Below are 115,343 nucleotides of genomic sequence, written 5' to 3'. Positions count from 1 at the left end.
AGGAAATATCGGCTGCGGCTTCTGTGGTGCCGAGGGCGAACGCGGTGTCCTGAACAGGAAAGAAGCCCTTGGGGATCAACACATAACCGACAACAGCCAGTACCAGCGTCAGGCCGAATACCCCTAGCGTCAGGCGCTGGTGAGCCAAAGCCTTGCGCAAGCCGCGTTCATAAAACGCCAGCAGTCGTTCACCAAACCCGGGTTTCTTGTGTTGGTCGTGCTTGGGAGCGCGCATGAACATGGCTGCGAGGGTAGGGGCCAGGGTCAGGGATACGACGACTGAAATCAGGATGGTCGCCGTGGCTGTCAGGGCAAACTCCTTGAACAGTCGCCCGACCACGCCGCCCATGAACAGCAGCGGAATGAAGGCCGCCACCAGAGAGAAGCTGATCGATACCACCGTGAAGCCGATTTCCCCCGAACCCTTGATAGCCGCCTCGCGCATGCCCTGGCCTGCTTCAAGGTGGCGATGGATGTTCTCCACCACAACGATGGCATCGTCCACCACGAAGCCGACGGCCACCACAATCGCCACCAGGGTCAGGTTGTTCAGGCTGAAGCCCATGACGTACATCATCGCGAAGCTGGCAATCAGCGACACGCCCAGTACGCTGCTGACGATAAGGGTGGCGGACAACTGGCGCAGGAACAGAGCCATGACCGCGATCACCAACAGGACGGCGATCAGCAGGGTCAGTTCGACTTCATGCAGCGAGGCGCGGATGGTGCGGGTCCGGTCGTTGAGCACTGAAACGTCCACGGATGCAGGCAGCATTTCCCGCAATCGCGGCAGTTCGCGCTGAACGCGGTCCACGGTATCGACAATGTTGGCGCCTGGCTGGCGGAAGATCGCGATATTGACGCCCTGCTGGTCACCGGACCAGGTTTTGACGTAGGCGTTTTCGGAGCCATTGATGACCCGCGCCACATCCTTGAGATGCACGGGAGCGCCGTCCTTGTAGGAGACGATCAACTGCGCATAGTCCTGGGGCTTGAACAACTGATCGTTGGCAGACAGTGTGGAAATACTGTCCTTGCCATACAAGGCGCCCTTGGCCAGGTTCAGGCTTGTCTGCTGAACAGACTGGCGTATATCCGCCAGGGTCAGGCCCAGTGCGGCGAGTTTTTCCGGGGCTGCCTGGATGCGGATCGCCGGGCGTTGCTGCCCTGCGATTGCCACTTGGCCAACGCCTTCTATCTGGCTGATCTGCCGGGCCAGCAGGGTTTCGGTGATATCGCTCAGTTCGGTGCCGGGCATCAGGCTGGAGCTGACGCTCAGGATCAGCACCGGGCTGTCAGCCGGGTTGACCTTGCGCCAGGTTGGCAGGTTTGGCAGGTCGGCGGGCAAGCGGCCAGCAGCCGTATTGATGGCGGCCTGCACTTCCTGGGCGGCGGTATCGATGCTTTTGTTGAGGGTGAATTGCAGGGTCAGATTGGTCGAGCCCAGCGCGCTGCTGGAGGTCATCTGGGTCATGCCCGGTATGGCGCTGAACTGCACTTCAAGCGGCGTGGCCACCGAGGACGCCATGGTTTCCGGGCTGGCGCCGGGAAGTTGGGCGCTGACCTGGATGGTCGGGAATTCGGCTTCCGGCAACGGCGCGATGGGCAGGCGCGGGAAGGCGATGGCCCCCAGCAATACCAGCGCAAACGTCAGCAGCAGGGTGGCGACCGGGTGATCAATGCACCAGGCCGAGATCGAGCCCCGACCTTTCATTGCGCGCTCCCCACCTTGAGCAAGGCAGGCTGTGGCGATTCACTCACTACTTCGATCCGCGCCCCTGGCCGGAGTCGCGACTGTCCGTCGCTGACCAGTACGTCACCGGCCTGCGGGCCGCTGATCAGGGTCAGGTCGCTGTCCTGATAAAGCACCGTGACGGGCACCACTTCGACTTTCTGTTCGCTCGTGACTCGATACACATAATGCTGGTCGATGCCACGCTGCACGACCTGCGGCGGGACCTTGAGCGAGTTGCGTTCGATGCCGGTCTGGATCTTGACCGTGACCAATTGTCCAGGCCAGAGCTTTTCATCGGCGTTGTCGAACTGTGCCTTGGCGCGAATGGTGCCAGTGGTCGCCGATACCTGGTTGTCAATCAGCGCCAGTTTGCCTTCGCCCAGCAGTGTGCCGTTGGCGCCATCGCCCAGGTAAGCCTTGACTGCCGCCGAAGCGGGATTGGCGGTCAGGGTCTGCAAGGTGGGTAGCATGTGTTGCGGCAGGGAGAACTCCACCGCCACCGGGTTTATCTGAGTGACGGAAAACATGCCGGTGGCATCGCTGACGCGTAGAAAGTTGCCTTCATCGACATTGCGAATCCCGACCCGGCCAGTCACCGGGGAGCGAATCTGGGTGTGGGAAAGTTGTACCTGTGCGGCATTGATGTTGGCCTGATTACCCAGCACGGTGGCAGTGAGCTGACGAACCAGAGCCTGTTGCTGGTCGAACGTCTGCCGGGAGATGCCGTTGTCGTCAGTCAGTTGGCGATAACGCTTGAGGTCCACTTGCGCCACATCCAGTTGCGCCTGGCTCTGGGCCAGTTGGGCGCGGGCCTGTTCGAGTGTGGCGCGAATCGAGCGGTCATCCAGGGTTGCCAGCAGGTCGCCGGCCTTGACCGATTGCCCTTCCTTGACCAGCAGGCGGGTGAGGATGCCGTCTACCTGCGGGCGAATCACCACGCTTTGCAACGACAACACCGAACCTATTCCGGTTACGAAACGCGGTACGTCCTCGGCACTGACACTGATCACTTTGACCGGCACGGCGACCGGGGTGTTTGTCTTGGTAACAGCAGGGCGTGTCAGGTTCCAGGCGGCAATCGCGGCAAGCGTTGCTAAGGTGGCCACAGCAATGACGATTCTGGTCTGTTTACGCATGTGAAGGAGGCGCCGGTAGGGTCAAGTGAGAAACCATGAAGTCTGGTGCTCCTTATAGCGGGTAAACCCGGTCAGTAGAATGACTTTTAGCTGTCAGAATTGTCAGCAAGCGACCAGCAGGGAGTCGCAGCATCAAGAAACGCCAGTTTCAGGCGATATCTGTTTCAGGTTGCACGGGAACACGCTTGAATCACTCACAGGTTCTAGAGCACGAAGTTATTGCAGTATTACTTGCAGAAAATTCGCGCTCTACACAAGAAACATCCTACAGGCAATGTAAGATTTTTCTGGCGATTAATCCTTTTGTCGACTTAACTAAAACCTGTCGGTTGATCTAGCGGAGTAGAACCATGAAGCGCGAGGCGTCGGTGTGGAGAAAGTTTGTCGGGGCTGTATCCAGTGTCCGGAAACTGTCTGCTTTTATCAGTGTTTCTGTGGTGTTCTTATCCGCGCCCATCATGGCGCAAAGCGAAGGGCTCAGGTTTCACGGCAAACTTGTCAATACAGGCTGCACTGTCGAAAGGACTGTCACCCGCGTGACAGATAGTGACGTTCGTTATTTACAGGTTTCCGGTATCACGGTGCAAGTCCGTGCCGGGCGCGATGCATGCGGCGAGCAGGCCATTCCGTTCAGCCTGCACTATCAGCTATTGCCGGTTACTTCATTGCAGGCAGGCATACAGAATCCCGGGAATATCCAGACAGGGTTGCTCATACTGACTTATCAATAAGCGCCTTCTTCTCATGAACCGTCATGCTGGGCAGTGTGACGGTTTTTCAGGCTTTGAAAAAAAGCGAATTCTGTTTAGCTAAATGCAATCTTTGGTTGAGTGTTTTGCTCTGTCTTTCTGCGCAGTCCGCGGTCCGTATGGCGTGTAGGCTATTTTTAATTTTTCCTACAGAAACGTCCTGCAATTAAAGTTGGTCTATCTCCTGTTTCAAAGTCATTAGCCTGACAGCGGCTTAAAAGTCCGGGACCTATAGTGCTCGCCGTCCGATAGTGGGCACACACGAAATAACACAAGGAATGTCGTTGGTATGAAAAAGCTTTCTCTCACATTGGCTGTTATGGGCGTTCTGGGCTTGGCTGCTGCGGGCATGGCTAACGCCGCCAACAACGGTAAGTTGATATTCAATGGAACACTGACCAATATTTCCTGTGATGTTGCTCCAGGCACGGGTGTCAGCCCGGGTACCAATCCTGGCGAAATCAATGTCGATCTTGGAAATGTATCGTTTTCCGATATCGGTCTTTCGAGTGAAAGCAAACTCGAAACGGCCATGCCTATTCAGTTGCTGGTCAACTGCAGTGCCGGTGCCGATCAGTACAACATGGTGAAAATGCGTTTTACAGCCCGCAATGGCAGTGGCCTGGATAACAACGATCCGAAACTGTTGCGCACCACCGGTGCGGCAGACGGTGTCGGTATTGGTCTGCTCAACGCATCCAATGTACTCATGGACCTGAGTGGTAATGAAACCATCGACAACACCCTGGTGAAGGATGGTGCGGGTGGTGCGACGGCAGAAATCAACTTCGGCGCCGTCTATGTACTCAATGGCACACCGACCAATCCGGGTAATGCCGATGGTTTCATGCCTTTCGTGCTGGACTACGAGTAATGAAACGGCAGGGTGAGCATTGCTCGCCCTGCCTCATGCCGAACTCAATGCGAATGCCACCATGTTATTTACCTCTTTTCGCTCTGCCGTCGTTCTTGCGGTGGGGCTGTGGATGTCGGCCGTCGAGGCGGGCATTGTGCTCAATACCACGCGGGTCATTTATCAGGGGGGTGACAAGGAAGCCAGTTTTGCTGTGCAAAACAGCGGCGGCGGAGAGATTCTTCTGCAGTCCTGGCTGGAAGCGCCGGCCCGCGCAGATAACGTCACTGCGAACCTGCCTTTTGTCGTGGCTCCGGCACTTGCCCGCATGGCAGGCGGCAGTCGGCAATTGTTGCGCATCATCTATGCCGGATCAGGCTTGCCGGAGGATCGGGAGTCGGTGCTCTGGCTCAATGTGCAGGAAATTCCCCAGACGGCCTCTGAAAATACCCTGCAGATTGCGATACGTCAGCGCATCAAGGTGTTCTTTCGACCTCAGGGCCTGAAGGGCGATCCGACGGCGGCACCGGAAATGTTGCGCTGGCGGCTGCTCAAGGGCGATGTGCTGGAGGTCGAGAATCCGGGGCCTTACCACGTCTCGATGCTCAAGCTGGCCACCCGCCAGGGCGGCAAGGAACTGGCAAGTCTTGAAAGCCAGATGCTTTCGCCGGGCCAGAACCTGCGCCTGACACTGATGCACAAGTCTGGCAACGGGCCGGTGGCGTTGAGTTTTATCAGCATCAATGACTTCGGTGGGCAAGTTCCTTATCAAGCGACTCTCAATGGAGAGCAAGTTACTTTGGCCACTAAAACCCGATAGCGATAACTCTCCAAATATTAGCCTGGACGCTTTTATTGATTCTCAACCCTTTGAGTACTGAAGATAACAGTGACTCGGTAATCGTGCGCCTGCGTGAAAGGATTCCGCTGCACGTCAGATCTGCGAAGTAGAGTGAAAACAGCTAATGGAATGGCACCACCAGAACAACAAGAAGGCCATGACAGGTTTTGGTCTGTATGGCAGAGCGAACTGGATCAAAGGCAAGACCCGAAGATCATTGCGGCGATGTCGGCTGGCGATTGTGGGGGGAAGTCTGTGTATCACGGCGTTCACCGTGGTATCGGCAGACACGCAAGGTGCACAGCCGGTCAAGTTCAATACGGCTTTCATTCAAGGCAGTGACCAGCCTCCCGACCTGCAGGAGTTTCTGCGCGCCAACAGCGTATTACCCGGTACTTACCGGGTGGATGTGTATGTCAACCGCGCACTGAGCGGTCGCAGGGATATCACCTTCAGTCGTAACGAAAGCTCCGGCCTGATCGAGCCCTGCCTGAGCCCCGAGATGCTTGAGAACTTCGGACTGGACCCGCAGCGTTTGACGGTGACCAGCGGGCAGGAGTGTTTCGATCTGGAAAACACCATTGAATTCGCCCGCATCGATTACCGGCCCGATGCCCTGCGTCTCGATATCAGTGTTCCGCAGGCTGCCATGGCGCGCAGCCGGCGAGGGTATGTATCACCGGAACTCTGGGATCAGGGAGAAACAGCCGGTTTCATCAATTACAACTTCAATGGCTCAAGACGTGATCAGCGTGGGCAGCAGTCGGATCAGTATTATCTGGGGCTGCGCAATGGCTTTAACCTCGGTGCATGGCGGCTGCGCAACGAGTCTTCGCTGGTGTATGGCGATAACCAGCCCTATCGCTTTCGCAGCAACCGCACTTTCGCGCAGCGCGATATCACGGCACTCAAGAGCCAGCTCACTCTGGGTGAAACCTTCACCGATTCTCAGGTCTTCGACAGCGTGCGTTTCAAGGGCGCGACGATAGCATCCGATGATGGAATGCTGTCCGACAGCGAGCGCACCTATGCGCCGGTGATTCGCGGCACTGCCGAAACCAACGCTACGGTCGAGGTCCGGCAGAACGGCTTCATGCTGTACAGCGGCAACGTTTCGCCCGGGCCGTTCGAGATCACCGACATTTATCCCAGCGGTTCCAATGGCGATCTGCTGGTGACCATTATCGAGGCCGACGGTCGACGGCGCACCTTTACCCAGGCCTATGCGTCTCTGCCGATCATGGTGCCTGCCGGTTCGTTTCGCTACAGCCTCGCCGCCGGGCAAGTGGACAGCAATGACGATCACCAGGCCTCGCCGAACTTCACCAGCGCCGCTGTCATTTATGGGCTTTCCGAGCGGGTAACCGGTTTTGGTGGCCTGCAACTGGCCGAGGACTACAACGCCGCCAATATCGGAACCGGGGTCAATACAGGCCTTGGGGCCGTGTCTTTCGACATCACCCATTCGATCAGCGAGCTGAAGCAACAGACCCGCAGCGGCCAGAGTATTCGGGTGCGTTATGCCAATACCCTGGATGTCACCAACACCACATTGGCAGTGGCCGGTTATCGTTATTCCACCGAGCAGTACCGGACCCTCAACCAGCATGTCAGTGAAACGGACGAGCGGCCCGGGCTGCTTGCCAATGGCCGGGCACGAGACCGGCTGGAGCTTAATGTCACTCAGGTGCTGCCCAGCCAGTCCGGTTCTCTGAGCCTGACAGCCTCCGAGCAGCGCTACTGGAACGTGTCCGGCAAGACTCGCCAGTTGTACCTGTCCTACAACGCTGCCTGGCGCACCTTGAATTACAGTGTGTCGATAGAGCGCAATCAGGAATTTGGCACTCAGGGAAAGGGTGAAAACGATAATCGTCTGGCTTTGAGCATGACCCTGCCGCTGGGGGACTCGCCGGGTTCTTCGCGTCTTTCGTTCAATGCCGTGCGTGATGACAACGGCGAATACAACGTACAGACCGGGCTCAACGGTCAGGTGCTGGACAGGCGCGACCTGTTCTATTCGGTACAGGCCGGCCATGACAGCAGTTCCGGCAGCTTCGGTGCCGGCAAACTCAATGTCACGACGCCTTACGGCCGTTTCGAGACGGGCTACAGCCAGGGCCGTGACTATGACGCCTTGACCCTGGCTGCATCGGGTTCGCTGGTGGCCCATGGTGGCGGGATCAACCTCGGCCAGCCGCTGGGGGAAACCTTTGCTCTGGTTCAGGTACCGGAGGTAGGTGGCGCCAGGTTGAAGTCCTACAGCAATGTGGAAACTTCGGACAATGGCTATGCGGTGCTGCCCTACGCCCAGCCTTATCGCACCAACTGGGTGTCGCTGGACACCCGGCAACTGGGCGCCGATATCGAACTGGATAACGCGATCAGCCAGATCGTGCCGCGTCGTGGCGCGATTCCTCTGGTGAGTTTCAAGGCATCCCAGGGTCGCCGTGTGCAGTTTGAACTGGTTCGTGCCGATGCCAGCCCGATCCCGTTGGGCGCCAGTGTCGAGGATGAGCAGGGCCGTAATCTGGCCGTTGTCGATCCCAACAGCCAGGCATTGGTGCTCAGCGAAAAGGACAGCGGCGTGTTGCGCGTGCAATGGTCGGGGCAAAGCTGCCGTGCTCCGTTCACGCTTCCCCCTAAAGACGCCAAGCGTGCCTATGAGCGGCTCAAGGTGGTTTGCCAATGAACCGGGCATTGCGTCGCGGTGTGTTTGCGCTGTTCTGCTGGGCGAGCAGCACTGTGCAGGCGGCAGTATCGCTGGCGGGTACCCGACTGATTTTTGATGGCGTCTTTCGCGAAGCGAGTATCCAGGCCAGTAATCTCAGTAAGCATGAAGTGTTGATTCAGGCCTGGTTGAGCGCTCCCCAGGACACTGACGAAACGCCCAGAGAGCAGCGAGCAGTCCTGCCCTTTGTCGTCACGCCGCATTTCTCTCGTTTGCCTGCCGGAGGCAAGCAGGAACTGCGGGTGCTGTATCAGGGCGCGGGCCTGCCCGAGGACCGCGAGTCACTGCTGCACCTGTACGTTCTGGAGATCCCGCCGCGGCGTGAGGGCACCAATCAGCTCAATATCGCCGTGCGTCAGCGTATCAATGTGTTCTATCGACCTCCCGGCCTGCCGGGCGACCCGGCTGAAACTGTCGGGCGCCTGGGCTGGAGCCTGACGGATGACGCCGTTCGCGTCAGCAACCCCACGGCTTATCACGCCACGCTGCAAGCGGTGAAGCTCGATGAGTTTCTGCTCAGCGATTACCTGTTGCTGGAGCCGGGTGCGCGTCTTGAGTTGCCGATGCCGCGTCAGTCCCGGCCACAAGTCTTTTCATTCAAGGGCCTGACCGACTATGGCGGTCAGCGCTCCCATTGCATGCGGTTGAACGGGCGAATGCCGTTCACTGATTCCATCCCACTCCAAGAAGAATGCTGATATGACCTGTTTTCCTGCCAAGCGCTGGTTGAAACCCCTCGTTCTTGTAGCGGCACTGAGCCCGGCCACCGGCTTTGCCCTGGTGTGCAAGACCCAGGGTTCGGGTGAGTCCGCGATTCATGGCGACCTGAGCAGCACGGTTGCCATACCGGCCTCGGCTCCCAATGGTGAGGTGATCTGGCGTTCCGAACGACTGAACATTCAGGTCGAATGTGCTAGGGAAGGGCAGCAGTCGGTGCCGCAGGAAATCTTTATCTACATTAACCCGGATAACAGGCCGATCGGCCAGGGCATTCGTGCCGGTCTGACCATTGATGGTGTGGATTACCTGCAAACCGGCGGGCGCATCAGTACCCGTCAGTCCGTGCCGGTCTGCCATGAAGGGGATTCCAATATCGGCGCGTGTCCCAAGGCCAGTTTCAACCTGGTATTTTCAGTCTTCGTGCAAAAGTACGGGCCGACGCCGCCTTCGGGCATGGCCAGTGACCTGACCGATTACCGGGTCTTCCAGCTCGACGGTGCGGCCGGTCTGGACCCGGTTCCGGGACGCAACCTCAGTTATGTCATCAACAACCTCAAAGGCCTGCGATTCATCGCCTGTGATGCGCAATTGCAGGTGATGCCTGAAACACTGGAGTTCGGCTCCATTGGTATTCAGCGGGTCGAGGTGGGAAGGGTATTTGCCAGACGTCCGTTTTCCCTGCTGACCAGCCGCAGCTGTGAATCACCGTTCAGCCTCAATGCGCGCTTCAGGCCGGTGACGGGGCGGCTTGCCGGTGACGTGCTGATACCGGGCAACAACAGTTCGCTGGGTATTCGTATCGTGAGCGAGAGAAACAACTTGCCGCTGCGTTATAACGAGCTGTTTCATCTGGCCGACCTGCTGGGCGATAGCCAGACGGCGCGCGCAGACTTCAATGCCGAACTGCTGTGGCAGACAACCAGACCCAAGGCCGGGCCGTTCGAGGCCGAGGTGATGGTGGATCTGTTCTACAAATGACGACGACCCATGGCCGATGTCTGGTCGGGCAAGCGTTCAACGATTGAGGTATGCTGCGCGCCCACGGGCATGTGCCCGGCTATTTCGACTTTTGGTGTCGCCATGACAACCCCCGAACAAACACCTGCTCCAGAAGCCGTCACCGACTCAGCGCCGGAGACTGACAAGAAAACCACGGTTGCGCCGTTCAGCTTTCCGTTCAAGCCTTCCGAGTTCGCGCAGGCCAAGAAAGATCAGGCCTGGTATCAGAAGTCGAACAAGCCTGGGCATCACAAGACCCCCGGTGCCGCGCCTGCCGGAACCCGTCGCTCGATGGGCAAGCGCTGATCGGCATCAGGCCGACTGCAATGGAATGAACATGTAGGATGTCGGGTCGCGTGTCGTCACTGCTGCACCTGCCCCATTCAGCGTGTTGATGACTTCCTGCCCCGCCACATGAAATTCCCAGCCCGCATCGGACGAAACCGGCTCCGTGCGGGTGGTGACCTGCTCGATGGCGGCCGCAAAAGCCTGCATGTCCGGCAGGTAAGCCACAAACCCGTTGCCCTTGAGCGCGGTGGTGCGAATCCCCAATAGCTGACAGACCGACTGCTTGGTGGCGATCTCGTCCCGGTCGGCCTGACGCGATTGTTCGATCAGCGCTATCAGTTGAGTATCCACCAGTTTGTTGCCCACGATCAGGTCCGGACCCTGTTCCCAGGAGTGCGGCGGGCAGTCTTTGGCTTCTGGGCGCAGGGGAATGTGCGGATTGATTTCCATCGGATAGATACGGCACACCAGCGGGCGACGTTCGTAGATGCGGCAGAGGTTCTCTGCGTCAAGATTCCGGCAACGCCCCACGTTGTAGGCAGCGAAAGTGATTGCCACGTACGCTTGTGCGGAGCCGCTGTTCACCACCGTCGAACGTCGGGTGGCGTGGGTCAGTTGCTCTTGGGGAACACCATAACCATCACTCAGAAATGCCTCGGTCAACACGATCACCGTACCGCCGTCAGCCGCCCATTGCGTGGCTTCGAGCAGAGTCAGGGGAACATGATGATCGGTACAGCAACCGCCGCAACCTACGCAGGAAAACTGAGTGTTCATTGTTTCGATAACCCGTTCAGGATAGGTGCCAGGACCGACAGCGAGTGGCTGCCGGTCACGACCTGGACAGGTAACGAAGCAAATTGTGCGCCAGCGCTACCTCACTTGAGGGGGAGGCTGTCCCATTCGGTTACGCTGGCCTCCCGGCTTTTGCGGTTGTACAGGCACAGTTCGGTGCCCTTGCGGTTGTTCATGTGCTTCTGGGGATAGCGGCCTTGCAACAGCAGGGCACTGTAGCCAACCCGGTCATCGAACAGGGCGTTGCTGCTGACGGGTTTGCTGTCCTTGAGCTGGCTGGCCTTTAGGCAGCTGTCGAGCATGGCCTTGTCCAGAGCGTTCCAGGCTTGCGGGGTGGCAGCGTTGGCCTGGCCGACAATTGCCCAGAGGATTATCGGCAGCGCGATAAGTGATTTCATGATTGGCCTCCACACTATCGGGAGTCGATTATGCCAGATCAGGTTTCTTCGATTGCCGAACGCCGGACGTAGGACATGTCCATTTTTTCGTACAACTGCCGCGCCATCAGATTGTTTTCCATGACCAGCAGGTCGACCCTGGGTTCGCCGCGTTGACGCAAGTGGCTGAACAGCAGCGTCAGCAAGGCCATGGCGACACCCTGACGCCGGGCGCGTGGGTGAGCCACCAGATCCTTGATGAAGGCGCTGGTCCAGCAGGTAATCACGCCGACCGGTCCTTGATCGTCCACGGCAACGAAGCACAGCCCGGTATCGAACTCCGGGTCATGTTTGAAAGCGTTCACCCAGTGGGAATAGTCCGGCACGCTTCCGCTGCCGTCCTGATAACCCAGGCTGAGCAGGCGATGAATTTCGGTGGCTTGATCGAGAGAGAAGGGGATCGGGCGGATGTCGGCAGGCCAGCTGGGTTCAGGTACCGGCTGCCCGAGGTCCCGACGCATCAACCAGTAATGCCGGGCTGAGGCGTCGGTCCTTGAAGGGCCTTGGGAGCAGGGCGCTCTGCGTATCAGTTGCCCTGGGCCATGACGGTGTGTGCCGCCTCGATCAGACATTTGGTCAACTCGGGGGACGAGAACTTGGTCAGCACGGAGTTGGCGCCGGCCAGCTTGGCCTTTTCGCCGTTCATTGCGCTGTCCAGGGAGGTGTGCAGCAGGATGTACAGGTCCTGGAAGTCCGGGGTTTCACGCAAGGTACGGGTCAGGGCGTAGCCATCCATCTCGGACATTTCGATGTCGGAGACCACGATGTTGATCTGCGCCGGGGTGCCTTGCAGCTCCAGCAGGACATCGATGGCTTCCTTGGCGCTGCGGGCCGTGTGGCATTCCAGGCCAAGGTTGCGCAAGGTGATGATCGACTGCTGCAACGCGACCTGGCTGTCGTCGACGACCAGAATCCGGGCCTGGGACAGAACCATGACGTCTTCGGCAGGCAACTCGTCGGACTGGACAACGATTTGTGCTGGCGCGATGCCGTGAATCACTTTTTCGATATCCAGCACTTGTACCAGAACGCCATCGACCTGGGTGACGCCGGTGATGAACGACCGGCCGCTGGAACCGAAAGGCGGTGGACGAATGTCGGTGGTCAGGCAGTGGACGATCTTGCTCACCGCCTGCACATGCAGACCCTGCTTGGAACGGCTGACGTCAGTGACGATCAGGCAGCCGCCATCGGGATCGGCCAGCGGGCGTTCGCCAATGGCACGGCTGAGGTCGATCACGGACAGAGAGGCACCGCGCAGTGTCGCGACACCTTTGACGTGCGGGTGGGACTCGGGCAGGTGAGTCAGGGGCGGGCAGGGAATGATTTCACTGACCTTGAGCAGATTGATCGCCATCAGCTTGCCGCTGCGTAACGTGAACAGCAGCAGCGAAAGTGAATCTGCTCGGACGTTCTTGGGGGACATAAAAACCTTCTGGCTATAGGTGTTCGTCGCTGAGAGGCGCAAAACAACTTTCAGTGACAGGCTATCGACTCGCGACAGGCTGGCTTTAGGCTAACGGGCCGCAGCATTGAAGGCCTGTGTGTTCGGTCACTCTTCTTGAAAAGTGATTTTCACTTCGTGCAGGATTGTTTTCGGCCGCAAGAGCGGGGGGCGCAATACTGGCAGTTTGATTTGTTTGACGTCAAACGGTTGATTGCGTCACAGAACGAAAGAGAATTACCGATTGTGTCTTTTGTGCGCCCCTGGCTGTGTCCCGGGATTGCCCTGCGGTAAACTGTCGCACTTCTTCTTCCGGGTGCCTGGGTGCGACAAAAAGACGCATCCTTCTATATATAAGGAAGAGATCTGTTTTTTGCGCCTTCGTGCTCCACCACCTGTCGCGGTGCCGAAGGAACCATCCGGTTGGCAAATCCATCCGTATGGCGGACAGGCGCTTGAGTTGGCAGGGACGAGAGACGAATATCGCGCACCATCCGCCAGCGGGTATTTACTCGCGATCAGTCCCGCAGGTGCCTGCGCTGGCCCGGCGCACCTGCACACCATTTCGATAAGGTAAGTGAATGAGCGACAACACGTTGTACCTGAGACGCGAAAAGCGTTTTCTGGTCTTGCTGGGAATCATCTGCCTGTCCCTGATCGGCGGCGCCCTGTACATGCAGATCGTGCTGGGCGAGGCACCTTGCCCGCTATGCATCCTGCAGCGCTATGCCTTGCTGTTCATCGCCATCTTCGCTTTCATCGGCGCTGCCATGCCGGGCCGTCGCAGTATCACGGTGATGGAAACCCTGGTCACCTTCAGCGCCCTGGGCGGTATCGCGGCTGCCGGCCACCATGTCTACACCCTGGCGTATCCGGCAGTGAGCTGCGGCATCGACACCCTGCAGCCCATTGTCGACGGTCTGCCTCTGGCGTCGCTTTTCCCGCTGGTATTTCAGGTCAGCGGTTTCTGCTCCACACCCTATCCGCCCGTCTTGGGGTTGTCATTGGCCCAGTGGGCTCTGATAGCATTCGTTCTGACGGCTGTTCTGGTCCCGATTGGCGTCATTCGCAATCGTCGTAGACCTTACTGAAAGCAAGGGCTTTGATGGAAAAATGCCTCGTTTTCACGAGGCATTTTTTCTGGTTGTAAAGATCAATGATTTGCGATTGTTGCAAGCTTTGAGATTAACTGTTACAAAATTAGGCATAGTCAATAAAAATTTACATATCTACAATCGCCAGCACTCATCGTCCAGCCAGGCTTGGCGATCAGAAATTTTGAGGCTCGGAGCGCCCTGTGCAGGCTAAACAGGCAGCGCAATGCTGGCCTCTGAGCGCGCAGGATCAGCGCGCGCAAGGCGATTGATCTGCGAAAGCAGGCCAGTTTCCGGCGGCTCAAAATAAGAATTCATAGCAAAAACCCCGGATTTGTCGTTTCGCAACAGAGCGTTTCGGCAGGTCCTTGTTCAATTTAAAAAAAGATGCCGGCACTGGCAGGGTAAAGTGTTGGCGGTCGAAACCCACTGCACCGCGCAAGCTGCTTTTAGAGGTCGTGAGATGAGTAAAACAAGGTACCCCAGGTTTTTTGGCTACTTGGCCCTGTTCAGCATGCTGTTGCTCAGCGGCTGTGACGGCGTTCCTCTGCTCGATCCGAAAGGGCAGGTGGGTATCGAACAGCGGAACCTGATCATCATCGCCACGCTGCTGATGCTGATCGTGGTCATCCCGGTCATTGTCCTGACCTTCGTCTTCGCCTGGAAGTATCGCGCGTCCAACAAGGCCGCCAAGTACACGCCCGACTGGTCGCACTCGACCAAGATTGAAGTCGCGGTCTGGGGTATCCCCATGATCCTGCTGGTCTTCCTGGGCTACTTCACCTACATCTCCACTCACTCGCTGGACCCGTACCGTCCGCTTGAGTCCGACGTCAAGCCTGTGACCATCCAGGTTGTCGCGCTGGACTGGAAATGGGTGTTCATCTATCCGGAACAAGGCATCGCCACGGTCAACAAGATCGTCTTCCCTGCCAATACCCCGATCAATTTCCAGGTTACATCCGACTCTGTAATGAACTCGTTCTTCATTCCAGGCCTGGGTGGCCAGATCTACGCAATGGCTGGCATGCACACCAAGCTGCATCTGATCGCCAACGAAAACCACGAGTTCAACGGTATCTCGGCCAACTACAGTGGCGCGGGTTTCACCGGCATGAAGTTCAAGGCTATCGCCACCAGCCAGGCTGATTTCGATGCCTGGATCAACGAAGTCAAGAGTTCACCTAAACAGCTTGGTGCTGCTGAATACGCTGAACTGGCCAAACCTAGCGAACGCAATCCCGTCGAACTTTATTCCACGGTTACTCCGAACCTGTTCCAGATCATCATCGACAAGTATGAAGGTATGAACCCAGGCAAGAAGCTGATCCCTGGTGAGAAAGAAGTCGCTGGTGCCGAAGGTGCGGAAAAGGGCAAAAATTCAGCTGCTGGGGCAGAGGAGTAAACGATGTTAGGTAAATTAAGTTGGGAATCGGTACCGTTCCACGAGCCGATAGTCATGGTGACCCTTGCCATGATCGCGCTCGGTGGTCTGGGTGTGGTCGGGGCTATCACTTACTTCAAGAAGTGGTCTTACCTGTGGACCGAGTGGTTGACGTCCGTCGATCACAAGAAAATCGGCGTGATGTATATCATCGTCGCCATGATCATGCTGCTGCGCGGTTTTGCCGACGCCATCATGATGCGTGCACAGCTGGCCATGGCCCAGAACGGCGCCGAAGGCTTCCTGCCGCCTGAACACTATGACCAGATCTTCACCGCTCACGGTGTGATCATGATCATCTTCATGGCGATGCCGTTCTTCACCGGTCTGATGAACATCGTTCTGCCGTTGCAGATCGGTGCTCGTGACGTTGCCTTCCCGTTCCTGAACTCCCTCAGCTTCTGGCTGCTGGTATCGGGCATGCTGCTGATCAACATCTCCCTGGGTGTCGGCGAGTTCGCCAAGACCGGCTGGGTTGCGTATCCGCCGTTGTCGGGTCTGCAATACAGTCCTGGAGTGGGTGTCGATTACTACATCTGGGCGCTACAGCTATCGGGGCTAGGTACGACACTTACGGGCGTCAACTTCCTGGTGACCGTGCTGAAGATGCGTACCCCTGGCATGAAACTGATGGACATGCCGATCTTCACCTGGACCTGCACCTGGGCAAACATCCTGATCGTGGCTTCGTTCCCGATCCTGACCGCTACCCTGGCGTTGCTGACCCTCGACCGTTACCTGGACTTCCACATCTTCACGAACGAAATGGGCGGTAACCCCATGATGTACGTGAACCTGTTCTGGGCATGGGGTCACCCTGAGGTTTACATCCTGATTCTGCCTGCGTTCGGTGTCTTCTCCGAAGTCATCTCGACGTTCTCGGGCAAGCGTCTGTTCGGCCACAAGTCGATGATCTTCGCTTCCGGCGCGATCTGTGTACTGGGCTTCATGGTATGGCTGCACCACTTCTTCACCATGGGTGCGGGCGCCAACGTCAACGCCTTCTTCGGTCTGGCGACGATGCTCATCGCGATACCGACGGGTGTGAAGCTATTCAACTGGCTGTTCACCATCTACCAGGGCCGTCTGCGTTTCACCGCGCCAGTACTCTGGACCCTGGGCTTCATGGTTACCTTCTCGATCGGCGGCATGACCGGCGTTCTGTTGGCAATCCCGGGTGCTGACTTCGTACTGCACAACAGCCTGTTCGTAATCGCTCACTTCCACAACGTCATCATCGGCGGTGCGGTATTCGGTTACATCGCCGGCTTCGCGTTCTGGTTCCCTAAAGCGTTCGGTTTCACCCTGAACGAGAAGTGGGGCAAGGCAGCGTTCTGGTTCTGGATCAGCGGCTTCTTCGTTGCATTCATGCCTCTGTACGCGCTGGGCTTCCTGGGTATGACCCGTCGCCTGAACGCTACCGACATGCCTGAGTGGAACATCTACCTGAACGTTGCTCTGTTCGGTGCATTCCTGATCGCAGCCGGTATCGCTTCGCAGCTGATCCAGTTGTTCGTCAGTATCCGTGACCGCAACCAGAACCGCGATCTGACCGGTGACCCATGGAATGGCCACACTCTGGAGTGGTCCACTTCTTCGCCACCACCGTTCTACAACTTTGCCGAGCTGCCTGAGGCAAAAGACATCGATGCATTCACGGACGCCAAGCGTGCCGGTACCGCCTACAAGGTTCCTGCTCACTACTCGGCTATCCACATGCCTAACAACACGGCGACCGGCCTGTACATGGGTCTGCTGTTGACCGTCTTCGGCTTCGCGTTCATCTGGCACATCTGGTGGCTGGTGGGTGCAAGTCTGCTGGCGACCATCGTTGTCTTCGTCATTCACGCTGCACGTGACGACCAAGGCTACATGGTGCCTGCCGAAGATGTAGCGCGTATTGAAGGTGAGCATCACAAGGTCCTGGCGGCCAACGGTGCATACACTCCTGTCAAGTCCTCGCTGGAACAGGTTTAAACATGTCAAATATTGCTATCAACTCCGGAGCCCACGGTCATGACGCTCATGACCATGGGCATGACGATCACCACGACAGCGGTGGAATGACGGTCTACGGCTTCTGGCTGTACCTGATGACCGACTGCGTGTTGTTCGCATCGTTCTTCGCGGTCTATGCCGTGATGGTCAACAGTGTCGCGGGCGGCCCGTCGGGCCAGGACATCTTCCTGCTGCCTTTCGTGGCTGTGGAAACCGCGTTCCTGCTGGTCAGTAGTATCACTTATGGCTTCGCCATGCTGGCGCTGTACAAAGGCAAGAAGAGTCAGGTCCTGAGCTGGTTGGCCCTGACTTTCCTGTGCGGTGCTGCGTTTATCGCCATGGAAATCTATGAGTTCCATCACCTGATCAACGAAGGCTACGGTCCTAGCCGCAGCGGCTTCCTGTCGGCGTTCTTCGCCCTGGTCGGCCTGCACGGTCTGCACGTAACCAGCGGTCTGATCTGGATGGGTATCATGATGTATCAGGTCCAGAAAAAGGGCCTGACCAACACCAACAAGACCCGCCTGAGCTGCCTGAGCCTGTTCTGGCACTTCCTGGACGTGGTCTGGATCGGTGTGTTCACTATCGTCTACCTGATGGGAGCCCTGTAAATGGCGAATTCACATCATCCAGCTGAAGACAATAGCCACGGTTCCGTGAAGTCGTACATCATCGGTTTCGTGCTGTCGATCATCCTGACTGCCATCCCGTTCGCTCTGGTCATGTCTCCGGTTCTGCCGAAAGACCTGACCATCGCGATCATCCTGGCCTTCGCGATCGTCCAGATCCTGGTGCACCTGCATTACTTCCTGCACCTGGACTTCACGAGTGCGCAACGTAACAACGTGCTGGCGTTTGCCTTCACCGCGTTGGTTATCGTGCTGCTGGTCGGCCTGTCGCTGTGGATCATTTTCAGTATCCATCGCGAAATGATGGCGCATTGAGGAATACCAGATGTCCCTGAAGCACTTTATCCAAATCACCAAGCCGGGGATCATTTTCGGTAACGTGCTTTCGGTGGCAGGTGGCTTTTTTCTGGCTTCCAAGGGTGATATCGATTTCATCGTGTTTCTTGCGGCGGTAATCGGTACCTCACTGGTCGTAGCGTCAGGTTGCGTATTCAACAACTGCATCGATCGTGATATCGACCAGCGCATGGAGCGGACTCGCAACCGTGTGCTGGTGCAGGGCCTGGTGTCCATCAAGCTTGCACTGCTGTATGCCACGATTCTGGGCATCGCCGGTGTCAGCCTGCTGTACACCTACGCCAACCCTCTGGCTGCCTTGCTGGGTGTGATCGGCTTCGTGATCTACGTGGGCTTCTACAGCCTGTACTTCAAGCGTAAATCCGTACACGGCACCCTGATCGGCAGCCTGTCGGGGGCCATGCCTCCGGTGATTGGCTACTGCGCTGTAAGCAACAGCTTCGATTTCGCGGCATGGACGCTACTGGTGATGTTCAGCCTGTGGCAGATGCCGCACTCGTATGCGATCGCGATCTTTCGTTTCAACGACTATCGTGCAGCGAAGATTCCGGTTCTGCCGGTCAAGCGCGGCATTCTGGTCACCAAGCGTCACATCCTGCTCTACATCCTGGCGTTCCTCGTGGCGACCCTGATGTTGACGTTCGGCGGTTACGCGGGTCTGAACTACCTCGCTGTTGCAGCGGGCATGGGCATGTACTGGTTGTACATGGCCTGGAAGGGCTACAAGGCTGCAGACGATACTGTCTGGGCCCGCAAGCTGTTCGTGTTCTCCATCTTCACCATCACCGCCCTGAGCGTGATGATGTCGGTGGACTTTCAGGTAACGAAAGAGTTGCTGGTGACCTACGCCTTCTGACTTGCACTTGAACCCGAAAAACAAAACCCTGTCCCCGAAAGGCGCAGGGTTTTTTATTGGATGCTCACTTCAGCTCAAATGATCTGGCAGAATACGGCACAGGCCTGACTCATCCAGGCAGCGGCTAAACGAAAGAGGGCGTTATGAGTCAAGAAAGCATCAACTGGGAAACCCTGGGTTTCGATTACATCAAAACCGACAAGCGCTACCTCTCTCACTGGCGTGATGGCGCCTGGGATCAGGGTTCCCTGACCGAAGACAACGTTCTGCATATCAGCGAAGGTTCTACCGCGCTGCATTACGGTCAACAGTGCTTTGAAGGCCTGAAGGCTTATCGTTGTAAGGATGGCTCGATCAACCTGTTCCGTCCTGACCAGAACGCCCAGCGCATGCAGCGCAGTTGTTCCCGTCTGTTGATGCCTCACGTACCGACCGATGTATTCATCGAAGCGTGCAAGCAGGTCGTCAAGGCCAACGAACGTTTCATCCCGCCTTATGGTTCGGGCGGTGCCCTGTACCTGCGTCCGTTCGTGATCGGCGTTGGCGACAACATCGGCGTGCGTACCGCGCCCGAGTTCATCTTCTCGATCTTCTGCATTCCGGTTGGCGCCTACTTCAAGGGCGGCCTGAAGCCGAACAACTTCGTGATCTCCGGCTACGACCGTGCTGCCCCGAACGGCACCGGTGCTGCCAAGGTCGGTGGCAACTATGCTGCCAGCCTGATGCCAGGTTCCGAAGCCAAGAAACACAGCTTTGCCGACTGCATCTACCTGGACCCGCAAACCCACTCCAAGATCGAAGAAGTCGGTTCGGCCAACTTCTTTGCAATCACCGCCAACAATGAGTTCGTCACGCCCAAGTCGCCTTCCGTGCTGCCGGGTATCACCCGTCTGTCGCTGATGGAACTGGCACAAAGCCGCCTGGGCCTGACCGTTATCGAAGGTGATGTGCTGATCGACAAGATCGGTGAGTTCAAGGAAGCGGGCGCCTGCGGCACCGCGGCCGTCATCACTCCGATTGGCGGGATTTCCTACAAGGACAAACTGCACGTCTTCCACAGCGAAACCGACGTCGGCCCTGTAACCCGCAAGCTCTACGCTGAACTCACCGGCGTGCAGTCCGGCGATGTCGAAGCGCCGGCTGGCTGGATCGTGAAGGTCTGATTCCCCACGACCCGCGTAGGAGAGAATTCATTCGCGAAATGCCCCGTCTTCGCGGATGAATTCGCTCTCATCAAACAAGACGCAAGACCATGAATCTGGAAACACCTGCTCCTGTTTGCTGCGCGACAGCGCGGCGCCGAGGCGGCGGGTGATCTCCTACGGCAGTCAGGTCGTAAATTACTTTGTACGATGCTAAATCTCTGTCGGTTTTCAGGCCTTTTTCGCCAGCAAGCTGCCTCCTACAGGTTTTTTTGCCTCACGCCTTCGCTGGCCCCAGCACAATCGCCAAATGCCGCAAGTCGTCGACTTCGACGCTGAAGCTTTTCCCCGATGGGCTTTTGACGACATTCCCCAAGGCATAGACCGTGAAGAACTTCACTTCATCGGCATGGCTCAACAGCTCGGTGATGTACCGACTGGAGCGATAGGCCTGCATCTGCGCGGGTGATACGTACAGCGTCACCAGTTTGGCTTCGAGACGGTCGAAGAACTTGAACTTGAACCCCAGACCATAACGCTCCACCAGCCCGCCGCCATACAGCACCCGGCCGTTGTCGCCTGTCTGCGCATATTTGATGTGGCGAAAGTACGAGCGCAGGGACAACTCGCCTTGCCCGGGAATCTTCAGGGTCAGCAGCTTGAAGTCATCGGGAGATAATTGCGCCTTGGCCTGACGGAAGCTGTCCACCAGCCGCTCAAGATTATTGGTGCGCGTTTCACTGTAGCGCGGTGCTGCAGGCGTCGAAGCTTCTGCCGCTGGAGAGTCGTTCGCGGGCTTCGGTGCGCGAGGTCCAGCCTTGTCGGGGCCGGCCTTTTCCTTGACCGGGTCTTTGATCACGGGATCGAAGACATCAATGTAGTCATCCAGCTTGCGCTTGACCTTGCGAATGCGGGCCTGGGGATCGGTCTCTTCGACTTCGGGTTCTTCTTTGGCTTCCCCGGCGTCCTCCTCGACCCACTCGCAGCTGGCGTGATGGTCGTAATGCGGGTTGGCGCGAAAATGAGCGGCCACGAAGGTTGGATTGTCCTGAGGCTTCACGTCATAGCGAACCCCTGTCACCTTGGCACCCAGCGCCCGGCAGGCTTCGCTTGAGCACAGAAACTCGAAGCGCGAACGGGGTGGCTCCTGAGAGAAGTATTCACGCCGGGCCGCCGTGATCGACAGCTCCTGCTGCAACTCGACACAGAATGCGCGAGTGATGGTTTTGCTGGGCTTCATGCTCGTGTGGCGCCTTCCAGTCGTTGGTCTTGCAACAACCTATTTCAGCCGACCCCGGCTTGCAACCCTTGCCGAGCGGGAACCTGCCTGTGATCCCCGCTCTGGCTCAAGAACAGCTTACTGGCCCGGCACTGCCAGCCACTCACCCAGCGCCTGCTGGTAGGCGCCTGTGGCTTTGCTCAGGTGCAGCCACTGGTCGACATAGCTTTTCCAGGTCACATCGTCGCGTGGCAGCAGGTAGGCTTTTTCACCGTATTGCATGTAACGGGTCGGGTTGACCGCGCACAGCCCCGGCATGCGTTTCTGCTGGTACAGCGCTTCGGAAGCGTCGGTGATCATCACGTCGGCCTTCTTGTCCAGCAACTCCTGGAAAATGGTGTTGTTGTCGTGGAAAGCAATCTGAGCCTTGGGCAGATAAGCGCGTGCGAAGGCTTCGTTGGTGCCACCGGCCGGCTCGATCAGGCGCACGGACGGCTGGTTGATCTGCTCGATGGTCTGGTACAGGGCCTGATCTTCGCAGCGGACCAGCGGAATCTTGCCGTCGATATCCAGCGTGTTACTGAAGAACGCCTTCTTCTGCCGTTCCAGCGTGACGGAAATCCCGCCCATGCCGATGTCGCACTTGCCCGCGACCATGTCCGGCATCAGGGTTTTCCAGGTGGTCGGGACCCACTCGACCTTGACGCCCAGGCTCTTGGCCAGGGAGCGTGCCATGGTGATATCGATGCCTTCGTACTCGCCGTCTTTGCGCAGGAAGGTGTAAGGCTTGTAGTCACCCGTGGTGCACACTGACAACTGGCCCGCCTGAATCACCTTGTCCAGATGCGAAGCCGATTCCTGGGCCTGCGCCATGCCTGTCAGGCCCAGCAGAAGGGCGGCCGGTACGCTGTATTTCAGATTCATCATGAGGCTGTGTGCTCGCAACGGTTTGATTGGATTTATCGGGCGCGGCAGGGTGCTCCATGAGCTGGAGCGACCTGAAGCCGCAGTCGCGTCATGCCCGTTCGTTGAACTTACGGGTACGCATTTCGTCATTTCACAGGACGTTGAATGGAAAGGAGATTGATCATGAGCAACACAACCATTTATGTACAGGCCGGTGGCGGTTACGAGCGCGTTATTGTCGGTGACAGTGAAGTGCTGGCCCCCAAGGCCGGGGAAATCACCGTGCGCCTGCATGCCAATTCCCTCAACTACCACGACTTCGCCGTGGTCAGCGGCATGTGGGGCCCCAGCGAGTCACGCATTCCCATGGCCGACGGTGCCGGTGTGGTCACAGCAGTGGGTGAGGGCGTCAGCGAGTTCAAGGTCGGGGATTCGGTGGTCAGCACTTTCTTCCCGGACTGGATCAGCGGCGAGCCGCTGGTGGAAGGCTTCGTGACCGTTCCAGGCGATGGCATCGATGGCTATGCCCGTCAGCAAGTCACCGCCCGCGCAACCTCCTTCACCCTCGCACCGGTCGGCTACACCCACGCAGAAGCCTCGACCCTGACCACTGCGGGCCTGACCGCCTGGCGTGCGTTGATGAGCGATGGCGGCCTCAAGGCAGGTGACACCGTACTCGTCCAAGGCACCGGTGGCGTTTCGATATTTGCCCTGCAATTCGCCAAAATGGCGGGTGCCACGGTCATTGCCACATCCTCCAGCGACGAAAAACTGGAGCGCCTGAGCGCGCTGGGTGCCGATCACCTGATCAACTACCGCAAGGACAGCACCTGGGGCGAGACTGCCCGCACCCTGACCGGTGGTCGTGGTGTCGATCACATCATCGAAGTCGGTGGTCCCTCGACGCTTGAGCAGTCCATGCAGGCGGCGCGTGTGGGCGGGCATATTTCGGTGATCGGCATTCTGACCGGCGTTGCCGGGCAACTGGCAGTCGTGCCGGCCCTGCTCAAGCAACTGCGCCTGCAAGGCGTACTGGTCGGCAGCCGAACCCAGCAGCAGGACATGATCCGTGCAATCGATGCCAACGGCATGCGCCCGGTCCTGGATCGCTCGTTCCCGCTGACCGATATCGTCGAAGCATTCCGCTATCAGGAAACCAACCAGCACTTCGGCAAGATCACCCTGGACATCTGACCGACTCGCACAGGAAGAGGCCTCAGCCGTAGGCCTCTTCCAGTGCGTTGAGCTGTTCTTCGATGGTCGCCATGATGGTTTCCCAGTCGGCCTGGGTTCTTTGCCAGGTTTCTCCCTGATGCACATAGAGAAAGTCCACGACCGAATACGTGACCTTGCCCTTGTCCACGGCCCCGAATGCTTCGGCACTCAGCGCCCGTGCCAGCATCTCGAGTTCGGCTGCATGGTTCAGCCAGCGCCAGTGGTGCTTGATTACCACCTTGTCCAGCAGAATGCACTGCTTCTTGAACGCCTTCAGCGCCAGACCCAGCGGGCTGGCATTGAGCAATGAATCGATCTGACGCGGATCATTGCCCGCCTTCAGCTCGGCATTCGGGCCGAAGAACCACTCGTTGAACCCGATCTCTATCTCCCGAAACGCCACACTGGCATCCCAGATGACCCCCAGCGCCTTGTGCTGACGCACATCCCGCTTCCAGGCCCCATACGCCTTGAACGCAACCCCCGCGATCCCGATGATCGCCAGCGTCTCCACCAGAGAAGAAGCCGAATAAACCACAACCCAGGCATCCGCGGCCCGCACAGGACTGCTGCCGGAAGCCGCACTGTAATAAGTCGCCGCTACCACCACCATCAACGCAAAACAGGCGCTGTAGAACCCGAAGGCATAAGGGTCTTTCATTATTATTCTTGTCCCCATCAGTCAAGGTGGCCAGAGCATCAACCGCTTAAATGATGGGTTTCAGGGTAGTAGAGAGTGGGGGTGTTTGCTGCTGAGAGAACCGGCTGATTGGGTGGGATTTATCCGCGAGACGTCATTTCAGACGATGCATTTTTGAGAGCTGAGTGATTCACCCCAGGTTCACACAACCTTGTGGGAGGGGCCTTGGCCGCGACATCCTTCAGACAAAATATGTCAGGAAATGGAGCTTTTCCAAGCCGTCATGTCGCAATTTCCGGTTTCTAGCGACATGTTATGAGGTCATGTCGCTGGCGACGACATATCAAAAAGTACGGCGCTGTCTTGCTGCGGGTGAGCACCTGTATACGGCGGACAGGAATGAACCCTTTCTTGACCCTCTTTTTTCGCCTCAGATTCGTCCTTTAAAAATCAATGACTTACAAAGCTCGATAAAAAAAGGGTTAAAACGGCTGTTGGCGCATATTTTTCTTTGAAAACGGAGGGTTATCGAGCAGAGTGTCTACTTCACTGCCGTATAGGCAGCTCAGAAATTGGTCAGCGCCGTGGAACAGTACTCAATTGACTTCACTGCCGTATAGGCAGCTCAGAAAAAGAGGAATGAACCTCTTGTAATTTGTATCACCTTCACTGCCGTATAGGCAGCTCAGAAAATATGGAAAACGCATGCAGCACCTTTGAACAGTCTTCACTGCCGTATAGGCAGCTCAGAAATGAAAGAAATAGTTTGCCTCGGGGGATAGTTCCTTCACTGCCGTATAGGCAGCTCAGAAAAATCACCATCAGCAACTGCGGCTATCAACCTCCTTCACTGCCGTATAGGCAGCTCAGAAAAAGCGCCCAGCTAAGCACGATGCATCGGTTAGCCTTCACTGCCGTATAGGCAGCTCAGAAAGGTCAGGTTGATCCTGAGCATCTTCGACGTCTCTTCACTGCCGTATAGGCAGCTCAGAAATTCAACGCGAACCCATTCGGAGCCATTCAAAACTTCACTGCCGTATAGGCAGCTCAGAAAGACTGGGAGAAAGCAGAGGACGCCCGCGTAGATCTTCACTGCCGTATAGGCAGCTCAGAAAGACCTGAGCTCCGCCAACCTGAGCTACGCCAACTTCACTGCCGTATAGGCAGCTCAGAAAGGAACAAAGCGTTCGCTTGGCTCGGCCTCAAGCTTCACTGCCGTATAGGCAGCTCAGAAATACGCGTGCTGCGTCGGATTCTTCTTTGATGTCTTCACTGCCGTATAGGCAGCTCAGAAACGGTTTATCTGGTAGTCGGCGATGGCACCGGCCTTCACTGCCGTATAGGCAGCTCAGAAAAAACTCATCGACATACCCGGTATCTACTGTTCCTTCACTGCCGTATAGGCAGCTCAGAAAATATGGCGAATCGGCCAACTACTGCTATTCCGCTTCACTGCCGTATAGGCAGCTCAGAAATCGGGCCGCTGGCCGCGCCGGTCGTAGAGCCGCTTCACTGCCGTATAGGCAGCTCAGAAACTTGCGAGGACAGGTTTTTGCGCTCCTGATGCCTTCACTGCCGTGTAGGCAGCTCAGAAACTACGGGCGTTAAGACCCGGATAAATCGCACCTTCACTGCCGCACAGGCAGCCCAGACAAGATCACTTGAGCATTGAGCAAAGCACTGAGCCTTCACTGTCGTAATAAGCAGCTCAAAAAAACAAAGCCCTTGTAGCTAGCTCACCTACAAGGGCTTCAATCCATTGCCAAAAGAACATCAAAACCAGGGAACAGTAGCCGTAGCACTCAACCCATAGCTATTGAAGGTCCCATCCTGGGCGCTGCTCTGTATCGGCTCATGCCGGATGAACAGCAGGAACGTCTGACCATTGGTACGGCTGCGCATCTGGACGAAGGGCAGGTTGCAGCGTTTTGCGGCGCTGTCGGGGATACGTTCGCGGGCTTGTTCTTCCGTGAGGCCGTGGCGTTTGATCAGGCGTCGTCTTGTGCGCTCCGGGTTGCTGTCCACCTGCACGCGGCTGATGCGGCGATGCTGCGCGTCAGTGGGCACCTGGCTCAGTTCGCCTACTCTCACATGGTCGCGCATGCCCGTCAGCCAGCTCTTGGCCATCAGGGCATCCAGCGCTTGCGCACTGCCATGCAAGCGCAGGAGGTTGCCCAGGCCGGTAGCCCTGCCGCTGATAGCGGGGAAACTGATGCCGATGTCATCGCGGCGCAGGTCATGCAAGCCGCGATGCAACTTGGACATCAGTGCGCTCATCAGTTGCGTGGCTGCAAACTCCGGATCGGGCAGTAATTGCAGGTCGAGGTAGTGATTCATGGCTTAGCCCGCCTCACCGAATACGCCGCCACGAATCAGGGTCGCGATGACGAAATGCTGCTGATTCAGCTCCGGCACCTTGTCCTTGAGCACCCAGCCATCGAGCAAGGTGTAGAAGTCATCCTTGGTGCTGCGTGGCTGGCGATAGGCCTTGCCTTGAGTGGTGACCGAGCCATAGGGTTCCACGGCAATCGGGCCATTGATATCGGCTTCCTGATACCAGGTGTCGATGCTGCGAATGGCGTTACCGATCTTTTGCGAGTGAATGCCCGCGACATCGCCGACCTTGTAGAGCGTCTTGCTTTTGCTGCCGCTGGCGCGTTCCAGAATCAGTTCTTGTGAGGGGAAGACTTCCTGCCCCGCACCCATTCGTACATAAGCTTTCACCTCCAGCAGCACATGCTGTTGACCTGCCAGACCACTGGCGATCAATTGTGTCAGCTCGCCCAGCGCCTTGGTATTTTCAGCGTTGGTATTGAAATCCCGCAGAGACAGCGCCAGAGCATCGAAAGCCCATTTCGAGGCGGCCTTGCCATCCACCAGATGAGCGACTTCCACCTGCACCTGCTCGGCACCAATACGATTGCGCCACAGGAAGCGACCGTTGGCCAGGTTGTGGGCATAGCGCCGTGCCAGTTCATCGAAGCCATTGCCATCAACGTAGCTTTTTACAGTGGCGAGCAGCTTGTCCCGGTACTCGGTGTCGTTACAGGCCGAAGGCTGGCCGGTGCCGCTCAGGATGCGCAGGGTAAAGCTGACCCGCAGGGTGTCGGCATCATGGGGCAGGGCGGCGACATCTACGGTTTGCAGGTTGGGCTTCTCGATCTGGGCATCCAGCTTGGCCGGGTCCAGGTCCTTGGTTTTCAGACGATTGGAAATAGTGCCGCGCACTGATTTTTCACGAATTTCCAGCGGTGTCCATTTATCGCGAGACTGCCAGTCGCCGGAATGAAACAGCGCATCGGAAGGATCAAGCTTGCGCTCGAAAGCCAGAACGGAAGCGGTCTTGAGGGTGTCGTTAGCCATGTTCAAATACCTTTTAGGAAGATGGTCAGCAGTCAGTCGAAGTCGTGCAAAACAACAGGGCGATAGTCGTTGGCGCAGCGATAGAGGCCGTCATCGGGTTGCGAATCGGCGTACCAGAGCAGGTGTTCGGGAGTGTGCAGGCGATGTGGGCTGATCCACTCACCGATGCCATACAGGCTTTCGACGAAACGGAAATCGGTTTGCCCATCACGGGCGTTCGCCACCGAGCCTGCAGGCAGCACGTCACTCAGCGCGCCATAGCCCACAGGAATGGGCACTATCCAGCCGCTGTCTTTTTTGTCGTTGACCCACTTGGGCTTCTTGTTCGGGTCTTCGTTGGCAACGCTATGCCAGTTGATGCGTGATAACGACAGCCAGGCGTCGAGCAGTGAGGCATCGGGGTCCTGCTCTTTAAGGGCGTCGTGCCGTTGTTCGAGCAGATCCTGACGATCAACCAGCGCAAAGCCTGGCAGCAGGCGCAAACGGATTTTGGTGAAGAGCTCTTGCCTGTCGTTTTCTTGAGGCATGAACACCATGAAAGGCTGCTGCTTGTAGGGCGGTGCACTGGACGGAACCACGCTGCCGCCAGCAATACGCATTTGCGAAAGCTGATCGCGTACCTGCCGGGCGATCAACTGCGTGGCTTCGCTATCGGTCGGCAACGTATCGCCTTGGACCCCGAACACAAGGCTGACTTCCATGTGCATCCGGCCTTCTTCAACAATCGCGGCAGTACTGCCGTCCTTGTTGATGGGGTTGCGAGTCAGGCGCAAGGTGCTCACGTACTTGCTGTCGGTGATTTGCTCTTCGTGATGGTGCACAACGACGCCGACAGCCTTGAAATTCAGGTCCATGCCTGCATCGTGGGTCTTGCGTTCCAGTGCCCACATCAGGCCCAGGAATGCCGTCATCGACGGGAAGCCATGAGTCAGCGGGCTGGAAATGGAGTTGGCGTTCTGTACGCGAATGCGTGGAATGACCAGCAGATGAGTGAACGAAGGGCAGTCAGCCATTGGAGGTCTCCCGGCCAGTGATTGGCATGAAAGAGTCGGCTTCGATGATTGCCTGTCTGGTCCAGTGTCTCAGCTCCACATCGCCGACGGGCAAGCCTATATTGCGAAGGATTGCATTCAGCCATTGCCCAAAGCGCTTGGCGACTTCATCGGGCCAGTCATTGCGTTCAAAGGCCGCGATAAATGCCTGGTCTTCATCGAGATAATCATCGCGCAAAGGCAGGCCGATACGGCCCGGGTCGAGCCAGAGTTGTTCACATAATGGCAGGTCGCAGTCAGGGTGACGGCTCCAGCCTGGTTCGAGCTGCTCGCGGTTGGTGAGGCCAAACGTGACCAGTGACAGGCCCAACGCTTTTTCGATGCTTTTTCGTGCATCACGAGTAGGCAGAGTTCTGGGCGGGTCTTTTTTCAGCAGCGTACACAAGGCTTCGATCTGCTCGGGCACACCTTCAAAATATCGAAAACGATCAAACGCCGTTTCGATATTGAGAAAGCCAGGTTGCCTGTACCGCTTCCAGGTCGGCGGTATCGAAGCCAGTAGATAATTCACCCCACCGCGCTCGCTGTTGAGCTGGCTGATGTTCTGCGGCTTGGTACCGCCCAGCTTGCGGGTGACCAGGTTGCGATAATCGCGGTATTGCCCGTCGTAAAGCTTTTCCTCTCGTCTGGCCTGTCGGGCTTCTTTGCTGGCTTCCCCGAAGCGCGCATCGTTGATGTCCTGGTGCACCGCGTGGGCAAGGCTGCTGGCGACCAGGGGCTGCAAGAGATGAAAGCCCGAGTTGTCAGTCGGCTCACCGGAAACACTCCAGTACACCTGCTTGGCCATGGTGTGAGAGGTCAGGGTAGAGGCTGGCCGGACCAGCCCCTTGAATGCTGCCGACCATTCATGGGCAGTGGCTTCGTCATCGCTCAATGCACTTAAGAGGTCAGCATCATTGGCCTGCAACCAGTCCAGCAAACGACGGCCTTCGACTTCTACCTTGAGAAATTTGTACACGTCGAGAGCAGCGGCATTACCCACGATATCGTCGGCATAAACCTCGCCCAGTACGTGGGTGCCTACTTCGGCATGTTGATGCAGTGATTGCGGTACGGCATGCAGGCTGCTGCCCCGAGCATCGGGATGCGTGGCCTTGAGTACATGAGTCACCGCCTGAATCTGCGCTACCCGACGCGCAGCATCGGCCAGCCAGGTGGCGTAATCATATTTGCCGGCAGCCTGACCACCTTCACCCTCGTCATTGCCTTTGAGCTTGGCTTCTTTGCGCTCATTGATAAAGGCAGTGATGGCGGCACGAAAAAGGGTAGAGCGAGGCGTAGGCCTAGATCCTTCATCCATGTTCGGAACCTTTAATAATCGACTGAGCGGATGCCAGTCCCATTAGTGCTTTGGGGTAATTCACTCTCTGCATATGCCTTCCTTGTATTGATGTTGATTCATTTCAGGCTTTCCCAAACCCCAAAACCGGGTGATACCTCCACCCAAACCGGCTCTCATGCACGCTGACTGAGGTGAATCTCTCGGCGCATTTCCTCAGTGACAGGCCCTGTGCCTCCGCCTGTTCAACAAGCAGTTCCATCAAATCGTGTCGACCCCAAGGCGTTATCCGTGGACCAAGCAGGCTGTCGAGGTCGATCGCGGTGAGTTGGTCTTGTGCGAGGGTATAAATCTCAGGCTTGCCGCGTTTGGCCTCTTCATGAATGCGATGCAGCACAAGCTGTTCTTCGTCTTCGTCAGGCAGAAACACCAGTTCGGTTTGCGGCGTGGTCTGTTCGCGGAAGGGCTGATGTTGCGGCAGGATCCAGGTCAGCGAAGCCTGTGGATACTGCCAGGCGCAGGCCGCATCCAGGTTGAATGTCGATTTAGATGCCGGGTTGTGATCCTTGGGCAGCATTTGTGCCGCAAGCCGTTTATGTTCGAGGTCTACCAGGCTTTTCTTGGCCTGCCACTCCTGAGCAGGTCGCGGCTGTATGCGCGGGCGTGCTGTGAGGGGCTGGTATTCATCCTCTTTCAGCAGCTTGCCGAGCCGATGGGTCATCAGCCTGAACGGATCATCAAGCGTGCCATTTTTGTTCTCGAAACCCGGTTGCACAAAAGCGGCTGCCTGCGGCTTCTCGAAGTGCCGCAAATTGGCATCGAAAATAAGCACATTGGGCGTCTTGCAGGGTTCGTTGCGATGCCGCTGTATGCGCCCGGCCAGTTGAATGAGCGAGCGCATGGACGAAGGCTCGACGATGGCCCAGTCATAATCGTGATCGCGGCCGACTTCAGTTACCGGCGAACCCAGCACCACAAACAGGTGGTTCTGCTCGGGAGACTGATCGATGGCTTGCCGAATTCCTGGTAGCGCATAAACCGCTTCACGCTTGCGCCGGTTCAGGCTGGTGTCCAGTTGCGCTTCGATGGCTGAGCGAAGCACTTGCGGAAAACGCGAGTGATAGACGCATAAATGAATGCGGTAATCCTCAGGTGCGCCAGCCTGAAACAATGCCAGCGCCACATCGAACAAGGGTTCGATATTGGCCATGCGTACCAGGCCGAAGCTGACCCGCTTGCCGCTGTGGGGGCAGGTTTCGGCGTGTCGGGCATGGGCTTCAAGCATGGCGCTGCGCACATGCTTGGCGAACTCGACACGAATGGCTTCCGGTTTTTTAGCTGTGATATTCAGCGGTATCAGCTCACCGCATCTTCGCGGCTCGGCTTTGCCCAGTTCTTCAACGCGACGTTGCACGAACGTTTCATGCTCGGTGAGAAAGTGCTGGGGATCACGGCAGGTCGTGCCGTGTGCAGCGAACTCATCCACCCACAGGCAGGCCACATCGGATGGCGGATAAGTGTGCAGGTCATGGGAGCCGCGGTTGCGTCGATAATGCACGCGACCTGCCCGATAGGCCTGGAACATCCCGTCCACCAAGGCGGGCGGCAGGGTTGCTGACGACAACAGCACCCGCGTACCGAGCATGCCAGCCCAATGCATCAGACGGGTCAGGGCCGGCAGGTCGGCAAGGTCGAAATCATCCAGTTCATCGAGCACCAGATCGCTGCTCATCATGCGCAGCATCGGCGCAATCTGACGTCCCGAGCGCTGGGCCTCGGTGGCGGGCATCAGGTGATCGATGGTGCAGACCAGCATGGGGGCGCTGAGCAGCGAACGTATGTCCTGATTGTCCATGGCTTTGGATAAGAGGCCGTGATTGCTCGACTGTCCTTCGTACAAGACGTGGCTGTCTTCTTCGAGCAACGCCTGCACTGAGCCCGAGCCGGTTTGCTCCGCCAGCTTCTGGTGAAACCTGAACAAGGCTTTGCTGGCCGAGCCGCCGACATGCACGGCCAGTTCGTCTTCCTTGAGGTGCAGATCCTGACGATAACTGGCTCCAGTTTGCAGCGTCAGCGTGCGCAGCCCCAGGGCGAAGGTGCAGCGAAACCCCAGTTGCGGATCGGCCAGGGCATTCATGATACGAACGTTGGCCAGGGTCTTGCCGCAACCAGTCGAAGCCATATTGACGATGAACGCCCCATGCTCGAATGACTTGCCCCGCAGGCTGGTGGCGGCATCGCTGGCTGTGTCCTGCCACTCGAAGCGACCCGAGCCACTGCGTTTGCGCAGCCCTTTGTGCTTGGCAAGGCGCGGCAGATAACGCTCGAAACCCGGTAGCCCATGAACGATGGTGCCCGCCAGACGCGCCACGCCCAGCAAGTGCTCATCCAGTTTCTGTTTGGGTTTGCCGTCTTCGGTATTGGCGTAGAGCAGGCATTGCGCATCGCCTTTGACGCGCTGTTCTGATTTGGCCGTCAGCCCCGAGTAATGGTGGTCAGCCAGCATCAGACTCAGGCGTGCCACATGCATGACATAAGGGTTATTCAGCCAGTCGCCTTTGCCTGCCTTGGCCTGTAGTGTCAGGAGCCGGTTTGCAATTTTTGCTGCCTGGGTGCGCCATTTGGGCAGTGTGACCGGTAAACCATGCTCGAATTGCCAATAAGGCTTTATCTCAACCGGTTCGGCAGGACTTTTCAGCTCGTTCCACTCATGGGTGACGCCCTCCAGCACATTGGCCAGAGAGGTCGGGGACACATAACGCGAAGGCTTGCCGAACCAGAGCTTTTCGTCGCCCAAGTCCCCCTTGAAAGGCTTTGTCGGCAAACGATGGTGAGTCACGACCAGCCAGGCAATCGCTGCCGCCAGAGGTGGCAAGTCGAGAAAGGGAGGTGGTGTGTCGGGGTCAAGTCCATCGCGTAGATAACGACCTTCAGTCAACCAGCTTTCGTCGTCCATTGAGTCGGGCTCGGCCAGACGTCTAAGCCAGGTTTCGTCGGAGTCGCGCCCGACGAATGCCAGAAAAAGCCGCAGCGAAACCCACTCGTGGCGATAAAGGTTTTTCTCACGGCTCTGTTTTTGCAGGCGTTGCTGAAACGCGATGCTGGATTTGCCAAGGTCATGCAGCAACGCCGCCATCTGCGCCAGCAAGGTGATGTCTTCGGCGGTATGCCAATCGTTTTCATCTTCCTTGCGCAGCACATTGCGTCGCGTAATGTTGGTCGGTACAGCACCCTGTTCATTGAAGCGACTGGCATCGCCAACGATCCACAGCAACTCGCTATGGTCCAGCCCTCTGATCCAGTGACAGGCCACCGCCGTGTTGCGGCGTGCGCTTTTCCTCAGCAGGCGACGCAAGGTGTCGAGGCCGTCTTGAGTGATCGGCGTTTGCCAGGTCCGCTCGCCGCGACGTTCGGCGAACTGATCCAGAATGCGCCGGGTTTCCACCAGCGCTCGCTTGTCGCACTGGCAGATAAGCAGGATATTCACGCGGCGCTGCCTCCAAGTTGCTCGGCAACGTCCTTGAGGCTGTCGATCATGAAATCCAGTGCTTCGCTGCGGGTCAGGTTCTCGATGCAGGCCTGACGAAACGCCTGTTCATCGTCGCCGCGCATGGCTGAGATAAAAGCCTGCGGCAGAATCAGCCCGTCCTTGACCAGATCCGCGGCATCGAACACCAGCCCGCCGCGCCGGGTCTTGCCGTGCAGCACTGCCAGACCATGGGGCAGGCCCAGCACCCAGGTGGCGGTTGCAGCCAGGCCATAAGCGAGGTAATTGCCATGATCGAGAAAACGGTTGGCCGGATCACCGCCTGAGCCACGTTTGGCGCGCACGAAGTCGCCATACTTCATGGCTGTGGCAGCCAGCTTGAAAAGGCGCTTGGTCAGTCGCGCTTCTTCGGTCAGCAGAAAAGTGTGGTCCGGGGCGTTATTGAGGGCTGTAAGGGATTGCGCCAAAGCGTTGTCGAGTTCAACCGGATCGACCTTGAACCCTGCCTTGGCAAAGGCCTTGTGCTCGATCCACTGGAGTCGGATATGTTCCAGCCGCAAGCGCTGAAAAGCCTTCGCGGCTTCCAGACGCAGATCGTCCCTGAACCAGAACGTCACCCAGCGTTGCAGGTATTCAGTAGGCCGATATTCGCTTTGCGGCGAGAACCAGGCGACCTCGATATCGATCTCGTTGGCACTGAACAACGGCGTACCGCCACCGCCGCAAAAGCCCACCAGCACACCCGCCTTGGCCAACTCACGCATCGCCGCCTGAGTGACCGAAGTCCCCGTGCCCAGCAGCACGGTCGTGGTATTGGCGATGGGGATATTCCAGTACAGCGACTGCTTGCCCGCATCGGTCACATACTCGACCCGACCGCCATTCACCAATACCCGGCAATGCTGCAGATAATAAATATTCGCGCGTTTTGAATGCAGGATCGTCTTGAGATCCGAAGAACTGATGTCATCCATGATCGAACCAGTAATGGCACTTGGCCGGGGAGAGGGAATGTATATAGCCGAAAGCGTAAGGCGGTGCTTTATGTTTTTTGAGGTTGGGAGTGGTCGTGAGTCAGAAAGATGAGTCTGCGGTTCTTGTAGGGAGTGGATTACAGAAGGGTTGTTGTGGGCAGGCGTGCTTCTGCAGGTTTGGATTTAAATTTATGTAGATCAGTTGGTTATGGGGTTATTGGGGTGTGTGAGCTGCCTGTTCGGCAGTTAATGAGAGCAGATGACCATTAATGACCGGGTCGTATTTCTGAGCTGCTTATGCGGCAGTGAAGGTGGATTTCTATTACTGGGAAGATGGCGATATTTTCTAAGCTGCCTACACGGCAGTGAAGGGCGGGGTTTTTCATTTCAGCCCACCGGAATTTTTCTAAGCTGCCTACACGGCAGTGAAGGATGCCCATGCGCAACAGCGGGATTTTCAATTTTTCTAAGCTGCCTACACGGCAGTGAAGAAGATCGCGCTCAGGCACAGCAGGCCGCCCTGTTTCTAAGCTGCCTACACGGCAGTGAAGATTTCGGCGTCCTCGGTGATGGCGTTGCCGGTTTTCTAAGCTGCCTACACGGCAGTGAAGGCCCTGGTGAGTGGTGCAGATCCTGCGCACCATTTCTAAGCTGCCTACACGGCAGTGAAGGATTGATGCCATCGGATACGGGCGAACCCGGTTTTCTAAGCTGCCTACACGGCAGTGAAGTTCAACGAATTGCACGCTGCAGTCCACGCACTTTTCTAAGCTGCCTACACGGCAGTGAAGAATCGTCGGGTCTTCTGCTTGGGGCACGGGTTTTTCTAAGCTGCCTACACGGCAGTGAAGTAGACACTCTCCTCGATAACCTTCCGTTCTCAAAGAAAAATATGCGCCAGCAGCCGTTTTACCCCTTTTTTTCATCAGATATGTAAGTGATTGATTTTAAAGGGGCGCATATTTGGTGAAAAAAAGAGGGTCAGAATCAGCATTCCGGAAAATGTTTTTGTGCGTCTATTGCTCGCTGTAGATACGGGCACGTATCGGTAGATATTGTCCCTTGCATTGTCGCGGGCAAGCCCCCTCCCACTGGTGGTACATCCGAGTCGGTTGAGCACCGTCTTCGCTACTGAAGTCGCTACGGAGTAATGCCGATCAGTTAAGGTATACACAAAACTTGTGGGAGGCAGCTTGCTGGCGAAAAATCTGAAAAGCGGCAGATATTCTGCGGTTGTACATTGAAGTCGCCAGCAAGCTGCCCTGCACAAAGTGATTTATCAAAAGATACGGCGCTGTCGCACTCCCCGGGAATATCTGTCTACGGTGGCCAAGAATGAACCCTTTCTTGACCCTCTTTTTTTCACCATTGGTTCGTCCTTTAAAAATCAATGACTTATAAAACTCGATAAAAAAAGGGTAAAACGGCTGCTGGTGCATATTTTTCTTTGAAAACGGAGGGTTATCGAGGAGAGTGTCTACTTCACTGCCGTGTAGGCAGCTCAGAAAACCCCTTGCTCCTCCGCCAACGCCTGAATCAGCTTCACTGCCGTGTAGGCAGCTCAGAAATATCAGCGTGACAGCATCCTTCGCGCTCACCCCTTCACTGCCGTGTAGGCAGCTCAGAAAGAAGATGCTCGGCTACTGCTGAGTCTCGCGGACTTCACTGCCGTGTAGGCAGCTCAGAAATGCCAGAAATGCGGAAAGATCACTGAGCAGCTCTTCACTGCCGTGTAGGCAGCTCAGAAAAATTTGGCGAGAGTTGTTAAACAGGGCGGCCACTTCACTGCCATGTAGGCAGCTCAGAAAATGCTGAAACGCGAAACTTCTGATCCGCCTATCTTCACTGCCGTGTAGGCAGCTCAGAAAGGCTACCCACCTTTCCCAATGATCCCCATGGGCTTCACTGCCGTGTAGGCAGCTCAGAAAACGAAATGGCTGATATCGAATATGTGGCGCTACTTCACTGCCGTGTAGGCAGCTCAGAAATTCGTGATTTCACAGTTGACCTGGATGCCGGCCTTCACTGCCGTGTAGGCAGCTCAGAAAGATGAAAAGAAAGACCTGCCGAAGTGGATGACCTTCACTGCCGTGTAGGCAGCTCAGAAAATGTTCGACCTCCAGGGATTTTCTGAATGAGTCTTCACTGCCGTATAGGCCGCTCAGAAAAGGAACAGGATCGACAGCACGTATTGCGGCTCCTTCACTGCCGCATAAGCAGCTCAGAGAAGCTTCACCGCCATAGTCGCGGGCAAGCCCCCTCCCACGGTAGTACATCCAATAGATATCCATCGCCTGAAGCACCGTCTTCGCGACTGAAGTCGCTCCCACACAAGCCAATTCATTCACGAAAGGCCTCGAAGGCATCCTGCACAAACCTTCTAGACTTCCCATCCCCCATGCGCGATAACACGCTTCTCTATCCCCTTGTTTGCCCATAAGCCTGCCATGACTCAGAGCAACTGGATCAATCTTGCTCAGGACCGCGATACCGGTATCGAGACGCTGCATGCGCATTTCGAGGGGAATGCTCATGCCTATGATCCTCACTGGCATGACAGTTATCTGGTGGGTGTGACGGAGCAGGGGGTTCAGCAGTTTCATTGTCGGCAGCAACGTTATGCCAGCACGCCGGGTCAGGTGTTCATGCTGGAGCCGGGTGAGATTCATGATGGGGATGCGCCCAGCGCCGAGGGTTTCACGTATCGGACGCTGTACCTCGACCCGCACTGGATAGCCCGCGAACTGCCTTCGCTGTTTGAAGAGGCGCCGGATGGCTATCAACTGGGGTTCTCCGATACGTTGGCAAGCGACCCTCGACTGACCAATGCCACTCTCTTTGCATTTGCCGCGCTGCACGGGCAGGAAACGCGGTTGTTCCGGCAAAGTGCCCTCGATGGATTGCTGGAGCGGCTGACCAGTAATCTGCGCTGGCGGCTTCGGCAGAATCAGGACCCGCGCCTGCCTCAAGTGGCCTTGCGCGCCCGGGACTACCTGCATGCCCACTTTCGACGCGACCTGGGGCTGGATGAACTGGCCAAGGTCTGTGGCGTGGATCGCTTTCGTCTGAGTCGTGCCTTCAAGTCAGCATTTGGCCTGCCACCCCATGCCTATCTGGTGCAACTGCGTCTGGCTCAGGCCCGACGAATGCTGGCCGCAGGCGCATTGCCCGTTCAGGTCGCCAGCGACCTGGGTTTTGCTGACCAGAGTCACCTGGGCCGCTGGTTTCTGCGGGCCAACGGCATGACCCCTTCGGCCTACCGAAACCGCTGCACGGATCTTCCAGACTAAAGCCCTTTGCCGGGCGAGCATGAGTGCATCCCGCTTCTGGAGTTGTGCGCATGCTGTCCTTCATGTTGTTTGCCTTTGTTGCCTCGATTACGCCTGGCCCGACCAATATTCTGGTGCTGAGCAACAGTGCCCGTTATGGCTTTCGCGCCAGCCTGCCGATCATTTTCGGCGGCTGCATGGGGGCCGCTGTTCTGGTGTGGCTGGTGGGAACAGGAGTGGGGCGTTCTCTGATGCAGATACCGGGAGCGCATCAGGTGATGGCCACCGTCGGCGTGCTCTGGCTGACCTGGCTGGCGTGGAAGATTTTCAACAGCGCCAGCACCATCGAACAGGACGACAAGCAGAACCGGCTCGGTTTTATAGGCGCGGCAGGTCTGCAAGTGGTCAATCCCAAGACATGGATGATGGCGCTGGCGGTGGTCAGTGTTTTCAGCCAAGGCACGGTGGTGGATCTGGCGCTGGTTTTCTTCCTGGTGTCGGTGCCGTGCTTGGTGTGCTGGGCATTGCTGGGCCGGGGATCGGCGCGGTTGCTCAAGTCCGGGCAGGCCATGCAACGGCTGAACCGTGGCATGGCGGTGTTGCTGCTGGTGTCGGCGTGGGCGGGCTACTTGCGCTGAGGTCAGCCTGTTCTGAGGTGAGGATGAGCGATTGCTCTTAAAGATGACTGATCTCACGCCGATATCGCTGTAACTTCAGTCACCGCTCAGCCCAATCCCGCAGGATGCGCAGAGCTTCCATCATGGACGAACATCAATGAATCAAAGTGGTTACCTGTGTCTGGCCTTCATGATCATCGTGGGCTGCCTGAGCTTTTTTCTGCAACCCGAGGCCGCTGGCGTTTCATTCGCATTGATTGCGCTGTTTTCCTGCAGCTACTTTGTCTACTTCCTGATCAAGAACAACCTGCACCACGGCATCATTCGTGGCCTGCTGCTCTCGGTGCTGGTCATGGCACTGGCGGTCATCCCGGTTCTGGGCTGGATCGTGGTCATCGGTTTTGTGATCTACAACATATCCAAAGCCGTGGACGGTCTTAAAAGCCTGATCCCGGACGTGCTCACCAGTGTGGTCATTTACGGCCTGCTGCTTGCCCGACTGGCCTTCGATATTCGTGACCCGTTGGCCATTGCCGTACTTGCCTGTGCTTATCTGGTGGCTGCGATCATCTATTGCCGAGGCCTCAACGGGCTGACCACCCAGAATGCGCTGTTCAAGATGAGCATCATGTGGCTCTCGATTCCCTTTGCGGCGCTGACCGTCATTTCCATCGTTTCAGCTCTGGGCAACCTGTTCCGCACCATCAGCTCCACCATCACCCGCACGGTTCTTACGCCTCAAGTGGTTTCTGCCCACATGCGTGGCGGCATCCAGATTGAGGAATACACCCGCACGATCAGCACCTCCGTCAACGAAACCGTCACGCGAGTCGTGCCAGGTGTGGGGGGCGTGGTGACAACATCCATGGCCGGCGAAGTGGCACAGAAGGTCAAAGAGGAAAAGCCTGAGTAATTCGGGGGACGGGTCTGGTCGCAGGTTCTGCTGACGACCAGACTCCGGATATTCGTTCCAGGCTAGAGGTCTTTCTTCACTTCCTTGTCCACATGCTTGTCCGCTTTGTGGCGCTCTTCATCATCGTGCTTGAGGCCTTTTTCGGCTTCCTTGGCGTCATGCTCGACACCCTTGTCCACTTCACGATTGTCGTGCCGTACGCCTTTCTCCAGCTCGCTTTCAGCAAGGGCCGGGCTTGCGAAGCTGCCCAACAACAGAGTTGCAGCGAATGTCGCCATCACTAGCTTCTTCATAGACTTCTCCATTTTCTGAACGGCCGTCCCTTTCATGGGGCGATCAGGTTCAACGATAGACCAGTCAGGAACAGGGATGCGGGTTTTGTATCTGGATGCCGGTTAAAGGCTATATGGCATCATTTGCTTGTCTGTTAAGGTTCTGCCCCACCCATGGATCAAGATGAATCAGGACGATGAACGAAAACGCTCTCAACTTCGCCAGATACTGGCGCAACTCTCTGGTCGATGCCGAAAATGGTAACGGTGGTCTCAAATCTGATGGCCTGGCCGATCATATTCGCCTTCCGTTCGAGGCCTTGCAGTCAGGATATCTGGGGAGCGAAACCGTCGAATGCCTGTTCAAGGATGAGCCTGAGCGATGCCAGAGTATTGAGGTCACTATTCGGCCCTGGGTTTTCAGAGCGCGACTTGAGCACGGCAAAGTCCGCAGCGGCATGCATGCGATAGTGACACCGTTGATCGGGCATGTGCGGGTCAATCGTCACGGGCAACTTTTCCCGACCGCCAACACCGTCATACCACGTGACATTCTCGACCCCCTGGAGTCGGGCAGTTTCTCGCTGGGCGATGTCGCCGATGTGGATACCTTTCTGGCAGTCAACACATTACCGGCCTTTGAGCCGCGGGAAGATGACCAGGCGGCGGATGCCGATGAGTATGCCCGGCAATGGGCTGCCTACTTGCAGTTCTGTGAACACTTTCTAGAGGAGGTCAGCCCTGGCTGGCTGCAAGGCGACAACGGTTATGAGCGCTCGAATGAGTGGTGTCTGTTCAAGGAGGAAAAGATATCCGGGGCCAGCCAGCATATTGTTCGTCTGTACGATCACATACGTGATACGAAACCTGGCAGTGCGCTCTTTGAACGTTATGCCAGTCAAGTCACTCTTGTTCCCGAACCCTGCCTGCCTAAAAGCGCAGGCTTTACAGCGCGTCTTGGGCATGCCAGCGATCAATACGCGCTGGCCGATGAGCAACGCGATGCGCTGGCGCATTTTCTGACATCCCGCCACGGCGATATTCTGGGTGTGAACGGACCGCCCGGAACCGGCAAGACAACGCTGCTGTTATCCGTGGTTGCATCACTGTGGGCCGAGGCGGCGCTTGCCCAGGCCGAACCTCCGGTGATTGTGGCCAGCTCCACCAATAACCAGGCCGTGACCAATATTCTCGATGCCTTCGGTTCGGATTTCGCCAAGGGTGAGGGGCCTTTTGCCGGACGCTGGTTGCCGGATATCGACAGTTTCGGGGCCTATTTTGCAAGTTCATCTGCCAACCCTGAAACAGTACGCAAGTATCAGAGCCAGAGCTTCTTTACCAAGACCGAATCCTCGGCCTATCTGACGCGAGCACAAAGCGAATGGTTGAGCAACGCGGCGTTGGCCTTTGCGGGCATTGCGTCGCTCACGGTCGATGTAGCCGTCAAACAGTTGCATCAGGCACTGGAGGCTCGCGCCAACGAACTGAGGGTGATCGAGCAGTCATGGGATGCGCTTGCCAAGGCTCGTGAGGCACTTCGAGCCGAATGGGGCGACGACCCCGATGCCGGTATCGAGAGCGCGCGGACGGCGGTACAGACGCTCAAAGCCAAAAGCGCTCGATTCAAAGCCCTGGAAACCTCATTGCGCCAGTATCTGGCCGATGAGCCTCTGTGGTACGTGCTGTTTGCCTGGATCACGCCCGTACAGCAAAAACGTCGGCTGCGGGCTTGCCTGCATATCGAGCGCAGCCATCTCGATCCGCAGACTTCAGAGCCTCTGCTCAGTGAAGAGCAACTGGAGCAGTTGTCATCGCTGAACAAGGTGTCGGCAATCAGTGATGCCGTGGTGGCCTGGCGTAAGGCTGTCGCAGAGCAGGTCGCCACGCAGGAAGCCAGAATCGTCAGCGCTCAAGCCCTGCTGCTGGCACGGCAGCAATGCCTGACGAACTGGCATAGAGCATTGCAGCCTCTGAAGCTGCCTGCCGATGCGGTCACCGACGACATGACGCTCAGCGAGTGCGATGCACTGGCCGACACACGCATACGCTTCCCGATTTTTCTGTTGAGTACCCATTATTGGGAAGGGCGATGGCTGCTTGAGCTTGAGCAGACCTTGCCGGATATCCTGAAAAACCCCAAAGCCAATGGCCGCAAAACTCTGGAGAAACGCTGGCATCGCTGGATGAAGCTGACCCCCTGTGTGGTGTCGACCTTCTTCATGTTGCCCAGCTATCTGAAAGGCAGCAAACATAACGGCAGTGGCTACGACGATGACTACATGTACGAGCTTATCGACCTGTTGATCGTCGACGAGGCCGGTCAGGTCCTGCCTGAAGTGGCGGGGGGCTCCTTTGCCCTGGCCAAAAAAGCGCTGGTCATTGGCGATACCCTGCAAATCGAGCCTATCTGGTCGATTCCCGACTCGGTGGATATCGGCAACCTGATGAGCGCCGGGCTGTTGCCACGGGTTGGCGTGGACCACGCCTATGAAACACTCTGCGCCACCGGCGTCAGTGCGGCCTCGGGCAGCGTGATGCGGATTGCCCAGAATGCCAGCCGCTATCATTACGACCCCGACATGGACCGCGGGATGTTCCTCTACGAACATCGTCGTTGCTACGACTCAATCGTCGATTACTGCAACGCCCTCTGCTATAGGGGCAAGCTGGTGCCCAGGCGTGGTGAAAAACCTCAAGGTGGATTACCGGCACTGGGTTATCTGCATGTGGATGGTATTTGCCAGCAGCAGAACGGCCGTAGCCGGATGAACCGTCTGGAAGCTGAAACCATCGCGCAATGGCTTGTCGCCCATCGCTCGCAGCTTGAAGAGCGCTATGGTCAGGCGTTGTGGAAGATCGTCGGGGTTATCACCCCCTTTGGCGCTCAGTCCCAGGCTATCGCCGAAGCATGCGATGCCTGCGGTATAAAGACCGGCAAGGGCGATGGCGAACTGACGGTGGGCACCGTGCATTCCTTCCAGGGCGCGGCGCGCCCCGTGGTGATTTTTTCGGCGGTGTATTCCAAGCACGCCAATGGCGGTTTCATCGACCGTCGCTCAAGCATGCTGAACGTCGCAGTATCTCGCGCCAAAGACAGTTTTCTGGTCTTCGGCGACATGGACCTGTTCGGCATGGTGCCTGAGGCCAAGCCGCGAGGCCTTCTGGCTGAATACCTGCTGCGCGACCCTGCCAGCGAACTGGTATTTCAATATCAGCCGCGCAAGGACCTGCAGACTTCCCGCTCAACCTTTAGTCATCTGATCAATGCCCCGGCCCACGATCAGTTCCTGCTCAAGACCCTGGCTACTGCAACACGCGAAGTGCACATCGTTTCACCGTGGATCATTTTGCAGCGCATCCATGACATCGGTGCCTGGCAAGCCATGACTGACGCCGTGGCGCGTGGCATCAAGGTGAAGGTCTATACGGATCGGGATTTCAATCTTCGTGCGCACTGGGAAACGAATCCGAGTGAGGCGCTCAAGCAGGCCCTGCAATCATTGCGAGGTCAGCAGATTGAATCCCATGTCGTGCGCAAGGTGCATAGCAAAATCGTCATGGCCGATGATCAGTTACTGTGCATGGGGTCATTCAACTGGTTCAGCGCAAATCGCGGCAGCGGGGCCAATTATGAAACGTCCATGGTGTATCAAGGACCTGATGTGGCGAGCGAGATAGGCACCCATCGGCAGAGTCTCGCTGCACGTATCGACCCTCTACATTGAGGCCGCGTGCTGCGGCAGTCCGGAATCCGCTTTCTGGCTGCCGCCGTCCGGTTAGTGGGCCGGGTGTCGAACGCACTGGTTATTCAGAAAACCTGAAATCTCCTGCGCCAGATCCCGCGCATATTCCGGGTTATTACGAAACCAGGCCGAAACAGCATGGTCGCATCCGGGCAGCACATGCTTTTTGAAAGCGTGAGGGCGCAGGTGTTTCTCGATGGCCTCGATCACTTCATAAGGAATCGGGCTATTGATGATGCGCTCGTGCGGTGTGCCTTGATCTATTGTCACTGTTCCGGCTGATGTGCCCGCTACTTTGTCGAAGGCCGTAGATTCAAGGCCATCAAACTCTCCGATTACCAGCATCAGCTCTCCCTTGAACTCATTCAGGAATTCAAGGGATGACGAATCGAGAAAGCTATACGGGACTGAAATGGCGCTTTTGAACGGCTCGCCAAATGGCTGTTGATAAGCGACATCCGAATACAGGGCCGGGCAGAACAGTATGATCTTCCTGACGCTGGCCTTGTGGGCTTCAGCCACTTTCAGGGCCAGTGCTCCGCCCAGACTGTGGCCGATCACTGTGTCGAAACTTGTGCCCAGGCACCTGGCAAACCGCAAGGCTTCTTGCAGGTTATTACCCAGGGAAGTGTCTGCCAGCTGGATATCGGTTGTCGTGTTATGCCCCGAAAGATTGAAACTCAGACTGGCAACGCCCGACGCCTGCAAAGGATAAAGAATGCCATTCAGTTTGCTGTAGTCCGAGCGGGCTCCATGAATGGCCAGCACCTGTGGGAGTGCATCTGGCGATGCGGCATCTGCGAGAATTCGGCCTTCAAGTTCATACCCCTCGAAGGCTTGTGAAAAATAACACGCAGGACCTGTCGGCGTTTCATCGAACTGCAACCGGGATCGAATTCGAGAGCTGTGAGATAACGCCGACAGATTGATCATAACGAAGCCAGTGTGTGCATGAAGGCAAGTCGCAACGGGTTGGTTTCCACGCTCAAGAGTTTAATGGCCAGCGCGCAGCACACCACCACCAACATGGGTTTGATCAACCGTGGCCCGACCCGCACTGCGGCCCGCGCACCCAATTGCGCGCCAGCAAAAGCCGCCAATGCCATGGCAATCGCTATCGGCCAGATAATCACGCCTTTGGTGATAAAGACCGACAAGGAACCCAGGTTGCAGGACGCATTCGCCAGTTTGGTAAAACTCATGGCCCGCATCATGCCCAGGCCGCAGAGCAACACGAAACCGACAATAAAGAACGAACCGACACCGGGGCCAAATATACCGTCGTAAAAACCCAGGGCAGGTGCCACGGTAAAGGAGAACAGCAGAATCCCGATTCGTTTACGGCGATCTTCATTGCCGATCTTTGGCGAGAACGCAAAATAAAGCGCAACCAGAATCAGCATCACCGGCACGCAGACTTCCAGATAGCGTTTGTCGATAGAACTGACCAGCAATGCACCACTGGCCCCGCCGATAAATCCACAGAGCACCAGAAAGCGACCTTCTCGCCATTCGATCATGCCTTTTCGGGCAAAAGTGATCGTTGCCGAAATGGTGGCCGAAGCGGCCTGAAACTTGTTCGTGGCAATTGCACTGATAGGGTCGACGCCCGCCAGAAACAGGGCCGGCAAAGTGATCAGCCCGCCACCTCCGGCAATCGCATCAAAAAAACCGGCGCAAAAAGCCACGAGCGCCAACATGCCAATCAAATCCCAGGCCATTACATTTCCTCATTACCCATACAGGCCAGCCATCTGCATGGCTGGCCGTTCAAGACACCCGACAAGACCGGGTGCAACGCAATCAACCACGCAACAACAGCGGATCTTCTGAAATAACCAGAGGGGCAGAGAACTTGGACATGCCAAATATCCGCACCAACACTCGTCGGTTGTCCTTGATGACATCCCGACAATGCAAGGCCCGAATGTTATTGATGACCATTGCCGATTCCTGGGTCAGTACATATTCACAAGGCGTGGCTTCTTTAATGCCCTCGCAAAGCGCGGAGTAAGCCTTTTTCACAAAGGGCGAAGCGTTTTCATTGACTGAAAAACGATACGAGTTGAAGCGGGCTGCGAAGCCGACTTTATTGTCGAACTCCAGAATCGACACACCGCGACCGTCTTCGCCTTTGCCGCTGACAAAAGAGTCGCTGCGGGTGAACTGGAAGCTGCCGGTTGTCAGCGCCAGGCAGTGAGTGACGCCGATCTTGTCCAGCACAGGCGGGAGTGGAATGACGGTGGTCGGTTCCAGGCTCGGGTTCCACAGGGCCGAAAGGATCAGCGAAGACGGCGAGGGCGAATGCCCGTCCTGGGCGTTCACGGCACACCAGTAAGGGGCTTCGGTATGAGGCCCGAGCGCCAGGCCCGAATGGGAGCTCAACTCCTTGACCTCCGGCTCGGCGGTGATTTTGGTCAGGCCACCGCCTTTGAAGTTGGCGACCAGACGAACCAGTTTTCCTTCGTTGTCCATGTCATAGGCAAAGGAGCTGTTATCCACCAGCTTCAACAGGATCTGGTTGCGGGCGGCCATGCACAGCACGTCGTGCCGATCTTCCAGGGCTGCCAGCTCCGGCAACTCATCGGGTGGGCTGTCACTGCTGATCTTTTGCAGGCCTTCGAATATCAGCAGCGAGATAAGACCATCGGAGTAGGCAAGCAGAAGTTCTGATTGCTCTTTCGACATCGAGAACTTCAACTCGGTGGCCGCGACAGAAGCCTTGGCCCTGGCACCCGCCGCCTGCGGCCCGCCAATAGCCGCCAATTCTTCGCAGAACGTATGCAGCAGGTTTGACTGCTGAACATCAAAGCGAAACGTTCTGACTTCCTGATGGGCGAGAGAGATAACGGATTCGGTACTTTGTTTTATAGCGGTGGTCATGTGTGACATCCCTGTGGTGCTTTGCACCTTTTTTATTGTTTATAGGCACTGCTTGAACAACAACGCACAAGGCCCTGCATATCAAACGATGCATTGCTTCAGGTTGATGCGAATCCATGAAGTGTTCAAAGGCACAGATAGACTGTCGGCCTTCAGACGCGAAGTGCCTGTCAATGCCTGTGTTACGCGCAATACGTAACGTGCATGGATTTTTCTAGCGTAATCGGAGTGCTCGCAGGGAACGGCAGAGCAAGGGTGACGGGAACGGAAGCGGCAGTGCGGTGCGTTCTTGAAGGCGCATATAGGAAAACCTGGCAGATTGTTTTTATTTTGATTTTCTGTAGCGAGTCTTTCAAAGTGGATCGGGAGTATTGAAACTTCCCGGGGCAGATAATGACCCACTGAAAAAACGCGCCGAGATTAACATCAAAATAATGGCCAGCAAATTATTTTGATAAAGCTGTCCCCTTGGCCGTGATAGGCGCACGTCATGGAAGGGATATTCGGTGCCTGTTGCACGTAGCCGCAACAGGCACTGTCACTCAGGCTACGCCGTTGGGACCGTCGAGCACCTGGCGTACTTTTCTGGCGAGATCGTGAGGCATGCAAGGCTTGGACACTACTTCAAACTCGGTACCGCCCAGGTCAGTCCGCTCGATAGAGCTTTCGGCGTAACCCGTGGTCAGCAGCACCTTGATTTTCGGGTAGCGCCGTTTCACTTCCCTGGCCAGCATCACCCCGTTCATCCCGCCCGGCATGATCAGGTCGGTGAAAAGCAGGTCATACGTCTCGCCGCTTTCAAAACGCTTCAGCGCTTCCCGGGCATTGAGCACCATGTCAGTGACGTAGCCGTAATCTTCCAGCACCATCTTGGCCAGCTCTGCGACGTCGGGTCGATCCTCGACGATCAGGATGCGTTCGCTGCCAGTTTTGCTGGCAACCGGTGTAGCGTGGTCATGAATGCTGATGCTGGCATCATCCACCGGGAAGTAGAGGCGCAGTGTGGTCCCGACATCTTCCTCGGAGTAGATCCGCGCCGCTCCGCCCGATTGCTTGGCAAAGCCATAGACCATCGACAGCCCAAGACCGGTGCCCTGGCCTTCTTCCTTGGTCGTGAAGAACGGGTCCATAACCCGGTCGCGAATGCTGGCAGGCATGCCGATGCCATTGTCTGTGATCGAAATACTCACGTAACTGCCCGGCAGCAGGCCGTCATAAGAGACGCTGGCCAGGTCCTTCACGATGATGTTTCGCGTTTCGATGAACACCCGACGGTCCTGCCTGCCAATCAGCGCATCCCGTGCGTTGATCAGGATGTTCAGCAGAGCAACTTCGGCCTGGCTCGGGTCGAGGCGACAGTTGAGAAGGGCGGGCTCAAGGCTGTACTCAACCGGAACTTCTGCACCGAAAGTACGCTCGATCAAGGCCTCCATGCCCGTGACCACCTGATTGAGGTTCAGCACCCGGCCTTGCAGCTTCTGCTTTCGGGCAAAGGCCAGGAGTTGCTTGGTCAGGGTGCTGGCACGGTCAACGGCCGACTTGGCGTGCTCGACGCTTCGTTTGATGCGAGGGACATCGATGCTGGACTTGTCGGTGGCTGAGTCGATCAGGCCGATGTAACCCCCCATGACCTGCAACAGGTTATTGAAGTCATGGGCAATCCCGCCGGTCAATTGGCCCAGTGCTTCCATTTTCTGGGCCTGACGCAAGGCATCCTCAGCATCCCGGCGGCGGCTGACATCCAGTTGTGAGGCGAAAAAGTAAACAAGATCGCCATTGTCATTGAAGACTGGCGACATGAACAGGGCGTTCCAGAACGACGAGCCGTCCTTCTTGTAGTTCAGGATTTCCGTCGCGATGTCTTGTTTGTCTGCAATGGCCTGGCGCAAGGCGGCGACAACTGCACGATCCGTTTCCGGCCCTTGCAGAAAGCGACAGTTACGGCCCACGATCTCATCGGCTGAATAGCCCGTCATCTCGAGAAAAGCCTGATTGGCAAAGATGATCGGATTATCCGGGCGATGAGGGTCGGTAAATATCATCGGCATCCGGGTGGTTTCGACGGCTGCAAAAAAGATATCTTTTTGTGGATGAGAGATATCACCCGTTACCCGGTTATTCACCCGGACTTTACTATCGCTCACACACCCACCCTCAACGCTCGGTCACATCAGTGAACTATAAGAGCGTTATCTTGCCTGTTCGGTTCCGAAGGGTGATGTGCGGTAGGGCAAAAGAGTTGGGGTGAGGTAGGGACTGCCTGTAGGTAATCACCCGTCGTCTCGGCGTAGTAGCCGGTAGGAGCGGATTTATCCGCGAGACGTCATTGATGTCGCAAAGTTTCTAAACTGCCTACACGGCAGTTAAGCCAACACTTTGCCAATAACCCCTCGTTTTAAAAGCAAGACCATGGCTAGAGCGCTGTTTTACCCTTTTTCGAGGCTTTTAAGTCATTGATTTTAAAAGGAGCAGGAGGGGGCTGAAAAAAGAGGATCAGAACCCGGCAGGCCTTTGCCAAAAGCCTGCCGGGCTAAAGTCAATCTCGCTTCACATCACGAATCGTTTGCCACCCAGGGCTTCCAGCAGTTTGCGCCATATTCCTCGTCTGGGTTGGGGGGCCACCTCCATGACCACATGCGGCACATCCCTGAATCGAATCCATGATTCGCTGCGCCATTGCAATACGCTCAGGGCATTGCCGAACCATTGCATCTGATTCAGGTTGGGTTGATCGCCCTTGACTGCATGTTGCTGATGCAAAACCGGCAACACCTCATGGGTCAGCCAGTGGCGCAAGGCGCGATTTTCGGGGATGTAATGATGAACCAGCATCGCAAACACACCGGACTCACTGAGCAGCATGCACTTTTCCCAACGGCCATGGGCATGCAGCCAGGCGGTGCGACGTTGATCGGGGTCGAGCTTGAGGGTGGCGCGTTCGTCCAGCATTTTGCCCATCAGACGCGCAAGGTCCGACAGGCAAAACCATGCCTGAGCGTCACACGTGACGGCACGCAAGGCGCGGTGATGGCGGTTGAAAACGAGGGCTTCAAATTGTTCTGTGCAGGGCGCAGAGGGATTGAGGGGGTACATCGGCGTAGCTCCTGGATGATTGAAGCTGCCACACAACGTCGCTAAACGAATGGGTGGCAGCTGTGCGAAGGTTAGCGAACCGGTATCCAGAGAACCGGCAGACCCGAAGGTCTCCGACGCACAGCCGCCATAACGCATACCTCAAGCATAAGCCTGAAGTATTCGGGGGACGCTGAAACGTCTGGATAATCGGGTCGCTAAACCCTGCCGCTGATTTTGCAGCGGACGGCGCGGAGACTAACGCGCACTGCAAGACGTGGCAACTGCTGGCCGTTCGATGCCTGTTTCAATCACTGCCCATTGCGAGAGGCCCGCCACCTAATCACGCCAGACCGGCATCAACCGCTCATCAATCACCCAATGAGACTGCCCAGGACGTATGCAGACACCACCGACCCAACGCTCATGAGCGGCATGCTCCAGCCAATATGCCTCACCCCTCAAAACCTGCTTGCCCAATGGCGTAATCGTCAACAGGCGACGAGGCCATTCCAGATGAGCCTCCGACTCGATCAGCAAGGGGCGCGGAGTATCGATCAGCGGTCGCATCATCGCGTGAAACATCATATCCCCCAGAAACGGCAGCGGCTCGCGTTTGGCCATCAGTTCGGCGAAAACCCTGCCGCATGCCACGGGGCCAGCCTCGTCCACATACTGCAAAGTCAGGCGCTCAGTGAGCGACAAGCCATCGCGAATACCCGGTAACTCCTGCAATTGCCGTAACAGCGCGGGCGCGAGAAAGGGCAGGGCGGCGTTCGGTTCATGAGCCAGTTTCGCCAAGGCCGCGGGAGATGAATCGCAATAAGCCAGCCACGCCTGACGCGCCAACAACAGCGCGTCCTCATCCACCCGCCTGCGCTGTGGCCAAAGCCAGGCAAGTACATCGGGCGCCAGTTGCCCGATGCCGATGAAGCGCTGAACGCCGGGCACCCGATCCACCTCGATCAGCTCAAGCTTGCGCGGCAGACGCTCAAGCCCCGCCAGCGCCCGTATCAGGAAAAGCTGATCATAAGCATCCGCTTCGCACCACAGCACACTATGGTCGGCGTCGCTCAACTGCGAGAGGTTGGAATATTCATCATCGAACCGTCGTGCGGCGTCGGCCACATCAACCCCGAAAGCCTCGTTGATGAACTGGCTGCGCAGCGCCTTGTACGCCTCGGCAGGCAGATCCTGGACCGGCCCCATGCACAGCGGGTCCGTCAGCATCCGGAACGAACCCTTGAAACCTGCCAGTTGCAGGCTGTGCGCAATGTCGTTGCCGCAACGCCAATGCACGGTACGCGCTTCGTCACTCGCCTCGAAATCCGGATGCCGCGCCGCAAACTCCACCGCATCCACATGGGCCTTGAGCTTGGGCCAACTGCTGAAACCCAGTTCCCGGGCGATCAGCCACTGGGCATCGGACAAGGTCACAGACGCGGAGGCATGAGTGCGTGAAATCATCGAAAGCTCATCAGGCGCAGCGCCATTTTTCATGCGCTGCAAAAGCGCCTTGGCCCGCTTGCGCTGCTGCTCAAGGTTGATACGACCGTCATTGGACAATGACGTAGAACGAGTAGACATACGATCTCCTTGCACAAACCTTGTCCGCTTGAAGGTCGGGAGTCGTAATGACGAATGCGGGGAAGCATGATCCTGGGCGCAGCCCTTTCCGCGGGTGGTGGCGTGGATAGCGCCGGGCTGGAATATAGGCAACGGACACGATGAATGCAATGTTCACCTGGCTAACAGGCATATCACTTTGTGGGACCGGATTTATTCAGGAAGGCGTTACCGAATAACCATCCGGATGCTGCTGGCCACAGCTCGTCGCGGCCAACGTATTCCCACCAGTGACAGGTATGCCTTAACTGATCGGCATTAGGAGGTTTGGCCCCTGATCTTGAGAAATCAGAGGCGGTGATGTTGAGCTATTTGAACAATTCAGCATGGCTGCCGAGATCGACAAAGGTCACTAGATCGGCTCGGGCTATATCATAAATCAGAAGAAAGTCCCCGCCGATGTGACATTCCCTATACCCGGCCCATTCGCCCTTCAGTGCATGATCCAGATACTCGGGAGGTAACTGCTCCCCCAAGAACAGCATCACCATAACCTTGCGGACTTCATGCATGTCGCGAAGCCCGGCGCGCTTATAACGCTCCCAAGACTTCTTAAATTCAGGTGTCTGCGCGCACTGTTTTGGCAGGTCGGCGCGCTTTTGCTTCTTTTCCGGCTTTGCCATCAGTATCCCTTAACATGTCATCGATAGAGTCGAACTGACGACGAATTTCACGCGCTTGTGCCATGGCTCGAGCGGTTTTTTCCGAGGGGACGCGTACCTCGAAAGGCAGCCCTTGAGTTGTCACAACTTGGCGGAGAAAAAGACGCAAGCCGTCACTGAGGGTCAGCCCGCATGCATTCAGTACTGCGGTGGCACGATCCTTCAACTCCTCGTCGATGCGGCAACGCACATCGGTGGTTTTAAGTGTTGCAGTCATGATCTCAGCTTCCTCAGCTTGGTATGTAGCTACGTTGTGGCTACGTGGCGATTATGTCATTCCATCAAATTTGGGCAAGTGCTTTTTGTCTTGGGCCGGACTTCAGCCAGTCCGTACGTCTTGAATCATGAGGCTGACAAGTCGTCTCCCAAGGCGGTAGACACAAGACAAAAGATTGCTGAAAAAGCGCTCACCCCTCTCGCTGACGCGCTTTTCGCAGTACAAAAAATCTGCAGCACAGACGAGCCGAGGGGCTTTAAATTGGTCGGCGAATTCATCGTGTGAAAGGTTTTGCAGAAAAATGAAGCGCGATTGCGCTGAGATGGGTGGAAAAAAGGGCCAAAGCGGGGCTGTGAGTGAATGTGTGGCCTTGGGCCGATTGGCAGGATCGCGTTTGCCCGTGAAAAACATATGCAGGCGCTGAAAATGTGTGGCCTGTAAGCTTTCCGCAGATGGGGGCCTGGATCACGCCGAGCGGGAATATAGGAAACGGACACGATGAATGCAATGTTCACCTGGCTAACAGACATATCACTTTGTGGGACCGGATTTATCCGGGAAGGCGTTACCGAGCCACCATCCGCAAACTGCTGGCTACACAACCCGCCGCCGCAAAACCTGCACCCACCGCCAATGCCAGGCTCGGCCCACTGTCGCCAACCAGCCCGAAACACAGCGCAACCAGCGCTGCGCCGGTCGCCTGCCCAATCAGACGCGAACTGGCCACGGTCCCGCTGGCTCCACTGGCCCGCTCCTTCGGGGCGGTGGTCATGATCGCCTTGAGGTTGGGCGCCTGGACAAACCCGAACCCGATCCCGCAATAAATCATGCGGGCCACGATTTCGCTGGTCGAAGGATGATCGGGCATCCATAGCAGCGACAGCATGCCGGTACTCAGGATGGCCAGCCCGATGCTGCACAACACGCCCGGCGGATAACGATCCGACAACCGCCCGGCAAAGGGACCGATGGCCGCCACCACGACCGACCACGGCGTCATCAAAAAGCCGGTCTGGATCGGATCAAGGCCCAGCGTCCGTTCAAAAAAGAACGGCAAAGACACAAACGCTAGCCCCTGAGTCGTAAACACACAAAACGCAGTGAGGGCCGACAAGGCAAACATCGGACGCTTGAGCAGATCAAGCGGGAACATCGGCGCCGGATGATTGCGCTCGCGACGCAGCATCAACGCCCCGGCAATAAGAAATACACCCAGCCCGACCAGCACACTGAACATGGATTCCAGTTGAGCAGCCTGACCCAATGCAAAGATGAGTGCGCCGAACGTGACCGTGTTCAGCAACGCTGTCTTGTAATCAAAAGGCTGCTCGGCGCGGGTATGGGCCGTGGGCAAGGAGTTCCAGGCGAAGGCCACGGCAAACAGCCCGATAGGCAGGTTGATCGCAAACAGCCAGGGCCAACTGGCGACTGACAGCACCAGCGAGGCCACGGTCGGGCCGATTGAAAAAGCGGTGCCCACTACCAGCGCATTCAGGCCCACCCCGCGCCCCAGATGTTCCCGGGAAAATATCTGGCCGATCAGGGCGGTATTCACGCTCATGATCGCGCTTGCCCCCAGGCCTTGCAGCACCCGCGCAGCAATCAGCGTGCTCAACGAGTCCGCCAGACTGCACAGCCCGGAAGCCACGACAAACATGATCAGGCCGCCCAGATAAATCTTGCGCGGCCCGATGACACCACCCAGCGCTGCCAGCGGAAGCAGAGTCGCCACCGCCGCCAGTTGGTAGGCATTGATGATCCACACCGCCGCAGCGGGTGAAGTATTTAGATCCGCCGCAATCGCGGGCAGGGCGGTATTGGCAATGGCGATATCCAGCGTTGCGAGCGCGATGGACACCAGAATCGCCGCCATCGCCCGCCACTGTCGTGCGGTGAGTTGAGGTCCAGTAGAAGGCATCGTTCAGGTCACGCCTGATCGGCGGCTTGATCAGCCTGAAACTTCTTCACCACTTCATTGGCAATCTTGAAACTGTCGAGCGCTGCCGGCACGCCGCAGTAGATACAGGCCTGCAGAAGAATTTCCTGAATCTCGGCGGGCGTCACGCCATTGTTCAAGGCACCCAGCACATGCAGACGCACCTCGTTGGGCCGGTTGAGAGCCGTCAGCATGGCCAGATTGAGCATGCTACGAGTCTTGCGCTCCAGCCCCGGACGAGTCCAGACCTCACCCCAGCACCATTCGGTGGTGATCTTCTGCATCGGAATCATGAAGTCCTCGACCTCATCCACCGACTTGTCCACATAAGCCGCGCCCAACACCTCGCGACGCACCTCCAGGCCTTTCTTGAATTGCGGGTTATCGAACTCTTCTTTCAACGGCATGGCAGGCTCCGATATTCATTTTTATTGAGTCGCGACTGAAACGCCCAAGGTGCGGCCCCGGGGCGTGTATCGCCACTATAGCCATTTGCCGGAATAACAAAAATTCACAATTTTCATGATGTGCATTCCAGTGTGGAATGGCTTCGCGCTCCCGGCACGACACGATTTGTGCAGGCTGTGTGGGACCGGATTTATCCGGGAAAGCGTCAGCTCTGCCAACGATGTCTACCCGGTGCAGCAAGGCCGCATAAGCAACACGGCCATACTCAATCACTCTGTTATCTCAGCGGCCCATCACCTTCCGCCAGAACCCACGCTCAGGCGAAGGTAAAGCCTCGGGCGCAACATTCGGCATATCCCGCAACCGAATCCAGGGCTCATCACGCCACTGCATCACACTCAACGACGTACCCGGCCACTGCAAATGGCTCAGCCTCGGATTATCCAGCGTCACGTTCTGCGCCCCATGCAGCACCGGCAACACCTCATGAGTCAGCCACTGCCGCAACGCCCGGTTCTCAGGCACGTAATGATGAACCAACAACGCAAACGCCCCCGACTCGCTGACCATCAACTGCTTTTGCCACTTGCCATTGGCCTGCAACCAGACAACCCGGCGCTGATCGGCATCCAGCTTGAGCGCCGACCGCTCACCCAGGGTTTGGCCCATCAGGCGGGCAAGGTCTGAGAGACAGAACCAGGCTTGGGATTCGGTGAATATGGCGCGGAGCATGCGGCTGTGTCGCAGGAAGAGGGTGGCTTGGAAGGAGGATGTACAGGGAAGATTACTGCTGAAATTTTGCATGGTTTTCATTCATCGGAAATGGCTGATGGAGCTGCCCGAATTGTCGCCAAACAATGGGTGGCAGTTGTGTGTGGGTTGGCGAACCGGTAGCCATCTCCAAGCCCGGCAGGCCCGAAGGCCTCCCGCACACAACTGCCATAACGCGATGAGCCGACAGGATAAAGCGCTGGCATCACGATGGGGAGAGATTTAGCTTTGTCGGGTCGCCAAACCCGGTCGCTGAATTGGTAGCGAACGTGGGAAGGGTAGCTTGGGGGTAGGGTAGGGGAAATGAGGGGATTCAGTTTGGGTTGGGTGATGGGGAGTAGGTGGTTGTAGGGTGGGTGTGAGTGTGGCGTAGGATTGGCCTTAACTGATCGGTATGAATTTGTAGGACCGGATTTATCCGGGAAGGCGTCAGTTCTGCCAACAATGGCTATCCGGTGAAAATATGCTGATCAGCAAGGCCGCATAAGCCACACGGCCTTACTCAATCACTCTGTTATCTCAGCGCCCCATCACCTTCCGCCAGAACCCACGCTCAGGCGAAGGCAAAACTTCGGGCACGACATTCGGCATATCCCGCAACCGAATCCAGGGCTCATCACGCCACTGCATCACACTCAATGACGTACCCGGCCAGTGCAAATGGCTCAGCCTCGGATTATCCAGCGTCACGTTCTGCGCCCCATGCAACACCGGCAGCACCTCATGAGTCAGCCACTGCCGCAACGCCCGGTTCTCAGGCACGTAATGATGAACCAACAACGCAAACGCCCCCGACTCGCTGACCATCAACTGCTTTTGCCACTTGCCGTTTGCCTGCAACCACACAACCCGGCGCTGATCGGCATCCAGCTTGAGCGCCGAACGTTCGCCCAGGGTTTGGCCCATCAGGCGGGCAAGGTCTGAGAGACAGAACCAGGCTTGGGATTCAGTGAATATGGCGCGGAGCATGCGGCTGTGGCGCAGGAAGAGGGTGGCTTGGAAGGAGGATGTACATGGGGAATCGGATAGAAGCTTTTGCATAGAGGCACACTTTTTATGGTCGCTGAAAAAGAGCTGCCACGGATTGTCGCCAAACAAATGGAGGCAGCTGTGTGAGGGTTGGCGAACCGGTAAAAAGATAAACCCGGCAGACCCGAAGGCCTCCCGCACACAACCGCCATAACGCAGGGACAGAAGAATAAATCGACTGCTTCGCGATGGGGGAATTTATCTTTAGATCGGGTCGCCAAACCCGGTCGCTGAACTGGCAGCGAACGGCAGGAAGCGTAGCTTGGGGGCCGGGTTGGTTAAATGAGGGGATTCAGTTTGGGGGAGGTAATGGGGAGTCGGTGGTTGTAGGGCGGGAGTGCGTGGGGACGTAGGATTTGACGGTTATGAAGTGGAGTTGGACTGCCTATACGGCAGTGAAGCACCAGGTCTCTGATGACCAAGTCGTTGACCTTTTCTGAGCTGCCTGCACGGCAGTGAAGGACGCAGAGCTGCATAGCTGATGCCTGCTCTTTTTCTGAGCTGCCTACACGGCAGTGAAGCCAGAGCATTGCCTTGCATGGCGGCGAGCGCTTTTCTGAGCTGCCTACACGGCAGTGAAGTACGATGCGTACGGCGCAACAGGCAGCTATCCTTTCTGAGCTGCCTACACGGCAGTGAAGGAGCCTATGCGGGCGCTGCCGTCGGTGTTGAATTTCTGAGCTGCCTACACGGCAGTGAAGTGCAAGTGTCTGCTGACATTGAAAGCCATCCATTTCTGAGCTGCCTACACGGCAGTGAAGCGCCAACAGCTGGCAGACGTGTCGAACGAGCGTTTCTGAGCTGCCTACACGGCAGTGAAGCATGTGGATATACGAGCCGGACGCCGTAATTATTTCTGAGCTGCCTACACGGCAGTGAAGGCTAACGCCATACCCAGGTGATGACTACGCTTTTTCTGAGCTGCCTACACGGCAGTGAAGCTTTCGACAAATTCCAGCTCCCACCCGCCACTTTTCTGAGCTGCCTACACGGCAGTGAAGGCATGGCCATGTTCAGGGCGACCACGCAGTTTTTTCTGAGCTGCCTACACGGCAGTGAAGTCGCCCGCGTTCAGGATCTGCGAGGGGTTGTATTTCTGAGCTGCCTACACGGCAGTGAAGAACCAGCGCGACTCCGAGAACGCCATTAGCGTTTTCTGAGCTGCCTACACGGCAGTGAAGGGTCTTCTCGCGACGGGAGCTGCTGTCGGGCTTTTCTGAGCTGCCTACACGGCAGTGAAGCTTTACAGGGGTTGGCGGTGCGACCCGGCTTCTTTCTGAGCTGCCTACACGGCAGTGAAGTAGACACCTTGCCTTATAACTCTCCGTTTTTAAAGATAAACCACCTGCTTGGGGCCGTTTTACCCTCTTTTTTGAGGGTTCCGTAACTTGTTGATTTTAAAGGGGCGACGGAGTCTGAAAAAAAGAGGGTCAAAAAGAGGGTGTTTGAAGTCGTGGTTTGGTGCCGGAGCTGTATGCGAATTCATTCGCGGTAGGCCGGTACATTCAAAGGACATGTATTGTCTGGAATGCCGTCTTCGCGAATGAATTCGCTTCTACTCGGGTAGCTGCGACTGAAGGAGGAGTGCGCTTGCCCGCGACGTTCGTGCAGGCAATGCATTTTCATTGGCAGGGCGACAGTCGTCGCGGGCAAGCTCGCTCCTACAGGCCGGCAATCACCAAAACCCAGACACAAAAAAACCGGCTCAACTGGCCGGTTTCTTTCACCCCAAGCTCTGCAACCGCTTGAGTGTCTTGCTATGTGGTGCCCGAGGGAGACTCAAAAAAGAGCCTGCATCCCTTGTGAATGAGGGCTTTGTTATTGATTGATTTATTTTCTACTCATAAATCTACTCACACTTTTTTAACTTGAGAGGCATGACGACATCGCAGCAAGTCTGTGAGTAATGCTATAATGATATCATCGATTACTGCTGTGTTCACTGATGATGTAAGCCAAGGAAAATCTACATGTCGGCAAGAGAAATCAAGAGGTTAACTGAACAGGGTTTCAAAATTGATGAGGAAGGGAGTTCCAACATTAATTTAGCCCTCATATCTCTACGGCTTGCGTTGAAAGCCTATTTTTCCACCTATAAAAGTTTTTCTTATCGCATCAGAGCACTTGATGCGCAGCACGGTTCGACTGAAGAGGAAATTATATTCAATCATCGTCCCGCTTATTGTGAGGCGTATGCAGAGTGTATTGTTCACTTTCAACATTTTGCAGAGTTAACCTGTAAAAGTTTTTTACGAAACGATCATCAATTGCTTGCGGATAGCGTCATTAAGGCTCCCGAGTTATTGTATAAGCTTGTGCACAAAAAGAAACTTACGGTCGAGGAAGAGCAGAAGCTTTTTAGTGCTGAGTTTGGGGAGTCGTTGAACAGACTTAAAGAATTGGTGAAATCTGGTCAGCTTAAAGGTAGCAATAAATTAGGCTTTATTTTTGAATATTGTGATGCCTTGGTGCAACTCAATAGTCTGCGCAATAGAGTTTGGCACCGAGGGCTGTATGTGTTGAAATACACGGCTTTGGATGAGTTTGTTGGTCGCTACCTGCTGCCATATGTAGTAGCGACCCTAAAGCACCCTATGTTTAGAGGCGAAGAAGTAAACTGGAAGTACAGGTCCCTTGCTTGCGGAACAGACCCCATCGCAGAGATTGTTAAACATTTTAAAGATGAAGTGTATGATTTGGGGAAGGTCGCATTCCTCAAAGAGATGGGCAGGGCTGCCTATGAAAATAGGCTGCCGCCGGTGGTTAAAAAAGGTACTAAAAGCAAGCTTGATAAAAAGTTCACTTTTGGGGCGATTTTTGGTTCGCGCCGGAGAGAGCGAGCAGAAAGAATTGCCAAGAGCGAGGCCGCGTTAGATTACAATCATGTAACTGAATGCCCTGTGTGCGGTGCTAAATCTCTAATTGTACATGAGGAAACCGACTTTGATTATGACGAAGAAACAGACGAGCCAGTAAGTTATCGTCGCTATACTCATGAAGTGCACTGTGAGAACTGCACTTTTACCTTAGAAGATGCGGTGAAGAACGCAGGTGATTACGGTATTCATGGTATTAAAGATTTTTTTGTGACTGATTGATAGTTTGCGCGAGTGTAAGGTTCTTATAGTGTATTCTTCTAACATTTGTTGACGCCTGCGAGAGCAGGCGTTTACAGGATAGAATCAAGGAGATTTTATGAGTCGGCATCTAACGGGGCTCTTTCTTGGCGCAGGTGCTTCGTTTGATGTGGGGATGCCTCTAGTATGGGATTTGACGCAAAAAATAAAAAACTGGCTGACACCGGAGAAATTGCGCGGCTTCAATGAAGGTTGGAAAAGACAAGGCGGTGGGGTTTCAAATTCGATTATTGAAGAATTAATAAATGTTATGTCGAGGGATGACTTGCATTATGAGAGTATTCTCGGATATCTAGAGGTTCAATCGAAGCGGCACGGTGGTCGTTCCGAAGGGTATCACACGATGTATTCGTGGATGGTAGAGATGGTGTATATGCAGCTGTATCTACAGCATGTAAGTGGATCTCAGTTGATTTTAGAGCACCTAGATCTCTACAGAGGGATATCTGCGCTATATGAAAACAATACACCATTGTGGGTTTTTTCCCTAAATCACGACTCTATTGTAGAGATGATTGCCAAAAAGCTTTCTATACCGTTGTATTCAGGGTTTACAGATGAATTGGTTGAGCTGCCTCGGCGGGATGCCGCTGGGGAAGTAATTGGTACTCTTTTGGCAGAGTCAATATCTAAGGCTGAGTTGGATAACGGATGTATGCGGTTCCCCAATCCACCGAAGCCTGGGGTTTACTTGCTCAAAATTCACGGCTCTCTTGATATATTTGTCAATAATGACAATTTCGATTTAGTGAAAATTCTTCCTCAAGGCGATAAACCTGAGGCAGTCATCGATTCTCTACGGGCCGCCAACGAAGAGTTGGTTTATGTAGAGCCGCGTGCGCCTGGTGGTAAAGCCAAAGCTCTGAATGAGATCGCCTATGCCGACTTTGACGGAGAGATGCAATTTCTGCGCAGGACCCTACTGTCTGGAGCCCAAAAATTTAATGAGCAGTCTTCTCAGGTCCTTCCTAAGTCGATGCTTAAACACTTTAAGTCTAATATCAATTTTGTCCGAGAGCTGATCTGTGTTGGCTACGGATTCGGTGATCTGCACATTAATGAGATTATGAAATCTTGGTTGGAGTTTTCTGCAGATAGGTCCATCAAGATCGTGAGTCCAGGCGCGAGGTCAATTCCGTCCTTTCTATTGCATCTTGCTCCACAAGTTGAGTTGGTTCCTAGCGGGGCTACGGAATTTTTCGATCAAATAGCAGGAATAAAGAGGCCTGAAAAGGAGTTGTTAGCAAAAAGTATTTTCCTAGCATCTCGTAGACTTGGACCTGTCAAAAGTGCGGAGGCGCTTAAGTCATTTGAGGCGAGTGAGCATGATAGGCATCTCGCTGCAGTCGCAGAAATGGTGTTGTCCGTTAAAGATGGGGAAGATCTGGAAAGCATTTTAAAAAGAACTGAAGGTGTTGTCGCTTCGGAAATTGAAACGAGTCGACGGCTTTTACAACATCTTGAATCAATGTCGTGAAAACTTGGGGGTGACACCCCTACACACCCGGAATTCAGGGTATGTAAAAGTGACCCTGGCTCACTTTAAGCTTTGTCCTGAGCCACGATCGATGCAGAAATGATGACCCCGCCCCAGCGACGATGGCCGATGCAGATCGGGACAGGGTTGCCGCTGGCTGTGGAGGTTCTCCGGCGCCCCACTCTGTGACAGGCCAGTGGCCTGGGGACTGAGCATCTGAATTACGCCGCCAGCGGTCGATCCTATGCCAGCGGCGAGGAAGCCAGCTTGTGAACCAGGTGCGACGAAGAAAGAGGCAACGATTAGAGCGATGCCAACGATAGTTTGAAGCACTCCAGCCCGCTTGCTGCCCTTGATGACGGGTACAAACCGCAGTTCCCGAGCACCGCCCAGGGCAAGATCATCCTCGCCGATGTTCTTCCCATTCTTGAACACGGCGAAGCGCAGTCCTTGCGCCTCGGCACCGGCCAGGTCTCGGGCGAACCCTGGATAATTGGCGTCTAGGGCCTTGGCGGCCTCTCTTGCGTCGCCGTGAGCCAGCAAAAAGTTGTGGTGTTTTCCATACTTCTGCCCAAGGAAGCCATACAGTCGGATCTTGGTTCTCGGTGCGTAATCAATCGCGGTTGCGGCCATCACACAGCCTCCTGTGGCATCGGCAGGTGAACGCCCAGGCGCCGGGTTGTGCCACTGTTGTCCGATTTTTTTGGGGAAAATTATCTCAATGTTCGGGATGTGCGCGAATATGTCGTGGTGATCTTCTTTCGACAGAATTTCAGTCAGTGAAGCATTGTTCTGGATTTCGATTTCCTCAAACTCAGGGGTTTCTGTTTTTTCGAGGTTTTCCACAGATCTAAAGAGGATTCATCCGCTTCTCCGTCCTCGACTGCTATTTGATCTGAGTTTTTTTGCTGCAAGAGGCAATGTAGAGTCAGAGGCTTAATGGACTGATTAGCGGGCAGGGTTTCTTGTGAGGTTATGCAACGGGCTGCGTCCCAGTAAAAATTCCCAGGAAGCGACAGCTCTGTAGGGCTGTTGCGAATAGCCTCAGTAACGTCAATCAGGTCGAGAACATACATCGCCTCAGTAGAGCCAGCTTCACGAAGCTCCTGAAGTTTTGGTATTAGCAGCGAATGCTCGAACTTGAGCATGTGTGCCATTGAGGTAATAGTTGCTCTCAGGTGAAACAACCAATCTTTTGCTGAAAACTCAGCTGTCACCTTGTAGTTTTTCAAGTCGAACCAGGTCGGTAGATCTCTTACAGTGCCAATTTTAGCCATGTCTGATACCCCATCTGAAGATTAGGCTGATCGGCCTATGCAGATAACGTTGCCACCTGCGCAGAGTGCGTCGATCACGTCAGCCCATGCCTGCATCATCACGCGGCGTTGATCCAGGTAGTGTGCGTGGTTGTAAGTGTCACGGATCGAGTCTTGGTCACCGTGGGACAGTTGTCGCTCGATCCAGTCGCGGTTATAGCCTCGGCTGTTGAGACTCGTGCTGAGCAGATGGCGAAAACCGTGGCCAGTCTGACGCCCCTCGTATCCCATCGTGGAAAGCGCCTTGTTCACCGTGTTCTCGCTCATTGGCCTAGATCGATCATTGCGCCCGGGGAAGGCGAGGGGATAGGTGCCGGTCAGTTCTTGTAGTGCACGTAGGAGGGCCACGGCCTGACGTGGGAGCGGGACGATGTGGGGGCGCCGTGCCTTCATCCGTGCTGCTGGGATAGTCCAGGTTGCAGACTCCAGGTCGAACTCTTCCCAGGGAGCCAGTCGTAGCTCGCCGGGTCGCACTGCTGTGAGTAACAGTAGGCGAATGGCGATCTTGCTGGTGATATTGCACTGGGCCGCGTCCAGCTTCTCAAGCAACTCGGGCAGTTCGCCTTCTGATACGTGCGGATGGTGGCGAGTGCGTGGGGCGTGGGCGGCTACCACGTCCAGATCGGTGGCAGGGTTGCTGGGTACCACACCCTTGGCCAACCCGAAGCGGAATATCTGGCTCAGCCACTGGCGAACCTTGCGGGCGACGTTGAACGCCTCTCGCTGCTCGATCTTGCGCACCAAGTCTACCAGTTCGGGGCGCTGGACCTCGGCGGCGGGCCGTTTGCCAATCACCGGGAAAATGTCTGACTCCAGGTACTGCAGGGTCTTCGACGCGGTAGCTGGTGCCCATCGTGGCTGGTTGTAGTCGTACCACTCCCGCGCCAGCACTTCGAGCGTCAACACCTGGGCGGCGGCAGCGGCTTTTTCCTGCCGTTTATGTGCGCTTGGGTCTATGTCCTGTGCCAGCAACTTTCGCGCGGCATCCCGGCGCTCGCGTGCCTGGGCAAGTGTGACGGCGGGGTAGGCGCCCAGGCCCAGCATCTTGGCCTTGCCCTCGAATCGGTAGCGAAGGCGCCAGAGCTTGCCACCAGCTGTCGTCACCTCAAGGCAAAGGCCTTGGGCGTCAGCGAGCCGATAGAGCTTGTCGCGTGGTTTGGCGGTGCGGAGGGCGGTATCTGTGAGTGCCTCGGGGGATTCCTCGCAGTGACCGAGCTGGACGGCTCTGCGGTGGTGTGTGAGTAGGATTCTGGACCGAACTCGGCTCTACTCACCAATCTACTCACATCAGATTGGGCTTACAAGGGAATTACTGGGAACGCTGGGCACAAAAAAACCGGCTCAGTGGCCGGTTTCTCTGGTTATCCAAGCATTCTTGGGAACGCTGGATAATTATGTATGGTGCCCCGAGGGAGACTCGAACTCCCACTCCTTTCGAAAACGGATTTTGAATCCGCCGCGTCTACCAATTCCGCCATCAGGGCTCAATGGCGGCGAAGTATAGGGATGCGCATATCATTGGTCAACAAGGTTTTTTGCAGGTTTTTTACTAATCCTTCCAAACCGGATAAACTCCCGGGCCCTGCTTATCGAACACCATCATGCGCGTTGCTGACTTTACCTTCGATCTTCCTGATTCCCTGATTGCTCGCCATCCGCTGGCCGAGCGGCGCAGTAGTCGTCTGTTGACCCTGGACGGGGTGAGCGGCGCGCTGGCGCATCGTCAATTCACTGATTTGCTTGAGCATTTGCGCTCTGGCGATCTGATGATTTTCAACAACACCCGTGTGATTCCCGCACGTCTGTTCGGGCAGAAGGCGTCCGGCGGCAAGCTGGAGATTCTGGTCGAGCGGGTGCTCGACAGTCATCGGGTGCTGGCGCATGTGCGGTCGAGCAAGTCGCCCAAGCCGGGTTCGTCGATCCTGATCGATGGCGGTGGCGAGGCCGAGATGGTGGCGCGCCACGACACGCTCTTCGAGCTGCGTTTCGCTGAGGAAGTGCTGCCGCTGCTGGATCGCGTCGGGCATATGCCGTTGCCTCCTTATATAGATCGTCCGGACGAAGGCGCTGACCGTGAGCGTTATCAGACGGTCTATGCCCAGCGTGCCGGTGCGGTGGCTGCGCCGACGGCGGGTCTGCATTTCGATGAGCCACTGCTGGAGGCGATTGCCGCCAAGGGCGTCGAAACGGCGTTCGTGACGCTGCACGTAGGCGCTGGCACGTTTCAGCCGGTGCGTGTGGACAGGATCGAAGATCACCACATGCACAACGAATGGCTGGAAGTCAGCCAGGAAGTCGTCGATGCCGTGGCCGCGTGCCGTGCGCGGGGCGGGCGGGTGATTGCAGTCGGGACCACCAGCGTGCGTTCGCTGGAGAGCGCGGCGCGTGATGGCGTGTTGAAGCCGTTCAGCGGCGACACCGATATCTTCATCTATCCGGGGCGGCCGTTTCATGTGGTCGATGCCCTGGTGACCAATTTCCATTTGCCTGAATCCACGCTGTTGATGCTGGTTTCGGCGTTCGCCGGTTATCCCGAAACCATGGCGGCCTATAAGGCGGCCATCGAGCATGGGTACCGCTTCTTCAGTTACGGTGATGCGATGTTCATCACCCGCAATCCCGCGCCGACTGCCCCGCAGGAATCGGCCCCAGAGGATCAAGCATGAGTCGCACCTGTCGTATGTCTTTCGAGCTGCTGGCCACTGACGGCAAGGCTCGTCGCGGTCGCCTGACCTTCCCGCGTGGCGTGGTGGAAACCCCGGCGTTCATGCCGGTGGGCACTTATGGCACGGTCAAGGGCATGCTGCCTCGGGATATCGAGGCCACCGGCGCGCAGATCATTCTGGGTAACACTTTCCACCTGTGGCTGCGTCCGGGCACCGAGGTCATCAAGGGCCACGGCGACCTGCACGATTTCATGCAGTGGAAAGGACCGATCCTGACCGACTCCGGTGGTTTCCAGGTGTTCAGCCTGGGTGCCATGCGCAAGATCAAGGAGGAGGGTGTGACCTTCGCTTCCCCGGTCGATGGCGCCAAGGTGTTCATGGGGCCGGAAGAGTCGATGCAGGTCCAGCGTGACCTGGGCTCGGACATCGTGATGATCTTCGACGAATGCACGCCGTACCCGGCTGATGAAGACGTCGCACGGGTTTCCATGGAGCTGTCGCTGCGCTGGGCCAAGCGCTCGAAAGTCGCCCATGGCGAGAGCACGGCGGCGCTGTTCGGCATCGTGCAGGGCGGCATGCATGAAAATCTGCGCATGCGCTCGCTCGAAGGGCTGGACCAGATCGGTTTCGATGGCCTGGCCATTGGCGGTCTGTCGGTGGGCGAGCCCAAGCACGAGATGATCAAGGTGCTGGATTATCTTCCGGGCCAGATGCCAGCAGACAAACCTCGTTACCTTATGGGGGTAGGCAAGCCCGAGGATCTGGTTGAGGGTGTGCGCCGCGGAGTCGACATGTTCGATTGCGTGATGCCGACCCGCAATGCCCGCAACGGCCATCTGTTCATCGATACCGGTGTTCTGAAGATTCGTAATGCGTTCCATCGCCATGACGATTCGCCGCTGGATCCGACCTGTGACTGCTACACCTGCAAGAACTTCTCCCGCGCTTATCTGCATCACCTGGACAAGTGCGGCGAAATGTTGGGGAGCATGCTCAATACGATCCACAATTTGCGGCATTACCAGCTGCTTATGGCTGGTTTGCGCGAGGCTATTCAACAAGGTACATTGGCCGCCTTCGTCGATGCCTTCTATGCCAAACGCGGCCTTCCAACGCCGCCGCTTGGCTGAAACAGAACCGATTTTTCGTGTTTCTTATACTAATTATGCAATTGGAGCGCTAAATGAGCTTTTTCATCTCTCCCGCTTTCGCGGATGCTGCTGCACCGGCTGCCGGTCCTGCGGGCACCGGCTTTGAGTGGATCTTCCTGGTCGGCTTCCTGGTCATCTTCTATCTGATGATCTGGCGTCCACAGGCCAAGCGCGCCAAGGAGCAGAAAAACCTGCTCAGCAACCTGCAGAAGGGCGATGAAGTCGTTACTACGGGTGGTATCGCTGGCAAGATCAACAAGGTGACCGATGACTTCGTGGTGATCGAGGTTTCCGACACTGTTGAGCTGAAGATCCAGAAGGGCGCTATCGCTGCCACTCTGCCAAAGGGCACCCTGAAAGCGATCTGAGTACCATTTTTACCAATCGACGGGGCGCGCAAGGCGCCCCGCGTTCTAAGCGGGCGGCGTGATGCTGAACAAATACCCTCTGTGGAAATACGTACTGATCCTGGCGGTGCTGGTGGTCGGTTTCATTTATTCCGCACCCAATCTCTACCCTGACGACTCGGCTATCCAGATCAGTGGCGCGAGTACTGCGTTGCAGGTCAGTCAGGCGGATCTGGACCGTGCAGGCAAGGCGCTTGCCGATGCCGGTATCGCGGTCAAGGCCTCTTCTCTGGCTGAGAATGGCAAGGGCGGTTTGTTGCGTCTGAGCAAGCAGGAAGATCAGTTGCCAGCCAAGGATGTGGTGCGCAAGGCTTTGGGTGATGACTATGTCGTCGCACTCAACCTGGCCCGTACTACCCCGACATGGTTGCGTAACTTGGGCGCAAGCCCGATGAAGCTGGGTCTGGACCTTTCCGGTGGTGTGCATTTCCTGTTGGAAGTGGACATGGACAAGGCCATCGATGCTCGCCTGAAAGTCTATGAAGGCGAAGTCAAAACCCTGTTGCGCAAGGAAAAGGTGCGTTATCGCAGCCTTCCACAGGTCAACAACGTCATTCAGTTGGGTTTCACCGACGATGCCGAGCGTGAACAGGCCCGTGCCCTGGTCCGCAAGACCTTTACCGATTTCGATATCACGCCTGCCGAGTTGAACGGTATTCCTGTTCTGCGTCTGGCGCTGACAGCTGTCAAGCTGGCTGAAATTCGCGATTACTCCATCAAGCAGAACTTGACCACGGTACGTAACCGGGTCAACGAGCTGGGTGTTGCCGAGCCTCTGGTTCAGCGCCAGGGCGCCAACCGTATCGTGGTTGAGCTGCCGGGCGTGCAGGACACTGCCGAAGCCAAGCGTATTCTCGGCAAGACAGCCAACCTGGAGTTCCGTCTGGGCGCAGGTCCTGATGACTCCAAAGGCACGACCGAGATGTTCGAGTTCCGCGAAGGCGGACGTCCGGCAGCAGCGGTCGAGCGTGGTCTGATCATTACCGGCGACCAGGTGACTGACGCCAAGGCGAGCTTCGACGAGCACGGCCGTCCACAGGTGAACATCAACCTCGATGGTCATGGTGGCGAGCTGATGAGCCGCGCAACCCGCAGCAACGTGGGTCGCAGCATGGCGGTGATCTTCATCGAGCAGCGTCCGGTCACGACCTATGTGAAGCAGATGGTCGATGGCGTTGAGAAAGACGTACCGGTGCAGACTTTCAAGGAAGACAAGAAGATCATCAGCCTGGCGACCATCCAGTCGCCACTGGGCAGCCAGTTCCGGATTACCGGTCTGAACGGCCAGGGTGAGTCCTCCGAGCTGGCGTTGTTGCTGCGCGCCGGTGGTCTGGCGGCACCGATGTACTTCGCTGAAGAGCGCACCATCGGCCCGAGCCTGGGTGCCGACAACATCACCAAGGGTATCGATGCTTCCCTGTGGGGCATGCTGTTCGTTTCGCTGTTCATCATGGCGATCTACCGCTTCTTCGGTCTGATCGCGACGGTCGCTCTGGCCTTCAACATGGTCATGCTGCTGGCGCTGATGTCTCTGCTGGGTGCAACGCTGACCCTGCCGGGTATTGCCGGTATCGTTCTGACCATGGGTATGGCGGTGGATGCCAACGTGCTGATCTTCTCGCGTATTCGTGAGGAAATTGCCAATGGCATGAGCGTGCAGCGTGCAATCAACGAAGGTTTCGATCGTGCCTACACGGCGATCCTCGACGCCAACCTGACGACGCTGCTGGTCGGCGGCATTCTCTTTGCGATGGGCACCGGCCCCGTCAAAGGGTTTGCGGTGACCATGTCGCTCGGGATCTTTACCTCGATGTTCACGGCCATCATGGTGACCCGCGCAATGGTCAACCTGATCTACGGCGGTCGTGACTTCAAGAAGTTGTGGATTTAAGGGGCTGCCATGTTACGTACCATCAACTTCATGGGCGTTCGCAATGTTGCGTTCGCTATTACCATGCTCCTTACTGCACTGGCGCTGTTCAGCTGGTTCCATAAAGGGCTTAACTTCGGTCTGGACTTCACCGGCGGTACGCTGATCGAGCTGACCTACGAGCGTCCTGCGGACCTGGGCAAGGTACGTGAGGAGCTGGCTTCGGCTGGTTACCACGATGCTGTGGTTCAGAGCTTCGGCGCGACCACTGACTTGCTGGTGCGCATGCCGGGCGAAGACCCGCAACTGGGCACCCAGGTCGCTGAAGCGCTGCGCCAGGCGGGTGCCGATAACCCGGCAACCGTCAAGCGCGTCGAGTTCGTTGGTCCTCAGGTTGGTGAAGAGCTTCGCGACCAGGGCGGTATCGGCATGCTGCTGGCGCTCGGTGGCGTTCTGATCTACCTGGCGTTCCGTTTCCAGTGGAAGTTTGCGATCGGCGCGATCATCTCCCTGATTCACGACGTGGTCGTGACCATGGGTATCCTGTCGTTCTTCCAGATCACGTTCGATCTGACGGTTCTGGCGGCGGTGCTGGCTATCATCGGTTACTCGCTGAACGACACCATCGTGGTCTTCGACCGGGTCCGTGAAAACTTCCGCCTGCTGCGCAAGGCTTCGCTGATCGAGAACATCAACATCTCCACCACTCAGACCTTGCTGCGCACCATCGCGACTTCGGTTTCCACGCTGCTGGCAATCATTGCGTTGTGGGCGTTCGGTGGCGATAGCCTGGAAGGCTTCTCCATTGCGTTGTTCATCGGTGTTCTGGCGGGTACTTACTCGTCGATCTACATCGCCAACGTGATGCTGATCTGGCTGAACCTGACCACCGAGGATCTGATTCCTCCGGTTGTCACCGAGAAGGCGGATGATTTGCCTTGATGCCCCGCTAAAAATGAAGAAATGAAAAGGCGCGAGTTCGGAACTCGCGCCTTTTTTTATGCTCCAAGGCTTGGCAGTGCGTAGGAAAGAATCTACGCGTCCGTAGGTCAGGAGGTTCAAAGTGAACAAGTCTCTGCTTGTTGGTGCTGTGTTGGGTGCTGCTGTCGTTACCGCTGGTGGCGCTGTTGCCACCTACAGCCTGGTCAAGGGCGGCCCAGAGTATGCAGATGTGTTGGCCGTCGAGCCGATCAAGGAACAAATCAAGACCCCTCGTGAGGTCTGCAAGGATGTAGCCGTTACCCATCGTGCTCCGGTCAAGGACGAGCATCAGATCGTGGGTAGCGTGATCGGTGCTGTGGCGGGTGGCTTGCTCGGTAACCAGGTTGGCGGCGGTAACGGCAAGAAGATTGCCACGGTCGCCGGTGCGGTAGGCGGTGGTTATGCGGGTAACAAGGTTCAGGAAGGCATGCAGAACCGCGATACCTACACCACGACTGAAACGCGTTGCAATACCGTCAACGATATCAGTGACAAGGTCGTGGGCTACAACGTGAAGTACAAGTTGAACGAGAAGGTTGGACAGGTCCGTATGGCCAATGACCCGGGTAGTCAGATCCCTGTGGACAAGAATGGTCAGCTGATTCTGAGTCAGGCTGCTCAATAAGCCGTGATGTGGGAGTAGTCGGGCTTATTCTCGAATGAATTCGCTCCTACGCTCAGCAGGCATAAAAAAACCGGCGAAAGCCGGTTTTTTTACATCTGCCATTCAGCGTTTCAGCGAAGGCGGCAGGTGTGGAGCGATGGCAGTCAGGACTGCCTTGAAGCATTTGGTGTTGCCGGCAACGATGTGGCCTTTCTCCAGGAAGTCGTGACCGCCTGTGAAGTCGCTGACCAGGCCGCCTGCTTCCTGAATCAGCAGTGCGCCCGCTGCCATGTCCCACTCGGACAGGCCTGATTCCCAGAATGCATCGAAGCGACCGGCTGCAACATAGGCCAGGTCCAGGCTGGCAGCGCCTGCGCGGCGGATGCCGGCGGTCTGGCCGACCAGGCTGCGGAACATGCCCAGGTAGTTTTCCAGGCCGTCCATTTGCTCGTCGCGGAACGGGAAGCCGGTACCCAGCAGGGCGCCTTCAAGGCTCTTGCGCTGGCTGACGCGCAGACGACGACCGTTCAGTGCTGCGCCACGGCCACGGCTGGCGGTGAATTCTTCCTGGCGAACCGGGTCGAGAACAACGGCGTGCTCAAGGCGACCGCGGTATTTGCAGGCGATGCTGACGGCGAAATGGGGGATGCCACGAACGAAGTTGGTGGTGCCGTCCAGCGGGTCGATGATCCACAGGTAATCTGCGCCTTCGCCGCTGCCTGCGTGCAGGCCGCTTTCTTCGCCGAGGATGCCGTGGGTAGGGTAAGCCTTGCGCAGGGCGGTGATGATGCTCTGCTCGGCGGCACGGTCGATTTCCGTGACGTAGTCTTTGGCTTCTTTTTCGTCAACCTTGATGGTATCCAAGCGCTCGATGGAGCGGAAAATCAATTCGCTGGCGCTGCGGGCGGCGCGCAGCGCGATATTCAGCATGGGCTGCATGGACAATTCACCTAAGGTTGTTAAAGAGAGCCGGGTATTCTATGGGTTAAGTCGAATTATTTCCAGCCCCGGCATTGTCGTCCCGATCAGGTTTTACGATTTTCCGTGGCTGCGCCTCTGTAAGGTTCATGGCGTTAATGAGGCAGGTTCTGTAAGATTTGCACCCCTTAATTTTGTCGGTGAGCGCTCGCTTTGCTGCAGAACATTCGTGTTGTCCTGGTCGGCACTACCCATCCCGGAAATATCGGTGGGGCTGCGCGTGCCATGAAAAACATGGGGCTTTCGCGCCTGGTACTGGTCGAGCCGCGTGTGTTCCCGTCTCCCGAGGCTGATGCGCGAGCGTCGGGTGCTGGCGATATTCTTGAAGGTGCGCAGGTCGTTGCGACCCTTGAAGAAGCGCTGGTGGGTTGCAGTCTGGTGCTGGGCACCAGTGCTCGTGATCGCAGTCTTCCCTGGCCAATGCTCGACCCGCGTGAGTCTGGCGTGAAGGTCGTCGAGCAGGCCGGGCAGGGCGCCGAGGTTGCGCTGGTCTTCGGTCGCGAGCATGCCGGCCTGACCAACGAAGAGCTGCAGCGTTGTCATTACCACGTCCATATCCCGTCGGACCCTGCATTCAGTTCGCTCAATCTGGCGGCTGCGGTTCAGGTACTGGCCTACGAAGTGCGCATGTCCTGGCTGGCTGCGCAGGAGTCGACGACAGCTCCAGTCGCAGCGGCGCGTAATGCCGAGCTGGCGACCATGGATGAGATGGAGGGCTTCTATGGTCATCTGGAAGCGGCGCTGGTGGACATCGCCTTTCTTGATCCCGAGAAGCCCCGTCATCTGATGGCGCGGCTGCGTCGCCTGTATGGTCGTAGCGAGGTGGAACGCTCCGAGCTGAGCATTCTGCGTGGCATCCTCACCGAGACCCAGAAAGTGGCTCGCGGTGAACCTTATAAGCGGAAGGATCAATGATGTTTGAACGTCTGCGCGAAGATATCCAAAGTGTTTTTCATCGTGATCCGGCTGCGCGTAACGCTTTTGATGTGCTGACCTGCTACCCGGGCATGCATGCCATCTGGCTGCACCGGCTGGCGCATATTCTGTGGCGCCACGGCTGGAAGTGGCTGGCGCGGATGGTGTCCAACTTCGGGCGCTGGATGACCGGTATTGAGATACACCCCGGTGCGCGCATTGGTCGTCGTTTTTTCATCGATCACGGCATGGGTATCGTGATCGGCGAAACGGCCGAGATCGGCAACGATGTCACGCTCTATCAGGGTGTGACGCTGGGTGGTACCAGCTGGAATGCAGGCAAGCGTCACCCGACTCTTGAGGATGGCGTCGTGGTCGGAGCGGGTGCCAAGGTGCTTGGGCCGTTCACGGTGGGCGCGGGTGCCAAGATCGGCTCCAACGCAGTAGTCACCAAGGCTGTACCGGCGGGTGCGACGGCGGTGGGGATTCCGGGGCGCATCATCGTCAAATCAGATGACGAAGCAGAAGCACGGCGCAAGGCGATGGCCGAGAAGCTGGGGTTCGACGCCTATGGTGTCAGTGCCGACATGCCGGACCCGGTTGCCCGGGCCATTGGCCAGTTGCTCGATCACCTGCAAGCTGTGGATGCTCGCCTGGAAGACATGGGCGGCGCTCTGGGGCGTCTTGGCAGCGATTACTGCGCCAAGGAGCTGCCCAAGCTGCATGACGAGGTTTTCGATTGCGTGAAGGATAAGAGCGAAGAGAAGGTCGGCTAGAGCTTGCTGAATATGGAGGCGTGTCAATACGACGCGCCTTTGCTATGATACTGCCCGCTATTTTGGCTAATCCCGACTGTTTCACTAGGTCTAATAGTTGACTTAAATACTCGGGAATAGCATACTCGCTCCCATTCCGAACCTCCGCGGTACACGCCATGCGACTGACTACAAAAGGCCGATACGCTGTAACAGCAATGCTTGACCTGGCATTGCATGCGCAGCACGGGCCAGTGTCTCTGGCCGATATCTCTGAGCGGCAAGGCATTTCCCTGTCTTACCTTGAGCAATTGTTCGCCAAGCTGCGCCGCAGCAATCTGGTTTCGAGCGTGCGTGGTCCTGGTGGTGGTTACCAGTTGTCCCGCGACATGCAGGGCATTCAGGTTGCTCAGGTCGTAGATGCGGTCAATGAGTCGGTCGATGCCACTCGTTGCCAGGGCCTGGGTGATTGCCATGCCGGTGATACCTGCCTGACCCACCACCTGTGGTGCGACCTCAGCCAGCAGATTCATGAATTTTTAAGCGGTATCAGCTTGGCGGATCTTGTCACTCGCCGTGAGGTGCAGGAAGTCGCCCAGCGCCAGGACATGCGCCGCAGTAATAACAATGCGTCGCAGCTGGGTAAGATTGAAACGTCCGCCGTCGAATGAACGCAGATGAATGAGCGGTGCGCCTGCCTGATAGGAGAGATTCAATGAAGTTGCCGATTTACCTCGATTACTCTGCGACCACGCCGGTCGATCCGCGCGTAGCGCAGAAAATGATGGATTGCCTGCTGGTTGACGGAAACTTCGGTAACCCGGCTTCCCGCTCCCACGTATTTGGCTGGAAGGCCGAAGAGGCCGTCGAAAACGCCCGCCGTCAGGTTGCTGATCTGGTCAACGCCGATCCGCGCGAAATCGTCTGGACCTCCGGTGCCACCGAGTCCGACAACCTGGCCATCAAGGGTGTAGCGCATTTCTACGCCACCAAGGGCAAGCACATCATCACCTCCAAGGTCGAGCACAAAGCCGTTCTCGACACCACGCGTCAACTGGAGCGTGAAGGTTTTGAAGTGACCTACATCGAGCCGGGCGAAGACGGCCTGATCACGCCGGCCATGATCGAAGCTGCCCTGCGCGACGACACCATCCTGGTTTCGATCATGCATGTGAACAACGAGATCGGCACCATCAACGACATCGCTGCCATCGGTGAACTGACCCGTTCGCGTGGCGTGTTGTTCCATGTCGATGGCGCTCAGTCCACCGGCAAGGTTGAAATCGATCTGGCCAGCCTCAAGGTTGACCTGATGTCGTTCTCGGCCCACAAGACCTACGGTCCAAAGGGTATCGGCGCGCTGTACGTGAGCCGCAAGCCGCGTGTTCGCCTCGAAGCGACCATGCACGGTGGCGGTCACGAGCGTGGCATGCGTTCCGGCACGTTGGCGACTCACCAGATCGTTGGCATGGGCGAAGCTTTCCGTATCGCCAAGGAAGAGATGGCGAGCGAGAACGTTCGCATCAAGGCCCTGAGCGACCGCTTCTTCAAGCAGGTCGAAGATCTGGAAGAGCTGTACGTCAATGGCAGCCTGACGGCTCGCGTACCGCACAACCTGAACCTGAGCTTCAACTATGTCGAAGGCGAGTCGCTGATCATGGCGCTCAAGGATCTGGCGGTTTCGTCCGGTTCGGCCTGTACGTCGGCATCGCTTGAACCTTCGTACGTGCTACGCGCCCTTGGTCGTAATGACGAACTGGCACATAGCTCGATACGCTTCACTTTTGGTCGCTTCACGACTGAAGAAGAGATTGACTACGCCGCGCAGAAAGTCTGCGAGGCTGTTACCAAGCTGCGCGCTCTTTCGCCGCTGTGGGACATGTTCAAAGATGGCGTCGATATCTCCAAGATCGAGTGGGCGGCGCACTAATTTAAAGTCGCCGCCACACAGGCCGGGAGCAACCCCGTTGACCGGCCTGTAGAGCGACTCCCTGATGTGAGAGGAACATAATCATGGCTTACAGCGAAAAGGTCATTGACCACTACGAGAACCCGCGCAACGTTGGCAAGATGAACGCGGAAGATCCTGATGTTGGCACCGGCATGGTCGGCGCTCCAGCTTGTGGCGACGTGATGCGTCTGCAGATCAAGGTCAACGAGCAAGGTGTCATCGAAGACGCCAAGTTCAAGACTTACGGCTGCGGCTCCGCCATCGCTTCCAGCTCCCTGGCGACCGAGTGGATGAAGGGCAAGACTCTGGATGAAGCAGAGACCATCAAGAACACTCAGCTGGCTGAAGAGCTTGCTCTGCCTCCGGTAAAGATTCACTGCTCGGTACTCGCGGAAGACGCCATCAAGGCTGCCGTCCGTGACTACAAGCAGAAGAAAGGCTTGCTGTAAGAAGCGGTCTTTTCAGAGAAAGCTGGCGACAAGAAAGGAGTTCCGATGGCTATCAGCATGACAGAAGCTGCCGCTAACCACGTACGTCGTTCCCTCGACGGACGCGGCAAAGGTGATGGCATTCGTCTTGGGGTTCGCACCACAGGCTGTTCAGGGCTTGCCTATGTACTCGAGTTCGTCGACGAGGCGGGTACCGAGGACAGCGTGTTCGAGCTGCATGGCGTCAAGGTGATTATCGACCCGAAAAGCCTGGTCTACCTCGACGGCACCGAACTCGATTTCGTCCGTGAAGGTTTGAACGAAGGCTTCAAGTTCAATAACCCCAATTCGCGCGGTGAGTGCGGCTGCGGCGAAAGCTTCAACGTCTGAGGCTTTTATCCGTGGGTACTCCTTGTCACTTCGCCCTGTTCGACCTCAAGCCCGATTTTCGTCTTGATCTCGACCAGTTGGCGACGCGCTATCGTGAGCTGGCGCGCAGCGTACATCCAGACCGTTTTGCTGACGCCGACGAGCGTGAGCAGCGTCTGGCGCTTGAGCATTCCGCCCGCCTCAACGAGGCCTATCAGACCCTCAAGAGCGCCCCGAAACGAGCGCGTTACCTGTTGGTCATGAAAGGCGATGAGGTGCCGCTGGAAGTCACTGTCCACGATCCTGATTTTCTTCTGCAGCAGATGCAATGGCGCGAAGAGCTGGAGGATCTGCAGGATGAGGCTGATCTGGCGGGTGTCGCGGTCTTCAAGCGCCGCCTCAAAAGCGCTCAGGATGAACTGAACGAAAGCTTCGCCGCCTGTTGGGACGATGCTGCACAGCGCGAGCACGCCGAACGGCTGATGCGGCGTATGCAGTTCCTCGACAAGCTTTCCTACGAAGTGCGCCAGCTGGAAGAGCGCCTCGACGATTAACCCCGTGCCGCCCCGGCCGCACGCCTGTGATTATTCAGAAAAGCATGGCCTTACTGCAGATCGCTGAACCCGGGCAAAGTCCTAAACCGCACCAGCGTCGTCTGGCTGTCGGTATTGACCTGGGCACTACCAATTCGCTGGTGGCTGCATTGCGCAGCGGCCTTTCCGAGCCCCTTGCCGATGCCGACGGGCAGGTCATTCTGCCGTCTGCGGTGCGCTATCACGCCGATCGCGTCGAGGTCGGGCTGTCGGCCAAGGCGGCTGCCTCTGTCGATCCGTTCAATACCGTGCTGTCGGTCAAGCGTCTCATGGGGCGCGGCCTCAGTGACGTGAAGCAACTGGGCGAGCAATTGCCTTACCGCTTTGTCGAGGGTGAGTCGCACATGCCGTTCATTGACACCATTCAGGGGCCGAAAAGCCCGGTGGAAGTGTCGGCGGATATTCTCAAGGTGCTGCGTCAGCGTGCCGAAGCTACGTTGGGTGGCGATCTGGTGGGGGCGGTCATTACCGTGCCGGCCTATTTCGACGATGCCCAGCGCCAGGCCACCAAGGATGCCGCCAGACTGGCCGGCCTCAATGTGCTGCGCCTGCTCAACGAGCCGACGGCTGCTGCGGTTGCCTATGGTCTGGACCAGAAAGCCGAAGGCGTAGTCGCCATTTACGACCTGGGCGGCGGTACGTTCGATATTTCCATTCTGCGCCTGACCGGCGGTGTCTTTGAAGTGCTGGCCACTGGTGGCGATACTGCATTGGGTGGCGATGATTTCGACCACGCGATTGCCAGCTGGATTGTTGCTGATGCCGGCCTGTCCGCCAGCCTTGATCCTTCCGTGCAGCGCAGCCTGTTGCAGACCGCCTGTGCGGCGAAAGAAGCCCTGACCGATGCTGAATCGGTCGAAGTGGCTCACGGCGACTGGCGTGGCGTGCTGACGCGTGATGCTTTCAATGCGCTGATTGAGCCGATGGTTGCTCGCAGCCTCAAGGCTTGCCGTCGTGCGGTGCGTGATTCAAACGTCGAGATTGAAGAAGTCGAAGCCGTGGTCATGGTCGGTGGTTCGACCCGTGTGCCGCGTGTTCGCGAAGCCGTGGCCGAGCTGTTCGGTCGCCAGCCGTTGACCCAGATCGATCCTGATCAGGTGGTTGCTATTGGCGCTGCGGTCCAGGCCGATACCCTGGCTGGCAACAAGACAGATGGCGAAGCCCTGTTATTGCTGGACGTGATTCCGCTTTCCCTTGGGCTTGAAACCATGGGCGGCCTGATGGAGAAGGTGATTCCGCGCAACACCACCATTCCCGTGGCCCGCGCTCAGGATTTCACCACGTACAAGGATGGCCAGTCGGCCATGATGATTCATGTCCTGCAGGGCGAGCGTGAGCTGATCAGCGACTGCCGCTCTCTGGCTCGCTTCGAGCTGCGCGGTATTCCGCCGATGGTGGCCGGTGCTGCGAAAATTCGTGTCACCTTCCAGGTGGATGCGGATGGTCTGCTCAGCGTGTCTGCCCGTGAACTGGGCTCGGGGATCGAGTCGAGCATTCAGGTCAAGCCGTCCTATGGCCTGACGGATGGCGAGATTACCCGGATGCTCAAGGATTCGTTCGAGTACGCCGGTGACGACAAGGTCGCCCGGGTACTGCGTGAACAGCAGGTTGACGCCCGACGCCTTGTCGAGGCGGTCGAGGCCGCGCTTGAAGTCGATGGCGATCGTCTGCTCGATGCCGAAGAGCGGATGGTGATCGATCTGCAACTGACAGAATTGCGTGAATTGATGCAAGGCACCGATGGTCCGGCCATCGAGCAGCAGACCCGGCGTCTGTCGCAGGTGACCGATGCATTTGCTGCCCGACGCATGAATTCGACGGTGAAAGCCGCACTCGCGGGGCGCAACCTGAATGATATTGAGGAATAACTGATGCCGCAGGTGATTTTTCTGCCCCATGCCGAGCATTGCCCGGACGGGTTGGTTGTAGAGGTGGAGCCCGGTACGTCTATTCTTGAAATCGCTCACGATAACCATATCGAGATCGAGAGTGCGTGCGGCGGCGTCTGTGCCTGCACGACGTGTCACTGCATCATTCGCGAGGGTTTCAACTCGCTGAACGAGGCGGATGAGCTGGAAGAAGATATGCTGGACAAGGCCTGGGGGCTGGAAGTGCATTCGCGCCTGTCCTGTCAGGCAATCGTCGGAAATGAAGACCTCACCGTTGAAATTCCGAAGTATTCGCTCAACCATGCTGCCGAAGCGCCGCATTGATTCAAGGAACGCTCATGAGTCTCAAATGGGTCGATGTGCTGGAAATCGCGATTCAGTTGTCTGAAACCAGGCCTGATGTCGATCCGCGCTATGTGAATTTCGTCGATCTTCGCAACTGGGTAGCCGAGCTGCCAGGGTTCGACGACGAGCTCAATCGTGGCGGGGAAAAGGTCCTGGAAGCCATTCAGGCGGCCTGGATCGAAGAAGCTGACTGAACCTGTAACGCAAGCAGTTAGGCAATACACCAGAACCCGCGTATAATTCGCGGGTTTAATTTTTCGCTTTAATCATTGTTTCTGGAGTTTCACATGGCTGTTCAACGTACTTTCTCCATCATCAAGCCTGACGCCGTTGCTAAAAACGTAATCGGCGAGATCACCACTCGTTTCGAAAAAGCCGGTCTGCGCGTTGTTGCTTCCAAGCTGAAGCAACTGTCCAAGGCTGAAGCTGAAGGTTTCTACGCTGAGCACAGCGCTCGTGGTTTCTTCGGCGACCTGGTTGCTTTCATGATCTCCGGTCCTGTCGTTGTTCAGGTTCTGGAAGGCGAGAACGCTATCGCTCTGAACCGTGAGCTGATGGGCGCTACCAACCCTAAAGAAGCTGCTCCAGGCACCATCCGCGCTGACTTCGCTGATTCCATCGACGCCAACGCTGTTCACGGCTCGGACTCCGAAGCTGCTGCCGCTCGCGAAATCTCGTACTTTTTCGCAGCTACAGAAGTAACCGCTCGCTAAGTCCTGCCGACTGACGAGTGAAGGGTGAATTCATGATTGCAACGACTGGTAAAACCAACCTCCTGGGCCTTACTCAGCAGGAAATGGAGAAATTCTTCGACTCTATCGGGGAGAAGCGCTTCCGTGCCGGTCAGGTCATGAAGTGGATTCACCACTTTGGCGTCGATGATTTCGACGCCATGACCAACGTCAGCAAGGCATTGCGCGAAAAGCTCAAGGCCTGTTCCGAAATACGAGGTCCTGAAGTCGTCAGCGAGGACATCTCCAGCGATGGCACCCGTAAATGGGTGGTGCGCGTAGAGTCCGGCAGCTGCGTCGAAACCGTTTATATCCCCCAGGGCAAGCGCGGCACCTTGTGTGTTTCGTCCCAGGCGGGCTGTGCCCTGGATTGCAGTTTCTGCTCCACCGGCAAACAAGGCTTCAACAGCAACCTGACCGCCGCCGAAGTGATCGGCCAGGTCTGGATTGCCAACAAATCCTTTGGCAGTGTCCCGGCAACCGTCGACCGTGCCATCACCAACGTGGTGATGATGGGCATGGGTGAGCCACTGCTGAACTTCGATAATGTCATTGCCGCCATGCATCTGATGATGGATGACCTGGGGTATGGCATTTCCAAGCGCCGCGTGACGTTGTCCACGTCTGGCGTGGTACCGATGATCGACGAGCTGTCCAAGCACATCGACGTCTCGCTGGCCCTTTCGCTGCATGCGCCCAACGACGCACTGCGCAACCAGTTGGTGCCGCTGAACAAGAAGTATCCCCTGAGCGTCCTGCTCGACTCCTGCCGCCGCTACATGTCCAGTCTGGGCGAGAAGCGCGTGCTGACGATCGAGTACACCCTGCTCAAGGACGTCAACGACAAGGTCGAGCACGCCATCGAGATGATCGAGCTGCTCAAGGACACCCCTTGCAAGATCAACCTGATCCCGTTCAACCCGTTCCCGCATTCCGGTTACGAGCGTCCGAGCAACAATGCGATCCGTCGTTTCCAGGATCTGTTGCATCAGGCTGGCTATAACGTCACTGTGCGTACCACGCGTGGCGAGGACATCGATGCTGCTTGCGGCCAGTTGGTCGGGCAGGTGATGGACCGCACGCGCCGCAGTGAACGCTATATTGCAGTGCGTGAGCTCAATGCCGAGGCCGATGCGGCTCCAAACGCTGGCGCTCGAAACTGACCGAGAGGGACTCCATGTCTGTGCGTGCCTTGCTGTTGTCATGCTTTGTTATGTTGCTGGTAGGGTGCGTTTCGACAGGGCATGTCGATCCACTCAAGACACCGCAAGGGCGTGATGAAGCTCGCAAGGCATACGTGCAGCTCGGGCTGGGTTATTTCCAGCAGGGTCAGACCGAGCGCGCCAAGGTACCGCTGAAGAAGGCGCTGGAACTCGACAGTTCCGACCCTGACGCCAATGCCGCGCTGGCGCTGGTGTTCCAGGCCGAGATGGAGCCTGAACTGGCTGACCAGCACTTTCGCAAGGCATTGTCTTCAAGCAACAACGATGCTCGAATCGTCAATAACTACGGCAGTTTCCTTTACGAGCAGAAGCGCTACCAGGAAGCTTACGAACGTTTCCAGCAGGCTGCCGCAGACAACCTGTATCCTGAGCGGTCACGGGTCTTTGAAAGCCTGGGCATGACCGCCCTGAAGCTGAACAAGCGCGAGGAAGCTCGCGAGCATTTCACCAAGGCACTGCGTCTTGACCGTCAACAGCCACGTTCCTTGCTGGAAATGGCTGAGTTGTCTTACGAAGACGGGCATTATGTGCCGTCGCGTGACTACTACGACCGTTTCAGCCAACTCAGCGAGCAGAATGCGCGTAGCCTGCTGCTCGGCATTCGATTGGCCAAGGTCTATGACGACCGTAACAAGGCGGCCAGTTTTGGCCTGCAACTCAAAAGACTCTATCCCGGTACGCCGGAATATCAGCAATACCTGTCGGAGCAATGATGAAAGCGGCGCATCCCGAAGTTGTAGCAACCACTCGCTCTAACCCTGGTGAGACCTTGCGTCAGGCCCGTGAGAGCAAAAACTGGTCGCTGCCAGATGTGGCTTTGAGGCTGAACCTCACCGTGTCTTCCCTGACTCATCTCGAGAACGGGAATTTTGACAAGCTACCCGGGCATACCTTCGCCCGTGGGTATGTGCGTGCCTACGCCAAACTGCTGGAGCTGGATCAGGCCGCGCTGGTCGATCAGTTCGATCAGTACACCGGCACCGATGGCAAGGGCAGTTCTGTCCATGCGCTGGGCCGTATCGAAGAGCCTGTGCGCCTTTCCCACAATATCCTGCGCATCGTCAGCCTGTTATTGCTGATGGTTCTTGTCGGTGGCGGCTTTTTCTGGTGGCAGGATCAGACGTCCATGCGTGGCAAGGATCAGACCGGCCTGAGCATGGAGCATGTCGAGGTCGAAAGCGCTGATGGCACCACCCAGATTCATCCACTGGACGAGTCAGAGGAGCAGGCCGCTGCCGAAAGCAGCAAGGCTGGCAATGAGTCGCCACTGCCTCTGACCCCGAGCGCTCCGACCGAAGTGCCTGCCACTGCACCTGTGGCACCTGCTCCGGTTGTGACTGCGCCGGCTGCTGCACCGACCGCTCCGGCAGCGGCTCCAGCGCCTACTGCACCTGCCGTTGCCGCGACGCACACTCCGTCTGTCGCGCCGGTTGCGCCTGCCGTGCCTTCTACGCCTGCCGAGCCCGTCGAATCTGCACCGATCCCTGCAGGTTCGGGCCAGATCAAGCTGCAATTTACCGCCGATTGCTGGACTCAGGTCACCGATGGCAATGGCAAGGTTTTGATGAGCGGCCTCAAGCGCAAGGGTGATAGTCTGGACGTCACTGGCAGGCCGCCTTTGACCCTGCGTCTTGGTTACGCTCGTGGTGCGCAGGTCAGTTATAACGGTGAGCCTGTAGACGTAGCTCCCTTTACCAGCGGCGAAACTGCTCGCCTGAAACTAGGGCAATAAGTCATGCACGGCGAATCTCCAATCAAGCGTCGCGAATCCCGCAAGATATGGGTCGGCTCCGTTCCGGTCGGCGGTGATGCGCCGATCGCTGTCCAGAGCATGACCAACAGCGACACCAACGATGTCGCGGCCACTGTTGCCCAGATCAACCGTCTTGAAGCGGCTGGCGTCGATATCGTGCGGGTTTCGGTTCCCGATATGGATGCGGCCGAGGCGTTTGGCCGGATCAAGCAACTGGTCAAGGTGCCACTGGTCGCCGATATTCATTTCGACTACCGGATCGCGCTGCGCGTAGCCGAGCTGGGTGTCGACTGCCTGCGCATCAACCCCGGCAACATCGGTCGCGAAGACCGTGTGCGTGCGGTGGTCGATGCCGCCCGTGATCGTGGTATTCCGATCCGTATCGGCGTCAACGCCGGTTCCCTGGAAAAAGACCTGCAGAAGAAATATGGCGAGCCGACCCCCGAGGCGCTGGTCGAGTCGGCCCTGCGTCATGTGGAACATCTGGATCGTCTGGATTTCCATGACTTCAAGGTCAGCGTCAAGGCTTCGGACGTGTTCATGGCCGTCGCAGCCTATCGCCTGCTGGCCAAGCAGATTGTCCAGCCGTTGCACCTGGGTATCACTGAAGCGGGCGGTTTACGCTCAGGCACGGTGAAATCCGCTGTCGGCCTCGGTATGCTGCTCGCCGAAGGGATTGGCGATACTATCCGCATCTCGTTGGCCGCTGATCCGGTTGAAGAAGTGAAAGTCGGCTACGACATTCTCAAGTCCTTGCGCCTTCGTTCCCGTGGCATCAACTTCATCGCCTGCCCGAGCTGCTCGCGGCAGAACTTCGATGTGGTCAAGACCATGAACGAGCTGGAAGGGCGTCTCGAAGATTTGCTGGTGCCGCTGGACGTTGCGGTCATCGGGTGTGTGGTCAACGGTCCTGGTGAAGCCAAGGAGGCGCATATCGGCCTCACGGGCGGTACGCCGAACCTGATCTACATCGACGGCAAGCCTGCGCAGAAACTGACCAACGACAATCTTGTGAACGAGCTTGAACGCTTGATTCGCGAGAAAGCGGCCGAAAAAGCTGAAGCCGACGCATCCGTCATCGTGCGTGGCTAATCAAGATTGCTAAGGATTTTTTGTGAGTAAGTCTCTGCAAGCCATTCGTGGCATGAACGACATCCTGCCCGAGCAGACCCCGCTGTGGCGTCACTTTGAAGGCACTGTTGCGCGTTTGCTGGATAACTACGGTTATCGGCAGATTCGCATGCCAATCGTCGAGTTCACCGACCTGTTCAAGCGTTCCATCGGCGAAGTCACCGATATCGTCGAAAAAGAGATGTACACCTTTGCCGACCGCAACGGTGACTCCCTGACCCTGCGCCCGGAAGGCACTGCCGCTTGCGTGCGTGCGGTACTCGAACACGGGATTACCGGTGGCGGTCAGGTGCAGAAACTGTGGTACATCGGCCCGATGTTCCGCCACGAGCGTCCTCAGAAAGGCCGTTATCGCCAGTTTCACCAGATCGGTGTCGAAGTCTTCAACCTCGACGGTCCCGATATCGATGCCGAGCTGATTGTCCTGACCTGGCGCCTGTGGGGCCTGCTTGGCATCCGCAATGCCGTCAAGCTCGAACTCAACAGCCTGGGCACCAGCGAAGCCCGTGCGCGTTATCGTGATGCACTGGTGGAGTTCCTGTCGGCGCGTCTGGATCAACTGGACGAAGACAGCCAGCGTCGCCTCAAGACCAACCCGCTGCGGGTTCTGGACACCAAGCATCCTGACACCCAGGCCGTGCTGGTCGATGCGCCGAAGCTGGCGGATTACCTGGACGAAGAGTCGCGTGTCCACTTCGAAGGCCTCAAGGCGCGTCTGGATGCTGCTGGCATTCCGTACGTCATCAACCCCAAGCTGGTGCGTGGCCTGGATTACTACAGCAAGACCGTGTTCGAGTGGGTCACCGATCAACTGGGTGCCCAGGGAACCGTATGCGCCGGTGGCCGTTACGACGGTCTGGTCGAGCAGATGGGCGGCAAGCCTACGGCGGGCGTCGGTTTCGCCATGGGCATCGAGCGTCTGGTGCTGCTGCTGGAAACCCTTGAAAAGGTCCCGGAAGAAATCTCGCGTCAGGTGGATGTCTACCTGTGCGCCTTCGGCGAAGCGGCCGAGCTTGCTGCACTGACCCTCACCGAGCGTGTGCGTGACCAGTTGCCGAATCTGCGTTTGCAGGTCAACGCCGGTGCTGGCAGCTTCAAGAGCCAGTTCAAGAAGGCCGACAAGAGCGGTGCGCTGTATGCGCTGATCCTTGGCGATGAAGAACTTGCCCGCCAGGAGATAGGCGTCAAGCCTCTGCGCGGTCAGGGCGAACAACAAAATATTGCCTGGGATGCTCTGTCCGAGCACCTGGCCTCCTGCGTCGTGCAGGGTTGAAGCTGATTAACAGCCGATTTAGCGAATAGGAGTATTGGGGTGTCGCGTACCGAAGATGAAGAGCTGGCGGTAATGAAGGACTGGTGGCAGCGCAACGGCAAACCCCTGGTAACTGGCGGTCTGCTGGCGTTGGTTGTGGTCTTTGGCTGGTACACATGGCAGAACTACAACAGCAAGCAGTCGCAAGGCGCCTCGATGCTTTATCAGCAACTGCTGGAAACTTCGCTGACGCCAAGCGGCCAGGCCGATACTGCCCGCGTTGCGGAAATCGCTGGCAAGCTCAAGAGCGAATTTGGTGGCACTGCCTATGCCCAGTTCGGTAGCCTGTTCGTCGCCAAGGTTGCAGTCGATGCCGGCAAGCTCGACGATGCCGCGGCAGAACTGAAAACCGTAGCCGACAAGCCGGCCAGCGTGACGCTGGGTGAAATCGCTCGTCAGCGTCTTGCTCGTGTGCTGGCTGCGCAGAACAAGGCTGATGATGCACTGAAACTGCTTGCTGGCGATGCCGACAAGGCGTTCCTGGCCAGCCGTGAAGAACTCAAGGGTGACCTGCTGGTGCAACTGGGTCGTACCGACGAGGCGCATGCTGCATACCAAAAGGCCAAGTCCGCTCTGTCTGAAGACGCTGCGGTGGGTGGCCTGCAAATGAAGCTCGACGATCTGGCGAAAGGGGATGCGTGACGTGATTCGTTGGAAACATGCAGCATTGCTGGCTCTGGCCATTCTGGCCGCGGGTTGCAGCAGCAACAGTAAAAAGGAATTGCCTCCTGCCGAGCTGACCGACTTCAAAGAAGAAGTGGTCCTGCAAAAGCAGTGGAGCCGCTCGATCGGTGACGGTCAGGGCAAAACCTACAACATGCTGGTTCCGGCTATCGATGGCGACCGCATCTACGCTTCGGACGTGACCGGGGTCATCATGTCCCTGGATCGCATGAACGGTGACGTGATCTGGAAGAAAGATCTCGAACTGCCTGTTTCCGGTGCTGTCGGTGTGGCCTATGGTCTGGTCACCATCGGTACTGAAAAAGGCGAGATCGTTGCTCTTGACGCTTCTTCCGGTGAAGAGAAATGGCGTGCCCGTGTGACCAGCGAAGTGTTGGCGCCACCTGCGAACAACGGCGATGTAGTCGTGGTTCAGACTCAGGATGACCGTGTGATCGGTCTGGACGCTGTCACAGGTTCCCAGCGCTGGATCTACGAAAGCACTCCTGCGGTACTGACCCTGCGTGGTACTGGCGCACCGCTGGTCACCAACCGACTGGCTGTTGCCGGTCTGTCCACCGGCAAGGTCGTGGCGCTGGATATCAGCAACGGCGTACCGGTCTGGGAGCAGCGTGTTGCCATTCCGCAAGGCCGTTCCGAGCTGGATCGTGTTGTCGACATCGACGGTGGCCTGCTGCTGTCGGGTGGTACTCTGTACGTTGCCAGTTATCAGGGCCGGGTTGCCGGTCTGGATCTGGAAAGCGGTCGTGTGCTCTGGCAGCGTGATGCTTCCAGCTACTCGGGCGTAGCTCAGGGCTTTGGTAGCGTTTACGCGACCCTGGCCTCCGGCACCGTCGAAGGTATCGACGAGCGTTCTTCCACTGCACTGTGGAGCAACGAATCGCTGGCTCGCCGTCAACTGGGCGCGCCGGAAGTGTTTTCCAGCTATGTAGCGGTTGGCGACCTGGAAGGTTATCTGCACCTGTTGAGCCAGGTAGATGGCCGTTTCGTAGGGCGTGAGCGTATCGACAGCGATGGTCTTCGTGCGCGTCCGCTGGTGGTTGGTGACATGATTTATGTGTTTGGTAACAGCGGCAAGCTGGAAGCTCTGACCATCAAGTGATGATTGTCCATGTCCGGGGCCAAGGCCCCGGACGACCTTGCTTCGGCAAGGCTGCGGCGCCTGCGGGCGCTGCTCCGAACTCCGGCCGCTGCCCTGCAGCGGCTTTTGTATTTTCTGAAATAACGAAGTGGAGAGCCGCATGGTTCCCGTAATTGCCCTGGTGGGTCGACCGAACGTCGGCAAATCCACCATGTTCAACCGCCTGACCAGGACCCGCGACGCCATTGTCGGCGATCTGTCCGGTCTGACCCGTGATCGCCAATACGGAGAGGCGAAGTGGCAGGGGCGCTCTTATATCCTGATCGACACCGGTGGTATTTCCGGCGACGAGCATGGCATGGACGAAAAGATGGCCGAGCAGTCGCTGCTGGCTATCGAAGAAGCCGATGTCGTGTTGTTCCTGGTGGATGCCAAGGCGGGTTACACCGCGGCTGACCAGATGATCGGCGAGCACCTGCGCAAGCGCAACAAGCGTTCTTACGTGGTTGCCAACAAGATCGACAACATCGATGAAAACCTGGCGCGTGCCGAGTTCAGCCCGATGGGCCTGGGCGATGCGATCCCGGTTGCCGGTGCTCATGGTCGCGGCATTTCCCAGATGCTGGAAATCGCCCTGAAGGATTTCCCCAAGGACGAAGACGAGATCGAAGAAGGTGAGGTCGAGGACGTCGCTGAAGGTGAGGAAGCCAAGCGCATTCCTGGCCCGAGCGAAAAAGACGGCATCAAGATCGCCATCATCGGTCGTCCCAACGTCGGCAAGTCGACCCTGGTCAACCGCATGCTCGGTGAAGACCGGGTTATCGTCTATGACCAGCCAGGCACTACGCGCGACAGTATCTACATTCCGTTCGAGCGTAACGAAGAGAAGTACACGCTGATCGACACCGCGGGTGTGCGCAAGCGCGGCAAGATCCACGAGGAAGTCGAGAAGTTCTCCGTGGTCAAGACGTTGCAGGCCATCAAGGACGCCAACGTTGTGATCTTCGTGATGGATGCCCGCGAAGGTGTGGTCGATCACGACCTCAACCTGCTGGGCTTCGCACTTGAGTCCGGGCGCGCAATCGTCATCGCACTGAACAAGTGGGATGGCATGACGCCGGGCGAGCGCGACTACGTGAAGACCGAGCTGGAGCGCCGGCTGTTCTTCGTCGACTTTGCCGACATCCACTTCATCTCTGCCTTGCACGGCACGGGCGTGGGTAACCTGTATCAGTCGGTGCAGAACTCCTTCAAGTCTGCCGTCACCCGCTGGCCAACCAGCCGCCTGACCCAGATTCTGGAAGACGCCGTCAGCGAGCACGCGCCGCCAATGGTCGGCAGCCGCCGTATCAAGCTGCGTTATGCCCACCTGGGTGGTGCCAACCCGCCATTGATCGTGATCCACGGTAACCAGGTCGAGAAAGTACCTAAGTCCTATGTCCGTTACCTGGAAAACACCTATCGCCGTGTTCTGAAACTGGTCGGTACGCCGATCCGTATCGAGTTCAAGGGCGGCGAGAACCCGTACGAAGGCAACAAGAACACGCTGACCGACCGCCAGGTCAACAAGAAGCGTCGTTTGATGTCGCACCACAAGAAGGCAGACAAGAAGCGCCGCGACAAGCGCTGAGTCTTTCTCCTGAAAAGGCACCCTGCAGTCAGTCTGCACGGTGCCTTTTTTTATGCGCGCCTGATGGGCTATCCTGCCTGACCCGTGCCACCGTGATGCCGGGGGTATTGCAGGGAAGGGCCCTAATGATCGACAGCAAGTTGCCTAATGTTGGCACCACCATCTTCACCGTCATGTCCCAGCTCGCCGCCGAAACCGGCGCGATCAATCTGTCCCAGGGCTTTCCCGATTTCGACGGGCCACAGGCCCTGCGCGATGCCTTGAGCCTTCACGTCGCTCAAGGCCACAACCAGTATTCACCGATGACCGGCCTGCCAGCCCTGCGCCAGCAGGTTGCAGCCAAGATCGCCCGCAGTTACGGGCGCGAGGTCAACCCGGACAGCGAAGTCACCATCACGCCGGGCGCGACCCAGGCCATCTTCTGCGCCGTCCAGGCCGTCATTCGTCCCGGCGATGAAGTGATCGTTTTCGACCCTTGCTACGACAGCTACGAGCCTGCCGTGGAGCTGGCCGGTGGCCGTTGCGTGCATGTGCAGCTCGGGCTGGACGACTTCTCCATCGACTGGCAGAAGCTGAGCGATGCCTTGAGCCCGCGCACGCGCATGATCATCCTCAACAGCCCGCACAACCCCAGCGGTGCACTGATCAGCCGTACCGAGCTGGACCAGTTGGCTGCGCTCATTGCCAATCGTGACATCTATCTGATCAGTGACGAGGTGTACGAGCATCTGGTGTTCGATGGCGTCCGGCATGTCAGCGTACTGGCCCATGAAGAACTGTATCAGCGCGCCTTTGTGGTCAGCTCGTTCGGCAAGACCTACCACGTGACTGGCTGGAAGACCGGCTATGTGGTTGCGCCACCGGCTTTGTCCGCCGAGCTGCGCAAGGTTCATCAATACGTGAGCTTCTGTGGTGTCACGCCGTTGCAGTGGGCGCTGGCCGATTTCATGGCGGCGCATCCCGAGCACGTGGAAGAGCTGCCGGCGTTCTATCAGGCCAAACGCGACTTCTTCTGCGATCAGTTGGCGTCTTCGCGCTTCAGCTTCGAGCGGGTGGGCGGTACGTATTTCCAGTTGGTGGATTACTCGCAGATTCGTCCGGACCTCAACGATGTCGACATGTCGTTGTGGATGACCCGTGAGCATGGTGTGGCCAGCATTCCGGTGTCGGTCTTCTATCAGAAACCGCCCGAAGGCCAGCGTCTGATACGCCTGTGCTTCGCCAAACGAGAGGAGACGTTGCGTCAGGCAGCGGAAAAACTATGCGCGATTTGAGTCAGTTGTCCGACCTGAAACTGGCATTGATCCAGACCACTCTGGTCTGGCACGACCGGCAGGCCAACCTCGATCACTTCGGCGCATTGCTGGAGCAGGTGAAAGACGTCGATCTGGTGGTCCTGCCGGAAATGTTCACCACCGGCTTCTCCATGGACTCCGAAACCCTGGCAGAACCTGAAGGCGGCCCGACATCCGACTGGCTGCTGGAACAGGCCAGGCGTCTTCAGGCGGTGATTACCGGCAGCGTGATCATTCGTGATGCCGAAGGCAATCATCGCAATCGGCTGCTGTGGGCACGCCCCGATGGCGAGTTGTTGTATTACGACAAGCGTCACCTGTTTCGCATGGCCGGTGAGCACGAGCACTACAGCCCTGGTGAGCGTCAGGTGATGTTCGAGTTGAACGGCTGGCGCATTCGGCCATTGATTTGCTACGACCTGCGCTTCCCGGTCTGGAGCCGTGATGCTCAGGACACCGACCTGTTGCTCTATACCGCGAACTGGCCCGGCGCTCGTCGCCTGCACTGGAATCGTCTGCTACCGGCCAGAGCCATCGAAAACCTGTGTTACGTCGCGGCGGTCAACCGGGTCGGCAACGATGGCAAAGGTTTTACGTACACAGGTGATAGCCAGGTGCTGGATTTTCAGGGTGACAGCCTCGTCGATATCGGTGAGGGGGATGGCGTCTTTAAGGCAACCCTGAATGCTGCGGCGCTGCGGGACTACCGCACGCGCTTCCCGGCCAATCTGGACGCCGATACATTCGAGATACAATGATTCATTCAAGTTGTGTGTAAATGTGTCGATAGCTTTCGCATACAACCAGGAGTTCGTCATGACTACTATCAATACTTCATCGCTGAGTGCCTATTCAAGCGCGCTGTCGCTGACCGTCAAAAACAAGGACGCAGACACCGCGACCACGACCGCAACCGACAGCACGGAAAAAAGTGGTGTAAGTGTTTCGCTTGACGGTGCCAAGGCTGGTGGTAGTGCTGCGGCGGGTGGTGCAGGCGGTGCTTCCGCTAGAGCGGGTGTCGAAGAAACCATCGAAAAAATCAAAGAGCAGATCAAGCAGGCTCAAAAACAACTGGTTCAGCAGCAGGCTCAGTTGGCTGCCGCTCAGAACAGCAAAGGTTCGGAAGATGAAAAGGCTGCGCGTATTCTGGCCATTCAAGGGCAGATCGCCCAGACCTCCTCAACCATACAGACTCTGCAAGGCACATTGCTGCAACTGACAACCAGCGGTGGCGTCAAGACCACTGCCTGATTGCAAAAAAGCCTCCTTTTACGGAGGCTTTTTTTCATCGCTTCAGTCGATAAGTACGGCGTACTTACTCGTTCACATTCATGAACTTCTTGGCCCACTCAACATAGTCTTCAGGCTGTGTGTAAGTGTGGGTAAGTTCAGTCGCGTTCATGTCGCTGGTGCTGCTCAGAATCTGGCGCTGTTCTCTCAGGCAGTCATAGGTTGCCTTGATCGATGCGAAATAGGCCGCATGGCCGTGTACACAGATCCTGACGCCCATCTCTGCAAGACGCTTGTTGTCATGCAGCGCAGGATTTCCGTAAGTGACCAGCATCAGGGGAATGGTCACACCTTCCGAGATCTGTTCAAGGTGCTCGAAGTCCCGCACGCCTACGATGGTAATGCCGTCGGCGCCTGCACTCTGATACTGCTGAATCCGGCTGATTGCTTCCTGCACGGGAATGATCGCGGCATTGGTGCGGGCAAAGATCGACAGTTCCGGATCGACACGGGCTTCCAGCGCTGCGCGGATCTTGCCGACGCCTTCTGCGGTGGAAATCAGGTCGGTGGACTTGCGGCCAAACTGGGCGGGCAGCAGAGTGTCTTCGATGGTCAGCGCCGCAACGCCTGCACGCTCGAGTTCGATGACGGTGCGCATGACATTGAGCGCGTTGCCATAACCGTGGTCGGCATCGGCGATGAACGGAAGCTCTGCGACGCGGCCGATGCGAGTGGCCTGCTCGACGAATTCGCTCAGGGTGATCAGTGCGAAGTCGGGCGCTGCCAGTACTTGCAGGGATGCAACCGAGCCGCCGAGGATACCCACTTCAAAGCCCAGGTCGGCTGCGATGCGCGCAGACATTGGATCGAAGACCGAGGCTGTGTGATAGCAGGAATCTGAAGAGGTGAGTGCGCGAAAGTTGCGGCGCAGATCTTGATGGGAAGCCTTAGGCATAATCGCTCCAAATGTGATTGGATCAGCTCAGCGTTACCGAGGCCGATGGTTTTTTCAATGCACGGTTGGTCTGCCCGTGCATTCTTTTCGTCCGAAAATCAATGCAATAGTCATCGTGGCTTTTGGGAAAGGGTGCAGCTTCAAACAGGCAAGTTGAACCTGGCGCCGGTAGCTGAAAAAGGTGCTATCAGCAGGCCAAATCCATTAAAGGCAGCATGCTACCACAGCATAAATGAAAAGATTATGCCGAATATGCGCATGGTTATGCGGATTCTGAAACGAGGGTTTTAGATCGAAAAGCCCGTGTTAGAGCCTGTTGGAGGATGACGAACGGGCGTCCGTCATCCTCGCTATTCCGACTCAGGCAGCCTTGGCTTGTGCCTGGCTCAGGGAGCGGTTCAGGGCACTGAATAATGCACGGAAGCTGGCAGTGGTGATGTTCTCGTCGATACCCACGCCATGCACGGCACGGTCACCGTTCACGCGCAGTTCGATGTAGGCAGCGGCCTTGGCCGTGGTGCCGGAGCCGATGGCGTGCTCGTTGTAGTCCATGATTTCCACGTTGACCGGCAGGCCGGCAACCAGTGCTTCCAGAGCGCCTTTGCCCTTACCGCGCCAGTGCTGGGTTTCGCCGTCGACATGCACTTCTGCATCCACCGAGCTGTTGCCGTTTTCTTCCTGCAGCTTGTGGCTGATCAGGGCGTAAGGCGTGTTGGCTTGCAGGTACTCGCGGCGCAGCAGTGAGTGGATCTGCTCGGCAGTCATTTCCAGGCCCAGACGGTCGGTCTCGCCCTGAACCACCTGGCTGAACTCGATCTGCATGCGACGTGGCAGGGAGATGCCGTATTCCTGTTCCAGCAGGTAAGTGATGCCGCCTTTGCCCGATTGGCTGTTGACGCGAATCACTGCCTCGTAGCTGCGACCGATATCGGCCGGGTCGATTGGCAGGTAAGGCACTTCCCACAGAGCGTCGTCTTTCTGCTGGGCGAAGCCCTTGCGGATAGCGTCCTGGTGCGAGCCGGAGAACGCGGTGTGAACCAGGTCGCCGACATAAGGAGCGCGTGGGTGAACCGGAATCTGGTTACACTCTTCAACGACCTTGCGCACGCCGTCGATGTCCGAAAAGTCCAGGCCAGGATTGATGCCCTGGGTGTAGAGGTTCAAGGCGACGGTGACCAGGTCCACGTTGCCGGTACGCTCGCCGTTGCCGAACAGGCAGCCTTCGACACGGTCTGCACCGGCCATCAGACCCAGTTCGGTGGCGGCAACGCCAGTGCCACGGTCGTTGTGGGTGTGCAGGCTGATGAGAACGCTGTCACGGCGGGTGATGTTGCGACCGAACCACTCGATCTGGTCGGCGTAGACGTTCGGGGTCGCAACTTCCACGGTAGCCGGCAGGTTGAGGATCACCTTGTTCTCAGGCGTCGGGTTCCAGACCTCGATCACGGCATCACAGACTTCCTTGGCGAACTCCAGTTCGGTGGCGCTGAAGGTCTCTGGCGAGTACTCAAAGGTCCACTGGGTTTCCGGCTGTTGGGCGGCGTATTTGACGAACAGCTTGGCGGCGTTCACGGCAATTTCTTTCACGCCGGCCTTGTCCTGGTTGAAGACAATGCGGCGGAAGGAAGGGCTGGTGGCGTTGTACAGGTGAACAATGGCCTTTTTCGCGCCGCGCAGGGATTCAAAAGTACGGGCGATCAGATCTTCACGGGCCTGGGTCAGCACCTGAATGGTGGTGTCATCCGGGATATGGCCGTCTTCGATCAGGGTGCGCACGAAGTCGAAGTCGGTTTGCGAGGCCGCCGGGAACGATGCTTCGATTTCCTTGACGCCGACCTTGACCAGCGTTTTCCAGAAACGCAGTTTCTTGACCGAATCCATTGGCTCGATCAGCGATTGGTTACCGTCGCGCAGGTCTGAACTGCACCAGATCGGCGCCGAGGTAATGGCTTTGGAAGGCCAGGTACGATCGGGCAGGTCGATGGTCGGAAACGCACGGTACTTCTTCGATGGATCTTTGAGCATGGTCATTTGATAAGTCCTTTGTACGGAATAGGCCGAAAAGAGGCGGCCAGCCATTGACGCGCAAGACAGGGGCGAGGCACCGCAATCTAGCCTGGCAGTCGGGAACTGACCAGGCGCAGACACCGATGTTGGCGCAACAGAATGAGGGTTTGAGCAGTTTTCATGAGGCCAACCGTAACCATTGAGGTGAAAGTTGGCAAGCACCTGGAAAAAATTGAGATAAGTTCTCGAATTTCGGTTCGTGGCGAGTTTTTATCGCTGTTTAAAGGCGTTTATTGCTTGGTTATTGTGCGAGTTGAAAAACGTGTGCAAACACCTTCGTGAATGAATTCGTTTCCACGTGGTTTGTGTGGAGCGAATTCATTCACGAAAGGAGATTACGGCTGAAACGCGCCAATGAATATCGCCGGGTCTACCCGCGCATCGTTCAGGCTGACGTTCCAGTGCAGGTGTGGGCCGGTGGCGCGGCCGGTAGAACCGACTTTGCCGAGCAAGCCGCCTCGTGGCACCTGATCGCCGGTTTTCACGTCGATCTTCGACAAGTGACAGAACATGCTGATAAAGCCCTGACCGTGATCGACATACACCGTGTTGCCATTGAAGAAGAAATTACCGGTCAGGATGACCTTGCCAGCCGCCGGGGATTTGATCGGTGTGCCTGTCGGGACCGCGAAATCCAGGCCTGAGTGGGGATTGCGCTCTTCGCCATTGAAGAAGCGACGCACACCAAACTTGCTCGACAGCGGCCCGTTTACCGGTTTGTCGAGGATCAGGTTGCTTGGCGTACCAGGGCTGAATACCGCATAGCCACCCAGCAGTTTTGGCGTTTCACTGTTGATGCGTTTGGTGTCCTCGGGGTTCGGGTTGACCTGACGCTTGTTCTGCAGGGTGATGTGCTGTTCCGGGTACTTTTTGCTGCCCACCGTAAAACTCAGGTTGCGACCACCCGATGCCAGTTGTTGCGTGCCGGGCTTGATCGTCAACGGCAGGCCGACAATGGCCAGCCAGCGAGTACCTTGTTCCTTGACCACCAGTACCGGTTTGCCCTGGAAGGTGGCTTTAGGCGGCTGGTTGCTGGTGCCCAGATCAATCACTGCGACACCGCCGGGCACCGGCTTGTTGAGAGCGCGAGTGATGTAGCTGTCGGCATGGGCGGGAAGGCACAAGAGGAGGGCGAGCAGCGGTGCGATAAAACGTAGCATCGATAGGTCAGTCCAGAAGAGAGAGGGTCACGGGCGTCAGGTGGTTATCCTCGACGCGCACTTGCAATTCGCCTTCGCCCAGTCTGGCCGTAAGGCGCTGGCCGGGTCGTGTTTGCGCGGCGTTGCGGATGGCATTGCCGCGTTCGTCGAGCAGGATACTGTAGCCACGGCCCAGTGTTGCCAGCGGACTTACGACATGAAGTGTCTGAATCTGGCTTTGCAATTGTAGTTTTCGGGTCTTGATCTGCTCGCGCATGGCGCGTGGCAGGCGTTCGGCCAGAACATCCAGCCGCTGGCGCAGGAAGGCCAGGGTGCGTCCCGGATGCTGGGCGGCGAGACGGCTTTCCATGTGCGCCAGGCGCACCTTCTGCTTATGCATGCCTTGTTCGAAGGCGCGGCGCAGGCGCATGTCCAGGTCATCCAGGCGCTGGGCTTGCTGGCGCAGGCGTTCACCGGGATGGCGCAGGCGGCGGGAAATACCGTCCAGACGCAAGCGCTCACGCATGAGTCGATCCTGCATGCGGCTGATCAGACGGCGATTGAGGTTTTCTACCCGGCGATGCAGGTCGCTGGAGTCCGGTGCCAGCAATTCCGCAGCGGCAGAGGGCGTAGGCGCCCGCACATCGGCCACGAAGTCGCTGATGGAAACATCGGTTTCATGCCCGACCGCACTGACAATCGGGGTCACGCAGGCATCGATGGCTCGGGCCACGGCTTCTTCGTTGAAGCACCACAGGTCTTCCAGCGAACCGCCGCCTCGGGCGAGGATCAAGGCATCGAAGCCTCTGGAGTCGGCCAGCTTGAGTGCCCGGACAATCTGCGCAATCGCTTCGCGGCCCTGGACCGCCGTCGGAATCAGGGTCAGCTCGACTTGCGGCGCACGACGGCGGAACACGCTGATGATGTCGCGGATCACCGCGCCTGTAGGCGAGCTGATAATGCCGATACGTTGCGGGTGCAGCGGCAGCGCGACCTTGCGTTCGGCGCTGAACAGGCCTTCGTCGCTGAGCTTGGCTTTCAGGGCATCGAAAGCCAGTCGCAATGCGCCATCGCCCGCCGGTTCGACGGTATCAAGAATCAGCTGATAGTCGCCGCGGCCCTCGAACAGCGAGACTTTGCCGCGAACCTTGACCTGCAAGCCATCCTTGAGCGCCTGCCGGACACGCGCCGCGCTCTGGCGAAACAGGGCGCAACGCACCTGGGCGCCGGAGTCCTTGAGCGTGAAGTACACATGGCCGGAGGCCGGGCGCGACAGGTTGGATATCTCGCCCTCGACCCAGATGCTGCTGAACACATCTTCCAGCAACACCCGTGCACGGCCGTTAAGCTGGCTGACAGTGAGGACTTCCCGGTCCAGGCCGAGTCTTGCAAAGGGATCTTTAATCATGGCGGCATCATAAAGGGATTTGCCCGGCCACCACCACTGGCGGTTTTCGGGTGGCGCAGCTATATAAGCAGCGCGTGGTCAATTCAGGGAGAGTCGTGTGGCGGTCGAATGGTTCAACCAGTTGGGCTTTGCACCGTTGGATCTGCTGTGGATCGAACTGGCCGTGATGGCGGCCTATATAGTGTTTGGCGTCGCCGGTTTCGGTACGGCGCTGGTGGCCGGGCCTGTCCTGATTCATTTCATGCCGCTGTCGCGGATCATTCCCTTGCTGGTGATGCTGGATTTCCTGGCGGCTTTCGGCAACCTGCTGCCTTCCCGGCAATCGGTGGTCCGCTCGGAGTTGCTTCGCCTGCTACCTTGCATGGCGGTGGGCTGCACCTTGGGCGTGCTGTTTCTGCTCAATCTCAAGTCCGATGTACTGCTCCTGATGATGGGGCTGTTCGTGACGGCGTATGCGCTTTACAGCCTGGCAGTCAACGTACGACCGACCCAGCTGGCGGCGGGCTGGGCGATCCCCATGGGCACGATCGGTGGCTTGTTCGGTGCCTTGTTTGGCAGTGGCGGTTTTCTCTACGCGATCTATCTCAACAGTCGCCTGACTTCCAAGGAGCAGGCGCGGGCCACGCAAAGCGCCCTGATCAGTTGCAGCACTATCGTGCGCCTCGGGCTGTTCTTGCTGGCCGGGGTCTATGCCGAAATGCCCTTGCTGCTTCTGGCGGTCTGCCTGTTGCCTGCGATGTTGCTGGGTTCATGGATCGGTCGATCACTGGTGACGAAACTGTCCCGTGAAGCCTTTGTGCGGCTGGTAACCTGGCTGGTGCTGGTCAGCGGTCTGGCGTTGATCGGTCGTTACATTGCCGGTTGATGGGGCGGCGTTCCGGGCTGACCTGTTAAACTGCCGCCCCCGATCAGCCTTCAGCGACACATTGCCATGAACACCCAGAGCATCATCGTCCCGCAAATCTCCAGTTTTCCCGGACATGAGGCACGGGCGCGCCTGATTCTGCGCTGGCTGGTGAAGCTCAATGTGGTCGAGCCGGAACTGAGCACCTGCGGGCGAACCTACAACAAAATGGCCTATGCCATTGCACCGGGCGCGAAAAGGGTGGTGCAGCATCCCGACGCCTTGCCGTTCGGGCAGGTCGTCAACGGGCTGGAAATCGTGACCAGGCGCTGCATCTTCACGCCGCTGAACAATTTTGCCGAAGAGGCCGGTTGCCCCGAGTGCCGCCGGGAAATCGGTGAGGCGCTGTTCGATAGCCTGGAAGACTGGATGCCCGGCCATACCGATAACTTCATCTGCCCCGAATGCCGCCATGAAGACGATATCAACGGTTTTCTGTTCCTGGACGCCTGCGGTTTCTCCAACCTGGGTTTCATCTTCAATAACTGGCTCGATGCATCCTTCACACAGAGCTTCCTCGACGACTTCGCGGAACGCCTGGATCGCCCGGTTTCCTTCGTCAAAGTCCGACTATAAGTTCGTTTGATATTAGGCTGAGGTTTGCATTGAGCCTGCGCAGGTGTGTAGGTATAATGGCGCGCTTCCAATTTTCCCGCCCGGGAGCCCCCGCGATGCTGCGTATCAGTCAAGAAGCCCTAACATTCGACGACATTCTCCTTGTGCCCGGTTATTCCGAGGTACTGCCTAACGAAGTCAGTCTGAAAACCCGTTTGACCCGTGGCATTGAACTGAATATCCCTTTGGTTTCCGCTGCAATGGATACCGTCACTGAAGCCCGTCTGGCCATCGCCATGGCTCAGGAAGGTGGTATCGGTATCATCCACAAGAACATGACTATCGAACAACAGGCTGCTGAAGTTCGCAAGGTCAAGAAGTTCGAGGCCGGTGTCGTCAAGGACCCGATCACCATCGAGGCTGACGCCACGGTACGTGACCTGTTCGAGCTGACCCGCCTGCACAACATCTCCGGTGTACCTGTCCTGCATGATGGCGACCTGGTCGGCATCGTGACTTCCCGTGACGTGCGCTTTGAAAACCGTCTGGATATCCCTGTTCGCGAAGTGATGACGCCCAAAGAGCGTCTGGTCACCGTACGCGAAGGCGCAGACAAGAACGAAGTGCGCGATCTGCTGCACAAGCACCGTCTTGAAAAGGTCCTGATCGTCGACGCCAAGTTCGCGCTCAAGGGCATGATGACCGTCAAGGACATCGAAAAGGCCAAAGCCTACCCGCTGGCGAGCAAGGACGACCAGGGTCGTCTGCGTGTCGGCGCTGCTGTCGGTACTGGCAAGGACACTGGCGATCGTGTTTCGGCGCTGGTAGCTGCCGGTGTTGACGTGGTGGTAGTCGATACCGCTCATGGTCACTCCAAAGGCGTGATCGACCGCGTTCGCTGGGTCAAGGAAAACTTCCCTGAAGTGCAGGTCATCGGCGGCAACATCGCCACTGGCGAAGCGGCCAAGGCTCTGGCTGCGGCTGGTGCTGACGCGGTCAAGGTCGGTATCGGCCCAGGTTCGATCTGCACCACCCGTATCGTTGCAGGCGTGGGCGTACCGCAAATCAGCGCCATCGCCAACGTTGCCGCTGCCCTTGAAGGCACTGGCGTTCCCCTGATCGCCGACGGCGGCATCCGTTTCTCGGGTGACCTGTCCAAGGCCATCGTTGCCGGCGCAAGCTGCGTGATGATGGGGTCGATGTTTGCCGGTACTGAAGAAGCGCCGGGCGAAATCGAACTGTTCCAGGGCCGCTCCTACAAGGCTTATCGCGGCATGGGCTCGCTGGGCGCCATGTCCCAGGCGCAAGGTTCTTCGGACCGTTACTTCCAGGATTCGTCCGCAGGTGCCGAGAAGCTGGTGCCGGAAGGTATCGAAGGCCGTGTGGCCTACAAGGGTTCGTTGTCGGCCATCATCCATCAACTGATGGGCGGCCTGCGTTCTTCCATGGGCTACACCGGTAGCGCCGATATCGAAGAAATGCGCACCAAGCCCGAGTTCGTACGCATCACCGGCGCTGGCATGGCTGAGTCCCACGTCCATGACGTGCAGATCACCAAGGAAGCGCCGAACTATCGCGTCGGCTAAGGCCGACAACTGATAGCTTTAAGCTACAAGCGGTAGTTGCGCTTATGCAGCTACCGCAGATTCCGATAACTTGCAGCTTGCAGCTTAAAGCTCGCAACTGCTCATCAGAGCTCCTTCCATGGCCCTCGATATTCACGCCCACCGTATCCTGATCCTCGATTTCGGCTCCCAATACACCCAACTGATTGCCCGCCGTGTGCGTGAAATCGGTGTGTACTGCGAACTGCATCCGTTCGACATGGACGATGAAGCGATTCGCGAATTCGCTCCACGCGGGATCATCCTCGCTGGCGGCCCCGAGTCCGTCCACGAAGCCAATAGCCCGCGTGCTCCGCAAGCCGTGTTTGACCTGGGCGTGCCGGTCTTCGGTATCTGCTACGGCATGCAGACCATGGCCGAGCAGTTGGGTGGCCGCGTTGAAGGCTCCGACCTGCGCGAGTTCGGTTACGCCCGTGTCGACGTGGTCGGCAAGAGCCGCGTACTCGACGGTATCGAAGACCATGTCGATGCCGATGGCGTCCTGGGCCTCGATGTCTGGATGAGCCACGGCGACAAAGTCACCGAAATCCCGGACGGCTTCCACGTCCTGGCCAGCACCCCAAGCTGCCCTATCGCCGGCATGGCTGACGATACCCGTGGCTACTACGGCGTGCAGTTCCACCCGGAAGTGACCCACACCAAGCAGGGCGGTCGCATCCTGTCGCGTTTCATCCTCGATATCTGTGGTTGTGAAGCGCTGTGGACTCCCTCGCACATTGCTGAAGACGCGATTGCCAGCATCCGCGCCCAGGTCGGTACCGACAACGTTCTGCTGGGCCTGTCCGGCGGCGTCGACTCTTCCGTGGTCGCAGCTTTGCTGCACAAGGCCATTGGCGATCAACTGACCTGCGTCTTCGTCGACAACGGTTTGCTGCGTCTGCACGAAGGCGAGCAGGTCATGGCCATGTTCGCCGAGAACATGGGCGTCAAGGTGATCCGCGCCAACGCCGAAGAGCAGTTCCTGAACAATCTGGCTGGCGAAAGCGACCCGGAGAAAAAGCGCAAGATCATCGGTCGCACCTTTATTGACGTGTTCGATGCCGAAGCCTGCAAGCTCGACAACATCAAGTACCTGGCGCAAGGCACCATCTACCCGGACGTCATCGAGTCGGCTGGCGCGAAAAGCGGCAAGGCTCACGTCATCAAGTCGCACCACAACGTGGGCGGCCTGCCGGAAGAAATGAACCTCAAACTGGTCGAACCCCTGCGCGAGCTGTTCAAAGACGAAGTCCGCCGCCTCGGCCTGGAACTCGGCCTGCCGTACGACATGGTCTACCGCCACCCATTCCCTGGCCCGGGCCTGGGCGTGCGTATCCTGGGTGAAGTGAAAAAGGAATACGCCGACCTGCTGCGTCGCGCCGACCACATCTTCATCGAAGAACTGCGCAAGGCCGACTGGTACCACAAAGTCAGCCAGGCATTCGTTGTCTTCCAGCCAGTCAAATCGGTTGGCGTCGTAGGCGATGGCCGCCGCTACGCCTGGGTCGTTGCCCTGCGCGCCGTAGAAACCATCGACTTCATGACCGCACGTTGGGCACACCTGCCTTACGAACTGCTGGAAACCGTCAGCGGGCGGATCATCAACGAGATCGAGGGGATTTCGCGGGTGACTTACGATGTTTCGAGCAAGCCGCCGGCTACGATTGAGTGGGAATGATCCCGCGTCCGGCACTGCCCGGCACGATCTAGCAAAAAATGCCCTGAAGCCCGCGTAATTGCGGGCTTTTGGCTTTTTGGGTCTGGCAAATTCGGGTAGCGTTCTGCATCGCCAAGCACGGTGTTTATGTGGCATGGTACGGGGTACTGACTGCATCTAATGCCATGCATGACGCTCAATACCATGCCCTTTGCCTCAGGGTTGGCATGGTATCGAGTTGGCCTAAAGGCCCGGTTTTACTGGGGATAGACCCAATTTTTCCGCGCATTTCAGGGCATGGTATTTTTTCATGGAAATAGTGGAAGCCATGCTCACCGATACCAAGCTTCGAAATCTCAAGCCCCAAGACAAGCTCTACAAGGTGATTGACCGTGACGGCTTGTACGTAGCCGTCACTCCAGCCGGCTCGATCTCCTTTCGCTACAACTACTCCATCAACGGCCGACAGGAGACGATCACCTTCGGTCGTTATGGCTTGGGGGGAATCACTCTTGCAGAGGCTCGGGAGCGGCTAGGGGAGGCCAAGAAGATGGTCGCCGCTGGCAAGTCTCCAGCTAAGGAAAAAGCACGGGCGAAGGCGCGCACGAAGGGTGCTGAGACTTTCGATGCTTGGGCTGAAAAATGGCTACGCGGCTACCAGATGGCGGACTCGACACGAGACATGCGCCGATCAGTCTATGAGCGCGAGTTGAAGCTGAAGTTTGGCAATCAGAAGCTAGTAGAAATAAACCATGAGGACCTGCGAGCGTTGACTGACGCGATAGTAGAGCGGGGTGCGCCTGCAACCGCCGTCCATTCACGGGAGATCGTGCTGCAAGTCTTCCGTTGGGCCATTGAGCGTGGCCAGAAGGTTGAGAACCCCGCAGATCTGGTACGGCCTGCCAGTATCGCGAAATTTGAGCCACGCGACCGTGCGTTGACGCCCGATGAAATTGCGCTGATGTACCAGTACATGGACAGAATCGGTACCGCGACTTCGGTTCGTGCTGCGGCAAAGCTCCTTCTGCTGACAATGGTGCGCAAGAGCGAGTTGACCAATGCGACGTGGAGTGAGATCAATTTTAGCGAAGCGTTATGGACCATCCCAAAAGAGCGGATGAAGCGTCGTAACCCTCATTTGGTATTTCTGTCTCAGCAGGCATTGGATTTCTTCATCGCGTTGAAAACCTTGGCAGGAGGTTCAGACTACGTTTTGCCGTCACGCTACGACTCTGATTTGCCAATGAGCGCAGCCACGATCAACCAGGTGCTGACACTCACCTATCGCCTTGCCCAAAAGGAAGGGGTGCCCCTAGGCAAATTCGGGCCCCACGACCTGCGACGCACGGCCAGCACGCTGTTGCATGAGGCTGGGTACAACTCCGACTGGATCGAGAAGTGCCTCGCGCACGAGCAAAAAGGTGTGAGAGCCGTCTATAACAAGGCTGAATATCGCGATCAGCGCCGTGCGATGTTGCAAGATTGGGCAAATATGGTTGATGATTGGACGCTTAAGAAATCTCGGAAAACAAACGCGTAGCTTTCGTGATTACGCCCCACTTCAGCAATCGCTGATAGGAACTTATCCTAAGTTTGACCAAGAAATTCCATCGTTGCTGACCGGTCGGATGCATTCGATGCGATCATCCAAGTGCGTTCGATACCAGCCTCACGTATGGCTGAAGGATGAAAGAAGTTAAGTTTTATGCTTCGCTGGTCGTTTCTAATAAAATATGAGGTCAGGAAAATGCTGGAAGAAAATGTTATTGATATCGAATACTATTTGGAAGAGATATCCAATAGGAAAATAGGTCATGAGCAAGATGTAGCTTACATTATGCCGGAAGGCAGTGCTGACGGCGTTGATATCCTGAACGAATACTCGCCAGACTTGAGAAAGGATTTAAAGGAGTTTGGCGTTAAGGCCGTTGTCGTAAAAGGCGAAGTGCATACTTATCAAGCATTAAGAAGCGCTGATATAATCTTGCCTTTGATTTTTGGGATTCCTTTCGCGATTCTTGCTAATTTCTTAACGGATTGGTTGAAGAAGAATATACCTAAAGATAAAACGGTTTCTGTGAAATTCATAAAAAAAGAAGGTGCTAGCTATAAAAAAATAGTTGTAGAGGGTTCGGCGGCGGAAGTTGAATCAATAATAAATAGCCTAAAGGATCATTGATGAGCGAAGAAGATAATGAGCCAGCCTTTGAGGCGCGAGTGATGGCTTTTGGAAATGTAAATTTTTCCAGCATGGCGGAAAATAGCTTCAATGAGGCGCAAAAGATTATTGCTGACTATAACGCTGGAGAGCTGATAGATCCAGAACCTAAGCTTAGGCACGCATTGAATATGCTCCTTAATGTTTTCTGGGTGGCTAAAGATTTACGAGTTCCAATCTCAAAGCAGATGCACTCTATAGGGGCCGCGCTGCATGAGGATTACGGGTGCGCCCTGGAGTTTGAAGACGGCTTTTATTTCACAAAATGCCCCAATATGCTTCTGCATCGTGACTTTGGGTTTAGTATGCGGGGATTTGAGAAATATAAATGCTCTATATGTGATATGGATCCTGTGGACTGCGATCATAGGAGTGGGCGAAAATACAGCGGTGTCGAATGTAAAGAGTTCGCTGAGCGCTGCAATATATGTAATGATGAGATTTCATCGTGTAGTCATTGTTTGGGTGAAACTTACGATGACGTTGAGGCAGTTAAGCTCGCCTATGTCACGGAGATAGTTACATTTGATGTTGTTAAAGAGCCGGAGTGTCCAATCGCAAGAGTTACGAAGATTCCATTCTCAAAACAGCATATTGCTAATTCTATAAGCGAAGATCCAAACTTTGGATTATTTGAGTACGGCCGTACAATAATTAATTGTGATCATTGTGTTCGTTGCTCGGAGTATAATCCGGCTGCGAATGACGAGCCCTGGAGTAATCGGTGAGGTTTGATGGGGTCTGTGCTGCAAGCGTCGGTAAAAAACCAAAGTGACCAGATGCTCTGCGAGTTCGAAATATTCTTATTGGCTGTTGGCACTTTTTAATGAGGATCTGCTTTGGGTTGGCTACCGACCGTAGATGGCTGCTTTCGCTCCTAAGTCATTCGAAGCACTGATTAGGTCGAGTGCTAGTGACCGTCTTATTGAGTTCAAAAGTGTGGTTGCTTGAGTTAAATGATGCAGCTCGAAGCACTAACACAGTCGAAAACAATCAGGGACTGAGCGAAGAGCTTTGGATACTGCTTGGCGCTCGATATTCAGTCTGCGAGCAATTTCTGACTGGTTGAAGCCGAGTTTTTGCAGTACGAGGATTTGCTTTCTCCGGTCTGTCAGCTTGACGTCCACCATTAGTCGAGCGAGATTTCTTAGCTCCGCTTCGTCCGTTAGGTGTAGGGTTTGGCTAAGCATGTATCGAAAGATATACGCGTCGACGAGCTCGTCACCTGACTTTGCCTTAGGCTCTGCTCGTACTGCGCATTGTCTGCTCAATCTGGCCAGCTCTAGGTCGAACTGCGCTACAGATCTCATTGCTTGCCTGTATGCCGGGTTCCAGCATCCATCCGGTGTCTTTGGGCGGTGGGTGGAGCAGTACAGATTACTCAGGCGTAGGTGTTCATCAAGGTCACGCTGACCTTCACCTTCTGCGAACAATGCTAGCTCTGCCCGCGCGCCGCAGAATCTACAGAACCCTTTCAAGCGTTGACCGTTCAAACCGTCCATATCCTTGGTATACGGCTGCTTGCGCTTACATGCCAGCACCAGTTCTATCAGCGTCTCAAGCGTCGCAATGAAGCAGCGATCGTCCTCCGACTGCTTGTCGTGAGTCAGAACAAAAGCTCGTAGCAGCTGACGCTGTAGGCGGACCATAGCGGCAATGCCAACAAGCTGGATAATCGCGCTGAACGCTACATTCGTTCCTGCCCCGGGTATATGGCCCTGATAACGCGATGGAAGCGTTTCGGCATATGACGCCACGGCACGGTCGATAAGCTCTTCGACCAGACGAACGATCGGATAGCGTTTAGATGCTGTGGAGTAGGGCTCCCAGCGATCAAGGAATCGGTGAAGGGCCTCTGCGACGGAGGCATCACACCCCTCCCAAATAGCTATGGACGTTTGTTTTTTCATGTCAACCATTCTAGCCAATCATTCTGTCGAAGCAATAGGCACCTAAAGGCACGATCAGGCACACATTCGCTGTGACTGATAGGGCCTAGCTATGCATCCATCGAGCAAAAAACTCATCGACAAAAAGACACTCTTGGCGATGATCCCGCTGTGTGAGCGCACGATCTATAACTTTGAAATGAAGGGTAAATTCCCGCGTCGAATTGCGGTGAGTAGCCGCAAGGTCGTGTGGGATTTAGCCGAGGTAGAGGAGTGGATTGATACATGCAGGGAGTCCGGCCCCGCTCCTAGGCCAGGAATGGCAGTCTGAGCGGTGGGGTTCAGGCCTGAGACAAGGTCGACATCGCGTCCTTACTCAGAAACTGCAAACGACCTTGTAGAGCTGAAAAGCGCAAGTTTACAGCTTGCGCTTTTCAGCTCTGAGGACGAAGCGCAGATGTACCACGATAGGACGAGAGCCGGTTTTTTTTCGTTGCTCGTCGACTCCCAAGGTGAAAAGCGCCAGTCCTCTCATCGTTTGGCTGATATGCCAAAAGTGCTCAGTTTGTTGGACAAAAAACGTGACACGTGGATGTCCCAGGCAGAGTTCATCCGACCCAATCGGCGAGTCGTTAATCTTCTGCGGCTTGGCCTGCTGTTCGCCGACCTCGACACCTACCGCGTGCCCGCGCTGGCTGGGCGAGCGCCTGACCAACTGGCCGCGTCCGTCCTATACTTCTGCGCCGAAGAGGGCTTGCCGCCGCCGTCCGTGCTGATCTACAGCGGCCGGGGCATACAGGCCAAGTGGTTGCTGGAGGGCACCATTCCACGACAGGCCCTACCCCGCTGGAACGCCTGCCAACGCTACCTTGTGGATCGTCTCGCGCACGTCGGGGCCGACCCAATGGCCAAGGACGCCAGCCGCGTGCTGCGTACCGTCGAGACGGTCAACAGCAAGAGCGGCAAAGTCTGCCGCGTGGTTCACGTCCAGAGCGGCCTTGATGGTCAACCGATCCGCTACAACTTCGAGTATCTGGCCGAGGCCCTGCTACCGGCAGCCCGATGGACTATCGAGCAGCAACGGCAGGAGCAACAGAAACAGGCCGAACAGCGCGCAACGGGAAAGCGTTTCCTTTTGGTGCCCGGCAGCAAAGCTGACAATCTGCGCGGGTTTTCCGGCCGACAGCTCGCGTGGGATCGGCTGGAAGACCTGCGCAAGCTGGCCGAGCTGCGCGGTGGTGTCGGTGAGGGCAGCCGGATGCAGCACCTGTTTTGGCGATTGAATTTCCTGCTGCTGTCCGGGGCGACCAATAGCAAGCTGATGTACCACGAAGCGGCCGCGCTGGCCCGCGAACTTGATCCGCAGTGGAATAGCCGCTCGAAAGAGCTTATGACCCTGTTCAGCAAGGCCAAAGCCTATGAGGCCGGGGACAAAGTTAGCTTTGGTGGCAAGGACTACGCGCCGCTGTACACGCCGAAGAACGACACCCTTATCAACTTGTTCGGGATCACTGCCGACGAACAACGCCAGCTCAAGACTATTGTCAATCGGGTCGAGGCTGCAGAGCGCGATAGGAGGCGCCATGAGCTTCGGAGGCGAGCTGCCGGTTCTGTAGACCGAGAAACCTACCTTGAGTCTGCCAACGCTAAGCAGGCGCAGGCGCAGGCCCTCAGACGCGAAGGCCTGAGCGTGCGAGCCATCGCTAAGCGAATGGCGGTGTCCGTGGGAGCCGTCTCGGGCTATCTCAAAGCTCCGGCCGTAGAGTGTTCAAAGTCCGTCCGTATTACTAATGGCGAAGCCCCCGCGCTTTGACGGCGGCCCGTCCAGGCCGATGGTCTAAGTGTTCAAAGTCCGTGCGTATTACTAATGGCAGAGCCTTCCGCGCGTTGGATCAAGGCTGTCTGGGGGCGTCGTTCTGATGGAGTGCCAGTAGGGTGCTGGTCCGAAGTAATAGGCGGCCTGGGTTTCGAACTCAGGGGGAGATTACGCTTACGTGCGGGGGCTGAAGGGGTTACCTGAGACAAGTCCGTGCGTACTACTTGGATTTGGTGGCCCCGGGAAACAAACCCCCGCACTCTGGCGGGGGGTTGTAGGGTCAGCGGTTGACGGAGGAGTCGAGCCTTTGGGCTTCCTGCGCCGCTCGGATCGCAGTCAGAATTTGCTGGGCTTGAGCAGCATTGCTCTTGCTACCCAATAGAGGGAGGCGATTCAGATGTTGCACTCCAGAAAACATGTGAAAGGAAGCCGAAAGGGCCAGCGGGCTAACTCGAAGTTGCAACGCGGTGCATTGTCGATCCAGTCTATCGAGCAATGGCCCGTAGCCTTTGCTTCGCAGCCAACGGCCGAACGCCCACATGCCAATGGCTAAGGTGGAGGCGAGCATTACGAATCCAGCGAACATTAGAATGCTATTCATGATTATTTCTCCGGTTGGTCGTTGCTTGAGGTTATTCTCGAAACGTCGAGGCGGCCGGAACTCGAACTGGTGTTCGTATCTGGTCGAATGACGTTGGATTCCATGCCTGCGGCTTCTCCAGCTGGCTCTGCGGACGTGGGCGAACTGGAGTCACTGGGGGCTGGCAATGGAGGACCAGCGCCAAGCGACGCTGAGTGGGCATTCTCCATGCCCGGCACTGTCAGCGAGGCAATTACGCCAAGCGCTTTTGCACCACCATTGGCTGCTTGAGACAGTGCGTTGCCGGAACTAACAGCTCCCCCTTTCGGTGTTGCTTTCTGATCATTGTCACCGCCGCTCTGTGCGGCCTTCCCGGCCTGCTTAGCGGTCTGCTGGACGCTGTTGCTGGACGTAGCCGATGGGGTAGCTGCACCACCGCCAATCTTCGCACCTGCGGAACTCGCTACCTTGGCCGCTGCGCCGCCGCCAGTGCTGGCCCCTACGCCGGGGAACGTAGCGCCACCTACTGGCGAGGCAGCACCAGCGGAGCTTGCACCGGCAATACTGGAGTTGATCGCCCCTGCCAGACCGCCGCCGCTGATGCCTCCGGCACTCGCTGCACCGGCAGCAGCAGGAGCGGCCGCCCCGGCCGTGGCGATGGTTGCGATTGCCGCCGCTGCACCGGCAGCACCGGCGGCCGCCATACCACCGATGGCTGACCCGCCACCCATCGACGTGCCGCTAATCATGCCGCCGATCAGGTCGGGAATAGTCTTTGTCAGATAGCAGCACACCAAGGCCAGACCGACCATCGTCATCAACGACGCTTCGTCATTGGTGTAGGCGGCCAACCACTGTTTGGCCGACTGGACTATCAAGCCGACGATTAGCGTTAAGACGAACAGCTTGGCTCCGATTGCGACGGTGAAGCGCATTGGGGCGATCGCAAAATCACGCGTCCATTGTGAGCCGCCAAAGCCAAAGAACAGCACCGAAGCATTGATGATGACGTAAGACTCTACGAGCGTTACGAACATGAATGCAGCGATGAAGGCGAAACACGCCAATACAAGGATTGCGCATACTGCGATCAGAAGTCCTTTGGCCGGAGAAAACACTGATATGCCCTTTACCATAGTGCGGCCGAAATCCAGTGCAACCGCCAGCATATCGCCGGGTTCTAATGCACGCCCGAGGCCGCTCGCAGACGCAGCCGCATCGCGGAAACTATCGACAATGGCAGATGACCACTCCACCGAGTACTTCATAACAGCAAGGAAGAAGCCGACCACCAGGACGAAGCGCAGCAGCTCGCCGACAATCTCGCCGAAGTCGGCTTGCTTCATGATCAGAGGTAGGAACGTCCAAATGAATTGAATGGAGGCCAACAGCCAGAATAATCTGATCGCATAGTCATACAGCTTTCCTGACCACTGGTGCGACTGCTGCAAAACGAGGTCGAGTAGGCCCTGCACCGATGTGTCGGCATGTGAAAGGTCGGTCGCGGCCATAGCATCTCCGCTCACGAATGAACTCGCCAAGACGAGGAACAATAGTAGGCGAGTATCCATAGCTAGTACCCCTTAACGCCGCCGCGAGTGTTCGGGCGCTCTTCAAAAGAGAAATCAGCGTCACGCTCTTGCCGTTGGTGCTCAGTCACCGATATACATTCGCTGTCGCTTCGAACCGCCACGGTGACGATAGAACCGATTAGTGCAGAGCCGGAGCAGATCAACGCGATGAGCCATTTCGAAATAGTCATTCTCAGTACCCCTTCACGCCGCCGCGTGTATTTTTGCGCGCTTCAAACTGCTGTTCGGTAGCTTCGCTGGCTGCTGTACGGTCACCCTGCTGAGCCATATAGTTGCCCTGCATGTTGATTTGCGTAGCGACCAGATCGCGCAGCTTCTGCAACTGCTGGACATTTTGTGAGGCGATTTCGTTGCCTGCCTGGATCGCCTGCATCCGGCCCACGGCTGACTGTGAACGTGAAACCATGCGCGCGAGCTGAGCGTCTTCAGACTCGAAGGCTCCTGTATTTAAATCCGCTGCTTTCATCGCCGTTCTCACGTTGTCGCGGCCCTGCTGTGACCACTTTTGATAGCGATCCTGCGCCGGGACCTCTGCCGAGTTCGCTGCTTGATTTAGGTAGTACTCGTAGCCGGGAAAAACCGTGTTGAATCGCGAATCCAGGTTCTGGATTTGGCGGCCCAAGGCTTGGGAGCGGTTGTAGATGTTGACCACGCTTTTCAAGTCAGCCGCGATGCTGCCGAACATCGAATCGGGCAAGCCCGTGCCCTGCGTGACCATGTTTTGGTACTGCTGAATTTGCGTTTGCAGTTGCTCGGCGGTGTTCAGCGCCGTGTTGACCTGCTCGGCGTACTCGAACATCTGTTGATAGAACGTCGAGCAGTTAGAGCAGTAGATGGCGTAAGCCGGGGCAGGTGTCATATAGAGAACTACACCAAGGCTTGTGGTTGCCATTGCCACAGCTAGCGCCGCGCCTCGGCCGAATATCCGAGCGACATAAACTGACGTTTTTTGCGATTCTATTTCCATACCGAATACCTAATTTTGTAGTAGCTTGAGGTTTGATTATTCTCCGATATGGCGTTGTTTTGAATATGCGGATAATAGTCTATCCGCATAGATTGCAATAAGTTGCGTCCGGAAACTGTCCGTTAATCAAACCTTTTAGTGATGGCAACTCTCTGGCTTTTCTAGGTTTTTTCTTTTGTAAGGAAGAAGAGTTGGCTGTCCGGTTTGATGCGTTTTGCGGACGAAAAAAGCCCACTGAAGTGAGCTTTTTATAAGTTGGTGCGCGGCGTCAGTGGGCTGCGTAATAAGGATTATGAGTGCGATAGAGGCAACGTTCAGTTTCAGGGATGTGCAGCGTCTCAAGGTGCCACTCTTCGAGTGAAGAAGCTAGCTCGGCCGCGATGCGCTGGGCCTCCGAAATGCGCTTACTAGATTGCCCGCTGGCTCGGCCGAGGCAGGCTTGCAGTTCATTGAGTTGAGTGGCCAAAGCGCTGATGCGGTGAGCGGTCTTCATAATCAATTCCTCTTGCTTATCCTTTCCACGATTCTATCGAATTCTTCCCGGATGTGATCGTCCGCGAGATCAAGATTAACTAATCCTGATTTTATTGCAATTCTTGCAATTCTTTCTGCTGCCTCATTGTCTAGTTTTGCAAGCCTTGCCTTAGCCATCTCTAGTTCAGAAAAGGCGTCAGCTCGACGCTCAGAAAGGGTTTTTCTAGCCATTTTTCATGCTCCTTTTTGGTGCCATTTCGGCCTTGATCTATTGTGGGTAGCGGAGATTCTAGCGACCGCTGGAGTTGTTAGCCATATCAGGATCGGCGTCGCTACGAGCTAAGCGTGGCCGCGGTAAGTTGGCCGTCGCTCATACTTTCTCCGCTCTGTTTGATTCATTCATTTAAATTTAGTCGATTAAGTTAACTCAAAGCAATTTTAGGCAATTCCTTACCTGGATTAATGCAACTCTAGGCAACTTAGAGAGAATTAACGCAACTCAAGGAAATTTAAGGAAACTGACTTTGCCGAAACGACTATTAGCAATAAATTTCTTTTAATTGCACCCAGGCAGACGGCAAGATGTGTGTTGTACGGGTACGGGCAAGCCCGTACCCATCCATCACTGTCCCTTATTCGCCTTCGGCTCAACGTATCTTGCTCTGCGAGGCGCACAGCCGCTACCGCGTCTAAGGGCAAAAACACAGCAACAGCTGGAGCACCTATGACAAGCGGCACCAAAGAAAAAACGACGGCTCGCCGACGCGGCAAGCCAATCGAGGTTTGGGTCACTGATGAGGAAAAAGCGGTGATCACTGATAAGGCCAAAGAAGCTGGGATGTCCCGCTCGGGCTACCTTCGCGCGCTAGGCATGAACACGCCCATCCGGTCGGTCGTTGACCTGACCTCCGTGGGGGACTTGGCCAAGGTGAGCGGCGACCTCGGACGGGTTGCTGGTCTGTTGAAACTTTGGCTTGCGGAGAAGCGCGGAGAAGGCGCTGACGCAATTGATGTGGAAAGTATAATGTTGGAGTTTCGAAGGTTGCAGGTGGCTATGGGAATAAAGATGGGGGAGATTGTTAAAGCTCACAGGTAAATCTCAGCTTTACACAGCTTTTGGATTGTGCAATCCACATAGGTCGATAGCCGGTTGGCTGCCCGTCGAACTGTTTTTAGCTCGATGCCACCTCGAATTGCTCAACGTATACTATTAGTGAGCTTTAGCGCATATGTCTCTAGGCGATATGGGAAGGACCAAATGAGAGATCGACCGCACAGTGAGGCTATGTCCGAGGCGCTTCGTGCAGACCCTGCATATGCGGCTGAATTGCTAACACACGTGCTACGCGACGGCAGCCCAGCAGAGCTGGTTATTTTGTTAAAACAGCTGATCCTTGCGTTTGGAGTGAACGACCAAACACAGCAGGACCATGTCGACGAATCATGACATGCTTATGCTAATTACATACTGAAGGACTGCTTCTTCAGTAGTATTATAGCGGGTCTGCTAATGGCAATTGACGAGAGCGAGAGCTGCGAGGGCCGAGGCTGCAGCATAAACTATGACGTTAAAAACGATTGATTTGCGGATTTTGAGTATCTCGTGTGTGCTCAATTATGGCTTACCGAGAGAATAGATAGTCTTCAAAAAAGAGACGTTGAAGCTTGGCTGTTGAGTTTTAAGAGCTGCAAAAAATATATCAGAGGTGATGTGGGTGAAGTGATCTATAGTCAATCTTGTTCTGTAAAAGGGCAGGCGCTGAGGTGAAGTTATTGGTGTGTGTCCGACATATGTCGGAGTCATCATGGGAGTAATAGAGTTGCACTCGCATGGGTATTTAGCACTTCACCTGTAAGCGCGCCTGCAACGTGAGTATGCCGTTATTCGTAGGCGGTTTTCAACTCTTTTTTCTGAAGCAATCGTTCAATTTTTATGCCCATTTCGCTCCAGTCTACGAACCAGTCGTGGAGTGAGATACGCTTGTATTGCAACCTCAGTTCTGTCGAGCTAGGTTTTCTACCAAATTCAGTTTCAAATGAGCGACCAATCATTCGAGATTTGAATGCCCTGTCAAGATAAGGGCAGCGGACTAGGTCTAGAAGTAGGTGAGCTGCCTCGGAGTAAACTGACGCTCGCTGAGTCGCTAGTATTTCAAGCACAACGCTTTTTAGCTTCCGCTTAAGGTTATGATAATGAGTGTTGTTCTTCATATAAAAAAGCACAGAAATTATCTGGAAGTAGTTAGCTGATTGGATGTTTTTTGTTTCTTCGTTGAATATGAATTTTGAGATGTCACTCTCTGAAACTAAATCTACATCGCCGGAAATTTCTCTTAGCGCTATCAGAAGGTTTATTACTTCCACTCCTGAGGCAACCTTATCGGCTCTCTTATTCTTCATGGTGAAAATTATTTCATCTTGAACTTTTTTTACTATCTCGTCGCCATAAACAGGTTTCATAAGTTTGGCGATTCTGCAGCATAAAATAGATATTTGGCTTACCAAAAAAGTACTTCTTACCCTGACGTCCATCGAATATACGAAAAATGTGACGTCCATAATAACTAGCAGGAACTTTAATACATTTTCTTGTTGGTTGTCGTCCAAGGTGGCGCTATATCCATAAACTTCGTGTATCTTATTCTTTATTACTGTAAAGAAATAGCCGGTTATTGTCTCAAACTCTATTTCGTTGCTTCTGACAATGGCTTTGATGTCTCTGATCAGTCTGTTCGCTACTACGCCTGGTCCTTTGAAATACTTTATAAACGTAATTTTCTCTTCCGGCTGATCACTTTGGCTGTCGACGTTCTCTGCTAACGGAATATCAGGTTTCACTCCTTTTTTTGATTCGTCAAAAGTGTCGAACAGAGCTGAAAAAATATCCTGTATATCTTTTTTTGCCATAGTAATGCCAGTGAGAAACGGCGCCCTATGTCTTGAGACTTTTGATTCGTTTAAATATAATTTTATTTTCTCAAGTGAGTTTTCGAATTCAGTTAGTATGTGCTCGCCAATTTTCTCATCGTTGTAAAATAAAAAGTAATCATCTACGTAACGTCTAACATCATATTCGCCTTGAATGTGTAGGTTGGCTTGTAAAACTTTTTTATCAATGTCTTGTAATATTATTTCTGCATAAATTCTGCTGAATTCTGGTCCTATGACTAATCCATCATTCCTGCCAAAGTTAGCAGATTCCATTAACTTGGAAAACTTGTTTTCAAAGTTGTGCTTTCCGAAATGCTCCTTTTGATAAACTTCACTTTTAACTGCTTCGCCTAGTCTTTTTGTAGATATGTTGTCAAAGCACTTGGAGATGTCAAATTTTAATAGCTTTTTAAACTTTTTTTCGAGCCTATGGAATTCGTAAGAGTCATAAAATTTATACAGAAAAGAATATTTTTTGTAAAGAAAAAACGAGCTGGCATATTTAAATTGTACAGACATAGACTCATCAACGTTGGACTCCGCACCCTCATCTTTTACCACATTATCTCTGAGTAAGTTGTCAGGTTCGTAATACCAGGCTGCTACCTCTGCTGGCGCACGTAAGGTGTACTCGCTCCGAGCAGTCAGTCCACAGATCAAGCTATTGTAAGTCTTGTAAAAGTCAACAAAGTCTTGCTGGCTGGACGGATGTATCAGATGAAGTGTTCTATAGCTCGAAGCGGTTTTGACGATTTTAAATGTGAAAGGCTGCGTTTCTTTGTGGGAGTGTAATATGGTTCCCAATAGACCTGCTTCATTGGGGTTGTGCGGATGTAAATAAAAACCTTCATTTGTTAAAAGAATAGGCACCTCGTACGGAAGTACCTCTGTGAGTAGTACACGTCGGTAATTCGACTTGTATACTCGCTTAAGATTCGTTTCCTTGTTATTGTTTTTCATAGTCGCTTTCCCTAGCCCAGCATTTTTTTATTTCTGAGAATTCTGTTTTAGCTATTGTGTAGATTGCCCGTTGAGTGAATCCTTTGTCGAAACTGATGCCGCGCGTAGCAATGCAAGCGGCGCGCATATCAGCAGCTCCGATCGCCCTGTAGATGCTGCCCCTTTTTGAATGATTCAACCTCAATAAGAACATATCTAACTCTCTAACTTGTTCTAGGTCGGACAGTATTTTATTGTTGTAGAAAAAACCCGCCATTAAACCATGCGAGACATCATCATTTCTTGATGCTTCACGGATTAGGTAATTTCCGGTGATAAATTTTAATCTGAGACATAGAAGGTTGATGTCCTTATTTTTTGCGTAGTCTAAGAATGCGAGGATGATGCGGGTCTTGATTTTTCTAATTCTGTTGCGAGAGATGCGTACCTTTACCGATTTATCTGGAGTAAGGAAATGCTCGTAACCCAGAAAACTAAGCCGATCATTTCCGAGGTGTAGTTTTTTTGAGCATACCTTTTTAATTTTTTTGTGATTTAGGCTTAGGTGTAGTTGTTTAAGTTTGTTTGCGATGTCGCCCAGGATGTTATCGCTTCTGGTATGACAAAAGACCACAAAGTCGTCTACATACCTAGCGTAATAATAGACGCCTTCCAATGACTGTACATATCGGTCAAATTCTCTGATGTATAACTCAGAGAGAGAGGAGCTTATGCTGATGCCTCTGGGTAGGCCTTTGGCACCTGTCATGCTCACGCGTGAGAAGACTTGCCGTACAATTCTTCTGTTATGATATGACAGTATTCTATTCGATTCCACTTTTGCGATAATTGATTCTCTTGGGATCGATTCATAGAAGCTTTTAATGTCGCCTTTTATAATCGTGAAGTGGCTAGTGTCAGAGATTAGAGAACTAATTTGTTCAGTGATTGTATCGCGGTCTGCCTGTTTTACTTTGTATATCCTACCTAATATTTTATTAACTCTTCGTAAGCTATACACGCTCTCTAGAGACAACGCTTTGAAAATCTTCTTACCTTTCTTTTCGTAAGATGTCAGATCAGTAAATTCACAGCCGTTTTCTAATATGTTCTTGGCAACAACTTCTAGTTTCTCAAGATACTCACTTCGCTTTCTGCCTAGCTTAAATTTTATAATGTCTTTAATTGAGGTCAGTCTAAGGAAGCTTTTTCCTGTAAAATTTTGATCTAACAAGGCGACACCTCTTTGGTTGCTAAATATATGCCTAGGAGCATCCAACCTATGGAGGTGAAAGAAATGAACAAGTAGAAGTAATAAAGTAGGCCGCGTCCGAATATGCCAGCCAATAGCTCTAGCACGGGTTTTGGGATATGTGCACAGCTTATGTTTCTTATGCTCTCGATGCTTAAATCTATTTTGCTATGATTCTCATATTTTGAAATAATGTCAGCATATTGGGTTGCGTAGCTTTTAAAGTTTTCTGCAGATGGGGAGAAGTCTTCGTTAGTAATGTCGAATTTCAAGATTTTTTTAAAGTGATTAAGAGTCTGGGCGCAGTCGTGAATTTTTTCTGCTCGTGCGCCATATTTAGCCCCTGAAACTAGGATTGATAGGGCTAGCATGACTATGGGTAGGCAATTTTGTCCTATCGTTATGATGGCCTCGCTTCGCCCTAGCTTTCCCGCATACATGGTGACTATAAATGATACAACTATCAGAGCTGTCGAAGCTAAAATTAAAGCAATATTAGCTGCGCCATCTAGACTGCTCAGTCTCCTGTAAGTATTAAATCTGTAGTCGGCTGTGCAGCTAACTGAGGTATATAGTTTTTCGTATGCTGTTAGCTTTGTGTTAGAAATATCCCACCCCCACTTTGATTTTTATATTTTTCAATCGGCAGCGCGCACGCGAAATTCCCCTGTGCGTAGGCGTTTCAGTTAGATTGAT

The 115,343-nt window shown here is 56.2% G+C and carries 103 protein-coding genes, 1 tRNA gene, 1 pseudogene and 4 CRISPR repeat arrays (1 of these 109 cut by a window edge); of the genes and pseudogenes, 60 read left to right on the top strand and 45 right to left on the bottom strand.

The annotated features are described in order from the left end of the window. A protein-coding gene (locus CKW23_RS04580) for a multidrug efflux RND transporter permease subunit (RefSeq protein ID WP_025258782.1) crosses the window boundary here: on the bottom strand, nt 1-1,714 show its 5' portion. 1,388 nt of this gene lie to the left of the window's left edge; only the first 1,714 of its 3,102 coding nucleotides appear in the window; the start codon lies at nt 1,712-1,714; the stop codon falls past the left edge of the window. Further along, nucleotides 1,711-2,871 (bottom strand): efflux RND transporter periplasmic adaptor subunit, encoded by a 1,161-nt coding sequence (locus tag CKW23_RS04575; RefSeq protein WP_095067120.1) that lies wholly within the window; start codon nt 2,869-2,871, stop codon nt 1,711-1,713. Before CKW23_RS04575 ends, CKW23_RS04580 begins: the two co-directional genes overlap by 4 nt. 350 nt (nt 2,872-3,221) lie before the next feature. On the opposite strand from CKW23_RS04575, the gene CKW23_RS04570 reads away from it, so the two are divergent. The 7 genes from CKW23_RS04570 (at nt 3,222) to CKW23_RS04540 (ending at nt 10,067) form a co-directional block, all read left to right on the top strand. Further along, nucleotides 3,222-3,602, top strand: coding sequence for a hypothetical protein (locus CKW23_RS04570; protein WP_025258784.1), 381 nt, complete (start codon nt 3,222-3,224; stop codon nt 3,600-3,602). A 307-nt stretch (nt 3,603-3,909) separates the two neighbouring features. Beyond that, complete coding sequence (locus CKW23_RS04565; RefSeq protein WP_095067119.1) at nt 3,910-4,494, top strand: fimbrial protein; 585 nt, start codon at nt 3,910-3,912, stop codon at nt 4,492-4,494. A 61-nt stretch (nt 4,495-4,555) separates the two neighbouring features. Continuing rightward, entirely contained in the window at nt 4,556-5,293 is a 738-nt protein-coding gene (locus CKW23_RS04560) for a molecular chaperone (RefSeq protein WP_025258786.1), read from the top strand. Nucleotides 5,294-5,438: 145 nt separating this feature from the next. Further along, nucleotides 5,439-8,003 (top strand): fimbria/pilus outer membrane usher protein, encoded by a 2,565-nt coding sequence (locus CKW23_RS04555; protein WP_095067118.1) that lies wholly within the window; start codon nt 5,439-5,441, stop codon nt 8,001-8,003. Further along, nucleotides 7,994-8,740, top strand: coding sequence for a molecular chaperone (locus tag CKW23_RS04550; RefSeq protein WP_371856547.1), 747 nt, complete (start codon nt 7,994-7,996; stop codon nt 8,738-8,740). Before CKW23_RS04555 ends, CKW23_RS04550 begins: the two co-directional genes overlap by 10 nt. A gap of 1 nt (nt 8,741) precedes the next feature. Beyond that, nucleotides 8,742-9,740, top strand: a complete 999-nt coding sequence (locus tag CKW23_RS04545; RefSeq protein WP_095067116.1) for a fimbrial protein — start codon at nt 8,742-8,744, stop codon at nt 9,738-9,740. A gap of 102 nt (nt 9,741-9,842) precedes the next feature. Continuing rightward, nucleotides 9,843-10,067, top strand: coding sequence for a hypothetical protein (locus CKW23_RS04540; protein WP_095067212.1), 225 nt, complete (start codon nt 9,843-9,845; stop codon nt 10,065-10,067). Nucleotides 10,068-10,073: 6 nt separating this feature from the next. Here CKW23_RS04540 and CKW23_RS04535 read toward each other — a convergent pair whose 3' ends face one another. The 4 genes from CKW23_RS04535 to CKW23_RS04520 form a co-directional block, all read right to left on the bottom strand. After that, on the bottom strand, nt 10,074-10,826 hold the full coding sequence (locus CKW23_RS04535; protein WP_095067115.1) for a YkgJ family cysteine cluster protein: 753 nt from the start codon (nt 10,824-10,826) through the stop codon (nt 10,074-10,076). Between the two features lie 101 nt (nt 10,827-10,927). Then, nucleotides 10,928-11,242, bottom strand: a complete 315-nt coding sequence (locus CKW23_RS04530; protein WP_025258792.1) for a hypothetical protein — start codon at nt 11,240-11,242, stop codon at nt 10,928-10,930. A 38-nt stretch (nt 11,243-11,280) separates the two neighbouring features. Next, the gene (locus CKW23_RS04525; protein WP_095067114.1) at nt 11,281-11,742 is read right to left on the bottom strand and encodes a GNAT family N-acetyltransferase; all 462 of its coding nucleotides are present in this window, start codon (nt 11,740-11,742) and stop codon (nt 11,281-11,283) included. 65 nt (nt 11,743-11,807) lie between these two features. Continuing rightward, the gene (locus CKW23_RS04520; RefSeq protein WP_025258794.1) at nt 11,808-12,707 is read right to left on the bottom strand and encodes a chemotaxis protein; all 900 of its coding nucleotides are present in this window, start codon (nt 12,705-12,707) and stop codon (nt 11,808-11,810) included. 599 nt (nt 12,708-13,306) lie between these two features. Here CKW23_RS04520 and CKW23_RS04515 point away from each other — a divergent pair. The 7 genes from CKW23_RS04515 (at nt 13,307) to CKW23_RS04485 (ending at nt 20,266) form a co-directional block, all read left to right on the top strand. After that, nucleotides 13,307-13,816: a disulfide bond formation protein B gene (locus CKW23_RS04515; RefSeq protein WP_025258795.1), complete on the top strand. Its 510-nt coding sequence runs from the start codon at nt 13,307-13,309 to the stop codon at nt 13,814-13,816. Nucleotides 13,817-14,282: 466 nt separating this feature from the next. After that, nucleotides 14,283-15,224 (top strand): ubiquinol oxidase subunit II, encoded by a 942-nt coding sequence (cyoA, locus tag CKW23_RS04510; RefSeq protein WP_025258796.1) that lies wholly within the window; start codon nt 14,283-14,285, stop codon nt 15,222-15,224. Between the two features lie 3 nt (nt 15,225-15,227). Continuing rightward, nucleotides 15,228-17,240: a cytochrome o ubiquinol oxidase subunit I gene (gene cyoB / locus CKW23_RS04505; protein WP_025258797.1), complete on the top strand. Its 2,013-nt coding sequence runs from the start codon at nt 15,228-15,230 to the stop codon at nt 17,238-17,240. Nucleotides 17,241-17,242: 2 nt separating this feature from the next. Then, nucleotides 17,243-17,872 (top strand): cytochrome o ubiquinol oxidase subunit III, encoded by a 630-nt coding sequence (gene cyoC, locus CKW23_RS04500; protein ID WP_025258798.1) that lies wholly within the window; start codon nt 17,243-17,245, stop codon nt 17,870-17,872. After that, nucleotides 17,873-18,205, top strand: coding sequence for a cytochrome o ubiquinol oxidase subunit IV (cyoD, locus tag CKW23_RS04495; RefSeq protein WP_025258799.1), 333 nt, complete (start codon nt 17,873-17,875; stop codon nt 18,203-18,205). A gap of 10 nt (nt 18,206-18,215) precedes the next feature. After that, nucleotides 18,216-19,103 carry a heme o synthase gene (cyoE, locus tag CKW23_RS04490; protein ID WP_025258800.1) on the top strand — a complete coding sequence of 296 codons (888 nt, stop codon included), beginning with the start codon at nt 18,216-18,218 and terminating at the stop codon, nt 19,101-19,103. A 143-nt stretch (nt 19,104-19,246) separates the two neighbouring features. Next, on the top strand, nt 19,247-20,266 hold the full coding sequence (locus CKW23_RS04485; protein ID WP_025258801.1) for a branched-chain amino acid aminotransferase: 1,020 nt from the start codon (nt 19,247-19,249) through the stop codon (nt 20,264-20,266). 256 nt (nt 20,267-20,522) lie between these two features. On the opposite strand, the gene CKW23_RS04480 is transcribed toward CKW23_RS04485, so the two are convergent. Both CKW23_RS04480 and CKW23_RS04475 read right to left on the bottom strand, forming a co-directional pair. After that, entirely contained in the window at nt 20,523-21,485 is a 963-nt protein-coding gene (locus tag CKW23_RS04480; RefSeq protein ID WP_095067113.1) for an ATPase, read from the bottom strand. A gap of 117 nt (nt 21,486-21,602) precedes the next feature. After that, complete coding sequence (locus CKW23_RS04475) at nt 21,603-22,391, bottom strand: transporter substrate-binding domain-containing protein (RefSeq protein ID WP_095067112.1); 789 nt, start codon at nt 22,389-22,391, stop codon at nt 21,603-21,605. 162 nt (nt 22,392-22,553) lie between these two features. On the opposite strand from CKW23_RS04475, the gene CKW23_RS04470 reads away from it, so the two are divergent. Further along, nucleotides 22,554-23,564, top strand: coding sequence for an NAD(P)-dependent alcohol dehydrogenase (locus tag CKW23_RS04470; RefSeq protein WP_025258804.1), 1,011 nt, complete (start codon nt 22,554-22,556; stop codon nt 23,562-23,564). Between the two features lie 22 nt (nt 23,565-23,586). On the opposite strand, the gene CKW23_RS04465 is transcribed toward CKW23_RS04470, so the two are convergent. The 7 genes from CKW23_RS04465 to cas1f all read right to left on the bottom strand — a co-directional run bounded on the left by CKW23_RS04465 (nt 23,587) and on the right by cas1f (nt 34,380). Further along, on the bottom strand, nt 23,587-24,246 hold the full coding sequence (locus tag CKW23_RS04465; protein ID WP_095067111.1) for a hypothetical protein: 660 nt from the start codon (nt 24,244-24,246) through the stop codon (nt 23,587-23,589). A gap of 523 nt (nt 24,247-24,769) precedes the next feature. Next, nucleotides 24,770-25,939: direct repeats of the CRISPR family, unit length 28 nt; unit sequence CTTCACTGCCGTATAGGCAGCTCAGAAA. Nucleotides 25,940-25,998: 59 nt separating this feature from the next. Continuing rightward, entirely contained in the window at nt 25,999-26,562 is a 564-nt protein-coding gene (gene cas6f, locus CKW23_RS04460; RefSeq protein ID WP_095067110.1) for a type I-F CRISPR-associated endoribonuclease Cas6/Csy4, read from the bottom strand. Between the two features lie 3 nt (nt 26,563-26,565). Further along, nucleotides 26,566-27,588, bottom strand: a complete 1,023-nt coding sequence (gene csy3, locus CKW23_RS04455; RefSeq protein ID WP_095067109.1) for a type I-F CRISPR-associated protein Csy3 — start codon at nt 27,586-27,588, stop codon at nt 26,566-26,568. A 32-nt stretch (nt 27,589-27,620) separates the two neighbouring features. Beyond that, a complete protein-coding gene (csy2, locus tag CKW23_RS04450) occupies nt 27,621-28,601 on the bottom strand; it encodes a type I-F CRISPR-associated protein Csy2 (protein ID WP_095067108.1) in 981 nt (326 codons plus the stop codon). Next, the gene (gene csy1 / locus CKW23_RS04445) at nt 28,594-29,940 is read right to left on the bottom strand and encodes a type I-F CRISPR-associated protein Csy1 (protein WP_095067107.1); all 1,347 of its coding nucleotides are present in this window, start codon (nt 29,938-29,940) and stop codon (nt 28,594-28,596) included. The genes csy2 and csy1 overlap by 8 nt, the downstream gene beginning before the upstream one ends. A gap of 103 nt (nt 29,941-30,043) precedes the next feature. Further along, a complete protein-coding gene (gene cas3f / locus CKW23_RS04440; RefSeq protein WP_095067106.1) occupies nt 30,044-33,406 on the bottom strand; it encodes a type I-F CRISPR-associated helicase Cas3f in 3,363 nt (1,120 codons plus the stop codon). Then, complete coding sequence (cas1f, locus tag CKW23_RS04435; RefSeq protein ID WP_095067105.1) at nt 33,403-34,380, bottom strand: type I-F CRISPR-associated endonuclease Cas1f; 978 nt, start codon at nt 34,378-34,380, stop codon at nt 33,403-33,405. The genes cas3f and cas1f overlap by 4 nt, the downstream gene beginning before the upstream one ends. Nucleotides 34,381-34,603: 223 nt before the next feature. Next, nucleotides 34,604-35,231: a CRISPR direct-repeat array (repeat unit 28 nt; unit sequence TTTCTAAGCTGCCTACACGGCAGTGAAG). 629 nt (nt 35,232-35,860) lie between these two features. Then, nucleotides 35,861-36,608: a CRISPR direct-repeat array (repeat unit 28 nt; unit sequence CTTCACTGCCGTGTAGGCAGCTCAGAAA). Nucleotides 36,609-36,827: 219 nt separating this feature from the next. Here cas1f and CKW23_RS04425 point away from each other — a divergent pair. From CKW23_RS04425 to CKW23_RS04415, 3 genes are all read left to right on the top strand, one after another. Then, nucleotides 36,828-37,670, top strand: a complete 843-nt coding sequence (locus CKW23_RS04425; protein WP_095067103.1) for an AraC family transcriptional regulator — start codon at nt 36,828-36,830, stop codon at nt 37,668-37,670. Between the two features lie 50 nt (nt 37,671-37,720). After that, nucleotides 37,721-38,287 carry a LysE family translocator gene (locus CKW23_RS04420; protein WP_095067102.1) on the top strand — a complete coding sequence of 189 codons (567 nt, stop codon included), beginning with the start codon at nt 37,721-37,723 and terminating at the stop codon, nt 38,285-38,287. A 136-nt stretch (nt 38,288-38,423) separates the two neighbouring features. Then, entirely contained in the window at nt 38,424-39,179 is a 756-nt protein-coding gene (locus CKW23_RS04415) for a hypothetical protein (protein ID WP_025258812.1), read from the top strand. A gap of 62 nt (nt 39,180-39,241) precedes the next feature. Here the strand turns inward: CKW23_RS04415 and CKW23_RS04410 are convergent, their stop codons facing one another. Beyond that, nucleotides 39,242-39,472: a hypothetical protein gene (locus CKW23_RS04410; RefSeq protein ID WP_025258813.1), complete on the bottom strand. Its 231-nt coding sequence runs from the start codon at nt 39,470-39,472 to the stop codon at nt 39,242-39,244. Between the two features lie 176 nt (nt 39,473-39,648). Here CKW23_RS04410 and CKW23_RS04405 point away from each other — a divergent pair, with 176 nt between their 5' ends. Next, on the top strand, nt 39,649-43,176 hold the full coding sequence (locus CKW23_RS04405; protein WP_095067101.1) for an AAA domain-containing protein: 3,528 nt from the start codon (nt 39,649-39,651) through the stop codon (nt 43,174-43,176). 51 nt (nt 43,177-43,227) lie between these two features. Here CKW23_RS04405 and CKW23_RS04400 read toward each other — a convergent pair whose 3' ends face one another. The 12 genes from CKW23_RS04400 to CKW23_RS04340 form a co-directional block, all read right to left on the bottom strand. Further along, a complete protein-coding gene (locus tag CKW23_RS04400) occupies nt 43,228-44,127 on the bottom strand; it encodes an alpha/beta hydrolase (RefSeq protein ID WP_025258814.1) in 900 nt (299 codons plus the stop codon). After that, nucleotides 44,124-44,915, bottom strand: coding sequence for a TSUP family transporter (locus CKW23_RS04395; RefSeq protein ID WP_025258815.1), 792 nt, complete (start codon nt 44,913-44,915; stop codon nt 44,124-44,126). Before CKW23_RS04395 ends, CKW23_RS04400 begins: the two co-directional genes overlap by 4 nt. Before the next feature lie 82 nt (nt 44,916-44,997). Continuing rightward, entirely contained in the window at nt 44,998-46,077 is a 1,080-nt protein-coding gene (locus CKW23_RS04390; RefSeq protein ID WP_025258816.1) for a hypothetical protein, read from the bottom strand. Between the two features lie 542 nt (nt 46,078-46,619). Further along, nucleotides 46,620-48,221: a hybrid sensor histidine kinase/response regulator gene (locus tag CKW23_RS04385; RefSeq protein ID WP_025258817.1), complete on the bottom strand. Its 1,602-nt coding sequence runs from the start codon at nt 48,219-48,221 to the stop codon at nt 46,620-46,622. A gap of 403 nt (nt 48,222-48,624) precedes the next feature. Next, nucleotides 48,625-49,170: a Bro-N domain-containing protein gene (locus tag CKW23_RS04380; protein ID WP_025258818.1), complete on the bottom strand. Its 546-nt coding sequence runs from the start codon at nt 49,168-49,170 to the stop codon at nt 48,625-48,627. Nucleotides 49,171-49,488: 318 nt separating this feature from the next. Beyond that, nucleotides 49,489-50,736 (bottom strand): DUF1835 domain-containing protein, encoded by a 1,248-nt coding sequence (locus tag CKW23_RS04375; RefSeq protein WP_095067100.1) that lies wholly within the window; start codon nt 50,734-50,736, stop codon nt 49,489-49,491. Between the two features lie 347 nt (nt 50,737-51,083). Further along, nucleotides 51,084-51,398: a type II toxin-antitoxin system YafQ family toxin gene (locus CKW23_RS04370; RefSeq protein ID WP_095067099.1), complete on the bottom strand. Its 315-nt coding sequence runs from the start codon at nt 51,396-51,398 to the stop codon at nt 51,084-51,086. Next, nucleotides 51,334-51,654, bottom strand: coding sequence for a type II toxin-antitoxin system RelB/DinJ family antitoxin (locus tag CKW23_RS04365; RefSeq protein ID WP_095067098.1), 321 nt, complete (start codon nt 51,652-51,654; stop codon nt 51,334-51,336). The genes CKW23_RS04370 and CKW23_RS04365 overlap by 65 nt, the downstream gene beginning before the upstream one ends. A gap of 565 nt (nt 51,655-52,219) precedes the next feature. Beyond that, complete coding sequence (locus tag CKW23_RS04355) at nt 52,220-53,572, bottom strand: MFS transporter (RefSeq protein ID WP_256590402.1); 1,353 nt, start codon at nt 53,570-53,572, stop codon at nt 52,220-52,222. Between the two features lie 8 nt (nt 53,573-53,580). Continuing rightward, nucleotides 53,581-53,997: a carboxymuconolactone decarboxylase family protein gene (locus CKW23_RS04350; RefSeq protein ID WP_095067095.1), complete on the bottom strand. Its 417-nt coding sequence runs from the start codon at nt 53,995-53,997 to the stop codon at nt 53,581-53,583. 283 nt (nt 53,998-54,280) lie between these two features. After that, complete coding sequence (locus tag CKW23_RS04345; protein WP_177434622.1) at nt 54,281-54,802, bottom strand: Bro-N domain-containing protein; 522 nt, start codon at nt 54,800-54,802, stop codon at nt 54,281-54,283. 486 nt (nt 54,803-55,288) lie between these two features. Further along, complete coding sequence (locus tag CKW23_RS04340) at nt 55,289-55,810, bottom strand: Bro-N domain-containing protein (protein WP_095067093.1); 522 nt, start codon at nt 55,808-55,810, stop codon at nt 55,289-55,291. Nucleotides 55,811-56,171: 361 nt separating this feature from the next. Further along, nucleotides 56,172-57,099: a CRISPR direct-repeat array (repeat unit 28 nt; unit sequence TTTCTGAGCTGCCTACACGGCAGTGAAG). A gap of 669 nt (nt 57,100-57,768) precedes the next feature. On the opposite strand from CKW23_RS04340, the gene CKW23_RS04335 reads away from it, so the two are divergent. Both CKW23_RS04335 and CKW23_RS04330 read left to right on the top strand, forming a co-directional pair. Beyond that, nucleotides 57,769-58,896 carry a hypothetical protein gene (locus tag CKW23_RS04335; protein WP_095067092.1) on the top strand — a complete coding sequence of 376 codons (1,128 nt, stop codon included), beginning with the start codon at nt 57,769-57,771 and terminating at the stop codon, nt 58,894-58,896. Between the two features lie 97 nt (nt 58,897-58,993). Continuing rightward, nucleotides 58,994-60,412 carry a hypothetical protein gene (locus tag CKW23_RS04330; RefSeq protein WP_095067091.1) on the top strand — a complete coding sequence of 473 codons (1,419 nt, stop codon included), beginning with the start codon at nt 58,994-58,996 and terminating at the stop codon, nt 60,410-60,412. Between the two features lie 65 nt (nt 60,413-60,477). Here the strand turns inward: CKW23_RS04330 and CKW23_RS04325 are convergent. The 4 genes and pseudogenes from CKW23_RS04325 to CKW23_RS04310 all read right to left on the bottom strand — a co-directional run bounded on the left by CKW23_RS04325 (nt 60,478) and on the right by CKW23_RS04310 (nt 63,212). Beyond that, nucleotides 60,478-61,045 (bottom strand): annotated as a pseudogene (locus tag CKW23_RS04325) (tail assembly protein). A gap of 143 nt (nt 61,046-61,188) precedes the next feature. After that, on the bottom strand, nt 61,189-61,689 hold the full coding sequence (locus CKW23_RS04320) for a hypothetical protein (protein ID WP_095067090.1): 501 nt from the start codon (nt 61,687-61,689) through the stop codon (nt 61,189-61,191). A gap of 21 nt (nt 61,690-61,710) precedes the next feature. Then, nucleotides 61,711-62,976, bottom strand: a complete 1,266-nt coding sequence (locus tag CKW23_RS04315; protein WP_095067089.1) for an integrase arm-type DNA-binding domain-containing protein — start codon at nt 62,974-62,976, stop codon at nt 61,711-61,713. Nucleotides 62,977-63,127: 151 nt separating this feature from the next. After that, nucleotides 63,128-63,212 (bottom strand) — tRNA-Leu (locus CKW23_RS04310). A gap of 117 nt (nt 63,213-63,329) precedes the next feature. On the opposite strand from CKW23_RS04310, the gene queA reads away from it, so the two are divergent. The 6 genes from queA to CKW23_RS04280 all read left to right on the top strand — a co-directional run bounded on the left by queA (nt 63,330) and on the right by CKW23_RS04280 (nt 69,428). Beyond that, the gene (gene queA, locus CKW23_RS04305; RefSeq protein WP_095067088.1) at nt 63,330-64,394 is read left to right on the top strand and encodes a tRNA preQ1(34) S-adenosylmethionine ribosyltransferase-isomerase QueA; all 1,065 of its coding nucleotides are present in this window, start codon (nt 63,330-63,332) and stop codon (nt 64,392-64,394) included. A gap of 14 nt (nt 64,395-64,408) precedes the next feature. Beyond that, the gene (gene tgt / locus CKW23_RS04300) at nt 64,409-65,524 is read left to right on the top strand and encodes a tRNA guanosine(34) transglycosylase Tgt (protein WP_095067087.1); all 1,116 of its coding nucleotides are present in this window, start codon (nt 64,409-64,411) and stop codon (nt 65,522-65,524) included. A 53-nt stretch (nt 65,525-65,577) separates the two neighbouring features. Beyond that, a complete protein-coding gene (gene yajC / locus CKW23_RS04295) occupies nt 65,578-65,913 on the top strand; it encodes a preprotein translocase subunit YajC (RefSeq protein ID WP_025258825.1) in 336 nt (111 codons plus the stop codon). Nucleotides 65,914-65,974: 61 nt separating this feature from the next. Further along, nucleotides 65,975-67,843 (top strand): protein translocase subunit SecD, encoded by a 1,869-nt coding sequence (secD, locus tag CKW23_RS04290; protein ID WP_025258826.1) that lies wholly within the window; start codon nt 65,975-65,977, stop codon nt 67,841-67,843. Nucleotides 67,844-67,852: 9 nt separating this feature from the next. After that, a complete protein-coding gene (gene secF / locus CKW23_RS04285; RefSeq protein ID WP_095067086.1) occupies nt 67,853-68,764 on the top strand; it encodes a protein translocase subunit SecF in 912 nt (303 codons plus the stop codon). A 121-nt stretch (nt 68,765-68,885) separates the two neighbouring features. Beyond that, nucleotides 68,886-69,428, top strand: a complete 543-nt coding sequence (locus tag CKW23_RS04280; RefSeq protein ID WP_025258828.1) for a glycine zipper 2TM domain-containing protein — start codon at nt 68,886-68,888, stop codon at nt 69,426-69,428. Between the two features lie 102 nt (nt 69,429-69,530). On the opposite strand, the gene suhB is transcribed toward CKW23_RS04280, so the two are convergent. After that, complete coding sequence (gene suhB / locus CKW23_RS04275; protein ID WP_025258829.1) at nt 69,531-70,346, bottom strand: inositol-phosphate phosphatase; 816 nt, start codon at nt 70,344-70,346, stop codon at nt 69,531-69,533. 192 nt (nt 70,347-70,538) lie between these two features. On the opposite strand from suhB, the gene trmJ reads away from it, so the two are divergent. From trmJ to CKW23_RS04165, 22 genes are all read left to right on the top strand, one after another. After that, on the top strand, nt 70,539-71,300 hold the full coding sequence (gene trmJ, locus CKW23_RS04270) for a tRNA (cytosine(32)/uridine(32)-2'-O)-methyltransferase TrmJ (RefSeq protein ID WP_025258830.1): 762 nt from the start codon (nt 70,539-70,541) through the stop codon (nt 71,298-71,300). After that, entirely contained in the window at nt 71,300-72,076 is a 777-nt protein-coding gene (gene cysE / locus CKW23_RS04265) for a serine O-acetyltransferase (protein WP_095067085.1), read from the top strand. The genes trmJ and cysE overlap by 1 nt, the downstream gene beginning before the upstream one ends. Nucleotides 72,077-72,234: 158 nt before the next feature. Next, nucleotides 72,235-72,726 (top strand): Fe-S cluster assembly transcriptional regulator IscR, encoded by a 492-nt coding sequence (iscR, locus tag CKW23_RS04260; protein WP_025258832.1) that lies wholly within the window; start codon nt 72,235-72,237, stop codon nt 72,724-72,726. Between the two features lie 44 nt (nt 72,727-72,770). After that, on the top strand, nt 72,771-73,985 hold the full coding sequence (locus CKW23_RS04255; protein ID WP_095067084.1) for an IscS subfamily cysteine desulfurase: 1,215 nt from the start codon (nt 72,771-72,773) through the stop codon (nt 73,983-73,985). A gap of 83 nt (nt 73,986-74,068) precedes the next feature. Continuing rightward, the gene (gene iscU / locus CKW23_RS04250; RefSeq protein ID WP_002552476.1) at nt 74,069-74,455 is read left to right on the top strand and encodes a Fe-S cluster assembly scaffold IscU; all 387 of its coding nucleotides are present in this window, start codon (nt 74,069-74,071) and stop codon (nt 74,453-74,455) included. 45 nt (nt 74,456-74,500) lie between these two features. Continuing rightward, nucleotides 74,501-74,824 (top strand): iron-sulfur cluster assembly protein IscA, encoded by a 324-nt coding sequence (gene iscA / locus CKW23_RS04245; RefSeq protein ID WP_025258834.1) that lies wholly within the window; start codon nt 74,501-74,503, stop codon nt 74,822-74,824. A gap of 11 nt (nt 74,825-74,835) precedes the next feature. Continuing rightward, a complete protein-coding gene (gene hscB / locus CKW23_RS04240) occupies nt 74,836-75,357 on the top strand; it encodes a co-chaperone HscB (protein ID WP_025258835.1) in 522 nt (173 codons plus the stop codon). 44 nt (nt 75,358-75,401) lie between these two features. After that, on the top strand, nt 75,402-77,264 hold the full coding sequence (hscA, locus tag CKW23_RS04235) for a Fe-S protein assembly chaperone HscA (RefSeq protein WP_025258836.1): 1,863 nt from the start codon (nt 75,402-75,404) through the stop codon (nt 77,262-77,264). Nucleotides 77,265-77,267: 3 nt separating this feature from the next. Then, a complete protein-coding gene (gene fdx, locus CKW23_RS04230; protein ID WP_025258837.1) occupies nt 77,268-77,609 on the top strand; it encodes an ISC system 2Fe-2S type ferredoxin in 342 nt (113 codons plus the stop codon). A gap of 14 nt (nt 77,610-77,623) precedes the next feature. After that, nucleotides 77,624-77,824: a Fe-S cluster assembly protein IscX gene (gene iscX, locus CKW23_RS04225; protein ID WP_025258838.1), complete on the top strand. Its 201-nt coding sequence runs from the start codon at nt 77,624-77,626 to the stop codon at nt 77,822-77,824. A gap of 93 nt (nt 77,825-77,917) precedes the next feature. After that, nucleotides 77,918-78,343: a nucleoside-diphosphate kinase gene (gene ndk, locus CKW23_RS04220; RefSeq protein ID WP_025258839.1), complete on the top strand. Its 426-nt coding sequence runs from the start codon at nt 77,918-77,920 to the stop codon at nt 78,341-78,343. A gap of 32 nt (nt 78,344-78,375) precedes the next feature. Beyond that, the gene (rlmN, locus tag CKW23_RS04215) at nt 78,376-79,524 is read left to right on the top strand and encodes a 23S rRNA (adenine(2503)-C(2))-methyltransferase RlmN (protein WP_025258840.1); all 1,149 of its coding nucleotides are present in this window, start codon (nt 78,376-78,378) and stop codon (nt 79,522-79,524) included. A gap of 14 nt (nt 79,525-79,538) precedes the next feature. Beyond that, on the top strand, nt 79,539-80,297 hold the full coding sequence (gene pilW / locus CKW23_RS04210) for a type IV pilus biogenesis/stability protein PilW (protein ID WP_025258841.1): 759 nt from the start codon (nt 79,539-79,541) through the stop codon (nt 80,295-80,297). Then, nucleotides 80,297-81,316 (top strand): RodZ family helix-turn-helix domain-containing protein, encoded by a 1,020-nt coding sequence (locus CKW23_RS04205; RefSeq protein ID WP_025258842.1) that lies wholly within the window; start codon nt 80,297-80,299, stop codon nt 81,314-81,316. Before pilW ends, CKW23_RS04205 begins: the two co-directional genes overlap by 1 nt. 3 nt (nt 81,317-81,319) lie before the next feature. Then, nucleotides 81,320-82,429, top strand: coding sequence for a flavodoxin-dependent (E)-4-hydroxy-3-methylbut-2-enyl-diphosphate synthase (gene ispG / locus CKW23_RS04200; protein WP_025258843.1), 1,110 nt, complete (start codon nt 81,320-81,322; stop codon nt 82,427-82,429). A gap of 22 nt (nt 82,430-82,451) precedes the next feature. Beyond that, complete coding sequence (gene hisS, locus CKW23_RS04195; RefSeq protein WP_025258844.1) at nt 82,452-83,741, top strand: histidine--tRNA ligase; 1,290 nt, start codon at nt 82,452-82,454, stop codon at nt 83,739-83,741. A 39-nt stretch (nt 83,742-83,780) separates the two neighbouring features. Beyond that, complete coding sequence (locus tag CKW23_RS04190) at nt 83,781-84,422, top strand: tetratricopeptide repeat protein (protein WP_025258845.1); 642 nt, start codon at nt 83,781-83,783, stop codon at nt 84,420-84,422. Beyond that, nucleotides 84,415-85,566, top strand: coding sequence for an outer membrane protein assembly factor BamB (gene bamB, locus CKW23_RS04185; protein WP_025258846.1), 1,152 nt, complete (start codon nt 84,415-84,417; stop codon nt 85,564-85,566). The genes CKW23_RS04190 and bamB overlap by 8 nt, the downstream gene beginning before the upstream one ends. A 139-nt stretch (nt 85,567-85,705) precedes the next feature. Continuing rightward, nucleotides 85,706-87,175: a ribosome biogenesis GTPase Der gene (der, locus tag CKW23_RS04180; protein WP_025258847.1), complete on the top strand. Its 1,470-nt coding sequence runs from the start codon at nt 85,706-85,708 to the stop codon at nt 87,173-87,175. 125 nt (nt 87,176-87,300) lie between these two features. Beyond that, complete coding sequence (locus CKW23_RS04175; protein WP_095067083.1) at nt 87,301-88,449, top strand: pyridoxal phosphate-dependent aminotransferase; 1,149 nt, start codon at nt 87,301-87,303, stop codon at nt 88,447-88,449. After that, the gene (locus CKW23_RS04170) at nt 88,437-89,228 is read left to right on the top strand and encodes an amidohydrolase (protein ID WP_095067082.1); all 792 of its coding nucleotides are present in this window, start codon (nt 88,437-88,439) and stop codon (nt 89,226-89,228) included. The genes CKW23_RS04175 and CKW23_RS04170 overlap by 13 nt, the downstream gene beginning before the upstream one ends. A gap of 58 nt (nt 89,229-89,286) precedes the next feature. After that, nucleotides 89,287-89,721, top strand: a complete 435-nt coding sequence (locus CKW23_RS04165; protein WP_025258850.1) for a hypothetical protein — start codon at nt 89,287-89,289, stop codon at nt 89,719-89,721. A gap of 64 nt (nt 89,722-89,785) precedes the next feature. Here the strand turns inward: CKW23_RS04165 and CKW23_RS04160 are convergent, their stop codons facing one another. The 4 genes from CKW23_RS04160 to xseA form a co-directional block, all read right to left on the bottom strand. Continuing rightward, nucleotides 89,786-90,655: an oxaloacetate decarboxylase gene (locus CKW23_RS04160; RefSeq protein ID WP_025258851.1), complete on the bottom strand. Its 870-nt coding sequence runs from the start codon at nt 90,653-90,655 to the stop codon at nt 89,786-89,788. Nucleotides 90,656-91,015: 360 nt separating this feature from the next. Further along, complete coding sequence (gene leuA / locus CKW23_RS04155; RefSeq protein WP_025258852.1) at nt 91,016-92,686, bottom strand: 2-isopropylmalate synthase; 1,671 nt, start codon at nt 92,684-92,686, stop codon at nt 91,016-91,018. Nucleotides 92,687-93,057: 371 nt separating this feature from the next. Then, nucleotides 93,058-93,882 carry a M23 family metallopeptidase gene (locus CKW23_RS04150; protein ID WP_025258853.1) on the bottom strand — a complete coding sequence of 275 codons (825 nt, stop codon included), beginning with the start codon at nt 93,880-93,882 and terminating at the stop codon, nt 93,058-93,060. 7 nt (nt 93,883-93,889) lie between these two features. Beyond that, nucleotides 93,890-95,269: an exodeoxyribonuclease VII large subunit gene (gene xseA, locus CKW23_RS04145; RefSeq protein ID WP_025258854.1), complete on the bottom strand. Its 1,380-nt coding sequence runs from the start codon at nt 95,267-95,269 to the stop codon at nt 93,890-93,892. Nucleotides 95,270-95,435: 166 nt separating this feature from the next. Between xseA and CKW23_RS04140 the strand changes: the two genes are divergently transcribed. From CKW23_RS04140 to CKW23_RS04110, 7 genes are all read left to right on the top strand, one after another. Beyond that, nucleotides 95,436-96,134 carry a sulfite exporter TauE/SafE family protein gene (locus CKW23_RS04140; protein WP_074569097.1) on the top strand — a complete coding sequence of 233 codons (699 nt, stop codon included), beginning with the start codon at nt 95,436-95,438 and terminating at the stop codon, nt 96,132-96,134. A 66-nt stretch (nt 96,135-96,200) separates the two neighbouring features. After that, complete coding sequence (locus CKW23_RS04135) at nt 96,201-96,749, top strand: hypothetical protein (protein WP_025258856.1); 549 nt, start codon at nt 96,201-96,203, stop codon at nt 96,747-96,749. A gap of 95 nt (nt 96,750-96,844) precedes the next feature. Continuing rightward, nucleotides 96,845-98,314 (top strand): IMP dehydrogenase, encoded by a 1,470-nt coding sequence (gene guaB / locus CKW23_RS04130; protein ID WP_025258857.1) that lies wholly within the window; start codon nt 96,845-96,847, stop codon nt 98,312-98,314. Nucleotides 98,315-98,432: 118 nt separating this feature from the next. Beyond that, nucleotides 98,433-100,010: a glutamine-hydrolyzing GMP synthase gene (gene guaA / locus CKW23_RS04125; RefSeq protein ID WP_095067081.1), complete on the top strand. Its 1,578-nt coding sequence runs from the start codon at nt 98,433-98,435 to the stop codon at nt 100,008-100,010. A 307-nt stretch (nt 100,011-100,317) separates the two neighbouring features. Beyond that, nucleotides 100,318-101,529, top strand: a complete 1,212-nt coding sequence (locus CKW23_RS04120) for a site-specific integrase (protein ID WP_095067211.1) — start codon at nt 100,318-100,320, stop codon at nt 101,527-101,529. Nucleotides 101,530-101,736: 207 nt separating this feature from the next. Continuing rightward, nucleotides 101,737-102,168 (top strand): hypothetical protein, encoded by a 432-nt coding sequence (locus CKW23_RS04115; protein WP_143498888.1) that lies wholly within the window; start codon nt 101,737-101,739, stop codon nt 102,166-102,168. Beyond that, complete coding sequence (locus CKW23_RS04110; RefSeq protein WP_095067079.1) at nt 102,168-102,935, top strand: hypothetical protein; 768 nt, start codon at nt 102,168-102,170, stop codon at nt 102,933-102,935. The genes CKW23_RS04115 and CKW23_RS04110 overlap by 1 nt, the downstream gene beginning before the upstream one ends. A gap of 246 nt (nt 102,936-103,181) precedes the next feature. Here the strand turns inward: CKW23_RS04110 and CKW23_RS04105 are convergent, their stop codons facing one another. Then, nucleotides 103,182-104,117: a LuxR family transcriptional regulator gene (locus tag CKW23_RS04105; protein ID WP_256590398.1), complete on the bottom strand. Its 936-nt coding sequence runs from the start codon at nt 104,115-104,117 to the stop codon at nt 103,182-103,184. A gap of 91 nt (nt 104,118-104,208) precedes the next feature. On the opposite strand from CKW23_RS04105, the gene CKW23_RS04100 reads away from it, so the two are divergent. Together CKW23_RS04100 and CKW23_RS04095 are read left to right on the top strand one after the other, a co-directional pair. Continuing rightward, nucleotides 104,209-104,427, top strand: a complete 219-nt coding sequence (locus CKW23_RS04100) for an AlpA family transcriptional regulator (RefSeq protein ID WP_082729292.1) — start codon at nt 104,209-104,211, stop codon at nt 104,425-104,427. 126 nt (nt 104,428-104,553) lie between these two features. Further along, nucleotides 104,554-105,909 (top strand): replication protein, encoded by a 1,356-nt coding sequence (locus CKW23_RS04095; protein ID WP_095067210.1) that lies wholly within the window; start codon nt 104,554-104,556, stop codon nt 105,907-105,909. Between the two features lie 283 nt (nt 105,910-106,192). Here CKW23_RS04095 and CKW23_RS04090 read toward each other — a convergent pair whose 3' ends face one another. From CKW23_RS04090 to trbJ, 3 genes are all read right to left on the bottom strand, one after another. After that, nucleotides 106,193-106,513, bottom strand: coding sequence for a hypothetical protein (locus CKW23_RS04090; protein ID WP_095067077.1), 321 nt, complete (start codon nt 106,511-106,513; stop codon nt 106,193-106,195). Nucleotides 106,514-106,515: 2 nt separating this feature from the next. Next, a complete protein-coding gene (gene trbL / locus CKW23_RS04085; RefSeq protein ID WP_095067076.1) occupies nt 106,516-108,063 on the bottom strand; it encodes a P-type conjugative transfer protein TrbL in 1,548 nt (515 codons plus the stop codon). A 193-nt stretch (nt 108,064-108,256) separates the two neighbouring features. Then, nucleotides 108,257-109,051: a P-type conjugative transfer protein TrbJ gene (gene trbJ, locus CKW23_RS04075; RefSeq protein ID WP_095067074.1), complete on the bottom strand. Its 795-nt coding sequence runs from the start codon at nt 109,049-109,051 to the stop codon at nt 108,257-108,259. A gap of 326 nt (nt 109,052-109,377) precedes the next feature. On the opposite strand from trbJ, the gene CKW23_RS27150 reads away from it, so the two are divergent. Beyond that, a complete protein-coding gene (locus tag CKW23_RS27150; RefSeq protein WP_122461296.1) occupies nt 109,378-109,509 on the top strand; it encodes a hypothetical protein in 132 nt (43 codons plus the stop codon). A 37-nt stretch (nt 109,510-109,546) separates the two neighbouring features. On the opposite strand, the gene CKW23_RS04065 is transcribed toward CKW23_RS27150, so the two are convergent. Then, a complete protein-coding gene (locus tag CKW23_RS04065) occupies nt 109,547-109,756 on the bottom strand; it encodes a TraC family protein (protein ID WP_095067072.1) in 210 nt (69 codons plus the stop codon). Nucleotides 109,757-110,249: 493 nt separating this feature from the next. On the opposite strand from CKW23_RS04065, the gene CKW23_RS04060 reads away from it, so the two are divergent. Then, nucleotides 110,250-110,621 carry a CopG family transcriptional regulator gene (locus CKW23_RS04060; protein ID WP_095067071.1) on the top strand — a complete coding sequence of 124 codons (372 nt, stop codon included), beginning with the start codon at nt 110,250-110,252 and terminating at the stop codon, nt 110,619-110,621. A gap of 785 nt (nt 110,622-111,406) precedes the next feature. Here the strand turns inward: CKW23_RS04060 and drt3b are convergent. From drt3b to CKW23_RS27145, 3 genes are read right to left on the bottom strand one after another with little or no spacing between them, the layout of a single operon-like run. Continuing rightward, nucleotides 111,407-113,416, bottom strand: a complete 2,010-nt coding sequence (drt3b, locus tag CKW23_RS04050; protein WP_095067069.1) for an antiviral reverse transcriptase Drt3b — start codon at nt 113,414-113,416, stop codon at nt 111,407-111,409. After that, a complete protein-coding gene (gene drt3a, locus CKW23_RS04045) occupies nt 113,403-114,629 on the bottom strand; it encodes an antiviral reverse transcriptase Drt3a (RefSeq protein ID WP_159918416.1) in 1,227 nt (408 codons plus the stop codon). The genes drt3b and drt3a overlap by 14 nt, the downstream gene beginning before the upstream one ends. Further along, a complete protein-coding gene (locus tag CKW23_RS27145; RefSeq protein ID WP_143498900.1) occupies nt 114,623-115,255 on the bottom strand; it encodes an SLATT domain-containing protein in 633 nt (210 codons plus the stop codon). The genes drt3a and CKW23_RS27145 overlap by 7 nt, the downstream gene beginning before the upstream one ends. Nucleotides 115,256-115,343: the final 88 nt, after the last annotated feature.

Source organism: Pseudomonas sp. Irchel 3A18 (assembly GCF_900187465.1).
GTDB lineage: Bacteria > Pseudomonadota > Gammaproteobacteria > Pseudomonadales > Pseudomonadaceae > Aquipseudomonas > Aquipseudomonas cichorii.
This window is presented reverse-complemented; position numbering and strand designations above follow the sequence as displayed.

Bases quoted from the DNA above. Each gene is read 5' to 3' on its own strand.
- CKW23_RS04575 (WP_095067120.1), bottom strand. From the start codon at position 2,871: ATGCGTAAACAGACCAGAATCGTCATTGCTGTGGCCACCTTAGCAACG.
- CKW23_RS04570 (WP_025258784.1), top strand. From the start codon at position 3,222: ATGAAGCGCGAGGCGTCGGTGTGGAGAAAGTTTGTCGGGGCTGTATCC.
- CKW23_RS04565 (WP_095067119.1), top strand. From the start codon at position 3,910: ATGAAAAAGCTTTCTCTCACATTGGCTGTTATGGGCGTTCTGGGCTTG.
- CKW23_RS04560 (WP_025258786.1), top strand. From the start codon at position 4,556: ATGTTATTTACCTCTTTTCGCTCTGCCGTCGTTCTTGCGGTGGGGCTG.
- CKW23_RS04555 (WP_095067118.1), top strand. From the start codon at position 5,439: ATGGAATGGCACCACCAGAACAACAAGAAGGCCATGACAGGTTTTGGT.
- CKW23_RS04545 (WP_095067116.1), top strand. From the start codon at position 8,742: ATGACCTGTTTTCCTGCCAAGCGCTGGTTGAAACCCCTCGTTCTTGTA.
- CKW23_RS04540 (WP_095067212.1), top strand. From the start codon at position 9,843: ATGACAACCCCCGAACAAACACCTGCTCCAGAAGCCGTCACCGACTCA.
- CKW23_RS04535 (WP_095067115.1), bottom strand. From the start codon at position 10,826: ATGAACACTCAGTTTTCCTGCGTAGGTTGCGGCGGTTGCTGTACCGAT.
- CKW23_RS04530 (WP_025258792.1), bottom strand. From the start codon at position 11,242: ATGAAATCACTTATCGCGCTGCCGATAATCCTCTGGGCAATTGTCGGC.
- CKW23_RS04525 (WP_095067114.1), bottom strand. From the start codon at position 11,742: ATGCGTCGGGACCTCGGGCAGCCGGTACCTGAACCCAGCTGGCCTGCC.
- CKW23_RS04520 (WP_025258794.1), bottom strand. From the start codon at position 12,707: ATGTCCCCCAAGAACGTCCGAGCAGATTCACTTTCGCTGCTGCTGTTC.
- CKW23_RS04515 (WP_025258795.1), top strand. From the start codon at position 13,307: ATGAGCGACAACACGTTGTACCTGAGACGCGAAAAGCGTTTTCTGGTC.
- cyoA (WP_025258796.1), top strand. From the start codon at position 14,283: ATGAGTAAAACAAGGTACCCCAGGTTTTTTGGCTACTTGGCCCTGTTC.
- cyoB (WP_025258797.1), top strand. From the start codon at position 15,228: ATGTTAGGTAAATTAAGTTGGGAATCGGTACCGTTCCACGAGCCGATA.
- cyoC (WP_025258798.1), top strand. From the start codon at position 17,243: ATGTCAAATATTGCTATCAACTCCGGAGCCCACGGTCATGACGCTCAT.
- cyoD (WP_025258799.1), top strand. From the start codon at position 17,873: ATGGCGAATTCACATCATCCAGCTGAAGACAATAGCCACGGTTCCGTG.
- cyoE (WP_025258800.1), top strand. From the start codon at position 18,216: ATGTCCCTGAAGCACTTTATCCAAATCACCAAGCCGGGGATCATTTTC.
- CKW23_RS04485 (WP_025258801.1), top strand. From the start codon at position 19,247: ATGAGTCAAGAAAGCATCAACTGGGAAACCCTGGGTTTCGATTACATC.
- CKW23_RS04480 (WP_095067113.1), bottom strand. From the start codon at position 21,485: ATGAAGCCCAGCAAAACCATCACTCGCGCATTCTGTGTCGAGTTGCAG.
- CKW23_RS04475 (WP_095067112.1), bottom strand. From the start codon at position 22,391: ATGATGAATCTGAAATACAGCGTACCGGCCGCCCTTCTGCTGGGCCTG.
- CKW23_RS04470 (WP_025258804.1), top strand. From the start codon at position 22,554: ATGAGCAACACAACCATTTATGTACAGGCCGGTGGCGGTTACGAGCGC.
- CKW23_RS04465 (WP_095067111.1), bottom strand. From the start codon at position 24,246: ATGAAAGACCCTTATGCCTTCGGGTTCTACAGCGCCTGTTTTGCGTTG.
- cas6f (WP_095067110.1), bottom strand. From the start codon at position 26,562: ATGAATCACTACCTCGACCTGCAATTACTGCCCGATCCGGAGTTTGCA.
- csy3 (WP_095067109.1), bottom strand. From the start codon at position 27,588: ATGGCTAACGACACCCTCAAGACCGCTTCCGTTCTGGCTTTCGAGCGC.
- csy2 (WP_095067108.1), bottom strand. From the start codon at position 28,601: ATGGCTGACTGCCCTTCGTTCACTCATCTGCTGGTCATTCCACGCATT.
- csy1 (WP_095067107.1), bottom strand. From the start codon at position 29,940: ATGGATGAAGGATCTAGGCCTACGCCTCGCTCTACCCTTTTTCGTGCC.
- cas1f (WP_095067105.1), bottom strand. From the start codon at position 34,380: ATGGATGACATCAGTTCTTCGGATCTCAAGACGATCCTGCATTCAAAA.
- CKW23_RS04425 (WP_095067103.1), top strand. From the start codon at position 36,828: ATGACTCAGAGCAACTGGATCAATCTTGCTCAGGACCGCGATACCGGT.
- CKW23_RS04420 (WP_095067102.1), top strand. From the start codon at position 37,721: ATGCTGTCCTTCATGTTGTTTGCCTTTGTTGCCTCGATTACGCCTGGC.
- CKW23_RS04415 (WP_025258812.1), top strand. From the start codon at position 38,424: ATGAATCAAAGTGGTTACCTGTGTCTGGCCTTCATGATCATCGTGGGC.
- CKW23_RS04410 (WP_025258813.1), bottom strand. From the start codon at position 39,472: ATGAAGAAGCTAGTGATGGCGACATTCGCTGCAACTCTGTTGTTGGGC.
- CKW23_RS04405 (WP_095067101.1), top strand. From the start codon at position 39,649: ATGAACGAAAACGCTCTCAACTTCGCCAGATACTGGCGCAACTCTCTG.
- CKW23_RS04400 (WP_025258814.1), bottom strand. From the start codon at position 44,127: ATGATCAATCTGTCGGCGTTATCTCACAGCTCTCGAATTCGATCCCGG.
- CKW23_RS04395 (WP_025258815.1), bottom strand. From the start codon at position 44,915: ATGGCCTGGGATTTGATTGGCATGTTGGCGCTCGTGGCTTTTTGCGCC.
- CKW23_RS04390 (WP_025258816.1), bottom strand. From the start codon at position 46,077: ATGACCACCGCTATAAAACAAAGTACCGAATCCGTTATCTCTCTCGCC.
- CKW23_RS04380 (WP_025258818.1), bottom strand. From the start codon at position 49,170: ATGTACCCCCTCAATCCCTCTGCGCCCTGCACAGAACAATTTGAAGCC.
- CKW23_RS04375 (WP_095067100.1), bottom strand. From the start codon at position 50,736: ATGTCTACTCGTTCTACGTCATTGTCCAATGACGGTCGTATCAACCTT.
- CKW23_RS04370 (WP_095067099.1), bottom strand. From the start codon at position 51,398: ATGGCAAAGCCGGAAAAGAAGCAAAAGCGCGCCGACCTGCCAAAACAG.
- CKW23_RS04365 (WP_095067098.1), bottom strand. From the start codon at position 51,654: ATGACTGCAACACTTAAAACCACCGATGTGCGTTGCCGCATCGACGAG.
- CKW23_RS04355 (WP_256590402.1), bottom strand. From the start codon at position 53,572: ATGCCTTCTACTGGACCTCAACTCACCGCACGACAGTGGCGGGCGATG.
- CKW23_RS04350 (WP_095067095.1), bottom strand. From the start codon at position 53,997: ATGCCGTTGAAAGAAGAGTTCGATAACCCGCAATTCAAGAAAGGCCTG.
- CKW23_RS04345 (WP_177434622.1), bottom strand. From the start codon at position 54,802: ATGCAAAATTTCAGCAGTAATCTTCCCTGTACATCCTCCTTCCAAGCC.
- CKW23_RS04340 (WP_095067093.1), bottom strand. From the start codon at position 55,810: ATGCAAAAGCTTCTATCCGATTCCCCATGTACATCCTCCTTCCAAGCC.
- CKW23_RS04335 (WP_095067092.1), top strand. From the start codon at position 57,769: ATGTCGGCAAGAGAAATCAAGAGGTTAACTGAACAGGGTTTCAAAATT.
- CKW23_RS04330 (WP_095067091.1), top strand. From the start codon at position 58,994: ATGAGTCGGCATCTAACGGGGCTCTTTCTTGGCGCAGGTGCTTCGTTT.
- CKW23_RS04320 (WP_095067090.1), bottom strand. From the start codon at position 61,689: ATGGCTAAAATTGGCACTGTAAGAGATCTACCGACCTGGTTCGACTTG.
- queA (WP_095067088.1), top strand. From the start codon at position 63,330: ATGCGCGTTGCTGACTTTACCTTCGATCTTCCTGATTCCCTGATTGCT.
- tgt (WP_095067087.1), top strand. From the start codon at position 64,409: ATGTCTTTCGAGCTGCTGGCCACTGACGGCAAGGCTCGTCGCGGTCGC.
- yajC (WP_025258825.1), top strand. From the start codon at position 65,578: ATGAGCTTTTTCATCTCTCCCGCTTTCGCGGATGCTGCTGCACCGGCT.
- secD (WP_025258826.1), top strand. From the start codon at position 65,975: ATGCTGAACAAATACCCTCTGTGGAAATACGTACTGATCCTGGCGGTG.
- secF (WP_095067086.1), top strand. From the start codon at position 67,853: ATGTTACGTACCATCAACTTCATGGGCGTTCGCAATGTTGCGTTCGCT.
- suhB (WP_025258829.1), bottom strand. From the start codon at position 70,346: ATGCAGCCCATGCTGAATATCGCGCTGCGCGCCGCCCGCAGCGCCAGC.
- cysE (WP_095067085.1), top strand. From the start codon at position 71,300: ATGTTTGAACGTCTGCGCGAAGATATCCAAAGTGTTTTTCATCGTGAT.
- iscR (WP_025258832.1), top strand. From the start codon at position 72,235: ATGCGACTGACTACAAAAGGCCGATACGCTGTAACAGCAATGCTTGAC.
- CKW23_RS04255 (WP_095067084.1), top strand. From the start codon at position 72,771: ATGAAGTTGCCGATTTACCTCGATTACTCTGCGACCACGCCGGTCGAT.
- iscU (WP_002552476.1), top strand. From the start codon at position 74,069: ATGGCTTACAGCGAAAAGGTCATTGACCACTACGAGAACCCGCGCAAC.
- iscA (WP_025258834.1), top strand. From the start codon at position 74,501: ATGGCTATCAGCATGACAGAAGCTGCCGCTAACCACGTACGTCGTTCC.
- hscA (WP_025258836.1), top strand. From the start codon at position 75,402: ATGGCCTTACTGCAGATCGCTGAACCCGGGCAAAGTCCTAAACCGCAC.
- fdx (WP_025258837.1), top strand. From the start codon at position 77,268: ATGCCGCAGGTGATTTTTCTGCCCCATGCCGAGCATTGCCCGGACGGG.
- iscX (WP_025258838.1), top strand. From the start codon at position 77,624: ATGAGTCTCAAATGGGTCGATGTGCTGGAAATCGCGATTCAGTTGTCT.
- ndk (WP_025258839.1), top strand. From the start codon at position 77,918: ATGGCTGTTCAACGTACTTTCTCCATCATCAAGCCTGACGCCGTTGCT.
- rlmN (WP_025258840.1), top strand. From the start codon at position 78,376: ATGATTGCAACGACTGGTAAAACCAACCTCCTGGGCCTTACTCAGCAG.
- pilW (WP_025258841.1), top strand. From the start codon at position 79,539: ATGTCTGTGCGTGCCTTGCTGTTGTCATGCTTTGTTATGTTGCTGGTA.
- CKW23_RS04205 (WP_025258842.1), top strand. From the start codon at position 80,297: ATGAAAGCGGCGCATCCCGAAGTTGTAGCAACCACTCGCTCTAACCCT.
- ispG (WP_025258843.1), top strand. From the start codon at position 81,320: ATGCACGGCGAATCTCCAATCAAGCGTCGCGAATCCCGCAAGATATGG.
- bamB (WP_025258846.1), top strand. From the start codon at position 84,415: ATGCGTGACGTGATTCGTTGGAAACATGCAGCATTGCTGGCTCTGGCC.
- der (WP_025258847.1), top strand. From the start codon at position 85,706: ATGGTTCCCGTAATTGCCCTGGTGGGTCGACCGAACGTCGGCAAATCC.
- CKW23_RS04175 (WP_095067083.1), top strand. From the start codon at position 87,301: ATGATCGACAGCAAGTTGCCTAATGTTGGCACCACCATCTTCACCGTC.
- CKW23_RS04170 (WP_095067082.1), top strand. From the start codon at position 88,437: ATGCGCGATTTGAGTCAGTTGTCCGACCTGAAACTGGCATTGATCCAG.
- CKW23_RS04165 (WP_025258850.1), top strand. From the start codon at position 89,287: ATGACTACTATCAATACTTCATCGCTGAGTGCCTATTCAAGCGCGCTG.
- CKW23_RS04160 (WP_025258851.1), bottom strand. From the start codon at position 90,655: ATGCCTAAGGCTTCCCATCAAGATCTGCGCCGCAACTTTCGCGCACTC.
- leuA (WP_025258852.1), bottom strand. From the start codon at position 92,686: ATGACCATGCTCAAAGATCCATCGAAGAAGTACCGTGCGTTTCCGACC.
- CKW23_RS04150 (WP_025258853.1), bottom strand. From the start codon at position 93,882: ATGCTACGTTTTATCGCACCGCTGCTCGCCCTCCTCTTGTGCCTTCCC.
- xseA (WP_025258854.1), bottom strand. From the start codon at position 95,269: ATGATTAAAGATCCCTTTGCAAGACTCGGCCTGGACCGGGAAGTCCTC.
- CKW23_RS04140 (WP_074569097.1), top strand. From the start codon at position 95,436: ATGGCGGCCTATATAGTGTTTGGCGTCGCCGGTTTCGGTACGGCGCTG.
- CKW23_RS04135 (WP_025258856.1), top strand. From the start codon at position 96,201: ATGAACACCCAGAGCATCATCGTCCCGCAAATCTCCAGTTTTCCCGGA.
- guaB (WP_025258857.1), top strand. From the start codon at position 96,845: ATGCTGCGTATCAGTCAAGAAGCCCTAACATTCGACGACATTCTCCTT.
- guaA (WP_095067081.1), top strand. From the start codon at position 98,433: ATGGCCCTCGATATTCACGCCCACCGTATCCTGATCCTCGATTTCGGC.
- CKW23_RS04120 (WP_095067211.1), top strand. From the start codon at position 100,318: ATGCTCACCGATACCAAGCTTCGAAATCTCAAGCCCCAAGACAAGCTC.
- CKW23_RS04115 (WP_143498888.1), top strand. From the start codon at position 101,737: ATGCTGGAAGAAAATGTTATTGATATCGAATACTATTTGGAAGAGATA.
- CKW23_RS04110 (WP_095067079.1), top strand. From the start codon at position 102,168: ATGAGCGAAGAAGATAATGAGCCAGCCTTTGAGGCGCGAGTGATGGCT.
- CKW23_RS04105 (WP_256590398.1), bottom strand. From the start codon at position 104,117: ATGAAAAAACAAACGTCCATAGCTATTTGGGAGGGGTGTGATGCCTCC.
- CKW23_RS04100 (WP_082729292.1), top strand. From the start codon at position 104,209: ATGCATCCATCGAGCAAAAAACTCATCGACAAAAAGACACTCTTGGCG.
- CKW23_RS04095 (WP_095067210.1), top strand. From the start codon at position 104,554: ATGTACCACGATAGGACGAGAGCCGGTTTTTTTTCGTTGCTCGTCGAC.
- CKW23_RS04090 (WP_095067077.1), bottom strand. From the start codon at position 106,513: ATGAATAGCATTCTAATGTTCGCTGGATTCGTAATGCTCGCCTCCACC.
- trbL (WP_095067076.1), bottom strand. From the start codon at position 108,063: ATGGATACTCGCCTACTATTGTTCCTCGTCTTGGCGAGTTCATTCGTG.
- trbJ (WP_095067074.1), bottom strand. From the start codon at position 109,051: ATGGAAATAGAATCGCAAAAAACGTCAGTTTATGTCGCTCGGATATTC.
- CKW23_RS27150 (WP_122461296.1), top strand. From the start codon at position 109,378: ATGTGCAGCGTCTCAAGGTGCCACTCTTCGAGTGAAGAAGCTAGCTCG.
- CKW23_RS04065 (WP_095067072.1), bottom strand. From the start codon at position 109,756: ATGGCTAGAAAAACCCTTTCTGAGCGTCGAGCTGACGCCTTTTCTGAA.
- CKW23_RS04060 (WP_095067071.1), top strand. From the start codon at position 110,250: ATGACAAGCGGCACCAAAGAAAAAACGACGGCTCGCCGACGCGGCAAG.
- drt3b (WP_095067069.1), bottom strand. From the start codon at position 113,416: ATGAAAAACAATAACAAGGAAACGAATCTTAAGCGAGTATACAAGTCG.